Here is a 112,896-nt window from a genome sequence, read left to right as displayed (position 1 = left end):
GGCTGGATGTCACGCCGGTGACGATGCGGCCGAGTCGCACCGAGCAGGAGAAGGCGCTTCACAACGGCGTGACGCCATTGGAGATCGGTCCGGGCGACACGGTGCAGATTGTTCGTGCCATCACCACCTACACCAAGAACAGTACGGGGGCTGACGACCCCGCACTGTTGGACCTGACCACGATCCGCACGCTGGACTACTTCCGCAAGGCCGTCGTGCAGCGAGTCGCGCTGCGCTTTCCGCGCGACAAGCTGTCCACCCGTACTCCGCCGAAAGTGCGAAGCGAGATCCTCGACGTGGCCATCAAGTGCGAGGAACTGGAAATCCTCGAAAACGTGGACGCGCACAAGGGCATGTTGATCGTTGAAAAGGACTCGCAGGACGCCAATACGCTGAACGCGGCGATCCCCGCCGACATCGTCAACGGGCTGCACATTTTCGCTGGTCGCATCGACCTGATCCTGTAAGGCCGATCAATCTCACGCAACTAAGGAGCCAACCATGGCATTGGAAGAATACGTCGGCGCCATCGTGCTGGAAGTTGATGGTGTCGAGGCCGAAGTGGTGTCGATGAGCGTCGACTCCCAGACCGGCAAGAAGCCGGTCAAGACGATGAACCGCACCGGCAAGGTGAATCCGCCCGCACCGAGCAGGCCGTGCAGCGCGACGTTCAGGCAACCGAAGGGGCGTATGTTCGGGCGCACCGCAATATCCTCACCTCTTCGCAGCGACTCGCGAGCGCGCGTCAGCAGCTCGACACGCGTACAGATCAAGCCATCCGCCGCGAGATCGACCAAACGGTCGCCGCGTACAACAGGTTGTATCGAGCGGGATTCGCGTCGGCCAACGAGCAGGCCCGCGCGTTTCGGGCGTTAACTCAGCGACTGGCCGAACTGAACAGGGAGCTGCGCAACGTCGAGCAAACCGAGGGGCGATTGGCCCGTGGCGGCCGTGCCATGGCGAACCTGTGGCGTGCGGGAAGCGCTCTGGCCGGGGGCGCGGCTGGCGCGATGGTTGTGGCTCCGGCCGTGCGCGAAACGATGGCGTATGACCGGCGCTTGGCGATGATGGCCAATACGGCGTTCTCCGACCGGGACGTGGCGGGACGCCGGGCGGGGATGACGGAGCTGACCACTACGGCACCGACTAGCGCCGAGCCGCCATCGGCCCCCTGATTCGCGGAGGTGACCATGTTTGCCCTGTATCCCATCCTCGTGCTGGCGTCGCTGCTCATGACGCTACTCGCCTGGGCCCTCGCCCCCGCCCTCGCGGCCGTGGCAGACGACTCCGGCAACCTGCCGCGCGGGTTGCGGTGGTTCCAGACCTTCGATGCGACGCTCGACGCTGGGTGGCAGGACGGCTATCTCGACGCGTCGTGGGGAACCACACCGCTGCGGCGCTTTCTGGCTAGGGTGTGGTGGCTCTATCGCAATCCGGCCTACGGGTGGGACTACGGGCCATTCGGCGTGCCGTTCAAGGCGGCCGACTGGCGGGTACTGCGCTACGTCGAGCGGCCCGACCTGGTGCTTTTCATCGCCATCGGTCGCGGCGGTGCCTTCAACGTGTATTGCCACGCTCGCTGGGGCATGGCCAAGCTGGGCTGGAAGGCGTGGAATCGGTGGGATGGTCGTGACTGGGGCGCTCCCGCGTGGGCCGGTTATGAGCGCATCCCGCTGTGCTTCACCGTGAACCCGTTCAAGCGCAGGACGCTGGCGGCCGCAGCAGATCAATGAAAGAAGACGCGGCGAAGTGCCCGGTGTTGGCGCACCAGGCACGCCCCGCACCCGCAGATGACGCCTGCGAGCTTGGCAAGGCCGCGCCACCCCTGCAGAGGCGGCGTAAGCCTACCACACTTGACGAAGGCAATGCACAACGCATCTCCCATCATCCCCTGGCTGGGCGGCAAGCGCCGGCTGGCCGACAAACTCATTCCACTATTCCCGCCGCACGAGTGCTACGTCGAGGCATTCGCCGGCGGTGCCGCGCTGTACTTCCTCCGGCCCGTGCCGGCGCCGGTCGAGATCATCAACGACGTCAACGGCGAGCTGGTGAACCTCTACCGGGTCGTGCAGCACCACCTCGAAGAGTTCGTCCGCCAGTTCAAGTGGGCGCTCAGTAGCCGGCAAGTGTTCAAGTGGCAGCAAATGACGCGGCTTGAGACGCTGACCGATATCCAACGGGCCGCCCGGTTCTACTACCTGCAGCACCATGCCTTCGGTGGCAAGGTGGCCGGCCAGACCTTTGGGACGGCCACCACGGCCCCGGCCGTCAATCTGTTGCGGATCGAGGAATCGTTGTCGGCCGCGCATCTGCGCCTGGCCGGAACCCACGTCGAAAGCCTGCCCTGGCACGAGTGCGTTACCCGCTACGACCGGCCGCATGCGTTCCTTTATCTCGACCCGCCATACTGGCAGACCGAGGGCTACGGCGTCCCGTTCGAGTTCAGCGAGTACGAGGCGATGGCTGACTTCATGCGATCCGCGCGCGGCAAGGTCATGGTGTCGATCAACGACCATCCCGACATCCGGCGCGTGTTCGACGGCTTGCACATGCTCGACCTGGACATCCGGTACTCGGTGGCAAACAGCCACGGACGGCCGTCGACGAGCCGCGAGTTGGTCATTACCAACTGGGAGCCGGGTGTGATGGAGGGGCTGTTTTGACGGTGCCCGACGGTCAAGCGGTGCCTGGCCCGCGCGAATTTGCGCGGATTGCCGGCGCCCGAGCGCGCTACGTGCAATCTTGGCGACCAGCTCGCGGCCGTCCGGATGGTAGTAGCGCAGCAGCATGCGCGTGTCCTTATGGCCGCTGATCTTGGCCAACTCGTGCAACTCAAAAATTGGCGCAAGCGTCGACGTGGCTTCGTGCCGCAGGTCGTGCAGGCGCAGGTCGATGAAAAACGCCGGGTTCGGGCGGCGACCGTGTCGCCGGCACATTGCCTCGTAATCTTGCCTCGCCCGTTGCCTTGCCCGGATGAAGGCGCGAGTCACAGCGCCCGGTGTCATCGTGAAAACCCGACCACGCGGTGGCCGACCCGCGAGGTGCTGTCGCAGGGCTTCGCGTGCCCACGGCGTCAGCGGCACGTCCCGGGAGGTACCGTTCTTGGTATCGAGCAGGCGCACGATGCCGTGCCGCAGGTCGACGTGCTCGCGCCGGATGCCGCAGAGTTCTCCGCGCCGCATCGCAATCTCGGCCGCCAGCGTTACGATGACGGGCAGTTCGGCCGAGCGGGTCGACCTGACGATCCAGTCCAGTTCGCTACGGGGGCACTCAGATTCAGGGACGCCGCGTAGCCTGATGCGGGTGATCACGCGCCGGTCGCGAGCGTCGTCGACGGTCGGCCGACGCACGAGTTGTACCGGGTTGGCCAGGTCGGGCCAGCCCCAGTCTTTGCGGGCGACGGTGTACACATGGGAGAGCATGGCGAGTCTCCGAACGACCGTGGCCGGCGCTTTATCCTGCAGCCACTCATCGCGGATGGCGATGAGGTCGGTGTTGCGGATACGGTCAATCGGCCGGCCGGCGATGCGGGTCGACAGCCAGGTGCGGGCGATGGATTGCTCGGCGGTGGCGCCTTTCTTCAAGACGGACACCTCGGTGAGGTAGCGGTAAATGGCGGCGGAAAGGGTGGGAGGCGTGATACGGCGGAGGCGGGAGGGCTTCATGCAAAGCCACAATCATGCCGTAGTGACAAAATCTACGCAAAAGTCGTTGCTTGATCAGTGCCAAATGCGACGCAAACGGGTGCCAAAACGCGCGCCGCGCTACAATGGATGGCCTCGGCTCGCACGACCGCGCCAATGAAAAAGCCAGTCCTGAGGAACTGGCTTTCGCTTCGTGCGACGCGCACAAATGAAAACGGCTTCCATCGCTGGAAGCCGTTTTCGCATTTGGTGGCGAATCAGGGAGATTCCGGGCTTTTTGTAAATCCCCTGATAAATCAACAACTTGCCATTCTGGCGGGTGGGGTTGCGAATGAAAAAGTGACACCCCAAGTGTCACACGTTCGCCCCCAATCGGCAAGTAGCGATCTGGCACTTGCGATTGGAGTCGTGTAACAATGAGTAAGGCAACGAGCCTGCCCGAATACATTTCTCGGAAATCGGGGTTTCTAAGGAGAGTTTATGGGTAAGTGTAAATATTGTGGGTCAACGACAACGGCAGGTGGTGGTTGCTCGAAGAGTCCAACGAAAACTCATGTAGTTTATGAACCGCTGAAATGTATTTATTGCGGTTCCAAGACAACGGCGGGTGGTGGGTGTAGCAAGAGCCCCTCAAAAGGGCATGTTGTCGACGCGGGGCCGAAGAAGTGCATTTACTGCGGGTCAACGACATCAGCAGGTGGCGGTTGTAGTAAGAGCCCCACAAAAGGGCATGTTCTGGGTGGTGGGATAATGTAAGCGGGGTATTTATGGAAATCTCAAAAGAAGATAAAAAGAGAATTAAGGCGCTTGCCTCCGAGGGTAAGACCATTTCTGATATTTGGGGACAATTCAAAAAAACTTACCCTGACGCGGAGTACGTAGATATTTATTGGATTGTTTATGGTTCAGGTGGTCAAAGTGCTTTGGGTGTTAAAAGAACAATCACAAACAGAATCAACGAACTTGTTACCCTGAAGGACAAAAATAGATTCAATGAGGTGGTGGACGAATTGCAGGAGCTCGTCAATCACCTCTACAAAGAGCATAAGAAAAACAGAGACAAGTTGGCAAAAATTCGGGAAGCTCTTGGAGAGTGAGATAATCAAAAAGCCAGTCGTGTGACTGGCTTTTTGTTTTGATTTCCAAGATTTGACTATTTCTAAAAATTTCTTAAATTGGAAATAACACCTTGCCGAGTGTATGAGGTCAATATAATCATCCGATTTAAAAAGTCAAGATTAAATTGCTCCATACTGGAAGGTGTGGGGCAATTTTTTTATCTGTCGACTACCGTTCACTGTTCGGGAAGTTGCCCAGCAACGCAGAAGGCTCGTCAAAATAAAAACTGACTGCGTATCTCCAACCAAAATTCCATAGGAGATAGACGATTGCGAACCATTGGAATTTATTCCAAGAGGGGTGCTAGAAGAGACGTTAGCAGAGCACAAACGAGAGGCGTAATCTCAGACCGTGCTAACGGGGACATTTAAGGTCCTGAACTGAGAAAGCGGAGCGCTTAAATCGACTCCCTCCGGGTATGTAGCAAAGTACTAAGCTCGGCATTGCCACCCACCACAGATTTAATTTTCTGGGGCAAGGGTGAGGCTTTGCCGGGCTTAGTAGTCTGAAAGACTAATAACCCGGTAAAGACTCAAAGACACATCAGTCTTTCGAAGAAAGACTATATAAAATACAGTACAAATTCAGCACAGAATACGATATAGAAAACCATCCATAGAGATCTGTACCCGCAGGGAAATAAAAGAATAGATAGAAATAAAACGGACGGCGAGCGATTAAATCGCGTTTTTTCGAGGTTTTTTGTATAGAATGCTGTCCTGCTCAGGGCCTGCCCTGTTTGGTTCAATTTCAGGAGTGGATTTATCCAAATTGGACCTAAACTCACCGAGGACCTTGGAAATTTCCTGCACTTCGTTTGGTGTTGGGTTGGGTGAACCTGTTAAAGCCTCCAACTGCATAGCCTGATAATCCAACTGGTCCAATAATTTGGCATTCTGCTTTGTGGTTTTATCCACCTCCAAAAATTCCTTGAGCCCAATAACTTTTTTTGCTTTGGCTGAAACCCTCGCAAAAATCGGCTTTAAAGTCGCCTGCAACTTAGCAGGATTGAGCCTGCCCCATAGCTTTACCTTTCCAACTTCCTCATAGAGTTCCCATAGGCTTTTGTGATACTCGGCATAAGCGGTTTTTGCTTTCTCCGCTTTGGCATAAAATTCCTTGATTGTGGTGTGGTGGGCTCGCTTGGTGGGATCTCCACGCTCAAAACCCAATGCCTCCACAGCCTTGTGGTACTTATCCTGATAGGCCGTCATTTTGGCTTTGCCGTCAAACCAGTACCCAGCACCTAACTTCTTGGTTTTTGGGTTCACAGGCTTAAAAATCACGTGAATATGAGGGGTTGTTTCGTCTTTGTGTAGCACCGCCAAGGCTATGTTGTTAGCACCCCATTCTTTGCGGGCAAAATCCATTGTAGATTTAACCCACTCATCTAATTGCCTTTTGTCTTTGAATTCAGAGGCCCCAAAAAAGACATCCACAAAACGGCAGGCATTCTTTTTTGTGCCCTTTGGCACCTCACAGAGGAAGCCCATAATGTCATCTTTTTTCTCTAAAGTGACATTTTTTGACGTCTTGGAGGGGTTCGAATTGGCGACATGAACCAATCGCAAATGGTGATTTATCAGGTAGGAGGCTGATCCAACGTTTGTGTACTTTTTTATTCTTGTTATCGCGTAATTTGCCATTGTTTTTCTTCTGCTACCTATTAAGCATAGCGTGAAAAAATGGCTTGGCAAATTATAGCGATTTGAGGTGTTTATCAACGTCAGTTGTACGGGGCAAGTACACCCCGTAACTCACTACGGGGTGCAAGCACCCCCACGGCACTTCGTGCCTGGCTCGTCCTGCGGAGCTAGAACCAAAAGCATGGGGCAGGCCCCTTGCCCCCTTCCGAATGCCAATAAAAAATGCCACTCTTCGGTGGCATTCTTTCTTGACACTCGGCCTGAATTTTTCTTCGCTGTACCTATCAAATTTGATAGTTGACGCAGGGAGAATAAGTGTTACTTCCGAATTTTTAGTGCCAGATTTCAATCGGGTACTCCAATTTATCGATTGCCTCTTTGAGTACGTGGATTGGTTTTTTCTTCTGGTAGTTCACGAAGTGAGGCGAAGATAGGTCAACCCTTTCTTGTTCGTAGTGCCCAACCAATCCCATAATGATCGCAGGGTGGATATTCAAATTTGTCATCTCGTTGACGAAATTTGACCGCAATGAATGGAATGTTTTTCTGTCGTCTGTAATTTTCAGGAGGTCCAGATAGTCACCAAAACGGCGTGAGATATTCTTTCCGAATCCATTTTTCCCGCCTTCGGTAGGGAGCTTGTCTGGGAAAAATACCATATCATATCCCACCTTGTTGGTGGCTTTGGTTTCATCCAAATAGTCCAAAAATTTCGATTCCAGTATGGCTTTGTGAAATGGAATCTTGCGTACGGAATTTTTGTTCTTGGCTATATCGGCGGTGATATCGAATACCCACACTCCCTCATGCTGGTAGATATGCTGAAAGGTCATGCTCGCAAGTTCATTCTGGCGAGCACCTGTATAGAGGGCAAGGAAGGGGAGCCAGTAATAATCCGGCTTGTCCATGAACTCACGGTAGGTGGACTCATTGAAGATTGCTTGCAGATCCTCGGTGGTCAATTCCTTGTATGAGCGAACCTGCTGTTTGAGCTTGGTTTTGTTTTAGATTTTGACCTTATCAAACGGATTGTCCGCAAAGTAGAGGTTGTTACCTATTGCGTATTCAAACAACGACCGCAGGAAAGATAGGCGAGAATTGATAATACTTGCCGATTTGCCTTCGGCAAGTATGCGATTCTTGTAGCTCACTGCCTCATTGGCGGTGTACTGATTAATATCGTGGTCGCCATAGAACCCTTGGAACTCGCTGTAAATGCGCTCTTTGTCGTAGAGGGTCTTTGGAACGTTGTCGAGTTTTTTTTCAACGAGATAGAGCGACACTACCTCGCTGAATGGTTTGCTCTTGGGTGTAACCCGTTCCCCTTGGGGCATGCCAACGGCAGACCTTTCCAAAGAGGCCCGCGCCGATTGAGCCAATACGGAGTTGATAGCCTCCTGTGCGTATTGTTCTCGCAGGCCCAGCTTGTCCAAAACGGCAGATAGGGTATCCAGATCGTGAGGTTTCACGTCCTTGAAATTCACGCCACCTGTGGGGCTGACTTCAATGTCCAGCTTGCGGAGCTTGTCTGGGTCAAAATCGGGAGTGGACATTGCTAGTTCCATGTTCAACCGTAAGGCGAACAGTCTAGCAATGCGGAAATCCTTTGTCCCCAGAGAGAGGCGGGTCTTGACCTTGTTGCGAATGACTCGCAGGTAGTAGACCCCATGACGGGACTGATAGAGGCGGGGCAACTTGTGCATGTGACACACCAAGTGACCCACCGAATGGCAAAAGGGCTTTGTAACCTATTGATTACAAAGCCCTTTTGGGTATTGGTGGCGAATCAGGGACTCGAACCCCGGACCTGCGGATTATGATTCCGTCGCTCTAACCGACTGAGCTAATTCGCCGTAGAAGAGAGATTATAGGTAGGCCTATATGGACTGTCAACAGTTTTTTGCGAGAATTCGAAAACCGCGGACATGGGCGACGCGCGGCGCCGGGGCCGAGACGGATGACCGAGACAGAGGGCAGGCGATGCCGTGCCAGGTTCATCCAGCGCGCTCGCGCCAAAAAACAACGCCGGAACCCGAAGGCCCCGGCGTTGCCGTCATTGCGTCATCCCGGCCTGGATGACGGGGTGCGCCGTCAGTCGTTGGCGTAGATGTCGACGTCCTTGGTTTCCTTGACGAAGAGCATGCCGATCACGAAGGTCACCAGCGCGATCACGATCGGGTACCAGAGGCCGGAGTAGATGTCGCCCTTGGCGGCCACGATGGCGAAGGCGGTCGCCGGCAGGAAGCCGCCGAACCAGCCGTTACCGATGTGATAGGGCAGCGACATCGACGTATAGCGAATGCGCGTCGGGAACAGCTCCACGAGCATCGCGGCAATCGGGCCGTACACCATCGTCACGAAGATCACCAGAATCGCCAGCAGGATCACGACCATCGGCTTGTTCATCTGCGCCGGGTCGGCCTTCGCCGGATAGCCGTCAGCCTTGAGCGTGGCCGACATGTCGGTCTCGAACGCCTTGGTCTTGTCCTTCGCATCGGCAGCCTTGCCGTCGACCGACTGGATCACCTTGTCGCCGATTTTCACCGACGCGATCGTGCCCGCCGGCGCCGCTTCGTTGTGATAGTTCAGACCGGCGCGCGACAGGTAGCTCTTCGCGATGTCGCACGAACTGGTGAACTTCGAGGTACCGACCGGGTTGAACTGGAACGAGCACTCGTTCGGGTCGGCAATCACCGTGATCGGCGAGCGTGCCGTCGCCGCTTCCAGTGCCGGGTTGGCATAGTGCGTGAGCGCCTTGAAGATCGGGAAGTACAGCAGCGCCGCGAGCAGGCAGCCGGCCATGATGATCGGCTTGCGGCCGATTTTGTCCGACAGCGCGCCGAAGAACACGAAGAACGGCGTGCCGATCAGCAGGCCCAGCGCGATCATGATGTTCGCGGTGTTGCCGTCGACCTTGAGCACCTGCGTCATGAAGAAGAGCGCGTAGAACTGGCCCGTGTACCACACGACCGCCTGACCCGCCGTCAGACCGACCAGCGCCAGGATCACGATCTTCAGGTTCTTCCACTGACCGAAAGATTCGGTGAGCGGCGCCTTCGATGCCTTGCCCTCCGCCTTCATGCGCTGGAACGCCGGCGATTCGTTCAGTTGCAGACGAATCCACAGCGAGATCAGCAGCAGCACGATCGACAGCACGAACGGCACGCGCCAGCCCCAGTCGCCGAACGCCTCTTCACCCATCACCATGCGGGTGCCGAGAATCACGAGCAGCGAGAGGAACAGACCGAGCGTTGCCGTCGTCTGGATCCACGACGTGTAGAAGCCGCGGCGGCCGTGCGGTGCGTGCTCGGCAACGTAGGTGGCGGCGCCGCCGTACTCGCCGCCCAGCGCCAGGCCCTGCAGCAGACGCATGGCAATGAAGATCACCGGTGCCGCGATGCCCCACGAAGCGTAGCTCGGCAGCAGGCCGACCACCAGCGTCGACAGACCCATCAGGGTGATGGTGACGAGGAACGTGTACTTGCGGCCAACCAGATCGCCGATGCGGCCGAACACGATGGCGCCGAACGGGCGCACCGCGAAGCCGGCGGCGAACGACAACAGCGTGAAGATGAAGGCCGCCGTCGGGTTGATGCCGGAGAAGAAATGCTTGCTGATGAAGGCGGCCAACGAACCGGCCAGATAAAAGTCGTACCACTCGAACACCGTGCCCAGCGACGACGCGAAGATGACCTTCCGTTCTTCCGCGGTCATCGGCGCATGGGTGGTGGCTGTCGTTGCAGTAGCCATGCGGTTGTCTCCTGTAATGTAAGCACGCCCCTGGGACACGCCCGGGCCGTTGCAACTGATTATTGGAGGACAACCTTACCGCCGTCTGACGCCAAACTGACTCGAAGCTTACGCGGCTAGGGACTTACCCTCGACTTTGGCCCGATTCCGAACGTATTTGACGTACTTTCGTCACGCATGCGGGTTTTCGATAGGCTCCGCAAGCGGCAGGGTTACGCGAATGAGCGTGCCCGTTGCTTCGGGGTGCTGTGCGTCGACGTGATCGAGCACGCTCACCTCGCCGCGATGAATCTGCACGATCTCGCGCACGATGGCGAGCCCGAGACCGCTGCCGTCGCTGTCGCTGCCGAGAATGCGATAGAAGCGCTCGAACACGCGCGGGCGCTCCGCGGCCGGAATGCCGGGCCCCGTATCTTCCACCTCCAGATGGACGAAGCCGTCGGACGCCTCGTGGCGCAGCCGCACCGTTACCTTGCCGCCGGCCGGGGTGTAGCGGATCGCGTTGTCGATCAGGTTGTTGAGCAACTCGCGCAACATCACCGGCTGGCCCGACAGATGCACGGGGAAGGGCGGCTCCTCGAAGCCGAGGTCGATGCGTTTGGCAAAGGCCGCCTGGAACCAGTCCTGCATGGCGCTGCGCGCGAGCAGACTCAGATTGACGGGCGTAAAGGCGGCGGCGTCGTTGGCGCTGTTCTCGGCGCGAGCCAGTGCGAGCAACTGGTTGACGAGGCGTGCGGCCTGCTCGGAGCTCGCGGCGATCTGCGAGAGCGAACGGCGCAGCTCGTCCGGCGAGGTCTGGCGCAGCGCGAGCTCCGCCTGCATGCGCAGGCCGGCAAGCGGTGTCTTGAGTTGATGCGCCGCGTCCGCGATGAAGCGTTGCTGCAGCTTCATGTTCTGTTCCAGTCGCTCGAGCAGATCGTTCAACGAATTGACGAGCGGGGCGATCTCCGGCGGCGCCTGCCGGGCTTCGAGCGGCGACAGATCGTCGGGCCGCCGCGCGCGAATGTGCTCCTGCAGCGCATGCAGCGGCGCGAGGCCGCGCGAGAGCCCGAACCAGACGAGCACGATTGCCAATGGCAGGATCACGAACTGCGGCAGGATCACGCCCTTGATGATCTCGTTGGCCAGTTGACTGCGCTTGTCGAGTGTCTCCGCGACCTGCACGAGAGCCATGCTGCCGGGGGGATCCATGCGCGGCAGATCGACGTAGGTGAAGGCGACGCGAATGTCGTTGCCGCCGACCGTCTCGTCGCGAAACTGCACGACGCCGGGCTGCGGTCGGTCGTCTTCATGCGGTAGCGGCAGCTCGGCCGTCCCGGCGACGAGTTCGCCCTTCGCGCCGAGCACCTGGAAGTCGACGTTGTCGGTGGCGTCCGCGCGCAGCAGATCGCGTGCGGGCATGGGCAACGTGAGCGTGACTTGCCCGCGATCCGAGTGCACCTGCTGGGCGAGCACGTAGGTATTGGTCTCCAGGGCGCGGTCGAACGGGCCGTTGGCAATCGACTTCGCGACGAGATACGTCACCGCGATGCTCATCGGCCAGAGCAACAGCAGGGGCGCGAGCATCCAGTCGAGAATCTCGCCGAACAGCGAGCGCGGCGGCGGCTCGGCCTCGCGCTCGAGCGGTGCGCCGAAGCCCTGGCGCGCAAAGGGATCGGCGTAGGGGTCGAAGGGGTCCGCGTCGGGCGCGCGAATGCCGTCTGCCGGACGGACCGGATCGGCCGGAGTGACCGGATCGGCCGGAGTGACCGGGGCGCGACGGTGATGGCGAAGGCTCAGACGCATCGGGCGGGCGGACTGGGAGAGCGAAATTGCCGGGACGGCGAGGGTTCAGGGATGACGTTGCCGGCGGAGGGCGGTCCGCGGGCGGCTCGGCCCGCCTCGGCGCCTGCCCTCGTCAGGCACCCGCTCAGCCCTCGCGCGCCGAATCCCGCAATGGACTTCGCAATAACTTCGTAACAAGTTCGTAATGGATCGCATGAATCGGATCGCACGAGTCGCCCGGTGCGGCGACATGCGCGGACTCAGGCGGCGTTGGCAGGCGCGGAAGCTGGCTTCTCCAGACAATACCCCAATCCGCGGATGGTGGCGATGCGCACGCCGCTCGGCTCGATTTTCTTGCGCAGCCGATGCATGTACACCTCGATGGCGTTGTTGCTCACTTCTTCGCCCCAGCCGCACAGATGGTCGACAAGCTGTTCCTTCGAGACCAGACGGCCGGTGCGCAGCAACAGCACTTCGAGCAGTTCGAGCTCGCGCGCGGAGAGGTCGAGCATCTGCTCGTTGATATAGGCGGTGCGTCCGACCTGGTCGAAACTGAGCGGGCCATGGCGGATGACGGTGGAGCCGCCGCCGGCGCCACGCCGGGTCAGCGCCCGCACGCGCGCTTCGAGCTCCGCCAGTGCGAACGGCTTGGCCATGTAGTCGTCGGCGCCCAGGTCGAGGCCCTTCACGCGGGCGTCGACGCTGTCGGAGGCGGTCAGGATCAGAACGGGCAGATGGGAATTGCGGGCGCGCAGCCGGCGCAGAACTTCGTGACCCGGCAGGCGGGGCAGACCGAGGTCGAGAATCAGCAGATCGAACGTCTGGGCCGAAAGAGCGGAGTCGGCTTCGAGCCCGGTTTTGACGTGATCGACGGCGTAGCCCCCCTGGCGCAGCGAGCGGGTCAGGGCATCGGCCAGAATGCTGTCATCCTCTGCGATGAGAATTCGCATGGGCGTGATAGGCTTGTGTAGGCACCGAAGCCTGACGGCTGCGGTGTGTCTCCTGTGATGTTGCGGCGCGTGGTTCGCGGCTTTTTTTCTCGTTTCGGCGCTTTCGGACAACAGGCACTTGCAAAGAGCACTGGTTTTTTATACAGTACCGGCATTCACGCCTCACTCGAGCCGTCTCGCTCATCATATCAAAGGACGATTCATGGAAGAAAGCAAGAAAGGGTCTGCCAATCTGTCGGCCGAGAAAGGCAAGGCGCTCGCCGCCGCCCTCGCGCAGATCGAGAAGCAATTCGGCAAGGGCTCGATCATGCGTCTGGGCGACGGCGAGGTCGAAGCCGACATCCAGGTCGTCTCGACCGGCTCGCTGGGTCTGGACATCGCGCTCGGCGTCGGCGGTCTGCCGCGCGGCCGCGTGATTGAAATCTACGGCCCGGAATCGTCGGGCAAGACCACGCTCACGCTGCAGGTCGTGGCGGAAATGCAGAAGCTTGGCGGCACCTGCGCGTTCATCGATGCGGAACACGCGCTCGACGTCGGCTACGCCAGCAAGTTGGGCGTCTCCGTGCCGGATCTGCTGATTTCGCAGCCGGACACGGGCGAGCAGGCCCTGGAAATCGCTGACGCACTGGTGCGCTCGGGCTCGATTGACCTCATCATCATCGACTCGGTCGCGGCACTGGTGCCGAAGGCCGAAATCGAAGGCGAAATGGGCGACTCGCTGCCGGGTCTGCAGGCGCGTCTGATGTCGCAGGCGTTGCGCAAGCTCACCGGTACGATCAAGCGCACGAACTGCACGGTGATCTTCATCAACCAGATTCGTATGAAGATCGGTGTGATGTTCGGCAACCCGGAAACGACGACGGGCGGCAACGCGCTGAAGTTCTATTCGTCGGTGCGCCTGGACATCCGCCGTATCGGTTCGATCAAGAAGGGCGACGAGGTGGTCGGTAACGAAACCCGCGTCAAGGTCGTCAAGAACAAGGTGTCGCCGCCGTTCCGCGAAGCGATTTTCGACATCCTCTACGGTCAGGGTATTTCGCGCGAAGGCGAGATCATCGACCTGGGGGTGAGCGCGAAGATCGTCGAGAAGGCCGGCGCCTGGTACAGCTACAACGGCGAGAAAATCGGCCAGGGCAAGGACAATGCGCGTGAGTTCCTGCGCGAGAATCCGGAAGTCGCCCGCGAGATCGAGAACAAGGTGCGCGCGTCGCTGGGGGTGACGGCGATCAACGAAACCGGCGAGATCGAAGAAGAAGACGACGAAGTCTGAGGACCTCGGAGTCGGGACGGCAACGCGAAGCTTTGCGGCGGCGCGTTGCCGTTTTTTGTTTCTGCCACTGATTGCATGACGAAGACGCTGCAGATCGCGTGTCGCACTGCACCCCATTGAGGCCATGATCCACCGCCGTCCGCCCCGAGATCCGAACGCGCCGCCCCCGCCGGGCGACGACGCCGTCGCGGCCAGGCCATCGCGCAAACCCGCGCTGAGCCTCAAGGGGCGGGCGTTGTCCTACCTCGCGCGCCGCGAGTACAGCCGCGCCGAGTTGCGCCGCAAGCTGCTTCCCTATGCCGACGCCGAGGATCCCGACGCGCTGGAGCGCCTGCTCGACAACCTGGAGCAGGAGCGCTGGCTCTCCAACGAGCGCTTCGCGCAGAGTGTGCTCAATCGCCGGGCGTCCCGGCTAGGGACGACGCGCATCGTCAACGAACTCAAGCAGCATCAGGTCGATGCGCAGACGGTGGCGGAGCTTGCCGAACAATTGCGCAGCACCGAGTTGGCCCGCGCCCGGGCCGTGTGGGAAAAAAAGTTCGGCGAGGTGGCCACCACGCCCGAAGCGAGGGCCAGACAGATGCGTTTTCTGGCCTCGCGCGGCTTCTCGCGTACCGTTATCAGCAAAATCGTGCGTGGCGTGGACGACTTTTCCGACGATCTCTGACTCTCATCCCCTCCATTTTCTGATGGATGTGCCGCGATTCATCGCCGAAAAACGGGCAACGCCCGTCGCGCACGAGCCGACCTGAACGACAACGCCCGCTGGGGCGGACTCCCGCGTGACGCGTCACTTCTCGGTTATCGCCATTTGGCGTTGCACCATACCGTCGGTGACCCGCCAATTTTGATAACCCGACCAATGGGTCGGGTAATTCGGCCTTATGCGGCGGGCTTCTGCTGCGCTGCGGCAGTCCCGCCGGCCGCCTATGCTAGAATCAAGATCTTTCCGCGTTCATGCATTGCACACTCCCGCATGCCGCTCTCCGCGCCTGCCCCTCGTACTCTGCGTCACCGTCGCACGATCGCTGTCGAAGCGTTTTCGCGCGACGACGGCCTATGGGACATCGAAGCCTGTCTGACCGATCACAAGGATCGGGATTTTGCATTGGCGACGGGACTTCGCAAGGAAGGCACGCCGATCCACGAACTGCGGCTGCGTCTGACGATCGACGAGAACTTCGAAGTGCATGACGCCGAGGCCGTCTCCGACTGGGTGCCATATCCCGGCATTTGTGACCAGATCGGCCCGCAATACCGTAAGTTGATTGGTCTTAATCTGCGCTTCGGCTTTCGCCGCGCGGTTCGCGAGCGCCTTGGCGGCGCCGCCGGCTGCACCCATCTCACGGAACTCTGCAGCGTCCTGCCCACGGCAGCGATTCAGGCCTTTGCCGGTGTGGTGATTCATACGCCGGACACGGCGGCCAACGATGCCGATAACGCGGCGCCCCCTTTCCAACTCGGACATTGTCACGCCCTGCGGTTTGATGGCGAGGCGGTGCGCCGGTTCTACCCGCGCTGGTTCAACGGCCGCGCAAACGATCGAGCGAACGAGCCCTCGACGCCCGCCACGACAGAAGCGGAGCGCGACGGTGTCTCGACTCGCACGCTCGAACCCAAACTTCCAACTCAGCAAGAAGGGAATCACGCATGAAGATTCATGAGTATCAAGGCAAGGAAATCCTCCGGAAATTCGGAGTCGCGGTGCCCCGCGGCATTCCGGCGTTTTCCGTGGACGAGGCCGTGAAGGCAGCCGAGGAACTCGGCGGTCCGGTTTGGGTGGTCAAGGCCCAGATCCACGCGGGCGGTCGCGGCAAGGGCGGCGGCGTGAAGGTTGCCAAGTCGATCGAGCAAGTGCGTGAATACGCTGGCCAGATCCTCGGCATGCAACTGGTCACGCACCAGACCGGTCCGGAAGGTCAGAAGGTCAATCGCCTGCTGATCGAAGAAGGCGCCGACATCAAGAACGAACTGTACGTCAGCCTCGTGGTCGACCGCATCTCGCAGAAGATCGTGCTGATGGGTTCGAGCGAAGGCGGCATGGACATCGAAGAAGTCGCCGAAAAGCACCCGGAACTGATCCACAAGGTGATCGTCGAGCCGTCGGTCGGCCTGACCGACGCGCAAGCCGACGACCTGTCGAAGAAGATCGGCATTCCGGACGCTTCGATCCCGCAAGGTCGCGCGATCCTGCAGGGTCTGTACAAGGCGTTCTGGGAAACGGACGCCTCGCTGGCCGAAATCAACCCGCTCAACGTGAGCAGCAACGGCACGGTCACCGCGCTGGACGCCAAGTTCAACTTCGATTCGAACGCCCTGTTCCGTCATCCGGAAATCGTCGCCTACCGCGACCTGGACGAAGAGGATCCGGCTGAAGTCGAAGCGTCGAAGTTCGATCTGGCCTACATCTCGCTCGACGGCAACATCGGCTGCCTGGTGAACGGCGCCGGTCTGGCCATGGCGACGATGGACACCATCAAGCTGTTCGGCGGCGAGCCGGCCAACTTCCTGGACGTGGGCGGTGGCGCCACGACCGAGAAGGTCACCGAAGCGTTCAAGATCATGCTGAAGAACCCGAACCTGACCGCCATTCTGGTCAACATCTTCGGCGGCATCATGCGTTGCGACGTCATCGCCGAGGGCGTGATCGCTGCATCGAAGGCCGTCTCGCTGAAGGTGCCGCTGGTCGTGCGCATGAAGGGCACGAACGAGGACCTGGGCAAGAAGATGCTCGCCGAGTCCGGCCTGCCGATCATCTCTGCGGACAGCATGGAAGAAGCTGCCCAGAAGGTTGTCGCGGCTGCCGCAGGCAAGTAACCAGAACTGTCGAAGCCGCAGCGGCGTGCCGCCCGCAGGGGCCGCGCGAGCGCTGTCAGGCAACCGGATGAAGGAAATCAAGCAATGTCGATTCTGATCAACAAAGACACCAAGGTCATCACCCAAGGTATCACTGGCAAGACCGGCCAGTTCCATACCCGCATGTGCCGCGAATACGCGAACGGCAAGAATGCGTTCGTCGCCGGCGTGAACCCGAAGAAGGCTGGCGAAGACTTCGAGGGCATTCCCATTTACGGCTCGGTCAAGGAAGCCAAGGAACAAACCGGCGCGACCGTCTCGGTGATCTACGTCCCGCCCGCAGGCGCTGCCGCCGCGATCTGGGAAGCCGTCGAAGCCGACCTGGACCTGGCGATCTGCATCACGGAAGGGATTCCCGTGCGCGACATGATCGAAGTGAAGGACCGTATGCGCCGCGAAGGTCGCAAGACCCTGCTGCTCGGCCCGAACTGCCCGGGCGTGATCACGCCGGACGAGCTCAAGATCGGCATCATGCCGGGTCACATCCACAAGAAGGGCCGCATCGGCGTGGTGTCGCGCTCGGGCACGCTGACCTACGAAGCCGTGGGCCAGCTGACCGCGCTGGGCCTGGGCCAGTCGACCGCCGTCGGTATCGGTGGCGACCCGATCAACGGCCTGAAGCACATCGACGTCATGAAGATGTTCAACGACGATCCGGATACGGACGCCGTGATCATGATCGGTGAAATCGGTGGTCCGGACGAAGCGACGGCCGCCGAGTGGATCAAGGGCAACATGAAGAAGCCGGTCGTCGGCTTCATCGCTGGCGTGACGGCGCCTCCGGGCAAGCGCATGGGCCACGCCGGCGCGCTGATCTCGGGTGGTGCCGATACGGCCGAAGCCAAGCTGGCCATCATGGACGCCTGCGGTATCAAGGTGACCAAGAACCCGTCGGAAATGGGCCGTCTGCTCAAGTCGGTGCTGTAATATCCGCCGCACGACCGCGCGCGGGCTGCCGGAACCGGCGGCCGCGCGAGAGGTCTTCAAGAAGGGAGCCCGGAGCCTCGGGCTCCCTTTTTTGCTCTTGCCGTATCCCTGACGTTACCGTTTTTCGCTTCCGAGGATTTTCCCGCCATGCTTGCGTTCTTTGCCGAGCTGAACTGGGCCGCGGTCCTGCAGATCATCATGATCGACATCCTGCTGGGTGGCGACAATGCCGTGGTGATCGCGCTCGCCTGCCGCAACCTGCCGGCCAAACAGCGGCTGCAGGGCGTCGTGTGGGGGACCGTCGGCGCGATCGTGCTGCGCGTGATTCTGATCGCGTTTGCCGTGACGCTGCTCGAAGTTCCCTATCTGAAGGCGCTGGGCGGGGTGCTGCTGCTCTGGATCGGGGTCAAGCTTCTCGTGCCCGACCATGACGCGCACGACAGCGTGAAGCCCGCCGACAAACTGTGGACGGCGGTGAAAACCATCATCGTCGCCGACCTCGTGATGAGCATCGACAATGTGATCGCGATTGCCGGCGCCGCGCAAGGGGCGGCCGACCATCACCAGTTGCCGCTCGTGATCTTCGGTCTGCTCGTGAGCATTCCGCTGATCGTCTGGGGCTCGCAACTGGTCCTCAAGGCGCTCGATCGTTTCCCCGTCATCGTGATCGCCGGGGCAGGCCTGCTCGGCTGGATCGCTGGCGGCCTCATCGTCTCCGATCCGGGCATCGGCCCGTGGCTGCAACTGCCGGGCGCCGCGGCCGAATACACCCACTACGTGGCCGCAGCGGCCGGGGCCGTGCTCGTCGTGGCGCTGGGGCTCGTGCTCAAGCGCCGCAGCGAGGCCCGTCAAACGCGTGCAACCTCTTCCGAGTAACGCGGTCCATTGCGGTGGCGGACGCCGGGCGTCCGCCATGACATTGTGGGAAGACGCACGCCCGGCTCGGACGAATCGTCCGGCCCGTCACTAGGACGATTCTCCGTACCCGCACGGCGCCGCCCGATTTTGATCTGTGGCAGGGCTCGCGCCCCAGGGCGTGTGGCATACTCCGCCCACTTCCCCCCGACGAGCGCCGTCCCATGTCCGGACAGCGCGTCCGTTTCGTTTTCAATGCTTTCGCTGGGAGTTACACAATGCGTCGTTTCGGCCACCGGACCACCGGTATCGCCAAGTCCCGGGGCTTCACCCTGATCGAGCTGATGATCGTGCTGGCGATCATCGGTGTTCTGGTCACGGCTGGAGTGCCTTATCTGCAGAATTATCTGGTGCGCGCCAGGGTCGTCGAGGGGTTGGGGGCCGCTGCATCGGCCAAGGCGCTCGTAAGCGAGAACGCCATGCATGGCGCGCCGTTCAACAGCGGCTGGCAGGCACCGAGCGCCACGGACAACGTGAGCGGCGTGACCATCGATTCCGCGAGCGGCAATGTGACGGTCGCCTACACGCAACGCGCCGGCGACGGTGCGATCGTGCTGGTGCCCACAAGCACCGGCGCACAAGGCCGGCAGGAAGCGCTCACGGTCGGCAAGGCGCCCGAGGGGCAGATCGTCTGGACCTGCTACGCCCAGGGCCGCGAAGGCGCGCCGGGCGGGGCAACGTTGCCCGCCAAGCTGGCCCCGCCGGAATGCCGGGGCGCCAAGGCCGCCGAGACCGGGGCCTGAGAGTGACCGGCGCACAGGCTGCACGGCGCGGCGCTGCCGTGCTCCCGGCAGCCTGGCGCGTCGTTTGCGCGGGCGGTTGCTTGATGCGCGCGAGGCGCGCGAGGCGTGAAATGGCTGCCCTCGGGCGGCCATTTTTCGTTATGCTTGCGCATCTTTCCACCGGTGCATTGCACGGCGACGACCTTGTTTCCTCCACTGCTGCTTTCGCTGATCGGGCTCACGCTGGCCCTGATCTGGGCCTTGCCCTATAACCTCGTCAAGCACACGTATCCGATCTCGACGTTCTACTCGGAGACGGTGGCCTTCGCGCTGTTCGCACTGCTCGGCGCACTGTCGATGGTGGCCGTGTGGCAGCGCGACTCGCGCGTGCTGCGCATGCCGCGTGTGACGTGGATGCCGCTGGCGTTCGTCGGCGTGATCCTGATGCAGCGCGCGATGCTGTCCACCGAGCTGCCGCAGTTGATGATGACGGCGCTGCTCTACGGCGTGGCGATGATCGTGGCCGTGAGCGCAGGCTTCTGGCTGGCGCAACTGGGCTGGCGCGGCGTGCTCATGCGATGGAGCGCCGTGGCGCTCACGCTGGGCGGACTATACGCCGTGGCGGCACAGCTCGTGCAGGCGTTTCATCTGGAGTCGCATGTGCCGTGGCTCGTCGCGAGATATACGGTGTCGGTCGCGCGACGGCTCTTCGGCAACATGTACCAGCCGAATCACCTGGCGACGTATCTGTCGCTGGCCAGCGCCGGTGCCTTCTATCTCTGGTATCAACGCAAATTGCCGGCGTGGGCCTGGCTGCTCGCCAGTGCAGTGTTCGACCTCGGCATCTGCCTGACAGGCTCGCGCACACCATGGCTGCAACTGGCGCTCATGTCGACGTTCGGCCTGTGGCTCGTATGGATCGAACGCGCGGAGTCAGCGCGCAACGTCCGTCGCCCAATGCGCTGGTTCGTTCCCGTCGCGATCCTGCCCTTGCTCGCCGCGATGACGATGTTCGTCGGCTGGGCAAACGTCGCCTGGGGATGGCAGCTCGACGGCAGCGCCGTGGCCCGCATGCATCAGGCGGGCCAGGTCACGGGGCGCCTGAATCTGTGGGAATACGGATTGGCCATCTTCCGCGAGCATTGGCTCTTTGGCGCCGGCTGGTCGAACTACATCGACGCGCAATTCGCGCTGGTCGACAAGCTCGGCCCGGTCGAGATGGCCGACAACGCCCATAACGTGCTGATCGATCTGCTGGCGAAGACGGGCCTCGTCGGCACGCTGCTCGTGCTGCTGCCGCTGGTGTTCTGGTTCGCGCGCGCGGTGCGCGGCATCAAGACGCCGCCCGTCGCCTTCGCATTCATTTTGCTGGGCATGCTCGCCGTGCATGCGATGCTCGAGTATCCGCAGCACTATGCGTTCTTCCTGCTGCCTGCACTGTTCCTGCTCGGCTTGTGCGAGACGAAACCCATCGACAGCGTGTCGCCGACGGCGACCGGCGCCGTCAACGGCGTGATCGTGGTGTTCGCGTGCGTGGCGATTCCGTGGCTGTACGGCGACTATCAGCGTGTCGAAGTGGCGTACCGGGCGGGCAAGATCGACGCTTACCGCACGGATCCGGCATTGTTCTTTGCGCCGTATGGCGACTATGCGGTGACGGGGGCGCTCTTTCTCAATCGCGACCAGCTCGACGAGAAGCTTGCCGCGCATCGCGAAGCCCTGGCGCTCGGTGCGGGGCCGACGATGATCAAGCGCTACATCGTGCTGCTTGCGCTGGCCGGTCGCAACGACGAGGCGATGGACGACATCACGCGTCTGAAGAACTACAACTCGCTGATCTTCGAAGCGCAATACGCCGCGCTCGTGCGCATGCTGCGCGCCCAGGGCGACGAACTCAAGCCGTTCACGCGGCGCGTGATCGAGACATGGGGGCGGCCGAAGGGCGAGGGGGCCGGCGAGTGCGATGGGTGCGACGACGAAGCGATGGCACCGGTGCATGGCGCGTCGCGACGCGTCTCCTGAGCGGAGGCCTGGCGCGGCGAACGCACGCGCTTCAAAGAAAAACGCCCGCGGATCCGCGGGCGTTTTTCATGGTCCTTCGGGAAACGGACGGTACCGCCGCGGCGTGCGCCGACCCGTTCGGGTATCAGGCATCACCGGCTTCGATGTCCTGATCGGTCTCTTCACTGCGCGCCCAGAAGAAGCGGTCGGGAAAGTGCCGGCCCATGCCGGGACGGAAGGCGTTCTCCAGCACCTGCTGCAGGTACTCCTGCGCTTCGCGCACGGCCTCGGGCACGGCCAGCCCATTGGCGAGCATGGCCGCCACGGCTGCGGCGAGCGTGTCGATCGCGCCGGCGACGTTGTTCGCCGGGCGTTCCCACGCGTCCTCGCGCACGACGCCGCCGTCGCTGTAGAGCGTATGCGTGAACTGCGGGGCGTTGCCATCGCTCACCAGCACGAATTCGCAGCCCCCTTCGAGCAGCAGGCTCACCGCCTCGTCGAGCGACAGGTTTTCGTTCTCCGATGCGGCCTGCGCGAGGGCGATCGCGCTGGCCGGGCTCACGACGAGCACGCTCGCTTGCGGCACGAGCAGGCTGGCGGTGGCTTCGCGCAATTCGTCGGCGGAGAGCAGATGCTCGCCCGCCAGCCCGAAATCGGGCGCGACCACGAGCGGCGTTTCATCGTAATCGGCCACGATTTCCGCGATGGCCGCAACGTTTTCGGCGTTGATCGCGCTGCCGACCTTGAACGCGGCGATCGGCATGTCCTCGAGCAGCATGCGCGCCTGGTCGCCGATCCAGTCGGGATCGATCGGCTGCACGTCGTCGCAGGCGCGCGAATCCTGCGAGGAGTAGCCGGTCAGGACCGAGACGCCATAGCCGCCCATGCTCGCGAACGTGAGCAGGTCGGCCTGCACGCCGGTTGCCGAAGTAGGGTCGGAGAGTCCGAAGGTCAGGAGGATGGGAGGGGATTCAGTGTGCATGGAGGCAGGATAGACGGCGATCTGGTCAGGCTTGGGGTTCGTTGGTACCATCACGCCTTAAATGCCCGTTTCGGAGCGCTTTCCAGCGCCGTGGGCGGTTCCTGCCGGGCCATGGACCGGCAGGGCGCTCACGACACCCTCCGGCATTTGCGCCGGGGTGCCCGAAGCGGTTGACAAGCCATTGTAACGGAACGCTCGTCGCTGAAGAAAGAATGGAATACAAGAGCTGGATGTGCCTGATTTGCGGCTGGATCTACGACGAACAGGCAGGTTTGCCCGACGAGGGCATCGCGCCCGGCACGCGCTGGGAAGACGTGCCGATCAACTGGACCTGTCCCGAGTGCGGCGCGCGCAAGGAAGACTTCGAGATGGTGCAGATCTGAGGCCGGACGGCGCTGCCGTCCGCCCGACCGGATGCCCGCGCCGCGCCAGCATTTTCCGACGTACCCGCCCGCCGTCGCGCCGGGCAACCGGCTGACGGTGCGGCAAACTCCCCGCCCGAATTCACGAAGACTGGCCTCGCGGCCTGGAGATGGCCTATGGTGACGCCGCAAACGCCTCCCGACAGCACGCCTTCGCGCGACATGCCGCTGTGGCGCCTGCCCGACGTGGCCGACGCGCTCACGCAGGCCTCGGACGCGTGGTCGAATGGTCCGGCAGCGGCGCTCGGTCCCCTGCGCCGCGCCAACCGTCTGCTGCAGGCGAGCGGGCATGCCGATTGGGCGCTGCATGGCGAGCGTCTGGTGCAGGCCATCGCCGAAGCCGCATACGGCGAGCCCGGCGGTCAGGACGTTCAGCGCAATGCGTTGCGTCAGTTCGAACGCGACATCTGGCGCGCAGGCGCCGCGCCCACCGTGCCCACCGCCACCGTGCCTACTGCGCTCCCTGCGCCCACCGCGCCCGCCGCGGAAGCCCCTGCCGAGAGCGCCAATGGGGCCGAACCCGGCAAGCCGGGCCGTTGGCCCGGCGAGCCGACAACCGGCGAGTTGCGCATGGCCGGCTGGGCCATTGCCCGCCCGCGTCTGCATGGGCTGCCGCCCGGCACGGCGCCGTTGCGCGCCGACGTCGAACGGGTGCTGCTGAGACTGTTGCGGCCGGATGCCGATGTCACCGACACGACCGCCGCCCTCGGCGAGCTGGCCGATCTCGCCGCCGACCTTCACCGCGCAGGCGCGAGCGCGCCGCTCGATTACTGGCGTCTGGCCGCCGCCTGGTTGCGGTTCGTGCGGGCCCCCCTGAGTCTGGCCGACAAGCGGCAACTCGGGCGAATGAACATGGCGTTGCGCAGGCAACTGGCCCGCCCCGGCGTGCCGGGCAGCGCGGAGGCGGCAGCCTCTGCCGCACCCGCGGCCGCCGCGGCAGGCAAAAACGCGGCGCAAGCCGTGCCGGGTCACGATCTGATCGAGGCTCTCGCCATCTGGAACGCACAGGCGCCCGACAGTTGGCTGGGCACGCTGCTGGCCGACTTCGGCGTGCTGCGCCGGGCGGCTCATTTGCCCGAACCGCTCGTCGATGCCGCACAGGCGGGCCAGAAGCAGGGGGCCGGCAGCAGTGCACGGGACTGGCTGCGCATCGGGCCGCTCGCGGTGCGTCAGGACGTCTGCCAGACGTATCTGAGCCTTGCCGACGAGGCCCTCCCGAATTTGAGCGATCCCGCCGTGGCCGCGCGCGTGGCCGAGTATTCGGCCGCGATCGGGCTGGCGCCGGTTGCGCGGCTGGCCGCCGCGGTGGCCGCCACCGGGGAGCGCCTGGCGGCTTCCCCGCCCGCGGAGCCCGGCGGGCCGGCCGCGCTGGCGATGACGGTCAAGGCGCTGCGCGGCATGCTGCATCAATTTGCCGCCGACACGTACCCCGAGCCTCGCCCGGACCTGATCGCCGAGATGGCGATGTGGCGCGAGCGCGCGCTGGACGCCAGTGTGTTCGGGCAGCGGCTCGTCACCGCACGCGACGTTCCGTGATAAAGTCGGCGAAAGGGCTGCCGCTGGCGGCCGATGGCCGTACCACGATGCGCAAAGCGTTCGTCCGCTGACGGGCCGCCGGCGAGTGCCGCGCGGGCCCACCCGGTGCCGAGGCACCGGTGACGGGGCGAGCGACCGGGCAGCAGACCGTCACCAGGCTCCGATAAACTCTGGCCATATGCCGAACGACCGTATCAACCTCACCAATCAGTTCCTCATCGCCATGCCGGGCATGGCGGACCCGACGTTTTCCGGCACTGTCGTGTACCTGTGCGAGCACAGCGAAAAAGGCGCGATCGGGCTGGTCATCAATCGTCCCACCGACATCGATCTGAAGTCGCTGTTCGAGCGGCTCGATCTGAAGCTCGAAATCGATCCGCTGGCGAGCCAACCGGTGTTCTTCGGCGGTCCCGTGCAAACCGAGCGTGGCTTCGTGCTGCACGAGGCCACCGGTACGGCGTACAGTTCGTCGCTGTCGGTGCCGGGCGGGCTCGAAATGACGACGTCCAAGGATGTGCTCGAAGCCGTGGCCAACGGCGAAGGGCCGGGCCGCTTCCTGCTCACGCTCGGCCATTCGGGCTGGAGCGCCGGGCAGCTCGAGGACGAGATCAGCCGCAACGGCTGGCTGACGGTCGCCGCCGATCCGGGCATCGTGTTCGACGTGCCGCCCGCCGAGCGCTTCGACGCCGCGCTGGCACTGCTCGGCGTGACGTCGTCCATGCTCTCCGCCGACGCGGGTCACGCATGACGGCAGGCAGCGCCACGGTGCTCGCTTTCGATTACGGCGAGCGCCGGATCGGCGTCGCGATCGGCAATCAGATGCTGCGCGAGGCGCACGCGCTGACCGTCATCGCCAATCTCAACCGCGAAGTGCGATTTGCCGAGACCGGCAAGCTGATCGCCGAGTGGCAGCCGGGGCTGATCGTCGTCGGCCTGCCGTGCCATCCGGACGGCACGCCGCACGACATGACCCAGCAAGCCAAGCGCTTCGGCAACCAGCTCAATGGACGTTTCAACGTGCCCGTCGTCTGGGTCGACGAGCGCTACTCGTCGGTGGCGGCAGCCGCCGCGCTGGCCGAGGCCGGCGTCAAGCGCTCGCCAAAGACCTTAAAGACCTTAAAGACCTCAAAGACCTCGCTCGATGCCGAGGCCGCCCGCATCATCCTTCAGCAATATTTCGACGAGCATGTCCCTGCCTGAGGTTATGTCCGCCGCCGCATTGCGCCATGCCCATTGCACCGCTTCCCCGCCCTCGGAGGCCGCGCATGGCTAACGGAATCCTCGGGCGACGCGGCCATCCCCAGCTCACCCGCAACGGCGAACTCAAGCATCTGCTCACGGTGGAAGGGCTGCCGCGCGCCGTGATCCTGCACATCCTCGACACGGCGGCGCAGTTCGTCAGCGTCAACGATGCGGACGTGAAGAAGGTTCCGCTGCTGCGCGGCAAATCGGTCTTCAACCTGTTCTTCGAGAACTCCACGCGCACGCGCACGACGTTCGAAATCGCCGCGGCACGGTTATCGGCCGATGTGCTGAATCTGAATGTCAATGCGTCGTCGACGAGCAAGGGCGAAACGCTGCTCGACACCATCGGCAACCTCTCGGCGATGCACGCCGATCTGTTCGTCGTGCGTCATGCACAGGCGGGCGCTCCGTACCTGATCGCCGGGCACTGTGCGCCGCACGTGCACGTCATCAATGCGGGCGACGGGCGTCATGCGCATCCGACGCAGGGGCTGCTCGACATGTACACCATTCGTCACCACAAGGGCGAATTCCAGAACCTGACGGTGGCGATCGTCGGCGACATCCTGCATTCGCGTGTCGCACGCTCCGACATCCACGCGCTGACGACGCTGGGCGTGCCCGAAGTGCGCGCCATCGGCCCGCGCACGTTGCTGCCCACGGGGCTGGAGCAACTGGGCGTTCGTGTGTTTCACGACATGGACGAAGGGCTGCGCGGCGTCGACGTGATTATCATGCTGCGCCTGCAGAACGAACGCATGAACGGTGCGCTGTTGCCGTCGGCGGCGGAGTACTTCAGGTACTACGGCCTGACCCCGCAGCGCCTGGCGCTGGCCAGGCCGGATGCCATCGTGATGCATCCGGGCCCGCTCAACCGGGGCGTGGAGATCGATTCAGCCGTCGCCGACGGGCCGCAATCGGTCATTCTCGAACAAGTGTCGTTCGGCATTGCCGTGCGCATGGCGGTGATGAGCATCGTTGCCGCGAACCACGGATGAGGGCGCGATGAAACTGCATCTGAAGGGCGGCCGATTCATCGACCCCGCCACCCGAACCGATCGCGCGCAGGACGTTTTCATCGCCGACGGCAAGATCGTCGCACTGGACGCGGCGCCTGCCGATTTCACGGCGGAGCAAACCGTCGACGTCGCGGGCGCGATCGTGATGCCAGGGCTCGTCGATCTCGCCGCACGGCGAGTGACGGCAGCCAGCGAGGCCGCTGCGGCGCTCGCGGGCGGCGTGACCCGCGTCGTGTGCCCGCCTGACACCGATCCCGTGCTCGACGAGCCGGATCTCGTGGAAATGTTGCAACTGCGCGCCCGTGCGACGCATCGCGCGCAGGTCCATCCGCTCGGCGCGCTGACCGTCGGGCTGGCGGGCAGGGAGCTTGCCGAGATGGCGCAACTGGCGCAGGCGGGTTGCATCGGCCTGTCGCAGGCGAGCGCGCCAATGCCCGACACGCGCACGCTGCTGCGGGCGCTGCAGTACGCGGGCACGTTCGGCCTGAGCGTGTGGCTGCGTCCCCAGGATGCGCCGCTTGCCGCGGGCGGCGTGGCGGCGAGCGGCGCGGTGGCGTCTCGCCTCGGGCTCGCGGGCATTCCCGTCGCCGCGGAAACCATCGCGCTGCACACCATTCTGGAGCTTGTGCGCATCACGGGCACGCGCGTGCATCTGTGCCGTCTGTCATCGGCGGCCGGTGTCGCGCTCGTGCGTGCGGCCAAGGCCGAGGGGCTGCCGGTGACGTGCGACGTCGCCGCGCACCATCTGCATCTCACCGACATGGACATCGGTTATTTTGACGCCCAGCACCGGCTCGATCCGCCGCTGCGGGGCGGCCGCGACCGCGATACCATTCGCGATGCGGCCCGCGATGGCACGATCGATGCCATCTGCTCGGACCACACGCCGTTGGCGGCGGACGCTCGCCTCGTGCCTTTCGCCGAGGCGGCGCCCGGCGCAAGCGGGCTGGAACTGCTGTTGTCGCTGGTATTGAAGTGGGCCGACGAGGCCCGCGTGCCGCTCGTCGATGCGCTCGCGCGCGTGACACACGGGCCGGGGCAGCGGCTCGGCGCCGCCGCGCCGGGCGCCGGCCGGCTGGCCGCAGGGCTGGCGGCCGACGTCTGTGTGTTCGCACCATCGTCGCATTGGACCGTTTCGGCGCAACAGTTGCGCAGCGCCGGACACAACACCCCGTTTCTGGGATACGAACTGCCGGGCAGCGTTCGGCTCACGTTGGTCGGTGGCCACGTGGCGTACCACGCCCTCGCCGTCTAGGATGCGATTGCCGTGCTGTTGATCAAAAAACTCCGTCTGGGCCTGCACCTCGCGCGCGGTCTGCTGACCGTGCTGCTGCTGTTTCCGTTTCTGTCCGAGGCGGCCAAGCACCGGCGCATTCGCGCATGGTCGCGGAAACTGCTCAAACTGTGCGGCATGCGCCTCGAGGTCGAGCAACGCGCGCCGCTGCCCGACAGCGGTGTGATGCTGTTGTGCAATCACGTGTCCTGGATCGACATCTTTGCGATCAACGCGTGGCAGCCGGTGCGCTTCGTGGCCAAGGCGGAAATCCGGCACTGGCCGCTCGTCGGCTGGCTGTGCGTGCAAACGCGCACGATTTTCCTGCAACGCGAGCGTCGTGCCGACGCACGCCGCATCATGCACTACCTCTCCGACTGCCTGCGCGACGGCGACATCATCACGGTGTTTCCGGAAGGCACGACAACGGACGGCCGCAGCCTGCTGCCATTTCACGCGAACTTGCTGCAGGCGCCGCTCACCACGGCAAAGCCGGTACAGCCGCTGTGCCTGTTCTATGCGGACGCGGCCAGCGAGCGCCACACGATGGCGCCGGCGTACATCGGCGAGATGAGTCTGATCGAATCCATCGACATGATCCTGCGCGCACCGCCGATGACCGTGCGCCTGTCGATCGGCGAGCCGCAGTATCCGCACGAAGGCCAGCATCGCCGCGAGTTGGCGCTCGGGGCGCAGAAGGCCGTGGGGGAAGCCTTGCAGGCGTTTCTGCCCGAAGCGGTGTTGCCGGAAAGCGGCTCGGTCGGTTCGCGCGAGGCGACCCTGGGCGACGACGAGGGGGACGCGGCGCAGCCGGTGCAGGCCTGAGGTGCGCACGCGCACGGCGTTCCCGCGAGGCCGTCAAGCCCCCTTGCGCCTGGCGGCTTTTTCTGATGTCTCTCTCTTGTCGGCCTTGTCAACCTTCTCGGCCTTGCCAGCCTTCTCGAACTGCTCAACCTTCTCAGCCTCCGCGGCCTTGTCAGCCTTCTTGATCCTGTCGCGCCGCCTGTCGTCCGCCGACGCGAACGGATCGCGAATCTGCGCACACGCGATCTGAATCAATTCGCGCCTCGCCGGCGTGTCGGCGAGCTTCACTGCGGTGAGCTTGCCGCCCCACACGCAGCCGGTGTCCAGGCCGAGCAGTCGCTCGCGCATCAACAATCCGAGTGCGGACCAGTGCCCGAACACGACTGTGACCTCGCCGGTGCGTCGTCCCGGCACGTCGAACCACGGCCTGAGCTCGTCGGTGGCCGCGTCGGCGCCCTCCTTGATCTTGAAGTCGATGCGCCCGTCCACGGTGCAGAAACGCATGCGGGTCAGCGCATTGATGGTGAGCCGCTGCCGATCCTCATCATTGAGATTCTCGTGCCACTGGTCGGGCTGGTTGCCGAACATGCGCGACAGGAACGTCTGCCAGTTGGGACCGCGCAGTTGCGTCTGGACGTCCCGTGCGAGTGAGATGACCTGCGCGGCGTCCCACTGCGGCAGCACGCCGGCGTGCACCATCAGGTGCCCGTGTGCGAAGTGTGCGAGCGGTTGACGGCGCACCCAGTCGATGAGCGCGTCGCGATCAGGCGCGTTGAGAATGTCGTCGATCGTATCGCTGCCATGTGCCTGCCGCACGCCGGCGGCCACGGCGAGCAGGTGCAGATCGTGATTGCCGAGCACGGCCGTCACGCGATCGCCCAGCGCGATGACCTGACGCAGCGTATCGAGCGAGCGCGGGCCGCGATTCACGAGATCGCCGGCGAGCCACAGATCCGAGTCCTGCGGCAGGCGCGCGAGCAGTTCTTCAAACGACGTTTGGCAACCCTGGAGGTCGCCGATGGCATAGATGTCACGCATCGCGTTGGTGGCGCTGTCTTGTCTTGTCGTCCCGATCACGGGGCTGGGGAGTGCCGCGACCGCACATGTTATGCGCGCCGCCCCCGGTGTCGTTCACTTCTTGTAGATCAGCCAGCGCGGCGCCTTGAAGCGGACAATGCGCAGATACAGCCATACGTAAGTCACCATGAAGGCGACGCAGCATAGCGCGAGCACGAGACTATGTCGCCAGAAGACCGTTGCCGGGATCACTGCCAACAAGCATAGCAGCCAAAGGTACGGAGACGTCAAGGAGTTGCGCTGCGTGAGGGCGCTTGCCGTGCGTGCGCCGGCGGCCCAGCGCATCAGCCGCTTGTAGACGAGCATGTGCAGATGCACGCCGTCGGGGATGCCCGGCGAGATGCCGCGAACGAAGCGCTTCCGATAGATCGAGAAGCACACCTCGAAGGCGGGGTAGATGACCATGAGCGCCGGATACCACGGCGAGACCTGCGGGTTGCGCATGACGAGCAGGATGGCGATCTCGGCGAGCATGAAACCGAGGAAATAGGCGCCGCCGTCGCCGAGAAAGATCAGCCCGCCGGGAAAGTTGAAGATGAAGAAGCCGAGGATGGCGCCGACCATGATCATCGACGTGGTAAGGACGATCGGGTCCTGCACCTGGAAGCCGACGTAGCCGAGCGAGGCGAACATGATCATCGCGACCATGGCGGCCAGGCCGTTGAAGCCGTCGATGATGTTGACGGCGTTGGCCATGCCGGCCACGCACAGCACGGTGAGCGGCACCGACACGGCGGCGAGCACCAATGCGCGGTCGGCGACGCCGATGTCGATGCGCGTGATGTGGATGTCGAGCATCAGCCAGGCGAGCAGGGCGGCGAACATGGTGCAAACGAGCCGCACGGTGGGCGTGACCTTCTTCGTCAGGTCTTCGATGAAGCCGGAGAGGAATGCGGGCAGCCCGCAGGCGACGAGCAGCAGGATGTCGCGGGAGACCTTCGGGTAGAAAAACGCAAGGGCGGTCGCGGCGACGATGAGACCGGCGAGAATGCCGACGCCGCCGATGCGTGGCACCGGGCGCACGTGGAACTTCTGTACGCCGGCGACGTCGCTGTCGCCGGAGAAGCGGGCGTGAACGTGCGCATAGCGAACGATCAACAGTGTCGCCGCAAACGACACGACGAGGGCGATGGCGAGACTCAGCATGAGACCTGTCGATGGCCGATGGACCGACCATCAGGGAACGATGGGGACTGGCTTACTTCTTCTTGAAAGTCATCCAGCGGGGTGAGCGGAACCGCACGATGCGTTGATAGAGCCAGGTATATACGATCACGAACACAAGACAACACATGGCCAGCAAGCCGCTGTGTCGCCAGAATATCGTGGCCGGGATGACCGCCAGCAGGCACAACACCCACAGATACGGGGACGTCATCGAATTTCGCCGTGCGAGCTGCTCGGCGACCTTTGAGCCGACGGCCCAGCGCAATACTCGTTTGTAGATGAGCATGTGCAGGTGCACACCGTCGGGCATGCTCGGCGAGACGCCGCGCACGAACCGACGCCGGTAGATCGAAAAGCAAACCTCGAAGATCGGATAAATCAGCATTAACGCCGGATACCAGGGCGACACCGCCGGATTGCGCATGACCAGCAAAATGGCAAGCTCGGCGAGCATGAAGCCGATGAAATACGCACCCCCGTCGCCGAGGAAGATCAGTCCGTTCGGATAGTTGAGAATGAAGAATCCCAGAACGGCGCCGACCATGATCATAGTCGCCGAGAGAATGACATTGTCGCCAACCTGAAAAGCGACGTATCCGAGCGACGCGAACATGAAAATGCTGACCATGGCGGCCAGGCCGTTAAATCCGTCGATGATATTGATCGCATTGGTCATCGCCGCGACGCAAATGACCGTCAGCGCAACTGAAATCCAGGGAAGCGCAAGCCCTTTGTCGATGAATGCGATATCGACGCGGTTGATGTGAATGCCAAGAATCCAGTAAGCCACCACCGCCGAGACCATTGCGCACAGCAAACGGGTTCTGGGCGACACGCGCTTGGTAATGTCTTCGATGAACCCGCCGAGGAATACCGGCGCCGCACTGGCCGCCAGCAGCAGAATTTCCCGGAGATTGCCGGAATAATAGAGTGTCGCAAATGTGCCCGCCGCGAGCAGTCCGAGCATGATGCCCAGTCCGCCAATACGGGTTACGGGATGCGCATGAACCTTCTGAACGCCCTGCGTATCGCTATCGCTCGAAAATCGCGCGTGCACATGGGCATAACGCACGATCAGCAGCGTAGTGACAAATGAAACCACCAATGCCAAGGTCAGGTTCAGCATAGTACGGAGAAGTCGATTGCCTCTTTACCGGGGTTATTCGATTCGACGGGTGTTTTCTCGGTACGCCGCGATTTAAACGCCGGGCGTAGAGGCGGGGGTATCGCGATTGACAATGCCCAATATGCGGAAATATTCGGCAATTACCCTTCGCTCGTCAAAATTCTGCGCTACTTTATCACGGCCGGCCTCGCCTACCGCCTCCAGCGCACTTGCCGGCATGCCGGCGACTTCCTTCATTCGTGCAGCCAGGGCCGCAGCGTCCTGTACCGGCACGATCCATCCCGTTACGCCCTCGGTTACCACTTCCCGGCATCCCTGAACGTCGGTCGTGAGCACCGGGCGCCCCATGGCGCTGGCCTCGAGCAGCGTCCGTGACAGGCCTTCCCGATAGGAGGGCAGCACGATGCAATGCGCTTGCGCGATGAAGGGGCGCACCTCCTGCGTGACCCCGAGATACTCGACGAGGCCTTCATCGACCCAGGCGGCAACCTGTTTTCGCGAGATGGCCGTCGGATTCTCGACGTCTGCGGGCCCCAGCAACTGAAAACGCACTTGGGGCATCGACGGCTTGAGTTTTCGCGCGGCTTGCACGAATTCCAGCACCCCTTTGTCACGCAAAAGACGTGCAATCAACAGGAATCGGAACGTGCCATCTTCCTCCGGCCACGGGGCGCGCGCGAAATGATCGAGATTCACGCCTTCGCCAGGCAGCAGCCGGGCCTTGCGGGCGTCGATCAGACCGCCGTCGACCATCGCCCGGAAATCGGACTCGTTGAGCAGCCAATTCTCCAGCGTGTGGCGGAACGCGAAACGGTACAGTTGGCGAACTACGAAAGTAATCAACGACTTGTTGATGAACACCGTGCCCATGCCCGTCGTGATCGACACCGACGGAATACCGGCCCAATGCGCGGCGGCGGCGCCATAGATGTTCGGCTTGATCGTGTAGTGAAAACACACGACGGGGCGGACTCGCCGATAGAGACGAAACAGCCGCCATGTCAGCGCCATGTCCTCCAGTGGGTTCTGGCCCTTCGACGCCATGGGCATGACGTGTACGGTGCAACCCATGGCCCGAAGCAGCGGCGCGTAATCGTCGTCCGGGGCCACGACATGCACCCGGTAGCCGGCGCTCAGAAGCGCCCGAATCGGCCCGCCACGGAAGTTGTGGATCGACCAGAACGAATTCGAGCAGAACAGGACAGGTGGTTGCATAGGAACATCAATTTTCCGGGCTCGTCCTCGCCAGACGAGCATACATGTCGAGCCATCGCGTCACGACGGCGTCGAGCGAATAATGCGCGACGATGCGCTCGCGGTTGGCGGCACCGGTCGCTTCGCGGACGTCCTGCGCGTCGCGCGGAAGGCGCAGCTGCCGCAATAACGCTTCGCCCAAGGCCCGCGCGTCGCCGACGGGCACGAGTGCGTTGCCGGCATGAACGCCGAGCAGTTCGCGCACACCGCCGCAATCGGTCGACACCACGGGCAGCCCGCACGCCATCGCCTCGCCGATCACCAGCGGCAGTCCCTCCCAGGCGGACGACATCGCATACACGTCCGCGGCGCACATCCATTGCGCGATGTCGTTTCGACGCCCCAGCAGCGTGACGGCGCCCACGAGTTGCCTTGCCTGTACGAGCGCCTCGAGTGACGCGCGCAGCGGCCCGTCTCCGGCGACGAACAGCCTCGCGTCGGGCATCTGGGCGAGCACGCGGGAAAACGCGTCGATCAGCGTCGGGTAGTCCTTCGCGTCGACGAGGCGGCCCGCGGCGAAGACAACCGGCGTCGTCGGCGTTAGCCCCCACGCCCGTGCGGCGCGCACGTTCGCGCGCGCCTGCGCGTCCGGCCGGTAACGTGCGGTGTCGATGCCGTTGGGCATGCTGACGATGCGCCCCTGCGGCGCGGCCCGGCGTGCAAGGAATGCGGCCACGGCATCCTCGCTCACATTGGTCGTCAGATCCGTCCAGCGATCGGTGAGGCGGTACGCCAGCATGCGCAGGTATCCGCCTTCGTTGCGGCTGTGCGCGCTCGTGACCAGCACCGGCATCGGCGCGAACCATCGCGCCACGCGTGCAAGCAGATTCGCGTGCACCATGTGCGCGTGCACGACGTCCGCGCGCCATGCGCGCAGGTACGACACGAGCCGCCACAACGCGCCGGCAAGCGACCACGGCGCTTTCCCGGCCCGCAACTCGACCAGCGCAAGTCGCTCGGACTCGGGCAGCGCAATCGCGCACCGGCCCGTGAGCGAAATCAGCGCCACATCGTGCCCGCGCGCCAGAAACCCTCTTGCGAGGTCGACGACCTGCGTTTCCGCGCCGCCCAATTGCAATCCGGTGACGAACAGGGCGATTTTCATCGGACGTCCTCCGTCGTCAACCCAGACGGTGTCCACAACGCCTCCCAGCGTGCGGCGATGACCGCCGCATCGAACTGCCGGGCATGATCGTAGCCCGCACGGCCGAGGCGCTCGCGCAGGCCGGCGTCGCCGATCAGGCGGGCGAGGGCGTCTGCCAGCGCGGGAATGTCGCCGTCCTCCACGACGAGGCTGTCCACGCCATCGTGCAGCAGCGCGCGCGGCCCGGCGTCGGCAGCGTAGGCCGCCACGGGCAATGCGTAGGCCTTGGCTTCGAGGAGCACCAGTCCGAAGCTCTCGCGCCGGGACGGCAGGCAATAGACGGCGGCGCTCGCGTAGTACCGGGCAACGTCGCGCACCGCGGGCAACACGCTTACGCTGTCCGCCACGCCGGCGTCGCGCGCTTGCGCGATGAGCGCGTCGCGCAGCGGACCATCGCCCACGATCTGCACCCGCCAACCGGGGGCGCCGGCGGCCACTCGCGACCACGCGGCAATCAGGCGATCGAAGCCTTTGTCCGGGACGAGGCGTCCCACGGCGAGCACGCAGCGATCGTGGTCATGCGGCGTCGGAGCGTCCGGCATCGGCAGCCCGAGCGGATTCGGCAGCGTCACGAATCGCGCGCGGGCGCGGGGGTGGTGTGCCAGCCATGCGGCGCGGTCGGCATCGGTCAGAACCACGACGGCGCCGTACCGCGCGGCGGCGAGCGCGCGCGCCCAGCGCCGCGCGCGGCGTCCGAGGTCGCTCGCATAGGTGCTGTGCTCCCACGCGATGCGCTGCACCGGCAATCCCAGTGTGGCCGGCACCGTGTAGAGCGCGAGCATCGGGTCGACGTCGATCATCACGTCTACGGCGCGCTCACGCACATAGCGCCGCACGCGCCGCACGATCGACGCATAGTGACGCCTGAACGGCACCCGCTCGGCAAACAACGCGTGGTGAGTGACGCCGTCGGCAAGCGCGAAGACGGGCGCGTGCCCCCACAGCGACAGTACGTGTACGCGATGTCCGCGTGCGGCCAGCGCGTTGGCGAGCGTGGCGGTGGCGCGCTCCGCGCCGGCGAACGCGGCAAGCGTGCCGGTGAACAGGCAGATGGCGCGCGCACGCGAGGTCGGCATGTCGATCGTGGCCGTCATCGCGTCAGTCCCGCCGCAGCAGCCAGACGCCGAGCAGCAGCGCGGCGGCGTAACCGGCGCCATAGCCCAGCGCGCCAGCAAGTGCGCCGAACGTCGGCGCGAGCGCGCGCACCACGGTGAACGCCACGATCGCCGCGCACAGCCACTTCGCGATCACCCAGCGGCCGGCGCCGCGGCGAATCAGCGTGAGGTTCAGGGCGGCGTCGGCAAAGACCAGGATGCCCATGAGCGCCGACACGCGAAGGATCTCGGCCGACTCGGCGAATCCGGCGCCGTAGATCAGGTGCACGATCCATGGCGCGAGCACGGCGATCGGCACGGCCAGACAGGCGCCGGCGGCGACCATCAGCCATACGGCCCGCACGGTGTTGCGTCGGGCGATCGCGTTGTCGGCCGTCTGGAAGATCAGTTGCGGCGCCAGCGAGTTCGCGATGATTGGCGCGACGAGCACGAAGTTCTCGGTGACCTGCATGGCCGCCGCATAAGCGCCGAGCTCGGCGAGCGGGATGATGGGCTTGAGTACGAGCTGGTCGATGCGCTTGAACAGCATCATGAGCATCAGGCCTGCCCAGAACGCCGTGCCGCTCTCGAGCAGTTCGAGCAACAGCCGGCGCTGCCAGACGATCGGCGTGCGGGGCGAACGCCTGAGGTAATGGCGCACGAGCAACGCCGCCGCGACGACAGCCTCGATCGCATAGACGATCGCGAACGCGGCAATGCCGGCGTGCGCGAGGAAGAGGACCGCGACGAGCGCGAGCTTCACGCCAAGTGCGCACAGATTGGCGGTGACGCTCGGACGATTGAACGTGCGCGCTTGCAGCCAGGCGACGACGACGCCCGACGGCTCGCGCAACCACAGCGCCACGCCAAGCCAGAGCGTGACGGCGAGCAGTGCCGACTCGGCGAACACGATCACATAGACGGCAAGGAGCGTGTAGGCGATGGCGGCCGCGGCCAGGCGCAGCACGAAGGCGTGGGCGATGACGGTGCGCTGCTCCGCTTCGGGCCTGCCGACCAGGCGCGGCACGACGACTTCGCTGCCGCACACAAGCGTGAGCGAGGCGGCGAGGAACACGAGCGATTGCGCATATTGAAACAGGCCGAACTGCGCGGCCCCGAGGCTGCGCGCCAAAAGCCCGGAGACCGCGATGCCGCCGGCGATCTGCGCGCCGCGCTCGGTCAGCATCCAGAGGATGTTGCGAATGATGGTCCGATAGGGCATGTGGCGCTCGCGCGGCTCACTCGTTCTCGAAATAAGCAAAACCGGCCTCGCGAGGCCGGTGCGGGTAGTGCTGGCCGCTCGTCGGGCGGCGCAAACCGTGATCAAACCGTGATTGTAGGCGCTCGCTGACAGGGCTTTCGGGACATGCCGCGCTGCGGCGAAGTCCCGTATAATTTTAGCGTAATGCAGCCGCTCCCGGCCGCACGTCGCGCCGGGAATTCTCGTTCGCCGCGCAGCCGGGGCCGGCGGCGCGCCGCTTTGGGACGCATCGCGCCCGGGCCGCCGGCATGGCGTGATCCACGCGCCGCAATGCTCATTTCCTCCCTCGTTTCCGAGAGATCCTTTCCCATGACGCAATCCACGCAAGTTTCGCCTGCGATTTTCAAGGCTTACGACATTCGCGGCATCGTCGGCAAGACGCTCGACGCCAATGTCGCGCATCTGATCGGCCGCGCCTTCGGCACGGCCCTGCGTCGCGAAGGCGGCAATGCCGTGGTGGTCGGCCGCGACGGCCGGCTCTCCGGCCCCGAACTGGTCGGCGCACTCGCCGACGGCCTGCGCGCCTCGGGCGTCGACGTGGTCGACATCGGCGTCGTGGTCACGCCGATGGTGTATTTCGCCACCAACGTCACGCTGCACGGCCGCGTGGTCGATTCCGGCATCATGGTCACGGGCAGCCACAATCCGCCCGACTACAACGGTTTCAAAATGGTGTTGCGCGGGCGCGCCATCTACGGTGAGGCCATTCAGGCACTGGCCAGGCTCATCGAGCAGCAGGACTTCGACGCCGGCCAGGGCACGTACACGGCCGACGAGATCGGCGAGTCGTACCGCGCTCGCATCGTGAACGACGTGCATCTGGCCCGCCCGATGAAGATCGCCGTCGACTGCGGCAACGGGGTGGCGGGCGCGTATGCGCCGGCGCTGTTCAACGCGCTCGGTTGCGAGGTCATCGAACTGTTCTGCGACGTCGACGGCACGTTCCCGAACCATCATCCGGACCCCGCTCACCCGGAAAACCTGCAGGACCTCATTCGCACGCTGCAGACCACCGACGCCGAGATCGGCCTGGCGTTCGATGGCGACGGCGACCGTCTGGGCGTCGTCACCAAGGACGGCCAGATCATCTATCCCGACCGCCAACTGATGCTCTTCGCCGCCGAAGTGCTGAGTCGCAATCCGGGCGAGAAGATCATTTACGACGTCAAGTGCACGCGCAACCTGTCGAGCTGGGTGAAACAGCATGGAGGCGAGCCGCTGATGTGGAAGACGGGCCACTCGCTCGTCAAGGCGAAGCTCAAGGAAACCGGCGCGCCGCTCGCCGGCGAGATGAGCGGGCACGTGTTCTTCAAGGACCGCTGGTACGGCTTCGACGACGGGCTCTACACCGGCGCCCGTCTGCTCGAGATCCTGTCGCGCGCGGCCGATCCGAGCGCCGTGCTCAATGCGCTGCCGAACTCGATTTCCACGCCCGAGCTGCAAATCCCGCTCGCCGAGGGCGAAAACTTCGCGCTGATCGACAAGCTTCGCGAGACGGCCACGTTCGATGGCGCGCAGGACGTCGTGAAGATCGACGGCGTGCGCGTCGAGTATCCGGACGGCTTCGGTCTGGCACGCTCGTCGAACACCACGCCGGTGGTGGTGCTGCGTTTCGAGGCCGACAGCGACGCCGCGCTCAGGCGCATTCAGGACGACTTCCGCCGCGCCATTCAGGCTGTCAAGCCCGACGCCAGGCTGCCGTTCTGAAGTCCGGGCGGGGTGACGGTAAGACGGTAAGGCATCCTGGCCGACGGTGGCAGCGTTCGCGTAGGAGCGGCGCCCCGGCTCGGGGTAGAATCGCGGTTTTGCTCACGAGGCCCGGCCGAACCGCCGGGGCGTTCGGTTGCAGGTTCTGATCGTCAAAGTCTCGTCGCTCGGCGACGTCGTCCATAACATGCCCGTGGTGCAGGACATCCTGCGCCAGTATCCCGACGCCCAGATCGACTGGGTGGTGGAAGAGGGCTTCGTCGACCTCGTCAAACTCGTGCGCGGCGTGCGCCGGGTCATTCCTTTCGCGCTGCGCCGCTGGCGTAAGCATCCGTTCGCGGCGTCGACCTGGCAGGAAATCGGCGCCTTTCGCCGCGCGTTGCGAGAAACCCCGTATGACTATGTGATCGACACGCAGGGTCTGGTGAAGACCGGCTGGATCGCGCGCACGGCGCGCGGCACCGTCTGGGGGCTGGGCAACCGTACCGAAGGGGCCAGTTACGAGTGGCCGGTGCGGTTTCTTTATCAGCACATGGTGCGGATCGCACCGCACACGCACGTCGTCACGCGCTCGCGGCTGCTGGTTGCCGCAGCGATGGGATTCGCCGTGCCCGCCGAGATCGATTTCGGCATCGCCACCGAGCGGGCCGATCACGGCCTGTGTCCCGAGCGTCCGTATGCCGTCTTCGTTCATGCGACGTCGAGAGACGACAAGACCTGGCCGGAAGACCACTGGATCGCGCTGGGGCGCGAGCTTGCCTCGCAAGGCTTGCTGATCGTGCTGCCGTGGGGCAGTCCGGCCGAGCGCGCCGTCTCGGAGCGGCTGGCAGCCGCACTGGGCCACGTGGCGTGGGTGCCGCCGAAGATGAATCTGTCGCAGGTCGTGGGGTTGATCGATCGCGGCGCGATGACCGTCGGTGTGGACACGGGGCTGGTGCATATTGCCGCAGCGCTGAACCGTCCGACCATCGAGCTATACAATTTCAGCACCGCGTGGCGCACCGGCGGATTCTGGTCGCCGCGCATCGTCAATCTCGGCGACGCCCAACACAAGCCGACCCTCACGCAGGTGCGCGACGCCGTGCGCCGGCTGGCGCTGTCGCCGCGGCCGGCGGGGGACGGGCCCGTCGTTCGCGGCGCCGCCGTGACTGGGGAGGACCCAATCGCATGAGTCAAACGAACGAAAACAGTCAGATCGTCACCGTCGAGTCCGGGGACTGGCAAGGCGGTGCGCTGTCGGTGCCGCGCGAGACGCTCGTGGCCGATGTTGAAGCGGGCAAGGTGCTGTACTTCCCGCACCTGGCGTTTGCGATCGACGCGGCCGAGCAGCGGCTGCTCGATCCCGCGATCGCCGACCCGAAGCGCAAGAACATCAGTCTCGATCCGAAGACCGACGTGCTTGTCGGCGTTGCGGCCGACGACGCCACGCGGCGTGCCGTACACGCGCTGGTCAAGCGTTACTACACGCAGGCGTGCAGCCTGATCGATGGCCTGCTGCCCGAGTATCGCGGCAAGCTGCGCGCGGCGCCGACGAGCCTGCGCCTGCATCAGGTGGAGACGCGCCAGACCTCCTGGCGCAAGGACGACAGCCGTCTGCATGTGGACGCTTTCCCGTCGCGCCCCAACTACGGCGAGCGCATTCTGCGCGTGTTCACCAACATCAATCCGGCCGGCCAGCCGCGCGTGTGGCGCGTGGGCGAGCCGTTCGAAGACGTGGCCAGACGATTTCTGCCGAAGGTGCCGAGACAATGGCCCGGCTCCGCGTGGCTGCAGAACGTCGTGGGCATCACGAAGCGCCCGCGCAGCGGCTACGATCACATCATGCTGCATCTGCACGATGGCATGAAGGCCGACCTGACCTATCAACGCGAAGCCGGCCAGCAGACCATGCCGTTTCCGCCGGGCAGCGTCTGGATCTGTTTCTCGGACCAGACGTCGCACGCGGTGATGTCCGGTCAGTTCATGATGGAGCAGACTTTCTTCCTGCCCGCCGACGCCATGGTGCACCCCGAGTGCTCGCCGCTGGCGGTGTTGCAACGCCTCACGCATCGCGCGCTCGTCTGAATGGTGTTGCGTCTCGTCTATCGCGCGCTGTGGTGGGTCGTCGCGCCACTGGCGGTCGTGCGCCTGTGGTGGCGCGGCCGTTTCGAGCCCGGCTATCGCCGTCACATCGGGGAACGCTTCGGTTTCTACGATGCGCCGCCCTACACCGGCCGCCCGCTCATCTGGGTGCACGCGGTCTCCGTCGGCGAGACGCGCGCCGCGCAGCCGCTCATCGAAGCGCTGCTCGCGCGCTATCCGTCGCATGGCGTCGTGCTCACGCACATGACGCCGACCGGTCGCGCCACGGGCGAGAGCCTGTTCGGCGAGCGCGTGCAACGCTGCTATCTGCCCTACGACATGGTCGGCCCGATTCGCCGGTTCCTGAAGCATTGGCGACCGAGCGTCGGCGTGGTGATGGAAACCGAGGTCTGGCCGAATCTCATTCTCACGTGCCGCGAGGACGGCGTGCCGCTGGTGCTCGCCAACGCACGAATGTCGGCGCGCTCGTTCCGGCGTGCGGCCCGCTTTGGGGACGCCACGCGCCCGATCTTCGGCGGGTTCAGCCGCGTGTTCGCGCAGAGCGATGCCGACGCCGAGCGCTTGCGCATGCTCGGTGCGCACGACGTGGACGTGATGGGCAACCTCAAATTCGACATGACGCCGCCCGAGCCGCTGCTCGCGCTCGGCGCACGCTGGCGCGAGCGCTTCGGCGCGCGCAAGGTGTGGCTCGCGGCGAGCACGCGCGACGGCGAAGAGGCGCTGGTGCTGCAGGCGCGCGCCATGCTGGCGGCGGCGTCCGACGTGGGCCGTCAGTCGCTGCTGCTGCTGGTGCCGCGTCACCCGCAGCGTTTCGACGAAGTCGCGGCGATGCTCGACAAGGTCCGGCTCAACTACGTGCGTCGCAGTGCATGGCCCGACGACGGCACGCCGCTGCCCGCGCATATCGACGTCATTCTCGGCGACTCGATGGGCGAGATGGCGGCGTACTTCTCGGCGGCGGATGTGGCGTTCATCGGCGGCAGCCTGCTGCCCCTGGGCGGACAGAACCTGATCGAGGCGTGCGCGGCGGGCACGCCCGTAGTGTTCGGGCCGCACATGTTCAACTTCACGCAGGCGAGCGAGAACGCCTTGGCAGCCGGCGCGGCGCGGCGGGTGAGCGATGCCGGCGAACTCGCTACGGCGCTGGCCGACCTGTTGGTCAACGACGACCATCGTCTCGCGATGCGTACCGCCGCGACGCTGTTCGCCAGGCAGCATCAGGGCGCGACGGCGCGCACCGTCGCCGCGCTGGGGCGGTGGCTCGACGAACCGCGGAACGCGCCACGCTCGCCACATTCGCCACATTCGCTATGAGGCGACAAGCCATGCGAGGCTTTTCGTTTTGACGCGGACGATGTCGGCTCCGTGTCGGCTCCGTGTCGGCGCCGTGCGCCGATCGCCTAGCGGCGCAGCGGCGCGATGGTCCCCGGCCGCACGCCGCGCTCGGGTGTTCCGACGCCGGGCGTGCCGGCCGGTGCGCGCGCGCCGGCGCTCACGGCCGAAGCGTCCGGGTTCTCCGTGAGCAGCCCGTTGAGTTGTTGCAGGTCCGTGTCGACGAGCGTGGCGGCGCTGGCCTTGAGCTGCAGGCTCGAGAGCAGCGTGCTGTAGCGGGCCTTGGCGAGATCGCGCCGCGTGGCGAAGAGCTTGTCTTCGGCATTGAGCACGTCCGCGTTGATGCGGATGCCCACCTGATAACCGAGCTTGTTCGACGCCACCGACGACTGCGCCGACTGTTCGGCCGCTTCGAGCGCCTTGACTTGCGCCAGCCCGCTCGACACACCGAGATACGACTGACGCGCGTTGAGCACCGCCAGGCGGCGCGCGTCGTCGAGATCGCTCTGTGCCTTGTCCTCGAGCGCGAGCGTCTGTCGCATCTTGCTCTGCACCGAGCCGCCCGAGAAGATCGGAATGCTGATCTGAATGCCGATCTGCCCCGCGGAGCTCGGTCCCGTACCCTGACTCGACGGACTCGACATCGCCGAGGTAAGCAGGCTGTTCGCGTTGCCGACGTTCGAGTGCGCGCCGGCGGCAACGAGGTCCACCGACGGCATGTAGCCCGCCTTGGCCTTGGACGTCTCGCGTCGCGCGATCTCCAGCGCGAGCGTCTGGAGTTGCACGCCGTAGTTGGCTTGCTCGGCCTGCGCCACCCAGTCCGCCACGTTGTTCGGCTCGGGCGAGGGCAGTGTGGCGCCGGCGCGAAGCGTGGCGAGCGGCCCCACCGGATGGCCGACGATGCGCGCGAACGCGGCGCGGCGCACGTCGAGCGTATTGTTCGCGGCGATTTCCTGCGCGGTGGCCTGATCGAAGCTCGCCTGGGCTTCGTTGGCGTCGACGATGGTGGCGTTGCCGACTTCGAAATTCCGTTTGGCCGAGGCAAGCTGCTCGGCAATGGCCTGCTTGTGCGTCGAGGCCAGCGCGAGGTCGTCCTGCGCGGCCAGCACGTCGAAGTAGGCCGTCGCCACGCGAAGAATCAGGTCCTGCTGCGCCTGTGCAAACGACGCTTCGGCGCTGGCCACGGTGAGCTTGCCCTGCTGGTACGACTGCCAACTGTCCCAGTGAAACAGCGGCTGCGTGAGCGCGAGGCTGTAGCCGCTGCTGCCGAACGTGTTCGAGATGTTGCCCGAGCCGTAGTGCGTATTGACGGCGCCCCAACGCGCCGAGACCTGGGGCAGCAGCGCGGCGCGTGCCTGCGGCAGGGCTTCAATGTTGGCGAGATAGGCAGAGCGGGCGCTGGCGATGAGCGCGTCGCGGCTCTGCGCCTCGCCATAGAGCTGGAGAAGGTCGGTCGCGCCGGCGGGGGCGGCGAAGCCGATGAGCGTGGCGAGCGTCGCCATCAGCGCGAAGGCGCTCGCGGCCGCATGCCGTCGCGCGGCGAGCCTCGGGGGGCGCACGGCCCTGGCTCAGTAAGTCGGCATCGACGGATCGACCTGGCGAGCCCAGGCGTCGATACCGCCGTCCAGATTGAACAGCTGGGTAAAACCTTGTTGTTCCAGGAACATCGCGGCGCGGGCGCTGCGCATGCCGTGGTGGCAGATGCACACGATCGGCGCGTCGGCGTCGAGCTCGCCCAGACGATTCGGCACGTCGCCAAGCGGCACATTCTTGCTTTGGGCGATGCGGCAGGTCTGGACCTCCCAGTCCTCGCGCACGTCGAGCAGCGTGGGTTGCCCGCGTTCCCCATCCGCGAGCCACTGGGCCAATTGCGCCGGTGAAATGTTTTGCATGATGTTCGTGTGTCGTATGGATGGCGTCCGGTTCTCGTGGAACCCCTCGCGGGGCGGAGCCGGTCCGCTCGCGACGATCCGGTGCGCGCCGTCAGCCGGCGGCACGCCCCGGCTCGCCGGGCTCAGAACCTGAAGCTCGACGGTTGCGGCGCCACCAGATAGGCCACTTGCGTCTCGAACAGGTTTTCCGTGCGGTATTCGGTCTCGGACAGGCGCGTGATCAGCTGCGCTTCCATGACCGGGTTGCCGCCGATGAACGCTGCCAGACGGCCGCCGACCTTCAACTGGTCGAGGAACGCCTGAGGCAGTTCGGGCAGTGCGCCCGAGATGGCGATCACGTCGTATGGCGCGGCGGCGCTCCAGCCGTGGGCGCCGTCCGCATTGACGACTTCCACGTTCGTCACACCGTTGGCGCGCAGCGTCTGCTGGGCGGCCTGGGCGAGGTTCGCGTCGAATTCGAGCGTGGTCACGTGATGGGCGTTGTAGGCCAGCAGGGCTGCCATGTAGCCCGAGCCCGTGCCGATCTCGAGCACGTTCTCGTTCTTCTTCGGTGCCAGGGCCTGCAGGACGCGCGCTTCGACGCGCGGGAACATCATGTGCTGGCTCTTGTTGGCGATCGAAGCGCCCGGCAGGGGCAGTTCGACGTCGGCGAAAGCGAGATCGCGGTAGGCGGCCGGCACGAATTCCTCGCGCTTGACCATCGTCAGCAGATCGAGCACTTGCTGGTCGAGCACGTCCCAGGGACGGATTTGCTGCTCGATCATGTTAAAGCGGGCCTGTTCGTAATTCATCTCGATTACCGTGGGTAGTAGGCAAACACAACCCGGCATTTTACCAGTTCCGGGCGGCGCTCACGATGACGCGTGAACTTTTGACGCAGTACGCGCCTATGCCGCCGTTTTCGAGGTTTGCGGCACGCTCTGCGGGCATGCCACGCGATCGAGATAGGCGGCGCACATTGTCGCGATCTGCTCGGCGATCCGCGCGGCCAGCGTCTCGTGGCAGGTGCCGGCCGGTGCGCGGTTCTCCAGGATCGCCTTGATGGGCCCGGTCATCGAATTCAGGAAGACGAAGGCGACCGTGGACGGGTCGTCGAAGCGCGCATTGCGCGCGCTGGCGAGCATGCCCACGACAGCCGCGTGCATGCGCGTGGCCGCGTCCGCGAAGACTTCCCGTCCGTCCAGGTCCTCGGAGAGCCGATACAGCGCCTGCGCCTCTTCGATGTCGCTCATCTTGGCGCCCACGTAGGCGCGGGCCAGTTCGCGCGCCATCGTCTCGAGCGGCTGCCCGTGCGCGGCCAGACAGGTGGTCTCGACCGTCTCGACGATGCGCTCCACGTGCCGCTCGAGCACCGCGTAGAGCAGCACCTGCTTGTTCTGGAAATATTGATAGAGCGTGCCGACGGACACGCCGGCGCGCTCGGCCACGCGCGTGGTGGTGAGCTGACGCCCGCCATCGAGCAGCAAAACCTGAAGCGCTGCGTCGAAAATCGCGTCGATCGTCACCCGCGATCGGGCCTGCTGCGGCGTCTTACGGGGCGCTGCGGGGCCTCGGCTGTCAGGTTTCATATGCGAATGGAAAAACTGAAGGATTCTTCATAAACTCGATGCTAACAAATTTGCGTGCGATCGGGCGCAGAACAACAGGCAATTCGACGGGAGCAGTGATGAAACGGGACGCTATCGAAAGTATGGTGCGCGAGGACGCGCAGCGCCATCTGGGACAAGTGGCGCTGGTGACGGGCGCGACTCGCGGGATTGGACAGGAAGTGGCGCGCTCGCTGGCCGAGGCGGGCATGACGGTGCTCGTTGGCGCGCGCGAGCAGGCGAAGGGCGAAGAGGTGGTCGAGCCGTTGCGCAAGGCCGGGTTCCAGGCCGAGACGCTCGTCATCGATCTGTTGCAGCCGGAGACGCTGCACGCTGCCGCTTACCGCATTGGCCGGTATTACGGCCGGCTCGACGTGCTGGTCAACAACGCCGGCGTCACCGATCCGCGCGACGACGCGCCCGAGCGCGCCTCCATCGAAGCGGTCGAGCGTGTGTTCGCGACCAACTTTTTCGGCACCCTGCGCGTTACCCAGGCGATGCTGCCGTGGCTGTCGCGCGCCGAGCGCGGGCGCATCGTCAACGTGTCGAGCGGACTGGGCTCGCTCGCGTACAACAACGATCCGTCGTGGGAACATGCGTCGATGCGGCGTATCGGCTTCAATGCGTCGAAGGCTGCGCTCAACATGCTCACCGTGCAGTTGTCGCAGACGCTGCGCGAGACGTCGATCACCGTGAATTCGGTCGACCCTGGCGCGCCGGCCGATCTGGCGGGCGATGCGAGCGGCAAGCGGACGCGTGAGAACCTTGCGCAGGCCGCGCGCAGCGTGGTGATGCTGGCGCTCGGCGAGCGCGGCCCGGTCACGGGCGGATTTTTCGACGCGTCGGGCAGCCTGCCGTGGTAAACGCTGGGGGCACGCGCGGCGTGCCCTGCCGTGCGCCCGCTCGCGCTAAAATGCGGGGGCCTCGCGATCACGACACGCGCCCCATCGCGCCCCATCGCGCCACCTCGCATCATCTCGCATCGCCTCGCATCACCTGGCGCCGCGCGGGACGGCGCGTCGCCCCCCGCTTGCCCTGATTGTTCTCATCCTTCTCATCCTCTGATCCGCCGTTTCATGAACTGCCGACCCCGCTGCGCGGCGTGTTGCATCGCGCCTTCCATTTCGACACCCATTCCGGGCATGCCGAACGGCAAGCCGGCGAACACGCGCTGCGTGCAACTCGACGACGAGGACCGCTGCCGGCTTTTCGGCAGTGCGCTGCGTCCGGCCGTGTGCGGATCGCTGCAACCGTCGGCGCAAATGTGTGGCAGCGATCGTGCGCAGGCCATCGCCTGGCTGTCCGCACTGGAGGCGATGACGGCGCCCGGCCACGCGTAGTGTCGTGTCGCACTCGGGTGCTATAGTCGCGCGTGTCGGGCGCCAGAGCCCTGTAGCGAAACACGACATGCCGGCAAATTCGTATCGAGATTCGTCCATGCGTCAGTGCCGCGAGGTGCGGGGCGCGCTCCACGCTCCCGACGCCGGGCGGCGGCGCTGGCTCGCCGTGAGCGGCGCCACCTTGCTCGCGGCCGGGCTGGGAGCCTGCGCCGGGTTGCCGTTCGGCAACGACTACACGTTTTCCGAAGGCCAATTGCAGCGCGCGCTCGATCGCAAGTTTCCATTCGACCGGCGCGTGCTCGCCGTGCTCGACGTGAATCTGTCGCACCCGCGGCTGACCTTGCTGCCCGAGCGCAACCGGCTGGCGGTGTCGGTCGACGCCACTGTCACGCACCCGCTGGGCGGCGCGCCGCTCACGGGCACGCTGGCGATCGACAGCGCGCTCGCCTACGATCCCGCGACGATGTCGGTCGTGCTGCGCGATCCCGAAGTCGAGACGTTCGCCATCGACGGCCTGCCCGAGCGGTGGTCGCGGCAACTGAACGCGGCCGGCGCGCTGATCGCGATGCAGTTGCTGCAGAACGCGCCGATCTATACGTTCAAGCCCGAACAGCTCAATATCGGCGGGGCCGTGCGTCAGCCGGGGGCGATTACCGTGCTCGCGCATGGCGTGAACGTCAAATTCGATTCGCGATGACGGCTCGCGCGTGAGGCGGCGCGCTTCCGAGCTCCGGCTTCTCGCTGCGCCTTCCCGCACGGCCTGCTTCGCTCGACGCGCTCATCTTGTACATTTTTTTCCCACCTAACGACTTCTCAGGAACTCATCGCATGGACTTGTTGCTGGCGCTCAAAGCCGTCATTCTCGGCGTGGTCGAAGGCTTGACCGAATTCCTGCCGATCTCGTCGACCGGCCATCTGATTCTGGCCGGCAGTCTGCTCGACTTTAACGACGACAAGGGCAAGGTCTTCGAGATCGTCATCCAGTTCGGCGCGATTCTCGCGGTGTGCTGGGAATTCCGCGCGAAGATCGCGCAGGTGGTGCTGGGGCTCGGCGGGGACGCGAAGGCGCGCCGGTTCGCCGTCAACGTCGTCGTCGCCTGCGTGCCGGCCATCGTGCTCGGCCTGCTTTTCGGCAAGCACATCAAGGCGGTGCTGTTCAATCCGATCGTGGTGGCCACGGCGTTCATCATCGGTGGCGTGATCATCCTGCTCGTGGAGCGGCACAACCGCCGCAACGCCGAAACGGGCAAGCCGCCGCGCGTGGCGTCGATCGACGATCTGTCCTTCGCCGACGCCCTGAAGGTCGGCCTCGCGCAGTGCCTTGCGCTCGTGCCCGGCACGTCGCGCTCGGGAGCGACGATCATCGGCGGCATGATGTTCGGCCTCGAGCGCCGCGTGGCGACGGAGTTCTCGTTCTTTCTCGCGATTCCGATCCTGTTCGGCGCCACCGTCTACGAACTGTACAAGGCGCGCTCGACGCTGTCGCTCGACGACTTCAGCCTCTTCGGCGTGGGTTTCGTCGCGGCCTTCGTCAGCGCTTTCATCTGCGTGCGCTGGCTGCTGCGCTACATCGCGTCGCACGACTTCACGGCATTCGCGTGGTATCGCATCGTGTTCGGTATCGTCGTGCTGGCGACGGCCTACAGCGGCCTGGTAGTCTGGGCCGACTGACGCGCGGTCCACGCCGCAACGAAGAAAGGGCACCCTCGGGTGCCCTTCGTGTTTGCGCGAACGCGGCGAACGGCTGCCGCCCGGGGACGATCAGCGTTTCCTGAATACGAGATCCCATACGCCGTGACCCAGACGCAGGCCGCGGTTCTCGAACTTCGTCACAGGACGATAGTCGGGACGCGGCGCATAGCCGTCGGCCGTGGCGACCGTGTTCTCGAGCGACGCTTCACCGCCGAGCACTTCGAGCATTTGCTCGGCGTACTCCTGCCAGTCGGTGGCGCAGTGCAGATAGCCGCCGGACTTCAGGCGCGAAGCGAGCAGTGCCACGAAGGGCGGCTGCAGCAGGCGGCGCTTGTGGTGGCGCTTCTTGTGCCACGGATCCGGGAAGAAGATGTGAACGCCGTCGAGCGAGCCTGCGGGCAGCATGTGCTCGACCACTTCCACGGCGTCGTGCTGGACGATGCGAACGTTCGAGAGCGGTGTTTCGCCAATGAGCTTGAGCAGCGCGCCCACGCCCGGTTCGTGCACTTCGACGCCGAGAAAATCGTCGTTGGGCCGCAACTTTGCGATATGAGCGGTGCCGTCGCCCATGCCGAAACCGATTTCCAGAATGCGCGGCGCGCCGTCGCGGCCGAATGCGGCCGGCCAGTCGAGCGGCTGCGCGGCGTAGGGCAACACGAACTTCGGGCCGAGCGCGTCGAAGGCGCGCTTCTGCGCTTCGGAGCTGCGCCCGGCACGCCGCACGAAGCTGCGAATGCGGCGCGGGTGCGCCACGCCGTCCGGACCGACGTAGACGTCGCCGTCCTGTTCGTTGGAGGGCGTCGCGCCGGTGGCGGCTGCGTCGTCGTGGGCCGGTTGCGCGTCGTCGGCCGGCGGATGTCCGTGATTCGTCATGGAAGCAAAAAGCCGTCTGAGGCGACGGCTTGTCGAGGCATTGCGGGAGGCGGCGGACTGGCATCACAGCGCAAGTCAACGCCCAACACGATGATTTTTCAAAGGATTTTCCCGCATCGAGGCGGCGGGAGCGGGCTCGATTATCCCCCGGAATCGCCTCCAGTGGCAAGTTGACGGCGGCGCGCGCGCCCTCATCCGCGCTCAGGTCGGGCGAATCACCTGCGTGTCCTCGGGCGCGACGGGCTGCCCGTCCGCGGTCGTCGGCCACAGATCGGCCAGCGGTTCGCCGGTGCGCGTATCGACAAGCGTCGAGTGCGGCTCGCGACGGCCGAAGCGGTGTTTCTCCCCCCACTGCCGCAGCGCCACGATGAGCGTGAAGAGTTCGCGTCCCTGCGGCGTGAGTACGTATTCCTGGTAGGACGTGCCGTCCGAGGCTGGCTGCACCGCAAGAATGCCTGCGTCGACCAGCGCGCGCAGGCGCGTGGCGAGCATGCTGCGCGCCACGCCCAGGCTGCGCAGGAAGTCGCCGAAGCGGCGCACGCCGTCGAAGGCGTCGCGCACGATCAGCAGACTCCAGCGATCGCCGATCACGTCGACCGTTCTCGCGACGGGACAGGTATCGAGCGACGGGTTTGGCGCCGGCGTGGCAACGGACTTCGATGTGGGCATGGGCTGCGGCCTCGTTCAGAGGGATTTCAGACGGATGGCGGCCCGGCATCGCCGCGCGGGTGTTGGCGCAGGGCGCGGGCGTCGGAGGGCCGGGGTGTTGGAAATTAGGTTTCATTTTAGAACTTGTTTGGGTATGATCCAACAAGTATCAATTTGAAACCAGTTGAGGGAGCCCCCCATGTCATCGTGTCAATCGACGCCGGCGGCGGACGTGTCGCCGGCAACAATCGCGGGCGGGATGCCCCGTGCGCTCGTGGCCGTCTTCGCATGCGCGGCCGGGCTGAGCGTCGCCAACGTCTACTACGCGCAGCCGCTGCTCGACATGCTGGCGAACGACTTCTCGATTTCGCACGGCGCGGCGGGCAGCGTCGTGACCGCCACCCAGATCGGCTGTGCGCTGGCGTTGCTGTTTCTCGTGCCGCTCGGCGATCAATGGGAGCGGCGGCGCCTCATGCTTGTGCAGCTCGGCTTGTTGACGGCCGGTCTGCTGTGCGTTGCGGCGGCGTCCTCGGCGTGGGTGCTGCTGCTTGGCATGACGTTCGTCGGCATGCTCGGCACGGCCATGACGCAGGGCCTCATTGCGTTTGCCTCGAGTGCGGCGGGCGAGCACGAGCGAGGCCGCGTCGTGGGCGCCACCCAGGGCGGCGTGGTGGTCGGCCTGTTGCTGGCGCGCGTGATGGCGGGCGGCGTTGCCGACGTTGCGGGATGGCGTGGCGTGTATCTGGCCTCGGCGCTGGCGATGCTCGTGCTCGGCGCCGTGCTGTGGCGCGCGTTGCCCCGTCAGCGGGCGCCGGCGACGCGCCAGCCCTACGTGGCACTGCTGCGCTCGATGTTCGCGCTGCTCCGAGAGGAGCGCACCTTGCAGGTCCGCGGCGGCATTGCCTTGCTGATGTTCATGGCGTTGAGCATTTTCTGGAGTGCGCTGGTATTGCCGTTGTCCGCCGCACCGTTCCATTTCTCGCACACGACCATCGGCGCGTTCGGCCTCGTCGGCGCCGCGGGGGCGTTGGCGGCCGCGCGTGCCGGGTACTGGGCCGACCGCGGCTGGGCACAGCGCACGACGGGCGCGGCGTTGCTCGTGCTCACGCTCTCGTGGCTGCCGCTTGCGGGCCTGCGCGTGTCGCTGGGGTGGCTGGCGCTCGGGGTGTTGCTGCTCGATCTCGCGGCGCAGGCGATTCACGTGACGAACCAGAGCCTCATCTTCGCCGCGCGTGCGCAGGCGCCGAGTCGGCTCGTCGGCGCTTACATGCTGTTCTACGCGACGGGCAGCGGCCTTGGCGGCGTTGCCGCAACGGCGACCTTCGCGACGTTCGGATGGACGGGCGTATGCGCGCTGGGCGCGCTCGTGAGCTTGCTCGCGCTGAGCTTCTGGGGGCTGACGCTGCGGTGGATGTCCGGCGGCGGAAAGCCGCGCGTCGCGGGCTGACGGCGGCTGATCGCAGGACGCCCCATCCCTCCCGTTCGCCTCTGCCTTCCGTCTCTGCCTCCCACGCCCTGACCGGGCCTCCGTGTTCGCCGCGATGCCGGAGAAGATCCCGGCGAACCTCTCTCAGCGGGCCTTGGTGCGACCCGGTTTGACGGCGGCGGTGGCGCGCGCGGTGGCCTTGGCGCCAAGCACGCCGGCCGCCTCCATGTCTTCGAGCCACGAGAGCGCATCGGCGTGGCGCAGGAAGTGCCGCAGATAGTCGGGCGAGACGTCGTGCATGAGCGACAGGGCGCGATGCACGAGATGGCTGGAATTCAGGGGGCCGGCGTTCTCGGGCACTTGCGCGAGCGATTGGCGCAGATTGCCGTCGGTGCTCAGCTTCGACCACGTTTCGCGGAAGTACTCGAGCACGTCGAGATCCTCGAAGGCGTCGTCGGTCGAGATGACGGTGGGCGTGATCGGCACGGCCACGGGCGCAGGCGCCGTGGCGGCAGGCCTTGCGGCAGCCGGGGCGACGGAAGACGCGGGCGCATCGCCCGCCTGCCCGTCACGAGCGCTATGCGGCTCACGATCGCCGCGTGCCGCGAGCCGATGAGCGTGAGCGGCGCGAGACGCCGACGCCCGGGCGGCGCGCTCGCCGGTGCGTTGCGAGATGCCGGCGGCGAGCGCGGCAAGCGGTGACGCAACGGACGGGTCGGCGTGCGTTTCCCGCGGCGCCTGCGTTACCGTTTCAGCGGACGCGAGCCGCCGTGCCAACGCTTCGACGAGCATCTTCAGACGTTCGTCGAGCATGCGCCGCACGTCTCCGCCATAGCCGCGGCTGCGCGCGGCGAGCGCTTCGATTCGATGGAAAAGCACCGGGTCGCGCTTGTCGGCGCCTTGCGAGCGCCATTGCGCGAGTTGTGCCGAGACGGCGTCGGGCGCGGCGGGCACGTCGGGTGCGGCGTTCGCGTGCGGCGCTTCGCACGCCGAGGCGCCATCGCATGCGGGCGAATCGAAGTGGGCGTCACGCATTGGGCTTACCTGCGTTGCTGGCGCTGCTGCGCGGCATGGGGGCGATTTCCACGCGACGGTTCTTCGCGCGGCCGGCTTCGTCGGCATTGGACGTCACCGGTTGCTCGGCGCCGAACGCCGCCGAGAAAATCGACGACGGCGGCACGCCCGCCGCGATCAGCTCGCGCGTGACGGTGAGCGCACGCTGCGCCGAGAGCTCCCAGTTGTCGGCGAAGCGCCGGTTCGTCTCGCGCACCTGCTGGTTGTCGGTAAAGCCGCTGACCATCAGGATTTCGTCGCTCGCGCGCAGGTAGGCGGCAAGCGGCCCCGCGAGGCTGCGCAGCACTTCGCGCCCTTGCGGTTGCAACTGATCGGAGTTGAGCGCGAACAATACGTTGCCGCTGATGCCGATGCGGCCGTTCACGAGCGTGACCCGCCCGCCCGCGAGGGGGCCGGCGAGCGCCTTTTCGAGCGTCTCGCGGCGCTGCGTCTCGGCACGCCGCTCCTTGACCTCGCGCTCCAGTCTGGCCGAGAGCTCGATCTGCACGCCGATCACGCCGAGCATGATCAGCACGAACGCGCCGAGCATCACCGACATCAGATCGCCGAAGACAGCCCACGTCGGCGAGGCGGCGCCAATGTCGCCGCCCTCCACGCTCCCCACGCCCTCCAGACCCTCCATGCCCTCGCCGACGCCAGCGCCCAGTTCGTCCCTCATGCTGCCACGCTACCCGGTTGTGCCCGCGTTTGCGCCAGATCCTGCAGATTCTCGAGGATCTGCTTCTGCGACAGCACGCTGAGCTCCACGACCTCGCGCGCCTGCGCGACGTAGTAGCCCAACTGCTCGTCGCTGCGCGCCATCGACTTGTCGAGCGCGGCTTCGATGCGCTGCAGATGCTCGAGCAACTGCGCGTTCGATTCGCCGAAGCTCTGCACCGCCGCGCCGAAGGCGTCCCCAAGGCTGGCGATCTCGATGGCGCTGCCGGCGACCTGCGCCGACGCCGCGGCGAGCTTGTCGGTCTGCGCGGCGATGGCCTCGCCGAGATTGGCGCCGGCGCGCTCGAGCAAACGAGCGGACGTGGTGACGAGCTCGTCGACGGCGGCGCGCTGTTCGTTGCCGGCGTGCTTGACGGTATCGAGCAGCGTGCCGAGCGTGTCGAGCAGGCGCGAACGTTCTTCGAGCATCGCGTTATCGCGCACCATGCTCTCGGAGAGCTTCTGGCGCAGTTCGCCGATGATCTCGGCGGCAGCCTTCGGGGCTTCCGACGCGGTTTGCACCAGACGCGAGATCTCGGCGATGGTGTCGTTGGCGTTGGCGCGCGTCTGTTCGGACATCTCCAGCGCCGCACGCGCGAGCGCGTCGCAGATTGCCTGCTGCTGGCTGGCCGCGTGTTCGCCGACCTTCTGCCATTCCGCGCGCAGCGTGGCGAGCGTGCCTTCGAGCGTCTGCGTCCAGGCGGACAGGCGCTGCGTCTCGCGCTCGGCCGTCGCGTCGTGGTGGGCCGCGTTGGCGGCGCTCAGCGCTTGCATCAGCGACGCGCTGTGATCATTGAAGGCGCTGGTCGTCGCGGCGATGAGCTGCTGGTTGCCGTCGGCCAGACGCTCGCTCGTGCGCGTATGTTCGGCGATGGCTTCGCGCCAGGTCTGCGCCACGCTCTCGGAGGTCGAGTCGATGCGGGCGCAGACGCTCTGGAGCCATTGCGCCGAGCGTTGCTCGAAGGTTTCGGCAAAGCGCGCCAGCGCGCCAGCGAGCTCGGCGTTGAGCGCTTCGTTGGCTTGCTTTTGTTGGGCGATCGACCGGTCCCACGCTTGCGCAACGCGTTCGTGCGCGCCGCTCACGCTGCCGCTGGCCGCGTCGAGCTGGGTCGCCACGTCGGCGAGCAGCGCGTTGGCGCGGGCCTCGAACGTCTGCGCGAAGCGCTCCAGTGCTGCGCCGAGGTCTTGCGTGAGCGCGGCGTGCGAGCGCTGTTGTTGGGCCAGGGCTTGCTCCCAGGCCTGCGCGACCGTGGTCTGCGCGGTGGCGATGCTGCCCGTGGCGTTATCGAGGCGCGACGTGACGTCGGCGAGCAGACCGGCCGAGCGTGTTTCGAACGTCTGAGCGAATTGCGCGAGCGACTCCGCGAGGTCCCTGGCGAGCGTGTCGCTGGTCGCCTGTTGCGCGGCCAGCGACGCTTCCCAGCGCTTCGCCACGCCCGCGTGTGCCGCGCTGACGTGATCCGTCGCGCTCTCCAGACGCGCGGCGACTTCGTCGAGAAGCTTGGCCGAGCGCGTATCGAACGTCTGCGTGAATTCGCCCAGCGCCGCGCGCAGGTCGGTCGCGAGCGACTCGTTGGCGCGCAACTGGGCGTCGAGCGACGCGTTCCAGACGTTTGCGACACGCGTGGTGGTGGCTTCGAAACGATCGGACAAGCCGTCCATGCGATCTTGCATCGCGGCGCAAACGGTCTGCTGCCAGGACGCCGTCTCGCGTGCGAGGCTCGCCATCGTCGCTTCGACTGCCGGGCGGATCGCGGCGCCGGCCGCGCTGGCCGTGGTGGCCACGCTGTCCTTCAGGTACTGCTGCATCGCGTCGGTCAACTGTGCATAGGACGCGCCGGTCTTCGCGTGAAGCGCGTCCTGGCTTGCGACGAGTCGCTCGCCGAGCGTCTGGCCGTGGCGCTCCATCGCAGCCATCATCTCCTGCAGACGCTCGACGAGCGCGGGCATGGCGGTGGCCTGCTGTGCCAGCAATTGCAGCGTGGTTTCGCGCTGGTGCTGTTGCGAGAACGGCCGCAGCGTGGTCGCGATGCGCGCGTCGAGCGCTTGCACCGCGTGCGCGCGCTCCTTGCGGGCCAGGGCGGCAAGCAGGCCGAGCATGGCGGATGTCGCAACGCCGGCGACGGAGGTGCCGAACGCGAAGCCGAGCCCCTTGACCGGCGAGGCGAGCGAGGCGCGGATCGCTTCGAGGTCGGTGGCGCCCTCGAGGGCGAGACCCGTGCCGCGCAGCGTGGCGGCCATGCCGAGGAACGTGCCTAGCATGCCCAGCAGCACGAGCAGGCCGACGAGGTACGGCGTGAGAGCGGGGCCAGGCAGGCCGACGCGTTCGCCTTCCACGCGCAGGCGCACGGCGTTGCGCAGACCGGCCGGGAGCGTGTCGAGCCAGGCGGGCAGCGATGCCGGCGTGGCATGGAGCCCGGCCACGGCGCGCGCGAGCGCGCAGGTCGATTGGTGAAAGCGTTTGAGCTCGAGCGCGCCGATGAGATAGACCGCTGCGATCAGCAAGGCGATGGCGAGCGCGAGGGTGTTGGTGCCGGCATAGCCGATGGCGATCCAGCCGACGACGGCCAGGCCTGCGACAAAGGCGACGAGATCAACGAGGTAACGGGTCATTGTTGTCCGGGTTCACTAACGTTTTCGCCGTTCGATACCGAGGCGAGGGCGGCGATCAGCCCTTCGACGGGTTCGAGGCGTATATCCAGTTCCGCGAGCAGGATGCTCTGCATGTCCCGGTGGAAGGTGTCGAGCCAGGCGCCGGCCGGCGGCAGCGGCGCCGCGCCGCTCACGCGCGGGGCGGCCATCGCCGCCTGCTCCGTGTCGCGCAGGCGCACGAAGTGGCCTTCGAGCAGATTCGGCACGCTCGCGAGCAGGGCGCGCTCGCGAGCGCCCATCACGCGTTCCATGACGGCGTCCACGCCGGCGAGCCGCGCGCCCTGTGGCGAACGAGCGGCCAACCGGGCTCGCATGCGCGTGCGCACGGCGCTGATGGCCGTATCCATCCTCTGTTGCGAAGTCGCGTAGCGCTGGCGATAGGCCGGAAAATCCGCGAAGGACGCCGCACGCTGGCGCTCGGCGGCGCTCAGGGCGCGAATCCGCCCGCCCGGCGCGGCTGCTAGTCCGCAATCGCGCGCGATAGCGGCCGCCAGGTCTGCGCGCACGCGGGCGAGTTCGCCGGCCGGATCCTGCGCAGGCGCGCGCGCGCCGGGTGTTGCAGCCGGCGGGTTGGCCTTGAGGGCCGACGACAGGGCGATGGCGTCGGTCCAGCCCAGCCACTGACTCAGGCGGTCCGAGAGCGACGGCGCTGCCTCCGGGGGCGCGAACGTGCTCAGACGGGCCAGCGAGCGTATGAGTGTCGGGGCGCTGATAACGGGACGCCGGGGCACTTGCACCATTCCACTGGGGGGTCGAAAACCCTGCAGTTTACACTGCGCGCGCCCTTCGACCGCGGCGGCTGCCTCCGGCGCCTTCCGTCGCCCGGGCGCCGCCTGTGATTTATCTCAGTTTCCGGCGTGCGTCCCGAGGTTTATCGTTCACTCAACTCGCGGCAAACGCGAAACGACGAAACAACGAAACGACGAAACGACAACCGGAGGTGTGACATGGCTGCAATTGGACCGATCTGCGACGGACTGGTGACGGTGGGGACGTGGGCGCTGCGCGCCAAGCCGGTGGCCGACTTCCTGGCCGGCCTCGCCAACTTCTTCTGAGCCGCACGCCTGAGAACGGGCAACGGGCGACAGGGAATCGAACGACCGGAGAGACGACATGCCTGCCATCGGCGTGATCTGCGACGCAATGGTGATGGTGGGGACGTGGGCAAGCCGGGCCGCACCGGTGGCGACAGTCTTCTCGGATGTGGCCGGCCTGTTCACGTGATACGGCGCCGTCATTGAAGCTGGCGGTGAGTAAGTGGTGACTCACGAGGCCGGGCACGCGGTATCAGGCGCTTGCGCCAGTCCGTGGCGCACGTAGGGCAGCAGGCTGACGAGGCCCAGCGCTGCCATGGCCGCGCCGATCCACAGCGGTGCGCGCAGGCCGTAACCGGCGTCGATGGCGGCGCCGCCGGCCCAGGTGCCGAAGGCAAGCCCGGCCGTGATCACCGACGTGTGCATGGTGTTGACCAGCGGCCCCGGCGCGGCGGCGCGCATCACGCGGGCGACCATGGCCGGGTTGAGCGACACGCCGGTCAGCCCGATGGCGGCGAAGGCCGCCACGCCCACGGGCGCGAGTCGGGCCCACAGCGCGAAGCTCACCAGCGCGAGGGCCAGTACGCCCAGGCCCGTGACAAGCACGGTGAGCGTGTGGCGGTCGGCGAAGCGTCCCGTCACGGCGTTGCCGATGATGTTGGCGACGCCGTACATCGCGAGCAGGTTCGGGATTGCGGCGGCGGGCAGGCCGGCGACGTTCAGGAAGATGGGCGAGAAGTAGCTGAACGCGGCGAAGGTGGCGCCGATGATGAGGCCGCTCGTCGCGAATGCGGCCCATAGCGGACGGTTGCGCAGCGAGCGGATTTCGGCGGCGAGACTGATGCTCTCGCGCCCGCGCTTTTCGGTGGCCGGGGCCCACAGCGCGACGGCGACGGTACACAGCGCGGCGAGGACGGCGACGAGCCAGAAGCTGGCGCGCCAGCCGTAATGCTGCTCGATGTAGGCCGTGAGCGGCACGCCGACCACCGGCGAGAACATCAGGCCGCCGAGCACGAACGCCGCGGCGCGCCCGCGCACCGACGGGGCGACGAGATCGGCACACAGCGTCAGCGCCACACCAAACGTGGCCGAGCTGGCAATTCCCATCACGACGCGCGCGAGCGCCATCACTTCATAGCGGGTCGCGACGGCGGCGAGCACGCCGCCGGCGACGTTGATCGTGAGCAGGCAGACGAGGGCGCGCTTGTGCGGCGTGCGCAGCGCGAGCAACACGGCGGTGAGCACGGGGCCGCCGACAGCCATGCCAAGCGCGTAGAGCGAAATGAGGTTGCCGATGGCGCCGATGCCGACGTCCATCGCCCGCGCGAGGGCGGGCATCATCCCGGCGACCATGAATTCGGCCGTGGTCATGGCGAAGACGGTAAGTCCGAGTAAATAGACGACGGGTGGCATGGTGGATCTTGATGGCATATTTTTAACGATCATTACAAATTTGGGGTTGGGGAATGGACCCGTGAAAGGACGGGGTCCGGGGAGTCTGTGTGGTGCGCGGAGGCTTCGGCGCCGGGCGGTCTCAGAGCTGAGCGAGGGTGCCTTCGACGATATCTTCGAGGAAGGCGCGATCGCTGACGGTGCGGCCCAGTGCGCGCAGACCGTAATAGGTGGACAGGAACGTGCGCGCGACGAGCAGCGGCGAGCGTTCGGCGGACAGCTCTCCGTTACGCTGTCCGACGGCGATCAGATGCACGATGACCTGCTCGATGCGCGTGAGATAGGCCTGGCTGATCTGGCGGACCTTGGGATCTTTCGCGCCACGTTCGAGAGCGGCGAAAAGCGACATGCAGCCGCGCTGTTTGTCGGGATTAAGATCTTCGTCAATACCCCATTGCATGAGCGCGCGCAGCCGTTCCTTGACGGGGCCGGGGGCGTTCAGGATATCGGCCTGGGTCTGAAGCCCGAGCGTCTGATAGCGCGTGAGGGCTTCGTGATAGAGGTTGAGCTTGCTACCGAAGGCGTTGTAGAGGCTGCCTCGCCCGAGGCCGGTGCACTCGACGAGCGCCTGCGCGGAGGTGCCTTCATAGCCGTGCGTCCAGAAGACGTCCATGGCAGCGTCGATGACGGCTGCGTCGTCGAATTCTCTGGGTCTACCGCTCATGAGGAGACTCGCTGGCGTAAGTGAAATGGAAAGGGCAACGCACATGCGCGCGCGCCGCGACCGCATTGTAAGTTATTTTTTAACGTTTGTTCAAATTAAGGCTGTTGCCTCCGCGGTGAGCGTGAAATGGCGTGAAGCGCAGCCTGGGCGCGGCCCACTATGCGAGCGGTGTTGGATGAGTCATTTCCCAAAATTGCTTCGCGCCGAACGCGCAAGCGCAGCACTCGTGGGGAAGCGAGATGCCAGCTCGGCATTTGGGATATATCTCATGCGCAACCAACGTATTCTTGGCAGGAATTTTCGCCGGCGTGCGAGGGCATGAAACATGAGCGGGTGTCGCGCTCGGCCCGAGGGTATCGCGCCGTTCCTCAAAGACGAGACGTACAGTTCAAAGGTATTCAGATGAAGGTTCTGGTGATCGGCGCCACGGGCTATGTGGGCGCCAGGGTGGCAAGGAAGTTGAAGGACAAGGGGTTTGTCGTCCATGGATTGGCGAGATCGGAAAGCTCGCGCGCAAAAATCGAGGCGGCGGGGTATGTGCCGGTCGAGGGCGATCTTCTCAAGCGCGATACGCTGCGTGCGGCCGTCACGCAGATGGACGCTGTTTCAGGACGTGCTGTCGCAGTTCGATGCGCAGCCGGAGGGCTTCTCGCCCCAGCGTGCGCAGGATGAGCTGATCGGCCAGATGGCCGATATGCTGGGCGTGGACTACGACACGCTGGCGCTGGAAATCGACGACAGCGAAAGCCGCCAGCGCGCGCTGACCAGCGAACCGGCGGCGCCGATGCCTTCGGCGGCTCCTGTCGTGCCTGCTGCTCCTGCCGCACCGGTTTCCGCACCTCGGCAGCCACCCGTGTCGTCCGTACCGCGCGACACCACGCCGGTCTCGCCTGCGGCGTCAGTAGCGCCACCGCCTGCATCGCCCGAAGCGCCGCAGGACCAGCACGGACAACGCGACGAGCGCCTGCAAGGACACATCGTGACACCGGCACCGACCACCGAGCGCCTGCAGTCCATCCAGCGGATGGTCGCCGACCAGCTTGGCGACAAGCTGCCCGAATTCGAGGCCGATGCGCTGCGTGCAATCCCCGTACAAGTCGGCGGGCTCTATCCCATCTCGGACGTCTGGTACGTCGAGCCGGGGCTGGACGCGCCGGATCGCCTGCGTGTGCACATCGCGCAGTTCGCGCGCGAGATCGGCGAGGAAGCGGCGGTCGCCGACCACATCGAGGCCAGTGTCGGCGGCATCGGCTTCGTCTGCGTGGCGCCGGCCGTGGACCAAGCGAAGGCACTGCCGGCGTTCGCGCGGGCGGTGCTGACCCTGCTGCATGTGCTGAGTGCGGCGCCGCCCTCCGCGAACGGAGTGGACCGTGCGCGGCTGGCCGACGAGCTGGCGGCGCTGCTGCATGGCCACGGCGGCTCGACCACACGCCTGAGCGATGCTGCGCTGGTGAAGCTGTTCCGTCTGCTGCGCCTGGCGCGCCGGTTGCTGGATCTGGAAGCCGGCGTAGCGGGCCACGAAGCCTGAGCACAGGAGCCCCCCGTATGTCGGCACCGCACCCGCTCAACCAAGCCGTGATCGCCCAGGCCCTGCATGACCTGCGCAACGGCCAGTTGCGCCGCTGCAAGGCCATGGGCTTCGGCGAGGAAGAGCTGGATGCGCTGAAACGCCCCGAACTCGTGAGCATGCTGGTGAATGCCACGGTGTCGTGGTGTTCGGTGTCGGTGAACCGGGGGGTGTTGAAGCGGCTGCTGAGCCAGGTGCACGACGTGGAGCGGGAGATCGCCACGGTGGACCGCATGCTGCGCCTGGGGGCGAGCACGGAGATGGTCAGCAAGTTCTACGGTCTCACCCATCAGGAAGTGGCGCTGCGCCGCAACATCCTCGGGCTGCCCAAGCGCAAGGGCCGGCATCCGGTGCTCGACGAGGCGCAGGACGTGGCCTTGTGGGAACGCTGGAAGAACGGCGTCGCCGAGCGCCATGTCGCCCTGACCGACGACATGGCGATGCTGGCGCTGACCATGGACCTGGCCGAGGCGATGAGCCTGCCGATGTCGGTGATCTGGTCGGCGATACGGAACTGGATCGACCAGGGGCTGGTGTAGCCATGACCACGGCCGGCGCACCACGGCGCGAAGGCCCGGTTGCGCTGTCGGCGGTGTTCGACGAGGCGCTGCGGCACCTTGATCCGCAGGAACCTGCGCAGGGCACGGCGCCAAGCCAGGACGGGTTTCTCTACAGCGGCAACCGCCATGATAGCGTGCCGCGCAGGCTGTTCCTCGACCGACGCCTGACGCCGCTGGAGCGCAACGCCTGGCAGGTGTTCCGCCTGCAGCTCAACGACGACGGCGTGACCGCCTTTCCCACCTACGACCAATTGCGCCCCTACCTGGCCTCGATGCCCTGCGCGGCACAGGCCTCGCACGAGACCGTGGCGCGCGCCCTGACGCTGTTGCGGCTGACGCGCTGGCTGAGCCTCGTGCGACGACGGCGCGACCCGAAGACCGGCCGCATTCAAGGCAACCTGTACGTGCTGCACGACGAACCGCTGTCGCCCTTTGAGGCGATGCAGCTCGATGCCGACTACCTCGGCCTGGTCAGCCAGGCGCTGACCCATGCCGCCAAGGCGGTGCAGATCGTGGGCATGAACACGCTCAAGGAGATTGCCGAAGACCCACTGCTCAGCGGCCGCACGCTGCCGACCCGCTTGCAGGTGCTGGCGCAGCGCATGGCGCGGCATGGCTGGACGACGCCAGGTTATCCACAGGAGGGTGCCGACCACGAATCCGAAGAAGGCCAGGAAGCCCTTCTTCGGAATGCTGCGCGCCCGTCTTCGGAATCCGAAGCGGGGCCGAAACCCGCGCCGGACGGCTCTCTTCGGATTCCGAAGGAGGACCGTACAGTACGTAATGATCGTATAAATGAAGTACGTACAGTACCGCGCGCGAGGGCCCTGCAGAACCTGCGGCTGCCAGACCGCTTCCAGCGCTTGAAGCACGAGCAGCAGTCCGGCGCGCTGGTGGCCTTGCGGCAGGTGGACGAAGCCCAGCGACAGGCGGTGCTGGACGAATGGGAGGCGCGCTGCTGCAACAGCTCGGTGCGCAACCCGGCTGGCTACCTGTTCGGCATCATCCAGAAGGCAATCCGAGGGGAGTTCAAGGCCTGGGCGGGCGACAGCGCCACGGTGCCGCCTGCTTCCCGTCCACCCGCGCCGGCACCGGCGCCATCGGCACCGCCGGTATCCCCCGAAGTGGCGCGCGCCCACCTGGCGCGGCTGCGTGCGGCCCTGCGCGACCCGTGACCGGCCGAGCTATCCCCAGGGGATAGCTGGGACAGGGAGCCTTCCGGCGGGCAATCCGGCCACTCCCTTGTCAAGGTCTCAATTGAGATACAAAATAGGGCTAATGCATAACAGGAGAAGCAACGATGGCCGCACAGACTTCGATGCTGCACATCCGTGTGGACGACAAGCTCAAGGCCGATGCTGCCGAGAAGCTCGCCGGGGTCGGCCTCACCGTTTCGGACGCCGTACGCATCCTGCTGACCCGTGTGGTCAAGGAAGGCGCGCTGCCGGCTGGCCTCACGGCCGATCCGGAGGCCTACGATGCCTGGTTCCGGGCGAAGGTCCAGGAGGCGCTGGCCGACACACGGCCGCCGGTGCCGCACCAGCAGGTCATGGACGAGGCGCAGGCCCTGATCGACAGGAAGCGGCGTGCGCGTACTTGAGTGGCGCGAAGCTGCCCGCGCCGACCTGCTGGCGATTGTTGACTACATCTCGGACGACAACCCCGATGCCGCGCAGCGGTTGAAGGACGACATCGAGGCCAAGGCCACGAAGCTGCCGGAGCGCCCGAAGCTCTACCGGCCTGGCCGCGTGGCCGGCACGCGGGAAATGGTCGTGCGCTCGAACTACGTGGTGGTCTACATGGAAGACGCTCGCGCGGTGTCCATCCTGCGCGTGTTGCACGCCGCGCAGCAGTGGCCGCCGGCACGGGAGTGAAGGCGGTTTTCCTCACAGGAGATTTGCCATGAATGCCAAGGAGCCTGAAGCAGCCAAACTCAAGGCGCTACAGGAAGCAGCCTGCATGGGCTGGGCCGACATCGCCGCCGGCTGCCATGCCGATGTCGCCGACGGCCAGTTCGAAGGTTTCATTGCACAGTTGGAACAGCAGGCGGCGCCTGGCGTCGCCACCCGCCGCGAGGCTATCCCCAGGGGATAGCTGGGACAGGGAGCTTTCCGGCGAACAAACCGGGCGGGCCTTGGATACGGTTTCTTGACTGACGGCCTTCCGACCGGTGCCGATGCTGGCGACTCCGTTCCCCTACGCGAGTCGCCCACATGGCAAACGAACCCCTGCAACTGAATCTCGGATCGCTGCGCAGCGCGATGTCGCTGACGCTGCACACGCACCACGCCTCGCGCATCTGGCATGGCCGAGTGCCAGCGGAAGGACGCCCCGGCATCATCGGTCTCAACGGCTTCATCAGCGCGATGAACAAGATGAAGCGGGGTTCGGAGCAGGACGACCCCTACAGCGACTGGTGGATGCTCAGGGTCGAGGACAAGCTGGCCGATACCAAGACCCGCCTGCAGGCGCTGCGCGAGCAGGTGGACCAGGCGCTGGCCGACGTGCCGCCGGCACTGTCGCTGGGCGAGAACATGAACGTGCAGCCGGTGAAGCTGCCGCTGTTCGTCAACGCGCAGCTCGGCTTCATGGCGGTGTACTTGCTGGCTGACTACGATGACTTGGCACGCAAACTCATCCTGGCGCACCACACGGCGCTGATCGACCGCAGCACCCTGGAGCGCTGGCTCAATGATGGTGCGCACGCGCTGCGCAGCCTGTTCTCGCTGGCCCAGCAGTACCGCTACTCGGGGACGACACGCGACGACTTCGCGGCGAAGAACGCCGCGGCGAGAGCAGCATTGGAGAAGTTCGGCGAGCTGCCGCAGGACGTGTTGGAAGGCACGCGCCGCTCGCGCTTCGCGCCACCGATCGCGCGGCGGACAACCAAGCCCGGCACGCCGTCTGCTGCGCCTGCCATCGAGCCCGATGCGCCGCTTCCCACGGACGGCGCAGCCGATGGTGCAGCGGGCGACAAGGGGACTGGCGCATGACCGCATCGCCCCCCATCCGCCACTCCACGCGCTTCGTGGCGCTGGAACAGACGGACTTCCAGCGGCTGGAACACGCAGGCTACCTAAAAGGCCTTTTACAGCCTTTTAAGGGTAAGGGGAGTCTGGAGACCTGGGCCAGCCAGTGCGCAGCGCTGCGCGACGACGTGATTGGCCTGGCGCAGCGGCGCGTGCTGCCCCAGGCGCGCGCCTACCCCTTCAGCCTGCTCGACGTGCAGCTGGCCCAGCAAGCCACTGGCGCAGGGACGACCTTCCTGCGCTGGCGCAACCTGGACCGTTCCTCCATGGGCGTGGCGTTGTGGGAGGCCCTGCTGGCCAACCCCGCGACGCCGGCCTCGCTGATCGACGAGCTGTACGCGATGGAACTGCAGCGCATCGTGCTGAACATGCAGATCAGCCTGACCCACAGCATCGCTCGCCAAGCCCTGGAATGCGCCAACAAGGCCGCGCAGGCCGAAGCGGCTTACCTGCGGCGTGTCCACGGGCATACCGCCTCCGTTCCACCCACCACCAAGGAGTCACCATGAGCACGCACTTCGTCGGCGAGGGCAACATCGGTTCTGCGCCGGACTACCGCGAATTTCCGAACGGCAACGACGAGCCGCGCCGGCTGCTTCGCCTGAACGTCTACTTCGACAACCCGATCCCGAAGAAGGACGGCGAGTACGAAGATCGCGGCGGCTTCTGGGCGCCCGTGGAGCTGTGGCACCGCGACGCCGAGCACTGGAAGACGCTGTACCAGAAAGGCATGCGGGTGCTGGTCGAGGGCCGCACCGTGCGCGACGAATGGGAGGACGCCGACGAGAACGAGCGCGTAACGTTCAAGGTCGAGGCGCGGCGCGTGGGCATCCTGCCGTACCGCATCGAGTCGGTGGCGCTCAGCGCCAAGCCCGCCGGCGGACAGTAATTCGCCCATCGCCGTTCCCCCGAGGGCGGCTGTAGCAACCGTCATACGCCCGCGATGCACCAGCGAGCTATCCCCAGGGGATAGCTCCAAGGTCGTCCACGGAGTTCCAGCCGCCCTCCCGAAACAATGCTCTTGCTGCGCCAGCTCCTGCGGTCTATGCGTACGGCTGCTGCAACGGACCGCCTGCCGATCAAAAAAGCGGTGTCTGCATCAATCGGCTTCCTTGCTGCCGGCATCTCCTGGCCCCGCCAAGCTGACGCCCATCAGATGAACCGCACATTTCCAAGGAGGCTTCATGCGCGTGTTCCTGTGCGAGAAGCCGTCCCAGGGCAAGGACATCGCCCGTGTGCTGGGCGCCAGCCAACGCGGCAACGGCTGCTACAGCGGCGCCGGCGTCGTCGTGACCTGGTGCATCGGTCATCTGGTGGAGACGGTTCCACCCGAAGGCTACGGCGAGCAATACAAGCGCTGGGCCATCGAGCAACTGCCCATTCTTCCTGAGCGTTGGCGTGTCGAGCCCAAGGCGGCGACCGCAGCGCAATTCAAGGTCGTTCAGCAACTCGTCGCCAAGGCGGGCGAGCTGGTGATTGCGACCGACGCCGACCGCGAGGGCGAGATGATCGCCCGCGAGATCATCGACCTGTGCGGCTACCGCGGGCCGATTCAGCGCCTGTGGCTGTCGGCGCTCAACGATGCGTCGATCCGCAAGGCGCTGGGTGCGCTCAAGCCGTCCGCCGAGACGCTGCCGCTGTATTTCTCCGCACTCGCCCGATCGCGCGCCGACTGGCTGATCGGGATGAACCTGAGCCGCCTGTTCACCCTGCTGGGGCGCCAGGCCGGCTATACCGGCGTGCTGTCGGTGGGCCGCGTGCAGACGCCGACGCTGAAGTTGGTCGTCGATCGTGATCGCGAGATCGCGCGCTTCGTCTGCGTACCGTTCTGGGCCATCGAGGTTGCGCTTTCGCATGCAGGCCAGTCCTTCGTCGCTAGCTGGACGCCGCCGCAAGGCAGCGGCGACGATGCGGGCCGCTGCCTGCAACAGCCGGTGGCTCAGCAGGCCGCCGAGCGACTGCGCAAGGCCGGCTCCGCCCAAGTGCTGTCGGTCGAAACCGAGCGCGTGCGCGAAGGCCCGCCGCTGCCGTTCGACCTCGGTACCTTGCAGGAAGTCTGTTCCAAGCAGTTGGGCCTCGACGTGCAGGAGACGCTGGACATTGCCCAGGCGCTGTACGAGACGCACAAGGCGACGACGTATCCGCGCTCGGATTCGGGCTACCTGCCCGAGAGCATGCTGGCCGAGGTGCCGGCCGTGCTCGACAGCCTGGTCAAGACCGATCCCAGCCTGCGGCCGCTGATCGACCGCCTGGACCGCCAGCAGCGTTCGCGGGCCTGGAACGACGGCAAGGTCACGGCACATCACGGCATCATCCCCACGCTGGAGCCGGCCAATCTCTCGGCGATGACCGACAAGGAGTTGGCCGTCTACCGGCTGATCCGTGCCCACTACCTCGCGCAGTTCCTGCCGCATCACGAGTTCGACCGGACGGTGGCGCAGCTCACGTGCGGCGGGCAGTCGCTGGTGGCGGTGGGCAAGCAGATCGCGGTGGCCGGATGGCGCCAGGTGCTGGCGGCGCCGGCCCTTGACGACACGGACCGGGACGATGCGCAGCAAAGCCAAGTGTTGCCGCCGTTGAAGACTGGCGATGCCTGTCAAGTCGGTCAGGTCGAGCTGAAGGCATTGAAGACGCTGCCGCCCAAGCCCTACACGCAGGGCGAGCTGGTCAAGGCCATGAAGGGCGTCGCCAAGCTCGTGACCGACCCGCGCCTGAAGCAGAAGCTGAAGGACACCACGGGCATCGGCACCGAGGCGACGCGCGCCAACATCATCAGCGGGCTGCTGGCCCGCGGCTATCTCTTGAAGAAAGGCCGCGCCATCCGTGCATCGGATGCGGCCTTCACGTTGATCGACGCCGTGCCGGCGGCCATCGCCGACCCGGGGACCACGGCGGTGTGGGAGCAGGCACTGGACATGATCGAGGCCGGCCAGATGACGCTGGACACCTTCATCGCCAAGCAATCGAGCTGGGTCGCCCGGCTCGTGCAGCAGTACCGCGGCGCCACGCTGGACCTCAAGCTGCCGCCCGCGCCGGACTGCCCGCAGTGCGGCGCCCCGATGCGCCAGCGTAGCGGCAAGAGCGGCGCGTTCTGGTCGTGCAGCCGCTACCCGGACTGCAAAGGTACGCAGCCGGTCGAAGATGCCCCGGCAGGCAAGCGCGGCGCATCCGGTCGCACCTCCAGGACACCGCGCCGGCGCCCCAAGGCGAACTGACGCCCACGTCTCCCGCTGCCACGCCGGATCTTGCCGACGGCGGGGCAAACCTCCCGCGCCCCGCGGGACTCCCCAGCGCGCGTTCCCTTCTGCAACGGTGTGCGCGTCCTGCACAGGCCTCACGGCTGGCAGGGCGAGAAGGTCATTGCTCCGTCGAATCGCGCGCAACGCGGTTCCTTTGATCCAGGTTGTTCCGTACATCCGCGAGCGGTCTCCTGACGCCTTGGCCCGCAAGGCTGCGAGGTGCCAGGAGACCGCTTGCGGTCGACGGTATTCGGTGCCGGTGCCCGCCGGCGGAACAACGGGTTCCCTTTGTGTGCGGATGCACGCCAGAGGATGCCGGCTCCAGCCACGAAACGGGCCGGGTGAGATTGCTGACGCAGCGAATGGCTTTGACGACGGCCTGGCCTGCTTGCAGCCCACAGGTGGATTGATTCTTCTCCAGCCGAAGCCCTACGGGGCTTCGGCGCCTTTGTCGTGGGCGGAAGGATCGTGCACTGCTGCTGCCGGCAGTGCTCGGGCCAAACCGGACGGCGCGCGGTTCCGTTTGATCGGCGACGGTGCGCCGCCGCGCTTCCATCCTTTCCGCATGTGTCGCTGACGGTCGTCAGCACCATGCCCTGGCAGCTCCGGTCTTCAAGGCTGCAACGCGCCTCGCCGCGTTGATCGATCCAGTCCGCCTCGCACCGACCACCGCGGACGCGCGTCGCCACGACGCGTGGTGCTTTCGATGTTCAACCTTTCGGGAGGTCTCCGCTCCCGACGGGGCGTGGTGCTCCCGGTCTTCAACCACCAGGAGGAACCACATGTCTCTCGCGTTCGCAACAGCCCCTTTGAGTGCTGAACAGGCCCGCGCCGAATCCATCGGCTACCAGGCCCTGGCCTACGTCGGCAAGCGCCTGCCCCTGCAGGTGCTGTGCAGCGCAGCCGGCCACTACATCGGCACCGCCGATGCGGATGGTCCCGTCTCGCGCGAGTCGGCCAGCTTCTTCCGCTCGCACCACGCTGCCGAGCACGCCCTGCAAACGGGCCGCTGGCAGCAGCGCCTCCACCCGTGAATCCAATCACCAGGAGCCCCCGTCATGAACCGTGCTCTGCCTCAAGAGGTACTTGATCAGATCAAGCTGGAAAAACAGCACTTCGCCGCCGCGCCCCAAGCCTTCTTCGAGGCGTGGAAGCGCGGCGTGAACATCGCCGGTGCCGAATGGTTCGGCGACGGCACACGCGAAGGTCTGCAGCGTGCCACCACCAAGTGGGACCTGCGGCCCAACATGCTGATGCTCAACGACGCACTGGGTGTGCTGAGCAGCGGTCAACGCATGTTCCTGTCCGCGATGGTGAGCTTCTACAACGCCCGCGAGGGCGGCGCGATGCTCAAGCGTTGCGGCTTCGAGGGGCTGTCCGACCTCGGCGGCCTCGACCTGGAGCGGCGCAAGGTCCTCGCCGACCTCACGCTGCACTACAACGGCTGGTGAGCCGCGCCTGGCAACCCACCGTCCTTTCATCCCACCCGACGAGGGACATGCGTCCCCGTTCGGGGCCATGTCCCTCCTTCTTTTCGCAGGAGCGGCCATGTCCCAAATCACCATCTTCCACTGACCTGCACCGCCCGCCACCAGGGCGGCCCGACGCCGCGGCCGGCTGACCGGTTGCCACTTCATCCACCCGCTGGGGTTTAATCCCCGGCAGGGGATTGCCTCGGCCATCCCTTGCTGGAGATATTCATGTCCCATTCCAACAATCCCTTCGTCCGCGGCTACGATGGCCTGTCCGTGCAGCGGCTGCTGGCGATTTCCTACGACGACGACTGCCCGCTGAGCTATCTGCCGCTGCACGTCTCGCAGTCGCACCTGCCGGACAGCCAGGTCGAGCGCCATGCCTGCGTCTTCTGCGACGACTTCGCGCTGATCACGGAAGGCCAGAACGTGCCGCCCGAACTGGACGCGCAGTGCCCCAGCCACGGCATCGCCCGAAACCTCGTCTACGCCGTCATGGCCGAAGAAGCCAGCCAGCCGCTGCACGTCGGCGATACCTACTCCGAGGAAGCGGCGCGCGAGGTGGTGCGGCGCCTGCGCTTCGAGACCGGCTTCTACAGCCGTGCCTGGGAAATCAGTTCGGCGCACATCACCGAGGAGGCCGGCCGCTATCTGGCCAACCTGGCCGACATCGCCACGCCGAGCGGTTTTCTGTTCGTGGCCTTCCGCATTCCCTACAGCCCGGCGGTCGGCGTGAAGCTGATCGCCACCCCCTGGACGGATGCGAACCTGCAGCATGTCGAGGGCATCACCGCCGAAGAACTGCGGCAGGAGCACCGGGCCAAGGGCATGCCGGAGTCCCTCGTCGAGGTGCTCCACCTGGCCGCGCTCGCCGACGTGCGTCTGCTGATCTTCGATGCCGACGCGCCCGTGCTGGACGGGCTGACGCTCTACGACGACGACTAACCCGCAACCCATTCGAGCCCCCATGTCGGGGCTCTTCTTTTTCGCGGAACGCGGTGCCGGCGCATTGCCGATTCCCGGCGGACGGCGGCCGCCATGTGCCGCACGCTGACCGCATGTTCGCTGGCGTTGCCGGCAGCATGCCCAGGCAGCCACGATCTTCAAGGCTGCGACGCGGTTCCGACCGCGTTGATCACACCAGTTCGCACCGGCATCCATGCGCGAACGGCCATCGGTTCTCGATGGCGATGCCACCAAGCTGTTCCATCAACCCACGCGGGGGTTCCACACCTTCCCCGCCTTGGGTCGGGTGTGTCTCCGCCTCATTGTTCCCAGGAGATTCACCATGACCACTTCCACCGAAAAGTCCTACTTCGATCTGCACATCACCGGCCTCGGGTACCTCAATCGCATCCGCGAAGTGAAGCCCAAGAAAGGCGATGCGTTCCTGGCCTGCGACATCGCAGCCCTGAACGGTCCCAGCGATGACGTCTCGTATGTGCGTTTCGACACGCGCGTATCGGGATCGGAAGCGCAGCACCTGGTGCGCCGCTGCATTCAGGCGGTCGACGCCGAGAAGAAGGTGATGATCGGCTTCCGCCTGGGCGACCTGTGGACCGACACCTTCACCTACTCCAAGGGCAAGCGTGCCGGCGAGCAGGGGGTGAGCCTCAAGGCCCGCCTGCTGTTCGTCAGCTGGATCAAGGTCGACGGCAAGCTCGTCTACAAGGCCGAACCCAAGCCGACCGAGACCGACGAGCGCGAGCCGGAAGTCCCCGTGACGTCCGACGCGCCCGCTGCGCAGCAAGCCTCGGCACCGGAGCCTTCCGAGTCCGTCGCCGATGCTGCCGACGACGCAGCCGATGCCCCCGCATTGGCCGCTGCCGAGTCGTTCTGATCCGCAAGGCCCCATCCCCGGGGCCTTGTCTTCTCTTCGTCAGCAGGAGACCTTCATGATCACCATCCCCGGCCAACTGGCCATCAAGACCATCCACGGCAGGAACGGCGACTTCAACGTCGGCCGCCTGGCGACCTCGATCGGCGAGTTCGTCGTGAAGAACGCCGAACTCGATCAGTACCGCGAGGGCAAGTACGACGGTGATTTCGTCATCGTCGAGATTCGCCCCTCCACGTACAACGCCAACGGCCGCATGGTCATCGAGATCCGCGCCCATCTGGGCGGGATGACGCTGTCCAACATCGACGCCCTGAGCCGCGACGAAGCCCGCCGACTGAGTCCGCAGGAAGTCGATCCGATCGACGAGGAGACGCAGGCGCCCGTACCGGCAACGCCCCCGGCCAAGCCGAAGGCGAAGCCGCGCAGTCCGCGCGATCCCCTGATCGATACCACGCCGTTCGGCAGCGAACCGCCCCCCGTGTCCGCTGCGGCCTCGGCCGAGGCAGACGACGCGGCGCTGTTCGGTGCCTTGTGGCCTCTGGGCGAGACCGTGAAGCTCGATGCGACCGTGGATCGTCGTGTGCTGCGTCAGCAGCGCGACCGTCTCGACAAGCTGGGCTACGAGTTCGCTCCGTTGTCCCAGGACTGGCACCTCAAGGCTGCCTGATCCATCCGCCGCCTTGCGCGGCATTCCGCCACCCGCCGGGGCTCTCCCCCGACGGGGATGGCTCCGGCCTTTTCTTCAAGGAGACCCTCATGGGCTGGACCTTCGTTCGTCAGACGCGCGATCAGTTGATCCGCGAGTTGCTCGCTCCGCAGGCGTCCGAACGCGCTTGCTGCGAAGTCATCGACCACACACTGGACGGCGACGTCCTGTGGACCGTGGTTCGCGTCACCGCCAGGCAGGCGGGCGTCATGGGCCTCGCGGCCGGTGAGTCCGTCTGCTACATCGGCTGCCATCTGCTGGAAAGCTCGGGCGGCGATTGGGGCTACAAGTCCCTCGACGAGTCCGTGCATCCGTACTACTACTCGTGCCCGCTGCGCTATCTCGACATGGCGCCGGTGCAAAGCCCCGAGTGGCGCGAGCGGGTTCACCGCTTCCACGCGGGGCGCGCTGTCTAGCGGCACGCATCTACCTTCACCCAACCGGGGCGAGCACGGCCCCGCGGGCTGTGGTTGCTCCTTCATTTCCAATGAGGACATCACCATGCCTGCACCTTCTTCCGCGAAACCGCTGTACCGCATCGACGAATGCCCCGACCTCATGGCCGACGCTTGCGTCGGTGACGAGCAGGGCAATCTCGTCTTTCTCTCGATCTGGGCGCGCGACACCGCCGTTCAGGAGTTCCTCGCCCGCCTGACCCTCGGCCGGGATGAACAGGGACTCGATCAGTTCCACGTCATCACCGAGCAGGGCGCATCCATCCCGGTCTTCGTCGGCAACGTCGAGAACCTGGAAAAGCGCATCACCCGTGCCTATCGGCGAACGCTGTTCGGTTCGCTGACGAATGTGTGGCTGTTCGATCGTCGCTGCGTGAAGCCAGACAAGGCCAACGCCAGCGCGCTGGCGCTTCTGCCCAGGGATTCCGCTCACCGGCTCGACCGGCTGTGGACGCTGGTGCAGGAGACCTGCCCGCTGCCACTGCTCGACCACTGGCGCGACACCGTGCTGGCGCTGTTGCAGACACGGCGAATGCTGACCGGTCTTCCCTTGGCCCTCGGGCCGCTGGAAGGCCATCGGCTGGCCCTCGATGTCCCGGCGCTGACGAAGGCGTTGGGCGAGCTGATCCGCAACGGCACCCTCGGCGCCACGCAGTACGAACTGGCCGCGAACGCACCGCTTCGGCGTGTGGCGTGAGCCATCCCCACGGGCATGCGCGCCGCGCGTGCCCGCCTTCCTTCATCCATCACCAGGAGAAATCCATGGCACTCATGTTTCCGCGCCTGGCGCGCAACTTCATTCGTAACGGCTACTTCCCCACCGACGAGCCGACGCTGGAGCGGGCCTTGTCCGCGCTGGCGCCGTCTCCCGGAGCCATGTCCATCCTCGATCCCTGCGCCGGCGAAGGCGTGGCGATCGCTGAAGCCGCCCACGCCCTCGGGCGCGAGCAGGTCCAGGCCTTCGCCGTCGAGTACGACGCCGAGCGTGCCCGCCACGCACGGAAACTGGTCGATCGCTGCATTCACGGCGACCTGATGGACACGCTGATCTCGCGCCAGTCCTTCGGCCTGCTGTGGCTCAACCCGCCCTATGGCGACCTGAGCAAGGACGTGAACGGCAACATCGGCTATCAGGGTCAGGGCCGTGCGCGGCTGGAAAAGCTGTTCTATCAGCGCGCGCTGCCGCTGCTGCAGTACGGTGGCGTGCTGGTCTTCATCGTGCCGTCCTACGTGCTCGACGCCGAGCTGGTCGGATGGCTGACGCGCCACTTCGCCGACCTGCGCATCTACCGTGCGGTGGAAACGCAGTTCAAGCAGGTGGTGATCTTCGGTCGCAGGATTCGTCAGCGCGACCAGGCATCGGAATCGGCCAAGGCCGTGCGCGGTCTGCTGCTGCAGATCGGACAGGGTGACGCCGAAGCCGAGGAGCTGCCGCTCGAATGGCCGTTCCTGCCGTACACCGTCCCTGCCAGCCCGGCCGAGCCGGAGCACTTCTATCGCGTGACGATGGAGCCCGAGCAGTTCGCCGATGAAGTCGGCCGGCTGCAAGGACTCTGGCCGGCGCTCGATACGCACCTGGGCGCCGCGCAGCAATCGCTGCGTCCGCCCGCGCGGGCCTTGTCGCACTGGCATCTCGCCCTGGCCTTGGCCGCAGGCGCGATCTCCGGCGTGGTGACGTCCAAGAGCGGGCGCGTGCTCGTCGTCAAAGGTGATACCCACAAGGAGAAGACCCTCCAGACGGAGTACACCGAGCGCGACGACGGCTCCGTGGCCGAGACGCGAATCCTCACCGACAAGTTCGTGCCGGTCATTCGTGCATGGGACTTGACGCTGGGCTCGCCCACGTGGGGCGAAGTGCTGACCATCCGCTGATCGCTGTTCCCTGACGGTTCGCCGTCGCTTTCATCCACCCACCGGGGTCACGCTGCCCCGATGAGGTGCCGTGGCCCCTTCTTGCAGAAGGAGATACCACCATGGCACTCGCAGTCCTCAACCTCGCGTCGCACGCACGCTTTTCGCCCGGGCAGGTGGTCATGACCGCCGGCGTCGACGAGCTGGTCCGACAGGGCCGGCTCAACCCCACGCCGTACCTGCGCCGCCATCTTCATGGCGACTGGGGCGACCTGGACGACAGCGATCGGCGGCAGAACGACGCCGCGCTGAAGTCCGGCGAGGATCGTCTGTTCTCGTCCTACCAGGTCACGCGCGACCTGAAGCTCTGGATCATCACCGAATGGGATCGCAGCGTTACCACACTGCTGTTGCCCAGCGAATACTGATCCGCATCCAGCGGCACCTACACGTTTCTTTGCCGCGTCTTTCTTCCCACCCAGGGGCATGTCACCGCCCCGTGTGGGAGGTGCATGCCCCATTGCCTTGGAGCATCACCATGTCCCTTGATCTCGAAACCGTTCCCGAAACCGCTGTGCAGGGCGACCTGCTCGAAGCGGCCGCTTCACCCCTCACGCTCAGCTTGCAGGACTTCGTGTCCGAGTTCGGCGACGAGTTGCTCGACTCGCTCAACCGCGCCAATCCTCCGGTCTACACCGGCCAGGTGCGGGTGCATCGGCAACAGATCCTCGCCGCGCTCAAGCGCAAGCTGTTCCCGGCGCAAGCCGATGTGGTCCATGCCGTCACCGAGCTACTGGTCGACCGCGGCGAACGCGCCGCGATCGTCAATGGCGAGATGGGCTGCGGCAAGACGACCGTTGGCATCGCCACGGCCGCCGTGCTCAACGCCGAAGGCTACCGCCGCACCCTGGTGCTCTCGCCACCCCATCTGGTCTACAAGTGGCGGCGCGAGATCCAGGAGACGGTGGCCGGTGCCAAGGTCTGGGTGCTCAACGGCCCGGACACGCTGGTCAAGCTGCTGAAACTGCGCGAGCAATTGGACGTGCCGGCGCAGGGCCAGGAGTTCTTCGTCCTGGGCCGAGTGCGGATGCGGATGGGGTTCCACTGGAAACCTGTCTTCGTTCGACGGCGCACGCCTCACGGCGACGTGGGGGCCTGCCCGGATTGCGGGCATGTCATCACCGATCTCGACGGCGAGCCGATCAACCCGGTCGAACTGGAAGCCGAGGAGTCCCGCCGCAAGTGCAGCCACTGCCGTGCACCGCTGTGGTCCTTGATCCGTCCCAGAGGCCTGTCCGCCAGCGACCAGTCCTCGACCGTGCTCAAGGCACTGAAGCGTATTCCAACCATCGGGGAAGTCACCGCGCAGAAGCTGATGCAGAAGTTCGGTGACGCCTTCCTCGCGTCGATGCTCGGGGACAACGTCCACGAGTTCATCAACCTGATGGACGACCGCGGCGAGTTGGTCTTCTCGGATCGGCAAGCCCACCGGATGGAACGCGCGATGGCCAACATGGAGTTCGGCTTCGGCGAGGGCGGCTACCAGCCGTCCGAGTTCGTCAAGAGGCAGCTTCCCCAAGGCACGTTCGACTTGCTCATCGCCGACGAGGCCCACGAGTACAAGAACGGCGGCTCCGCACAGGGCCAGGCCATGGGGGTGTTGGCGGCCAAGGCGCGCAAGACGCTGCTGCTCACCGGCACGCTGATGGGCGGCTACGGCGACGACCTGTTCCACCTGCTGTTCCGAGCCCTGCCGGGGCGGATGATCGAAGACGGCTACCGGCCGACGAAGAGCGGCAGCATGACGTCGGCCGCGATGGCGTTCATGCGCGATCACGGTGTCTTGAAGGACATCTACTCCGAGAGCACCGGCACGGCGCACAAGACGGCCAAGGGCACCAAGGTATCGGTACGCACGGTCAAGGCGCCGGGTTTCGGTCCCAAGGGCGTGCTGCGTTGCGTCCTGCCGTTCACCGTCTTCCTCAAGCTGAAGGACATCGGTGGCAACGTGTTGCCGCCCTACGACGAGGAGTTCCGCGAAGTCGCCATGGACACGGCGCAAGCCGCGGCCTACCGCGATCTGGCGGGTCGGCTGACCCAGGAGCTGAAGCAGGCCCTGGCGAAGCGCGACACGACACTGCTCGGCGTGGTCCTCAACGTGCTGCTGGCCTGGCCGGACTGCTGCTTTCGGTCGGAAACGGTGGTGCATCCGCGCACGCGCAACACCTTGGCGTTCGTTCCGGCTCAGTTCAACGAGCTGGAGGTGATGCCCAAGGAACGCGAGCTGATCGAGATCTGCCGGCAGGAGAAGGCAGAAGGTCGCAAGACCCTGGTCTACTCGGTCTACACCGGCACCCGCGACACCACGTCGCGTTTGAAGGTGCTGCTGGAGCAGGAAGGCTTCAAGGTGGCGGTACTGCGCGCGAGCGTGGATGCCTCCCGCCGCGAGGACTGGATCGCCGAGCAGTTGGACCGTGGCATCGACGTGCTCATCACCAATCCCGAGTTGGTGAAAACCGGCCTGGACCTGCTGGAGTTCCCGACGATCGTGTTCCTCCAGTCGGGCTACAACGTGTATTCGCTGCAGCAGGCCGCCCGGCGCTCATGGCGCATCGGCCAGAAGCAGCCGGTGCGCGTGATCTACCTGGGCTACGCCAACTCCTCGCAGATGACCTGCCTGGGGTTGATGGCGCGGAAGATCATGGTGTCGCAGAGTACGTCGGGCGACGTGCCGGAATCGGGGCTCGACGTCCTGAACCAGGACGGTGATTCCGTAGAAGTGGCATTGGCACGCCAACTCGTGGTGGCATGATCCATGCCTTGCATGCCGGCGACCCTGTGGTCGCCGGCATTTTTTCCTGGCAAATCGGAAGCCGATGGATTCGCTTTGTTTGCTGCGGCAGAGGGCCGGCGCGGCGATGGTGACGGCTCGTTGTTTCAGGACACCGATCCATGCGCCCATCCTGCCAGTCCTTCCGTATCGCCGGACGCAGCAACCTGACCCGTTTGCCCGGCTTGCTCCTGGCCGCCATGGTCAGCGGCTGCGCGATGACGAACGCCGTGCCTCCGGCACCCCCAGCCGAAGCCATCGACATCGCGCCCGAAGCCGTGACGGAGTTCGTGCCGGTGACGCGGTATGGCCGCTACACCCTGGTTGAACTCGCGCCGACGGCGGCCCAGTACGACCTGTTGCTGCAAGTGGTGGATGCGGAGATCCCCGGCACGCTGGGCGCCACCGTCGGGGATGCCCTCCGGCACCTCGTCCTGCGTTCCGGCTACCGGCTGTGCGATGAGCAGTCCGCCGATCTGCTGGCCTTGCCGCTGCCGGCGGCTCACTACCGGCTCGGCCCGGTCCTGCTGCGCGACGCGCTCTTGACCCTGGCCGGCCCCGCCTGGGATCTGCAGGTCGACGACGGCGAGCGGAAGGTGTGCTTCATCCGCAGGCTCAGGGAGGCTCATACGCCGCACGAGCCCAAGCCACCGGAAATCAACCGTTCGGCGGAGCCCCCTCCGCTGATCCGGGAGGTTTCGCCATGACCCTCCGGGACTCGGCGACGGGCCAGCGCACGACGCTGCTGCGGGTCGCGGCCGCAACCTGGTTGTTGCTCGTCAGCGCGGTGCTGCTGGTGGATCACATGGCCTTGTCCGGGCTGGCGGAACAGGCCCAGGCCTTCGCGCCCACCGCGCAGGTGTCCCTGCTCGAATCCCGAGTGGATGGCCTCTCGCATCGGATCGAACAACGCGATACTCAGCCCGCCGCCTTGCCGCAGGCGCGCTACGAGCAGGACACTGCGGCGTTGGACCAACGGCTGGCGGCGATCGAGCTGGCGCAGGCCTATTACGCCGCCACCGATGCGCTGCACGCATTGGAAACCCGCGTCACGCGACTGGAAGCCCGCCCGGTCTCGCACCAGCCCAAGCCGCCCGCACCACGGCCATCCAAACCCGTGCCGGCCCAACCCCAGCCTGCTGAGCCTTCATTCCGCCTGATCGGAGTGGAACTGCGTGCGGAAGAACATTTCGTGTCGGTGATGCCTGTCGGTGGCACCGGGCTGGCCGATGTCCGCCTGCTGCGCGCCGGAGAGTCGGAGGGCGGCTGGCGACTGGACGGCATCGCGCGCGATGGCGCCGTCTTCCGGCGGGGAGACGAGATCCGCAGGCTGCCCATCCAGCCCCGATAAGGAGGCCCACACCGATGGTCCCGCGCCACTTGATCCCGCAATTGCTGGCTGCGTTACTGGCCGCCTCCGCCGCGCAGGCGGCGCTTGCCCAGCACACCAGCGCAACCACCGCGGCCAGGACGGCGCCGAGCCGCGAGGCGCCTGCGGCCATCGCTCGCAGCGACGAACAGCGGGCGCAGGACTGGGGGCTGCGCACGGATGAATGGACGCGCTATCGCGAGTTGATGCAGGGGCCGCTGGGCGTCTACTCGCCCAGCCTCGACCCGCTCACGGCCCTCGGCATCGAAGCACGCTCCGACGAGGAGCGCCGCCGCTACGCGGAATTGCAGGTCCGGGCCGAAGCCCGGCGGGTCGAGAAGACGCTGGCCTACCAGCGTGCCTACGACGCCGCCTGGCAGCGGATCGCGCCGGGCATGACGCGGGTCAACCTGCCCGGTGCCAAGCCGGCCGGCGTGGGCACCTCGATCGCATCGGGCACCGACCGAACCGCCGTCTTCGTGAAGGACGGATGCACCGCCTGCGACCAGGCCGTGCAGCGGCTGCAGGCGTCGGGCGTCGAGTTCGATGTCTATGTCGTCGGCAGTCGCGCCGACGACGCGCGCATCCGTGAATGGGCACGCCGGGCCCGTATCGACCCGGCGAAAGTGCACGCCCGGCACATCACCCTCAACCACGATGGTGGGCGCTGGCTGTCCCTTGGCCTGCAGGGCGAACTGCCCGCCGTCGTGCGCCAGGTCGGCGGCCAATGGCAGCGACAGTAGGCCTGGGGCGTCTCGCGCTCGCGCTGCTGGCCTGCTGGTCACTCGGCCAGGCGAAGGCCGGGGAGGTTCCGCCGCCGGCCTACCAGTTCGCGGCACAGCGTGCGGGCATTCCGCCTGCGGTGCTGTACGCGGTGGCCTTGCAGGAGAGTGGCACCCGGTACCACGACCGCCTCGTGCCCTGGCCCTGGACGCTCAACGTGGCCGGGGAATCGCATCGGTTCGCCACCCGTGCCGAGGCCTGCGCCGGCCTGCAACGGGCATTGCGCGACGTGCCGCGCACCCGCATCGACGCCGGCCTGGGCCAGATCAACCTGGGCTACCAGCGCCACCGCTACGACCACCCCTGCGAACTGCTCGATCCCTATCGGAACCTGGCGCTGGCCGCGCAGATCCTGCGCGAGCAGCACGCGCCGGGCCAGGACTGGCTGATCACGATCGGCCGCTACCACCGTCCCGCTGGTGGCGCACCCGCTGCGCGCTACCGCCAAAGCGTTGGACGCCACCTGGCCCGCGTTCTGGGCGAGCCAGCGCGGGGCGCGGATACCCGGAGAACCCTGCCATGAAGCCTCGAATCTTCCGTTCGGCTGTGCCGTGGCTGATCGGCTTGCTGCCGCTCGTGTCCGTGCCAGCCGCCTTCGCGCAAACGCCGCCCTTGATCGTCGTCGAGGATCGCGGCGGTACCTCCGCGCTGCCTTACTACCAGGCCCTGGACCTGCAACCGCGTACCGGAAGCAGGCCATCTCCCAGGATCGACATGCCACGCCTGCCCGAAGGGCCTTCCGGCGAGGCGGCCATGCTGCCGGTGCGCTCGGCCCATTTGACCCCTGGCGATGTGGCTCCCCAGGCAATCCAGGCGCCGGGGCTCACGCCGATGTTCCTGGTTGGTGATGACCCGCGCTCCCATGCCTGGCTGCGCCAGCGTGCCCCGGCGCTGCGCGAGCTCGGGGCCGTGGGGCTGGTGGTCCAGGTCGACACACCGCAGGCACTCGCGGCGCTGCGTGCCCTGGCACCGGGGCTGACGATGGCGCCGGTTTCAGGTGACGAGTTGGCCCAGCGCCTGGGCCTGCGCCACTACCCGGTGCTGGTGACCGCCACCGGCATCGAACAGTGAGGCCTGCCCGATGGCCCAGCCGCACGCCGTCGAAGTCCTGCTGCGGCCAGCGGTGGAGCTATACACCGTTGCCGTATGCGCAGGCGCCGCGGTGGTGTGCGTGGTGGCACCGTGGTCGCTCGCGCTGAATCCGGTACTCGGCCTCGGCAGCGCGCTGGCCTTCCTGGCCTTCGGCGCGATTCGCCTGCGCGACGCCTGGGCCATCCTGCGTTACCGCCGCCACATCCGTCGCCTGCCACGCTACGTGATGACGAGCCGCGACGTGCCGGTAAGCCAGTACCGCCTGTTCGTTGGGCGTGGCTTCCGCTGGGAACAACGACACACCCATCGGCTGACGCAGACCTACAAGCCCGAGTTCCGGCGCTATGCCGAACCGACGACGTTCTACCGCCTGGCGCGTCGCCTGGAGGAGCGGCTGGAATTCGCGCCGTCGCCGCTGCCCAGGCTGGCGCGGGCATTGGCCTGGGACAGCCCGATCAACCCGGTCCGGCCGTTGCCGGCAGTGGGTGGCATGCCGCGCCTGCATGGCATAGAGCCGCACGAAACCGACGTCACCCTGCCGCTGGGCGAGCGTGTGGGCCACACCCTGGTGCTCGGTACCACGCGCGTGGGCAAGACGCGCCTGGCCGAGCTGTTCATCACCCAGGACATCCGTCGCAAGATCCATGGCGAGCACGAGGTGGTGATCGTCTTCGATCCCAAGGGCGATGCCGACCTGCTCAAGCGCATGTATGTCGAAGCCAGGCGCGCCGGACGCGAGGGTGAGATGTACGTCTTCCACCTGGGCTGGCCCAACATCTCGGCACGCTACAACGCCGTCGGCCGGTTCGGGCGCATCTCGGAAGTCGCCACCCGCATTGCGGGGCAGCTTTCCGGCGAGGGCAACAGCGCCGCGTTCCGCGAGTTCGCCTGGCGCTTCGTCAACATCATCGCGCGCGCCCTGGTGGAACTGGGGCAGCGCCCGGACTACCTGCTGATCCAGCGCCACGTCGTCAACATCGACGCGCTGTTCATCGAGTACGCCCAGCACTTCTTTGCCCGAACCGAGCCCAAGGCCTGGGAGGTGATCGTCCAGCTCGAAGGACGCCTCAACGACAAGACCATCCCGCGCCACATGGTCGGGCGAGAGAAGCGGGTGGTGGCACTGGAGCAGTACCTGTCGCAGACGCGAACCTACGACGCGGTGCTCGACGGCCTGCGCTCCGCGGTGCGCTACGACCGTACCTACTTCGACAAGATCGTCGCCTCGCTGCTGCCGCTGCTGGAGAAGCTCACCACCGGCAAGATCGCGCAACTGCTCGCGCCGAACTACTCCGACCTGTCCGACCCGCGCCCGATCTTCGACTGGATGCAGATCATCAGGAAGCGGGCCGTGGTCTATGTGGGACTGGATGCGCTGTCCGACGCCGAAGTGGCGGCGGCCGTCGGCAACAGCATGTTCAGCGACCTGGTGTCGGTAGCAGGGCACATCTACAAGCACGGCATTGACGATGGCCTGCCGGGGGCATCGGCCGATGCCAAGGTCGCCATCAACGTTCATGCGGACGAATTCAACGAACTGATGGGAGATGAGTTCATCCCGCTCATCAACAAGGGTGGCGGTGCGGGCATGCAGGTCACGGCCTATACGCAGACGCTCTCGGACATCGAGGCGCGCATCGGCAATCGCGCCAAGGCCGGCCAGGTCATCGGCAACTTCAACAACCTGTTCATGCTGCGGGTGCGGGAGACCGCCACCGCCGAACTGCTGACACGACAACTGCCGAAGGTGGAGGTCTACACCACCACCCTTGTCAGCGGCGCCACCGACAGTTCCGACATCCACGGCCCGACCGACTTCACCAGCAACGCGCAGGACCGCATCAGCACGTCGAGCGTGCCGCTCATCGAGCCTGCGCACGTGGTCGGCCTGCCCAAGGGGCAATGCTTCGCCCTCATCGAAGGCGGTAACCTGTGGAAGGTCCGCATGCCGTTGCCAGCGCCCGATCCGGACGAAGTCATGCCCCGGGACCTGCAGCAACTGGCCGGCTACATGCGCCAGCACTACGCCGAGGCGGGCGAATGGTGGGAGGGCAACGAGTTGCTCCGGCTGCACGACGACGACGCGTTGCCAGCGGATCTTGCCGAGGACGTGCAAGAAGGCACGCCGGATGAAGAGGCTCCATCATGAAAGAGCCCGCCGCGACCGCCGAGCGACAGCAGGCACGCCAGCGCAGCCTGGTCGCCAGCGTGGTCACACTGCCATGGCGCCTGTTCGGCGTGTTGGTCGCCTCGCTGCTGCTGTCCATCGTCATCGAATGCGTCGGCATGCACCTGTTCTGGCCCGACCAGGGCTGGCGCCACGCGCAGGGCATGCTCGACTACGAGCTGAACCAGCTCTCCACCCATTTCACCCGGAGCGCCGTCGTGCAGGAGCCGGGACGCACCGCGCGCTGGCTGGTGGAGGGCACCTACGAGTGGGTTTTCGTGAAGACGGGCTTGCTGGACTGGATGCGCGACGCCTCGACGCAGGCCAGCGCACCCAGTCGAGGCGCGCACCGAGACTTTCGCTATTACCTCGCCCAGGTCTATGTCTGGACCGAGCGCTATCTGATTGCCGCCGGCTTCACCGTACTGACGTTCATCGTCCGCCTGCTGGTCTTGGTGCTCACGCTGCCGCTGTTCCTGCTCGCGGCCTTCGTCGGCCTGGTCGATGGACTGGTTCGCCGCGACATCCGCAAGTTCGGCGCCGGGCGGGAATCGGGCTTCGTCTACCACCGGGCTAAGGCGGCCTTGATGCCGCTGGCGGTGCTGCCGTGGGTGACCTACCTGGCGTTGCCGGTGTCCTTGCACCCATTGGTGATCCTGCTGCCGAGCGCGGCGATGCTCGGGGTTGCAACGAATATCGCGGCCAGTAGTTTCAAGAAGTACCTGTGATCTGTGCGCCGCTACGATGGAATATGCTTCGTCGAGTTCATCGAGACATGAGGATCAGTTTGAACATGTCTCCGCTGTACGTAGCAGCCACTCAATCTGCCGCCGCGCGGTGGAGATGACCTGACTAAAAATTCGAGCCTCGACATTTGGCTCACGATTGTCCGTCGGAAAATCCGAAGAGCGACTGCCGCCGACGAGCAGAACCTGAATCGGGGAACCCAGATACTTCGCCAGTTCGTGCCGGTAACCAATCGCCTGCACGTAATCTTCGTGCTTCAACGCGTGGCTCGGCCGCTTAAACTCGATCAACAGGTACTGTCCGCCGAGGTTCTCGTTGAGAAGCAGGTCGGGGCGTTTGTCGGCCTTGTCACCTGTGTAGGCCTTGCCGAGGACATCTTCCACTTGTCGCCGCAACGTACTGTTTGAGCTGAATAGCGAGTATTCGGCGCCAAATACCCACAAGTTTCGCTCCAGTGCCTTGTGCAAGACGGCTTCCGTCGTGGCGGCATCACGGGCAAGGCCGTCCAGTTGATCAAGGAAGACCTGACGAGCTGTCGCTTGCTGTACGAGGAATGCCATCTCCGCCAAGCCAAATTCATCCAGGCGCTCAGCTACCCCTGCGACATCGCCCGGCGTTGCCTCCGCGATATGCTCCAGAAGAATACGGTAGTCGGAACGCTCCATCGCTTCCAACAGCACGTTTACCACCGGTTCGACTTTGCTCTCCGGCTCACCGTAATACTTGTCGAGAATCTTCTTGATCGCACGATCGGAAAATGCACGTTTGTGCTCTGGCAGAGCCGACAAGCGCGCGAGGATCGCCCTCTGCAGGCGAGCCTGCGCCAACTGAATTTCGCGCCGATACTGCTGCTCATAAGCTTCTCGCAAGATGGGCTGGGCGTAGTTCTCAACCTCTCTCAGAAGTTCGCTGTTCTCGACCGCCGAATCCCAACCCGCCGTAATGTGATCGCACAGTCCATCTGCTTCGATTTCGCCGTAGAGCTTTCGCAACAGCTTGGATGGAAAGTCATCTCGTTGATCCAGGCCGAAGAACCCAGGCCGTCCAACGGCCTTGCCATCCACACGCAAAGTGATACCTGACTGACGCAACCCGGACTTGCCGTCGCTGATGGAGAAACGCAGCCTTACCTTGCCCGCATTTGGAAGCTCCTCTTCATACTCCGAGTAGCTACCGGATACATCATCGACGTCGAGCCGCTTGCCATCGACCGTGATGGCAAAGTCATCCTGTCGCCCGTAGTCCTGCAAAAGAATCTGGCGCAGCCGATTGGCATCAGGATAAGCCAGACCCTGATGCAGCTCGCTCAGCGTGATGGTCGTGCCATGCAGTTCCGGCCCACAAGGCTCGCTCTGCAGGCCAATATTCAACTGTTCAATGTCTTCGACTTGGGACAGATCGTCCAGCCGCAAGGTGATACAGCACAACCGACCACGCGCCCGGGTTTCAAGCGTCATCACCGCTGCGGCCATGAGCCCGGCGAACTTGCCGATGCCCTTACGCCCCTTGACCAAGCGATTCTTTCCTGCCGTACGCTCCCCGCGTCGCGAGCGCCGATCAGATGCGATCGACAGATAGTGGCGGCGCAGTTCTTCCTCGGTCATGCCAGTGCCGTCATCCTGGATGACAAGAGGGTCGCCACTCAGAGGCTTCGGGAGGAGGATCGTGACCTGCTCCGCGTCGGCATCCCATGCGTTGTCCACGAGTTCCTTCAACGCTCGCTCGGACGAGGGATATTCCTGACTCAACAATGTGGCGAGGCGGGAATCTACCTGGAAGCGCAGATGAGCACGACTCATATCGGAATCTCCGTGGGTGAGCGACGGTAGCTGGACTACGCCTTGACCTCGTAGCGTAGGTAATCCGCGAGCCGTTTCGACTCGTTGATATCGTCGTGGGGCACCAGCAGGTACTTCCAGGGTTTGGTGCCTACGCTCGCGGCGTGATCGGACGCGTGCTTGCACCAGCGCATGGCGGCAGCGGCCTTGGCCTGCACCTCTTGTGTGTTGATATCGGCGCGTGCTTTGGTTTCCACCATCAAGATCGTCGAGTCGGTTTCGGCCACGAAATCCGGCACGTACTCCGGCTGCTCGGTGCCTAGCTTGTAGTAAATCTGGAACTGCCCCTTCGCGGGCTTGAACCATTTCAAGGCGTCGCGCTCCAGGATGACGGCGAAGCGGCGCTCGGTGTCTGAATCGAACTTCTGCAGCGGATACAGGCACTTCGTGAAGCCGCCGAATAGCATCGACTTGATGCGGCCCACGTCCTCCACCGTTTCACGGAAATGGTGCGGAGCCTGCCCTGCCGTGGCGGTGTAGTTGCACGGCTTGAGCTCCGTAAAGCCGCGACTGACCTGCACCTCGTACTCCGTTGCTTCCTCCCAGAAGTGGGCCATCATCTGCGCATGGATTTCGCGCGCGATCAGGCGCCGGTCACGATCGAGGACGTTGACGGCCTCTTCTTCAGACAGATAACTGCGTAGGTGCTGCACCATCTGGCCCGCGAGGTCGTAGAGCAGATCGGCGTGGGTGAAATAGTCGATGTCGTCGAAGTCGACTAGCGCGTGGACGATGTAGTCTTCCAGACGCTGCTCTCTGAGCCCGACCTCGGTAGCCAGCGTGAACTGCTCGTTGGTGCGCAGCATCTGCCCGACGATCTCGCGCTCACCCGGCTGAAGATGAAGCTGGCTCACATCAAGCTGGAATGGATGGAACCCTGTCGTGACCTCGCCAGTGGGCACCACGGCAATACGCGGGATATCGATCGTCTGCTGGACCACGATTTCCGTGGTCTTGGCCACCACGGCGGACAAGTCAAGTGCGGGGGCTGAATCATCCACACCCGCCAACAACTCGCCTTGCAGAGGTTTCAACCGCTCCGTCACCTCCGCAAGAATTTCTTTCTGCACCTCGGGTTTCAGCAATGCGCCGCTGGTAGGCACCAGATCGCGCTTAGCCTCGTACTGACTTATGACGTTCATGACCACGCGCGCGGCCTGCTTCTCCGCCTCCGTGGTGAACACCGGTTCAGGGCCTGGCACTTTCGGTCCGCTGTCGGTGCCAGAGGGCCCTGTGACCAAGATCGGCGTTTCCGTCAAGCCGAGGCGCGACGCTGCCCCGGATTCGACCTGCACGCTGACCTTTCTGTCGTCAGCATTCGGTGCTTCAAGGATGACCTGCTTCAGACGAATTGGCGAATCGCCACGATTGGCCTCGTCGATGATCTCCTGAAACTTGTCATGCGCGACGATGTTCAAGCGGTCCACCGCCGCCACGCCCGTACGCTTGCCATAGGGCAGGCGCAAGCCCCGACCGATCGACTGCTCGATCAAGGTGCGGGCATTGGCGGCGCGTAGCGGCACGATGGTGTAGAGATTGGTCACGTCCCAGCCTTCCTTGAGCATGTTGACGTGGATGACGATCTCGGTCGGCTCATCCGGGCTTTCCACCGCCAGCAGTCGTCGGATCATCTCTTCCTCTTCTGCGCCACTCTTGCTGGAGTCAACCTGGATCACCTTGTCGGCGTAGCGTCCTTCGTAAAACCGTTCCGTCTGAATTAATTCCTTGAGCTGCGCCGCGTGCGTGGTATCTCGGGCGATAACCAGCATGAAAGGCTTGACCGGCTTGACGCCGTTCTCGCGGGCGTAGGTCAGCAGTTCGACCTTGGTCGTCTCGTGCAGGCGCACGCCGTCTTCCAGCTTGGTCTTCTCGATTTCTTCGGGCGTGTGGGCTTTGGCGTCGAAGTTTCGTTGGGTGACCACGGCAGGTTCTTTGACGAAGCCGTCCTCCATTGCCCGCGCCAGCGGGTAGTCCATGACCACATTCTTGAAAGGCACCGGCCCCTTGCTGGATTCCACGAAGGGCGTCGCCGTCACTTCCAGACCGAATAGCGGTTTCAGTTCATTGATGGCACGCACACCTGCGCTGGCGCGATAGCGGTGTGATTCATCCATCAACAACACCAGGTCGGGCAGATTTGCCAGATGATTGAAGTAGCTGTCGCCCAGCACCTCACGCATGCGCTTGATACGTGGCTCCTTGCCGCCGCGCACCTCGGAATTAATCTTGGAAATATTGAAGATGTTGATACGGACATCTTGGGCGAAGCCCTGTGGTTGATCATCCACCGCCGCACCGGTCTGGTCGTAGTTGTCACCGGTGATGATCAGCGGCGGTTGCTGCGCGAATTCGGCAATTCCCTTGAACACGTACTTGGGCGTATTGCGCGTGAAGTCCGTGATCAGCTTGTTGTAGATGGTCAGATTGGGCGCAAGCACGAAGAAGTTGTTGATGCCGTGCGCCAGATGCAAATAGGCGATGAAGGCGCCCATCAGCCGAGTCTTGCCCACACCTGTTGCCAGCGCAAAGCACAGCGAGGGGAAATCGCGCTCGAAGTCCTCCAGCGTAGGGAACTCTGCCCTTAATGTGGAAAGGATGGATGTGACATCTCGCTCATGGCTTAACAGATCGGGGGCAGCCTCGATCATGCGTGCCAGCCTGGAAAGCGATTCTGCCTGCGGCGGACGAAGAGACAAACGACCAGTGACGGCGTGCAGGACGCGGTTGCTCATTATTCGTCCTCCCCAAACAAGCCGCCCTGATTCGAATGCGTGGCAGCCACTTTTCTGTTCCTGGACTTCTTATTGACGGCCTCGGCGGACGCAGCAGAATCCACCGGATCAGGTTTGGCCAACGGCAGGTTGGCCACGTTCAGGCTGTAGTCGTCATGGCCCCATTCGCAGCGGGCCAACACCATCTTTGGAATCTTCTTCAACGTTAGATTCGGCCAGCGTTCCGCCGCCTTGGCGGCCGTCACACCCCGAAACGCGGAGCAGCACACCAGCAGGCTCTGGTCGGAACCCACTTCGTCGGAGAGTGCCTGCAACTGGTCGGCGGACAGGTTCTGCGTGGTGACGTAGATGAAATCCCGCTCACTGGAGTGGCCATGCTGCCACCAATGCGTTTCCGAAGGTGCATAGGAGAAGCCTTCCAGCTTGCACAGGGCTTCAGCCAGTTGCGCTGCGTTGTATTCGGGGTTGATGATGGGATTGCCCCAGCGATCATTGACAATCAGGCTGGGCGCCAGACGGTAATAGCGGAAGCCGCCGCCGCCTTTCCAGCCCGTGCTTTCAGTTACGCCACCTTTGTCTTCACCGTCAATGACCTTTTTCAGGCGCGGAATGATGTGGGTGTGGCAGTGCTCGCCCAGTTCCACCATGATCCAGCGGCGGCCCATCTTGTGCGCGACCGCGCCGGTGGTGCCGGAACCAGCGAAGGAATCGAGTACCAGATCGCCGGGGTTAGTGGCGATTTCGATAACACGTTTGAGAAGGCGCTCAGGCTTTGGGGTTCCGAACGATTCGTCGCCAGGAAACAATGCGCGCATTTCATTTTTCGACGTGCGATTGCTTCCCACCTCGTCCTTGGACCAAAGGGTTCGCGGCACCAAATCGCCAACCTCAGCAAGGTAGCGCTTTATGCTCGGCCGCGCGTTGCCAGTCGGCCCCCACCAAATCCGCCCGTCGTTGTCCAGTTCCCGCAGCTTTTCTTCCGAAATTCGCCAATAGCGGCCCGCTGGCGGGGAGAATTCTCGGCCAGTCGGCCCGGTGATCGTGTACTTGCCCTTAGAGTAGGGCTTGTTTGCATACGGGTCCCCAGGTAGCCAAGGCCCCCGTTTATCGTTGTCCGGGTTTGAGTAGATTGAGTTTGCCTCATCTGTCCGCGCAAGCCTCCGGGGGACCCACTCAGGAGCCTTTGCATAGACCAGCAAATGGTCATGGTCCGTTGAGAACTGCCGTGCAGAGTTCCGGGGAGAATCGGCCTTCTCCCAAATGGCATTGCACACAAAATTCCCCCGCCCAAAAATCTCATCGCACAACACCTTGAGGTAATGGCACTCGTTGTCGTCGATGGTGATCCAAAGCGAGCCATCCTCCGACAACAGCCGCCGGATGATCTCCAGCCGGTCGCGCATCAGCCCCAGCCAGATGGAATGTTCAAGCCCATCGTCGTAGTGTGTAAATGCACTGCCTGTGTTGTAGGGTGGGTCAATGAATACGCACTTAACTTTCCCAGTAAATTCCTGCTCCAATGCCTTCAACGCCAGCAGGTTGTCCCCGAAGATCAATCGGTTGTCGAAGATGTCGTTATCAGTTACTCGCTGTTTAGCGTGGTACGACTTCTCTGGTTCTTCGAGCAGGATGCGCGGCTCCAGCTTGGGCCGCTTTTCCTTCCCAATCCATGTCAGTTCTAGTTTTTGCTTCTTACTCATATTTCTTCCGACTAAACCGAGGCGTCCAGATCTTCAAGAATGCGTTTGTAGCGCTGGCGAAACGCATCGCGCCCACCTTCCATGATGTTGCAGATGCGCTCTCGCACAGCCCTTTCTTGTAAGCCGCCAGCGTCATTTTGTTGAATCTGGCCTGCTGCAAATACCATTGGCAACACTAATTCGGCATCACCGTTCACCACAATATTCGGATTGTGGGTCACAATAATCATTTGGCGGCGTGATTTGTTGTTGCGAATTTGATTAACCACCAACTCAGAAACCAATGCATTGTCGAGATCGTCTTCTGGCTGATCCAGCAGTAAGGGCTCGTTGCCGTGTGACAACAGAAATGACAAAACCGAGGATGTTTTTTGGCCTGCGGAAGCTCGCTCCAACGACTGGAAGTTTTCGTTCTGATTGCGCCTGAACTCAACTTTCACAAAGTCCTGCGGGAACCACTCCAGCAAAGTATCGCAGTCATCAGGGCTCAATCTGCTAATGGCCGTTACAAGTCGGCCATGCAGGGCATGACCGAGAATGTCTCGGTTGCGTTCCAAAATCCCAGCCTTTAGGCTGGTGACACGTTTATGTGTAGGATCATGCAAGCCGTCCGCCACCAACTTTCCTAACAATCCTGTCTTCTGTCCGGTCGCCTCATCCATCGAGAGGACATCGTCGACAAAGGTTCCATCCTGCAATCGCAAGATGGAACGAAACTCGTCTTTAGACTGATCGACATCCGCCTGTTCATCAATTGTGATGCGCAAGTTCGGATTGGATACCAGAACATCGTTAACGAACTTTCGTCTTAATCGGGTAAGCTTGCGGCGATGCAGCTTTAACCGTGCGTAAGCCGCAAAAATCTGCTTCTGCAATGTCAGCAGCTGAGTCTGCTGAACGGCGATCTCAGCTAAGGCTGTTTCCAGCTCTTGCTTACGTTTAAAAGCTGCTTCAGCCTCTTGCGCCGTGCCGATGCCCTGATCTCTCAGTCGGGCGACTTCATCACGGTACGCCGCGATTGCCCTTTCGGTTTCCTGCAAATAGTCCACGACCGGCTGGCTTTCCTGGAGCCCTGCAACCAGTTGCTGCATTTCAGCAATGATCTGGCGGACCGCCTGATACTTTGCATGCAGTTCAATAGTTACTTTGGCAGCTTCTTGCTGGATATCCGACGGGTCGGGGACTTGCAAAGCAATGTTGCCCAATCGACTCTTGGCGTAGGGATTATCCTGTTCCAGGGCTTCGTTCAATTTACGGATGGGGGTGAAGATGACCTCGATAAAATCGTTGATCTCCTTCTGCGCCTGCTGATTATCCCGATATACCTTGACCTGTCCAGCAACGTTGGATTGTTGATAGGCCAGCGTCTTGCGCGAAACCTCACGAAATTCCGTTTCCAGTTCCGCCTTTTTCTCAATGCTCTGCAACAGTACTCGCTCTTTGCCGCGCAACTCACGCAAGAAACGACATAAATCTTCGTATCTTTCCTTCCATGCCTGAAATCCAACCTCCGGAGCGCGGTCAATATAAGTCAACAAGGCGCTGGGACGTTCCGCCAACTCGAAAATCTGTTTCTGGCTGAATACCTTGACCGGAAAAAACTTTGCAGCCTGCTCAACACTTAACCCAGTGTCTTTCCAAACACCTGCATCCAATCTCTGCGCCTGGAATCCGGCCGGCTTCCATGTAAACGAATAGGTTTCATTGATATTCGTTGACGGATCGTATTTCTCGACGGTAGCGACAAGTGTTGTGTCTTGCCTAACCATGCCTGAGTTTCCCCTCGCGCCGCCTGGGGTGCGGAAACGCTGGAATGCACGAACAACATCACTTTCTTGCGCAGTGCCAAGCTCTAGAATATCTACTTCGCGGGCAATAGCTAGCCGGAGTGCCTCCAGTAAAGTGGACTTGCCACTGCCGCGCCCACCAATAACGGCGTTGAACCACGGACTGAACACAATCTCCAGGGGCTGCCGCCGCAAATGAAGCTGCTCAATCCGCAGCGAGACAATCCTATGCAAAGGTGCTGCTGGTTTTTCTTGCGCGCGTAATAACGAGCTAGTCGGGTCAAGCAATGCCAGCTTCAGTCCTTCGATACTGGGCTGTGCCATTTTCAGCCACACACGACGCGCACCTGCCTTATTCGTTCGATGCGCATCGGAACCGTCCACAATGGCTCGACCTTTCACCTTATCCGCGAAATACTGGGCAGCGCGGGAGTGCTCATCGTGAATCTCAATGGCATCAGCCTTTTCCAGAATCTGCTCAATAGAGCGGTCTGGCCTGGTTGGAGTGAAGTTCCCCGTGCTTGTATCCACAGAACCGTGAAAGATGCCATTAATCTCTTCGGCGTGCGCCAGAATGGCTACGCCGCCGGTTTGGTGAATGTAGTCGCAGATAACAGAAGCACCCACATTGCAAATCCCGTGTGCGTTGTTGATATCGTTGTTGTACTGAGCCAAGGTCAATAGGCCATGAATTTTTGCAGCCCCTTCTTCCGGTCCATACACAGCCAAGATATGCAGCCCTTCAGAGGAAGTAAGTTCAGCGCCAGGAAACAGGTGAATTTTTCGGAAGTTCGCATGAGGAGGCTGCTCGCTAGCCATTGCTTCTAGTTCTTGTTTTAGGGAATCAATCCAGCCACCTGAGTTGTGATCAGTGACGGCAACGCAATCCACGCCTGACCGCATGTATGCCAACAACCAATCCCGCGCAGTCAGAGCCGTACGTTCTCCCGCATCGTAATCGCTGGACGCTGGCGTGTGATTATGGAAATCGAATGACCACCAGTTCGATCCGGGATATTTCATTTCTCCCCCTCGCTCTTTCCTTGCAAGTTATTTTACGCTAGACAAAATATGCATTTTGAATCATGCGATTGCATGAGAAGCATGTTCACCAATTCGGCAAAACCTTAGTCGGAAGAAAAAACTGCTTAGGTAGATGCCATCCATGCCGCGCCTAAACACGACAATGGCTGAAAATCCTAGTTTGCCGTAAGGTAAGGCTTCGAAAGCCTTATTGATACTGCGATGCAGCTTCATATCAACCCCCACTCAATGGTGAACAGCATGTGCTCTTCCACCTGCTGCTGAAGCTGCGATTCCAACTGGCTAATGAGGTCATTGCGCTGTGCTTCAACCTCATCCTGTCGAGAAAACAACTCGCGGCGCAGCTTGCTGCGCTTGCCTTCCAGTTCGCGCTGCTTCTTCTGCCATGACAGCTTTTCGTCCAGCGTCGGCGAGGTCGCGGCGGTTCGGCGCACCTCCTTGATCTCGCGGTCGATCTCCTTGATCTCCTGCTCCAGACCCAATTTCAGATCGTCCGCCCAGGCATCCAGCTTCTGGACTTCCTGCTCGAAGTAACCAAGGTTGCGCTCGTTGACTTCGCGCAAGAGCGCGCTTTTGCGCGCTTCCACATCGACCAGAAGGGTGGCGTCGGGGACGTTGAACAGACTGACTGCCTGCGTGGTTGCGGGCAGACGCAGCAGTTTTTCCGGGTCATCTTCCGCGAGCAAAACGCCGTCGGTTGTTGCCGCGGCGACTAGCAGATGTTCTTCCCGGTTGCCGAGGGTCTCGACAGTGATCAGTCTCACGGTGAGCCATCCAGCCTTGCCGCGATAGGCTTCAAGCGTGCTGATTTTTGAACCGTAGGCGTCGTAGTCGAAGATGAGACGAACTGCATCAAGTTTCCGAGCCTTGGCCTGCTCGATAGCCCATCGTGCCAGTGGATGACTGATGCGGTATAGGTGCGCATCACCGGAGCGGCGGGGCAATTCGTAGCGCCCCAGCTCGATGCCCGCGAGGCCGCTGTGCTCGATTCCAGTCGGTATTTGGCAGAGATCGAAACCGCTGTCATCGAACGAGGCATACTGGATCAATTCTGCGCGGGTCAGGTCCATCAACATGCGTTCGAAGCGATTGCGCGCGTTGCGGCTGTCGTCGGCGCGCATGCGCAGCTTTTCCTGCACTGACTCGTCGAAGTTTTCGAGTAATGCCTGACGCGTCTTGACCATTGCGTCACTGATCTCTCCCGACAGGTCAAGGCGGAGCTGTTCAAAACTGGATTTGATTTCCTCTGGTTCTCGGCAGTTCTGGTAGATATCCGCGATGCGTCGCTCGAAATCGACGCCCGAACCGATGGCACCCAGCACTTCGTCGCTAGCCCCAAACACGCCCTCGAAGAGTTGGAACTTCTGCGACAGCAGTTCGTAAACGCGCTTGTCCGCCTCATTGCTGAGATCGACGAAGTTCACAACCACCACGTCGAACTTCTGCCCATAGCGGTGGCACCGGCCAATGCGTTGTTCGATGCGCTGAGGGTTCCAGGGCAGGTCGTAGTTGATGACGAGCGAGCAGAACTGGAGGTTGATGCCCTCGGCTCCGGCCTCGGTGGCAATCATGACCTTGCCACGTTCCTTGAAGTGCTCGACCAGTGCCGCACGGGTGTCGGCGGTCTTGGAGCCGGTGATGCGGTCGGTGCCTTCGTGGCGCTTCAACCAGTCCTTGTAGATCGCCTGCGCACGTTGGTCGCTGTTGGTGCCGTTGAAGAGCACAATGCCGTCGCCGTATGGCGTGTCAGCCAGCAAGCTCAGGAGATACTCCTGTGTGCGCTTGGACTCGGTGAAGATAATGGCTTTTTGGGCTGCACCCAACCGATCCAGTTCGGCAAAGGCACGATCCAGTGCGGTCAGCAGCGCCTTACCCTTGGCATTGTCACGGATGTTGGTTGCCAGCTCCTTGAAGTGGCGAAGCTCTTCGATTTCCTGTGCAATGGCATCTCGCTCTGCGCGGCTTGGTGCCGCCGTAGCAGAGCCTTGCTCGTTCCACTCATCCGCAGTTTCGTCCAGGGATTCGTAGTCTTCGTCGAGTTCTTCGGCCAGATCAGGAATTTCGGCCGTCTCGTCGAGCACTCCCTGAAGCCGTTTGGCCATCGTTTCCAGCGCACCTGCGATGGCGTGTGAGCTGGACGCAAGCAGCTTCCAGAGCACCAGTGAAATCAGCTGGCGCTGTCCCTCAGGCATGGCCTTTAGGTTGGGGCGGCGCAAGTAATCAGCGACGAGGCGGGACAGTTCCTGCTCTTCGCTTGAGGGCGTGAATTCCTGGATGATGGCCTCGCGCGCCGTATACGACACATAGGGCTGAACCTGTTTGCGCAGCGTGCGCTTGCAGATGGGAGCCAGCCTGTCACGCAGACCGTTGAACGCCTGCTCCCGGCCAGTAAATTGCGAGCGAAAGCTGTCGAGATCTCCAAACACGCGGTCATCAATGAAGCTGACCAGCCCATAGAGTTCGAACAATGAGTTTTGTAACGGCGTTGCGGTCAGCAGCACCTTGGAGTGAACGTGCGACAACGCATCCTTGAGGGTTTTGGCAATGACGTTGCTGGTCTTGTAGACGTTGCGCAGGCGATGCGCTTCGTCGAGAACGACCAAGTCCCAGTCAATGCTCTTGAGATCGTCAGCCTTGGACTTGGCGAACTGGTAGGAACAGATGACCGGACCGGAGGCGAAGAGGAATGGATTCTGTCGATCCTGCTTGCGGATCGCGTTATAGCTTTTGGCTTCGAGAATCAATCCTTGCAGGCCGAATTTGTCTTGCAACTCCTGGTGCCACTGCTTGCGCAGGTTGGCCGGAACGATGATGAGAATCTTGCGGCGTCGCTCGGCCCAACGCTGTGAGATCACCAACCCCGCTTCAATGGTCTTGCCGAGGCCCACTTCGTCGGCGAGGAGTACGCCGCGCGAAAGAGGATTGCGGCAGGCGAAGAGAGCAGCATCAACCTGATGAGGATTGAGATCAACCTGCGAGTCGACCAGTGTTGAGGCCAGCGATTCCACGGAATCGCCCGCCGCACGGCGCGTGAGCAGCCACGCAACGTACTGACGTTGATGCGGTGTCAAGAGCTGTGTTGTCGTCAACTGCGGTCTCCCCCTTATGTCTCAGGCGTAGCCGGCTGCTAGCCTTTCCAGACTCAGTCCGTCTCCGGTTTCATCTTGCTAATGCTGCTAGCAATCCAGCGATCCAGCTCGGATCGCCGGAAGCGCCACGTCCCTCCCAACTTGAACGCCGGGATCTCTCCCCTTTGAGCCAGGCGATAGACCGTCCGCTTACCGGCTTTTAGGTATGCCGCGACCTCTTCAAGCGTCAGGATTTCGCTTTCGGCGTCAGTCATCTGAAAACCGTCTCGGTTGATCTTTCATAGCCTTCGCTTGCCAAGTTTGCTCAATTCTACCAACGAACCCCGGCCGATGACCAATCATCGGCGGCCGCATCCAGCCCCGAATGAGCAGCTATCGGATGGAATCCGGTCGAACCGCATTTCGCATTCACGGCGGCACCGAAGCCGGCGACGGAACAGCATCTGGCCATCCGCATTCACGGGAATGGCTCGATGGCGCAACCCAACCGTTATACGCTCGCATGGTCGCTGCTGGCCATGTTGCTTGCGGCCGGGCAACCCGCCACCGCAGCAGACGATGGCATCGAACGCGAGCAGCTTGCGGCCCTGGTTCGCCAGCTCGACCTGATCGATCGCCTGGCCGAGCACGCCGCCCATACCGCTCCGCAGGAGCGCGCCCGCTACCACTTCGACCATGCCCGCCTGCGCAAGGACCTCCAGCGCATCCGGGCGGGCATCCAGGACTACCTGACGCCGCCGCGCGCCCAGCCGCGCGATCCGGTCGAGCTGTCCGGTGACTACCGCCAGTCCTGCCCGCCCTCCGACGAGGAGGCACCCCAATGAACGCCGCCCAGGTCAGCGCCTTCCAGGCCAATGGCGGCTTCGCCCCCGCCTCCGTGGCCACGGTGGTGCTCGGTCTGGTGTTCGCCGTCCTGCTCCTATGGGGCGTGTGGGCGATGCGTACCGCCTACACCGGGTGGGCCGAACAGCGCCTGTCCCAGCGCCAGTTCCTGGGTGTCGTCGTGCGATTCGTCGCGATGTACCTGGTGCTGACCTATTTCCTCTTGTCCTGACCACCACGAAAGGCCCTACCGCCATGAAGACCCATCCGATTCCCCATCGCGTTGCCACCACCATCCTCGCGCCGCTGGCACTGATGGGTTTGCCGTTGGCGGCCCGGGCGCAGGGCCTGCCGACCATCGAGGACCCGTCGCGCGGCCAGGGCAGCGGCATCATGCAGACGCTGCAGAACTACGGCTACGACATCGTGCTGCTGGTCGCGCTGCTGGTGGTCGCCTCGATGTTCGTCGGCGTGTGCTACCACGCCTATACGCGCTACTCGGAAATCCATACCGGCCGCGCCACCTGGGGCCAGTTCGGCCTGACGGTCGCCGTGGGTGCGATCCTGCTGGTGGTCGGCATCTGGCTGCTGACCAAGGCCACCGGCGTGCTCTGATCGGCGATGGCTGCCTTGAACGATATCGCGCGTGACGGGTTGGTGACCTTCCTGCCGCACAGGCTGAACCGCCAGCCCGTGGTGGTGAGGGGCCTGACCGCCGACGAACTCTGGATCTGCGCCGGTCTGTCCGCAGTGGTGGGGTTCATCGCCGGCGTGCCGCTGGCCTGGGCCACGCACAGCGTCGCCATGGTGCCGACCTTGATCGTGGCCGGCGTGGCGGCTGGCGTGTTCGGTGGTGGCGGCTTCCTGCGCCGGCAGAAGCGCGGCCGCCCGGATACCTGGCTGTACCGGCAACTGCAGTGGCGCCTGGCGCTGCGCCATCCGCTGGCAGCGCCCTGGCTCGGTGGGCACCGTCTCATCACGCGTTCGGGGTACTGGACTACCCGGCGCTCACGCGGAGCAGCCGCCTCATGAGCCGTTTCAGGAACGAAGTCCATCACCTGCAGGCCCATGTGCGCACGCTGCGCCTGGGCGCCGGCGCGTTGTTCGTGGTGGCGCTGCTGCTCGGTTTCGGCTGGTGGAGTGCGCCGAGGCAACTGACGATCCACGTGCCCCCCGATCTGCGCTCGGGCAGCACCCGCGCATGGTGGGACGTGCCGCCCGAGAGTGTCTATGCCTTCGCCTTCTACGTCTGGCAGCAGGTCCAGCGCTGGCCGACGGATGGCGAACAGGACTACCCGCGCAACCTCCACGCGCTGTCGGCCTATTTCACACCGGCCTGCCAGGCCTTCCTGCGCCAGGACTACGAGCACCGGCGCAGCAGCGGCGAACTGCGCCAGCGGGTGCGCGGCATCTACGAGATTCCGGGGCGCGGCTTTGGCGACAACCCCACGATGCGGGTGAAGACGGTTTCCAGCCGCGACTGGATCGTCACGCTCGATGTCAGCGCGGACGAGTACTACGGCGCCGAGCAGGTCAAGCGGGCCCTGGTGCGCTATCCGCTGAAAGTGGTGCGGCTGGACGTCGATCCCCAGCACAACCCCTTCGGCCTTGCGCTGGACTGCTATGACGGCGCGCCGCAGCGGATTGAGGCACCGTCGCCGGCAGTGCCTCCGTCCGGCACGCCCGGCGGCGGCCTTTCGCAGGGAGGCAACCCGTGAAACACCACGTCTTCGCCATCGTGGCGAGCCTGGCCCTTGGCTTCGGCCTGGTGCCGGACAGCCATGCCATCGAGATCCTGCGCTGGCAGCGGTTGCCGCTGTCCGTCCCGCTGGTCGTCGGCCAGGAGCGCGTGGTCTTCATCGACCGCAACGTGCGTGTCGGCCTGCCCCCGAGCCTGGGCGAGCGGCTGCGCGTGCAGAGCGCGGGCGGCGCCATCTACCTGCGCGCCAGCGAGGCCATCGCGCCGACGCGGCTGCAGTTGCAGGACGTGGAATCCGGCGCCATCGTACTGGTCGACATCACAGCCACGGACGCACGGGAAGGCGAGCAGCCGCTGGAGCCTGTACGCATCGTCCTGCAGGATGCCGCCGAGGAAGCCAGCGAAGACACAGCCGCCGGTTCAGCCCAGGCAGCGCATACCGCGAAGCGTCGGCAAACGCCGATAACCGTTGTCCTGACGCGCTACGCGGCGCAGAACCTTTACGCACCGCTGCGCACCGTCGAGCCCGTGGCCGGCATCGGGCGCGTGCCGCTGCGGCGCCCGCTCGCGCTGGACACACTGCTGCCAACGCTGCCGCTCAAGGCGCGGGCGCTGGCGGCCTGGCGACTCGAAGACCAGTGGGTCACCGCGGTGCGCCTGACCAACACCTCGCCTCACCGTATCGATCTCGATCCAAGGGCGCTGCAGGGCGACTTCGTTGCCGCGACCTTCCAGCATCCCGACCTGGGGCCGGCGGGCGCTTCGACCGACACCACGGTGGTCTACCTGGTCACGCGCGGCCGTGGCCTGGCCGAGTCGCTGATGCCGGTGCTCGGCCCCATCGATGCCGGCACGAACCTGCCGCCGGCCGCCGCTGCGGGGAGGACGTCCGATGAGGAGTAATCCCCTGTTGAAGTGGCTGCTGATTCCGATGGCATTGTTGCTGGTGGTCGTCGGTGCCAGGCTGTTCTCGGGCAGTGACGCTGCACCTGGCCAGCCGGATGTCCCCGGGCAGCTCACTCCCGAGGAAATGAAGGCGCTCGGCATCGCGGGCGACACCCCGCGCGATACCGTCGCTACCCTGGTCGCGCAGGTCAAGCAGCTCCGCAGCGAGTTGCAGGCTGCGCTGAGCGACAACCGCCAGCACAAGGCGGAGAACGAGCGCCTGCGTACCCGCGAGGGTGCGATCGACCAGCGCATCCAGAATGCCCTCGACAGCGAACGCCGCCGCCTGGAACAGGAGCGAACCCAGGCCGCCAGCGACCGGCAGCAGACGCAAGGGCTGATGCAGGAATTGCAGCGCCGCCTGGACGGGCTGTCCGGCAAGGGCGATGCCGCCGACCTTCCGATCGGCCTTGGACTGGACGGGCATGACGGCGGGCCGCTCAAGGATGGCGGCATGCGCTGGATCGAACCGGATGACGCCCGGCCCGATCCCAAGGGCGGTTCGGCCGGCGGCCAGCGCTTGCCGGGATTTCCCTCCAGCTTCGGCCCGGCCTCGCCGGAACTGTCGGCCGCGGCGGAGACCGTCAGCGACAGGACGGCTCAGGCCGTTGGCGGCACCACCCAGGCGGTCTATACGGTGCCCGCCAATGCCACGCTGATGGGCTCGGTCGCCATGACCGCGCTGATCGGTCGCATTCCCATCGACGGCACCGTCAACGACCCGTTTCCCTTCAAGGTGCTGATCGGGGCCGACAACCTGGCGGCCAACGGCATCGAGATTCCCGACGTGGCCGGTGCGGTGGTCAGCGGCACGGCCTCGGGCGACTGGACGCTCTCGTGCGTGCGTGGGCAGGTCCGTTCCATCACCTTCGTGTTCAGCGACGGCACCATCCGCACGGTGCCGGAGGACGACGGCAAGCGCAGTCGAAGCCAGAACAGCACCAGTCTGCTGGACGGCCTGGGCTGGATCAGCGATCCCTACGGCATCCCGTGCGTCTCGGGCGAGCGGCGCAGCAATGCCCAGCAGTACCTGGGATCGCAGGCGTTGATCACCGCGGCCGGCGCGGGCGCCGCCTCGCTCATCAAGTCCGACAACGGCAGCGTGGCCGTGGTCGCCAACAACAGCGGTTCGCTGGGCACGGTCGGCATTTCGGGCAACGAGGCCATGGGCCGCATCCTGGCCGGTGGCGTGCGCGACATGGCCGACTGGGTCAACAAGCTCTACGGCCAGGCCTTCGCCGCGGTCTACGTGCAGCCCGGCGCCAGGGTGGCCGTGCACCTGGAGCAGCCGATCGCCATCGACCACGACGCCAAGGGGCGCCGGGTGAATCACCTCATGGGAGAAGCACATGCGTCGGACCTGGATTGACCGCCCCCTTGTCCTGCTCGCCGCCGCCGTTCTCGCGGGTTGTGCCACCAGCTCGGAAAAGCTGCTGCCCCGGGGCGAGCACACCATGCTGGACATCTGGCAGCACGAGACTGGCGGCTACAGCGGCGGCCAGGCCGGCCGCCTGCTGCTCGACGCACGCCAGGACCTGCGCCGTCCGCTGACCGACGCTGACACCCTCGCGGCGCCCGCCCGGAACGCGGCCTACACCCGCACGGCAGCGAACGAGATCCAGCGACAGTTCCATCGACTGCCGAACCCCGATCTGGTGATGTACGTCTTTCCGCACCTGGCCGGCTCCGACCCGGTACCGGTGCCCGGCTACAGCACCGTCTTCCCGCTCCACCAGCGCGTGCAGTACGCGATGCCCGGCGAGCGGCTGGAGGACTACTGATGGGCTGGCGACTGCCGTGGCCGCGTCGTCCGGCCCCCAGGCCAGTCCAGGCTGACATCGAGCCGGACGCCTGGACGCAGCATGTCGCCCGCCTTGCCGCGCACGGCATCGAGGCACCTGGCGCCGCCCTTGGGTCGAATCATCGGCGACCCGCGACGAGGGCCGACCACGCGGCGCTCTACGACGTGGCGCCGTCCTTCGCCGACCTGCTGCCCTGGGTCGAGTACCTGCCGGCCACGAAGAGCATGCTGCTCGAAGATGGCCAATCGGTGGCGGCGTTCTTCGAGTTGCAGCCGATCAGTACCGAAGGGCGCGAGACCGCCTGGCTGTGGCAGGCCCGCGATGCCTTGGAGAATGCGCTGCAGGACTCCTTCGACGAACTGGACGAGAACCCGTGGGTGGTGCAGCTCTACGCGCAGGACGAAGCCGATTGGGACCACTACCGCCTTGCGCTCGATTACCCGGGGCATGTGACGCACTTCGCCTCGCTGGCCGTGATTCCGACCCTGGATGCATGGGATCTGGTGGACGAACGATTTGGACGCACCAATTTCCATTGGTTCTTCCTGGCCCAGCCATTCGGGCTCCCGGAAAAGCTGCTGTCCGCCGACCCGCAGGCATTCATCGATGCTGCGCTGGCCCGTATGGCGGGCGGGCTGGGCAATGTCGAGCCGTTCGCTCTCGAGGCCTATCGGCGTGCGTTCCAAGATCCCGATGTTCGGCACGCCATCTGCGAGGACTATCGGGCAGCAGCGCAGGAGGACCGCGCCTACGATGCGGCCGACCGTGCCGTAGGCAGGAAGCTGTCCTGCCCCGTGCTTGTGCTTTGGCCACAAGGGTGGGAAGGCCCGTCCCCCATCGACATCTGGTGCCGATGGGCCAACAACGTCCAAGGCGTACCCATCCGGGGCGGCCACCTTCAACCGGAGGAGTCGCCAGAAGAGGTATTGGCAGCGATGCTTCCATTTCTTATGGGCACAGGGGCTTCCGGCATGCCGATCGCAGACTCGTCAGCCTAAGAATTCGACTAACTTGCACGCGACTGCCTCCGGCTATTATTCCGGCAAGAATTGACTGCGGTGGACGTAGTTGCGCCCATGAGAAGCATCCGCCCCAGCCAATGGGACGATGCCCTGCATGGAACTCAACAGCCCTCCGTTGGAACGGCTCGATCACACTCGCCAGCAGCTTCCACGGCACAATTTCCTGCATACGCCCCAGGAATGCTTTCCATCGGGTCACGGTTTCCTGCCTGCAAACTCGGCCGATGCGAAACTCAACTATTCGATCGTCCGGGAATACTGTGGGCACGGTATCGGTCGTGAAATGCACGAGGACCCCCAGGTTTTGCACTGGGGCAAGCCGCGAACGGGGCTAGTACTGCGCGAAGGCATGGTTTTCACCATAGAGCCGATGGTGAACCAAGGACGACGTGCCATTCGAACTGAGGACGACGGCTGGACGGTGGTTACGCGCGATGGGCAATTGTCGGCTCAGTTCGAGCATACCGTTGCTGTCACCGGGAACGGTGTGCGTGTCTTGACGCTGCGCCCGGGCGAAAAGGCGTTGCACTGATCCAGTGTGGTAGCGATACGGACTTTCGCTCAGGATCTGACTTTGACTTCGGGTAAGAACACGCCGTTGCCGGCGTGCTCTCGGTGCGTGTCAAGGTAGTTGTCGCCTGATCTCATGCAGCTAATCGGTTACTTTCATGCTGTCGGCTTTGCCTCGGCGCGCCCGCATCGCGGTCGGGATTGAGGGTGACGGCGCCAACGCGGCTCCAGTTGCGGGTCGGTCCGGTCCTGCGCTGCGGATGGCGCTGGCGGGCAAGCTCGTATACCCATCTGCGTGCCTGCAACTGGACCTCATCCTGACCGGCATGGCGAACGGCCGGGGCCACGAAGCGCAGCCCGCTGTGCAGGTGCTCGTGGTTGTACCAGTGCACGAACTGCGCCGCCCACGTCCGTGCAACGCCCTTCGGGGGGCGAGCTTTTCGCCGCGTATTAGCTGCGAGGCGCTTCAATTGCGCACCGCCGCGATGTCCGCTTCACCCCTTCCCTGGCAGTGAACGGCAGAAATTCTCAATCAATGGAGTCAATGCATCCGGTGTTTCTAACATAGGCAAATGCCCTGCACTTGGTACTACGGTCATGACGGCTTGCGATACGCGGGGAAGTAATTCTTTCCTCAGTACCTCGGGCGAATCCACGCGATCCCGCTCGCCTGCAATAACAAGCGTAGGTACGTCGATGGCACCTACCTGTCCGGTGATGTCTTCCAAGCTGGTCGCTCTGGGCCAAGCTAGCTTGGCCGCTGGCGCGCCACGCAAGCTGTCCGCGATCACTTGTTCGCGATCCTCCGCTGACAGTGGGAGGGCCGTCAGCACGTTGTCGATAGTCGCCTCCACTGTTTCGCGATTTGCGTAGGCTCCTGCCATCATTTCGCGTGCCTCTTTCGGCAAGATCATTGGCGATGGCGGTGAAGGAGCGACGAGAACCAACCCGACCAGTCCGACAGGCCGCCGCGAAGCCATAAGCTGAGCGACCTTGCCCCCCATAGAGTGACCGATCAGAACGTAGCGCTTCGGGTGCAGCGCTGCAATCACGCCCTCTGCATCGGCTGCAAGGTCTGCCAGCCCGTAGCCCATCGAAGGCGCGTCGGATTGACCCCAGCCGCGATGATCGAGAGCAAGCGTATGGAAGTTCGGCGCCAGCCTGGAGCAGACGTGCTTCCAAGTGCGGGAGGAGCCGCCCCAGTAATGCAGAAAAACGAGTGACGGATCGCCTTGCCCTTGCTCCTCGACATGGATCTCTATGCTGTTCGATTCGACCTTCATTGGAACATCCTTTTGCTAAAGCCCACCGGGGATCGGCTGGCTACAGTGCTAGGCTAGACCCATTCCATTCGGACGATAATAGGCCTAGATTTATCACCACCTGATAATCAGGATATCGAATGAGGTGGTATGGATGGATAGATTGCTCAGCATGGCGGTGTTCGTCTCCGCAGTCGAAGAAGGCAGCTTGGTAAGCGCCGCTCGACGGTTTGGCCTGTCACCGTCGATGGCGGGCAAGCACGTTTCCGCGATCGAGGAACAGCTGAAAGTTCGGTTGCTTCAACGCAGCACGCGCAAGTTGACGCTAACGGATGTAGGAAGGTCCTACTACACGCGATGCAAGCGCTTGCTGGAAGAATACGAGGACGCGAACCGCGAAGCCCAGGACGCGCAACAGAGTGTGCATGGAATTTTGCGCGTGGCTGCGCCGACAACCTTTGGGGCACTGCATCTTGGTCGTGTTGTATCGAATTATCTGGCTGAATACCCCGATGTCTCGATCGAGACCACGCTGAGCGATCGCTATGTCGATCTACTGGCAGATGGCATCGACGTTGCTATCCGCATCGGCCGTCTGCAGGACTCCGACCTCGTTGCTCGGCGGCTCGCCTCGTGTCGCATGATGTTCTGTGCAGCCCCATCCTTTTTGGCACGACATGGCGAGCCGAAAACCATCGAACAGCTCCGCCAGGCACCTCGGCTTGCTTTCTCCCAGGCGGTTTCAGCCGGAGACTGGAGCGTTACGGATGCTAACGGCCAGACATATCACATTGATGGTGAGATCCGGCTCGCTGCAAACAACATGCAGATGCTGCTCGCGGCAGCGCTGACAGGGGCGGGGGTGGTCTACGGCCCCAGCTTTGTGTTCGAGCAGTCCATCGCCAGCGGTGCGCTTCGTGTCCTGCTGCCTGACCACAAAACAAAGGATTTGGCGATTCATGCCATCTATCCGAGCAAGCGCCATGTGTCGTTGAAAGTTCGCCGTTTCATCGAGCATCTGAGCATGAGCTTCGACGACACGCAGCCGTGGGATCTCATGCATAGGAGCACTACGGCTTGAGGTTGCCCCTGAGTCCCCCAGCCCTGAGAATGCCGGGCGCGTCGGACGCGCCCCAAACGTGACGTGGCGGTTGCCTTGCCCAAACAGCAGTCGTGCGTTTGTCTGGATCAATCGCGCTTCGTGTGGAAGGTGCCTTGCTTGATCGGAGCCTGTGCGGCAGTGTGGCTGGATGGAACCTCTCTTCACGCAGGCTCTGGGCCTGAGTCCGCCTTGGGCGGTGACTTCGGTGGATTTCCGGCGGCCTGAGGGCGCCATCCACTTTGCCGTCGAGTGCCAAGCGCAGCGGCTGGGGTGTCCGGCCTGCGGAGCGGCGGACCAGCCGATCCATGACCGGATCGAGCGCCGTTGGCAGCACCTGCACTTCTTCCAGTTCAAGGCCTTCATCCACGCCGGTCTTCCGCGGGTGGCCTGCACGGCGTGCGGCAAGACCGGCCAGGTCCAGCCGCCATGGGCGCGTCCGGGCTCGGGCTTCTCGCTGGTGATGGAGGCCTTCGTGATCGCGCTGTGCCAGGCGATGCCGGTGGCGCACGTGGCGCGGCTGGTAGGCGTGTCGGATGACCGCATCTGGCGCGTGCTGCGTCATCACGTCGACCGGGCACGCGCACGGGAGGACTACAGCGCGGTCAGGCGCGTCGGCGTGGATGAGACCAGTAGCCGGCGCGGCCAGCGCTACATCACGCTGTTCCATGACGCAGACGCGGGGCGGTTGCTGTTCGCCACGCCCGGGCGCGATGCGGCGACCTTCGAGTCGTTCGTGGCCGATCTGAAGATGCACGGCGGTGATGCGAATGCGATCGGCGACCTGAGCATGGACTTGTCCAAGGCCTTCCAGGCGGGCGCGGCCGCGCATTGCCCGAACGCACGGCTGACCTTCGATCCCTTCCATGTGGTGGCCCTGGCCAGCCGGGCGCTGGACGAAGTGCGCCGGGCCGAGGTCAAGGTTGAGCCAGCGTTGAAGGGCAGCCGCTGGGCGCTGCTCAAGGACGCCCAGCGCTGGAGCCACAAGCAGGTCTGCACCCTGCACTGGCTGCAGCGCAGCAGCCTGAAGACGGCCCGCGCGTGGCGCTTGAAGGAGGCGCTGCGCAGCCTCTACGCGGTGGCTCGCGCGCACGAGGAGGCCAGGCGCGAACTGGATCGCTGGATCGGTTGGGCGCGTCGCTACCGGCTGCCGTCGTTCAAGCGCCTGGGTGCCACCTTGCGCGAGCACAGGCACGGCATCCTCGAACACTTCCGCAGTGGATTGAGCAACGGCTTCGTCGAGGCGATGAATGCGCAGATCCAGGCTGCCAAGGCCCGGGCCAAAGGCTACGCCACCAACGACAACCTGATCGCGATCGCCTACCTGCTGTGCGCCAAGCTCAAACACCTACCGCGCAATCCATGGCTGAAACCTGCGGCATCATGATCAGGCTCTTTCCACACGAAACGCGAGAGAGCCGTTTGTCTTCGTGGTGCGTCCGTCGGCCTCGCCTCTATGTCGGCAGAAGTCCGGCTACCCTGTAGCTCGTGATCAACGTATCGAAAAGACTTAAGTCGGAACGCCCACGTGCCATCAGCTGCGCTCCTGTGATTGCAGCATAGATGGCCTGCGCGCGTTCTTTCGCGATGTTCGGATTGACAATCCCGGCGCTCGCCAAAACCTTAGCCAGCCATGTGATATGCACATCAGAGAATGTTCGAACTTCTTGCCTCACATTCTCGGGAAGGTCATCGTATTCAGCCGTCATGAAACTGCACAGGCAGATGCGGTTGTCGTTCTCCAGCGCCTTTCTGAACATATTGGGATATCTGCGCAAGCAATCTGTGGGGTCCGGAAACCGATTCAACAGTTCTTCCAATTGCGTCGACGAATTTTCCCAGTATCGTCTGGCAACTGCAGCAGCAAGAGCCGCCTTGCTCGGGAAATGATGGTAAAGACTTGCAGGTTTGACACCAACTTCTTCGGCCAAGCGGCGCACGTTCAAGCCACCGTAACCGTGTGCTTGGGCGATTCGTGTTGCAATGGACAAGATCTTGTCACTGGAGTTCGTGTTTCTCTGACTCTCCACGGCTGTCGCCCTCGACTTGTGTAATAACGCTCCACGGCGGTATTTTGTCTTGCGAGCGTTTGGTTACGAATACGTCGAACGGCCTACCTGCGAACAAATGCAGGTTGGCTCTTTACGCTGGGGCGCATTTTCATCCTTTCGTACCATGCCAAGAGCGCCGTGCATTCGGCGGGTACCGCCAAGTCGACGATATCAGCGAATATCAGTCCGGCGATGACCGTAATGTCGGCCATGGAGAACGCGTCGCCGGCAACATAAGCTCGCTTGCGAAGCACATCGTCGAAATAATGCATGCCACGCAAGGCCTTGTCGCGCTGCCTGAGTCCCCATTCCCTGTTCTGGTATTGCTCCACCAGTGGCCCCAAACCCGGCGTTCCATGGTGGAAGTAAACACTGATGGCGTCAAGCAGCTCCAGTTCGGCGCGCTTGCTCATCATGTGAATCATTCCCCTCTCGAACGCTGTGGAGCCCGTCAAGACAGGCTCCCCGACGAGCGCATCGAGATACTCTGTGATGGCAGTGCACTCGGCAATGCAAGTTCCATCCGCAAGCTCAAGTATCCCACCTGGTCACGCTGGATGTGGCACCCACGCTGGCGATGTACCAGCAGACCTCATTCGAATTCGCGCGCGCCTACTGGCACTGGTTCTTCCTCGTGCGACCGGCACCCTTCCCGGAGACGCTAATCCGGGCCGATCCGGATCTCTACCTGAAGCAGACCATCGGTGCCCGCAGTGCCGGCCTGAAGCCTTTCGCGCCTGAGGCCTATGCCGCCTATCTGCGCTGCCTGTCCGATCCGGCAACCGCACATGGCATCTGCGAGGACTACCGTGCCTCGGTAGGCATCGACCTCGAACACGATCAGGCCGATCTTGCCGCGGGCAAGCAGATTCAATGTCCCTTCCTGGCGTTGTGGGGACGCGATGGCGTGATCGAACGCTGCTTCGATCCTCTGGCCGAGTGGCGCCGCTGGAATCCTGGCGTAAAGGGCATGGCGCTGCCCTGCGGCCACTACATCCCGGAGGAAGCGCCCGAGGTGTTGCTTGATCACGTCCTCGCCTTCCTGCCTTCCTGACTGTCCGCGAGCCTGCCCATGCCAGCGACGACGCTTTACCGGAAACTGGTCGATTCGCACACCGTCGAACGCCTGGACGCCGACAACGTGCTGCTTTATGCCGATCTGCATATCATGAACGAATACACCAGCCCACAGGCTTTCGCGGGACTGGCGCAACGCGGGCTGAGGGTGCGGCGCCCACGCCAGCAACTGGGCGTGGTCGATCACGTCATCCCCACGCGCCCGGTGCCGATTGCTGCGCGCACGATCGACATTGCCCCCGCCGCACGGCAAGCGGCGAACTTTGCCGCCAACTGCGCTGAGCAGGGGATCAAGCTGTTCGACGTGCGTGATCCGATGCAAGGCATCGAGCATGTGGTCGCGCCGGAACTTGGCCTGATCCGTCCCGGCATGGTCGTGTTGTGCGGCGACAGCCATACCACGACCTACGGTGCCCTCGGGGCACTCGGGTTCGGGATCGGCACGTCGGAAGTGGAGCACGTGCTTGCCACGCAGACTCTGGTGTATCGCGTGGCCAAGGACATGCGAATCCAGGTCGATGGTCGGCTGCCTCTGGGGACGACGTCCAAGGACCTGATCTTGCACATCATCGCCAAGATCGGAGCACAAGGCGCGCGTGGCTATGCTGTCGAGTATGTCGGCGAAGCTATCACCGCACTGTCCGCCGAGGCGCGCATGACCTTGTGCAACATGACCGTGGAAGCCGGTGCCCGCGCCGCGCTGATCGCGCCGGACGCGATCACGTCCGACTACGTGTGCGAGCGGATCTGCGATATGGACGACGCTGCGCTGGCGGCCGCTCGTGCCGCATGGAGGCAACTCCGCACGGACGCATCGGCGCGTTTCGATGCCGAGCATCGCTTCGATGCTTCCGAGGTCGCTCCCTATGTCACCTGGGGTACCAGTCCCGACCAGGCGCTGCCGGTGGACGGCACCGTGCCGCCGTTGAGCGATGCCGTGGGTGACATCGAGAGGGCGACTTGGCATAAGGCACTGGATTACATCGGCTTGGCGCCCGGCACGCCGATCGAAGGTATTCCGATCGACCGCGTGTTCATCGGTTCGTGTACCAACGCCCGCATCGAGGACCTGCGCGAGGCGGCTCGGGTGGTGTGGGGGCGCAAGGTTGCCCCAGGCGTGCGGGCGATGGTGGTGCCTGGCTCCGGGCTGGTTCGTGACCAGGCCGAACGCGAAGGGATCGCGCAGGTGCTGGTCGAGGCGGGATTCGAATGGCGGCAACCGGGCTGTTCGATGTGCCTGGCGATGAACGACGACGTACTCGCGCCGGGCGAGCGGTGCGCCTCCACGACCAATCGCAACTTCGAGGGCCGTCAGGGCCGCGGCAGCCGCACGCATCTGATGAGTCCGGCCATGGCTGCCGCTGCCGCGATTGCCGGACGCATCGTCGACATTCGCAAGGAGTTCCGTGCATGAGCGAAACGCACCGTATCACAGGCGTGGCGGCGCCATTGCCAATCGGCAACCTGGACACCGACCAGATCATGCCCAAGCAGTTCCTGCTGGGGATCGACAAGAGCGGATTGGCAGACGGACTGCTGCATGACCTGCGTTTCGACACCGAAGGGCGGCTTCGCCCGGACTTCGTGCTCAACCGTCCGGAATATCGCGGCGCGCGCATTCTGTTGGGCGGGGCGAACTTCGGCTGCGGATCGAGCCGGGAGCACGCGGTATGGGGATTGCAGCAGGCCGGGTTCGATGCTGTCGTCGCGCCGAGTTACGGAGAGATCTTCTATTTCAATGCGATGAACAATCGCCTGCTGCTTGTCACCTTGCCGCCGGAGCAGGTCCAGGCGTTGATGGACAGCGTGGCGCATGGCCAGGAAAAGCGCCTGACCATCGACGTGGAGAAGCAAATCGTTTCCACGCCGCAGGGCGATGAATATCCCTTCGATTTGCAACCCAGGCAGAAGCGGATGCTGGTCGATGGATTGGACATGATCGCCATGACCTTGCGCGATGCAGCAGCCATCGACCGGTTCGAAGCTGAGCATTGGCAGGTACGTCCCTGGTGCCGTGTCGATATCGCCAGGACGCGGACAAGAAAACGCGGTGCGGGCTTGAATTCCGTACGCAGCCAAGGACAGGCCTTGTCCTCCGAAAAGGAAAGGTAGCGATGAACATGGCGATCATGGGGAACGGATGGTTAACGTTCAGCCACTGCCTGCTTGCGGCGGCTGGGCGATGTGTATTTCACGACAGGGACACGGAACCCCCTACCGAGATGCGGCCGTGTCGGATTCGCTGATGAAGTTCATCGGCGTCTTGCCGAGCCGCCGTTTGAACATGGTGGAAAACGCGCTGGGGCTGTCGTAGCCCAGATCCAGCGCCACCTGCGTGACGGACTGCCCAGCCGATAGCCGGGGCAGCGCCGCCAGCAGGCAGGCTTGCTGCCGCCATGCCCCGAAACTCATGCCCGTCTGCTGGTGAAAGAACCGGTTGAAAGTGCGCAGGCTCTTGTGCAGCCGTTGCGCCCACATCTGCGGCGTGGCCTGGATGCTGGGCGACTTCAGGAACGCCTTGCACAGCCGTGCAAGCTGGCGGTCTTGGGGGATCGGCGCGAACAGGGGCATCGTCTGCGTCTGGCGCACTTCGTGCAGCAGCAACTGCGCCAGCGCACCGTCGCGCCCGTCCTCGTCGTACAGCGCGGGCATGTCCGCCGAGGCCAGCAGCAACTGGTGCAGCAGAGGGGAGATGACCAGCGCCTCGCAGTGATCTGCCGGGCGCGGCGCGGCAGCCGGCTCGATGTAGAGGCTGCGCGTACTCACACCCTGCATCCGCACGCGGTGGGGTTTGCCGGCGGGAATCCACACGCCGCTGTACGGTGGAATGGCCCATGCGCCATCGTCCGTTTCCACTTCCATCACCCCGCTCATGCCGTACAGCACCTGGGCGCGCCGGTGCGTATGGGTGTCGAGCAAGGTGCCCGGCGGGTAATCGGTGCCGATGGCCAGCACGGGGCGCGCCACGGCATCCACGGAGTCCAGCGGTATGTTGCGCATGGCAATGGATGGCCTAAACAAAAGGATTATTGACCAATCAGCGAGAGACAGCCAATTCGGCGCACCCTATCGTGAAGTTTCGTCCTCTCACGATGCGGTTTCCGCCATGTACTTCCTGCTTTTGTTCTTTGGTTTCCTCGCCGGGATAACGACCGTGCTGTTCGGCTTCGGCGGTGGCTTCGTCGTCGTGCCCGTGCTGTATTCCGTGCTCCTGGCTACGCATGGCGGCAGCGCCGTGGGCGACGCCGCCATGCACGTGGCCGTTGCCACGTCCACCTGCGTGATGATCTTCGGTGCGGGGCTGGCGACGATGCGCCATCACAAAGCTGGCACGGTGCCGTGGGATCAGGTGCGCCCGCTACTGGGCTACATCGCCGTGGGCGCAATACCGGGCGCGGCTGCCGCATTGGCATTGAGCGGGGACTGGGTACGCTGGGCCTTCATCTTCTACCTGGGGTTGACGATCCTCGACAGCATCCTGCGGCCGGGCTTCACCCAGGAAACGGCTGCGCGGATTCGTCCATGGGGACGGTGGATGACCGCTGCCGCAGGCACGGCGATTGGTGCGATCGCCGCCTTCCTGGGCGTGGGCGGCAGCGTGATGACCGTGCCGCTGATGCGCCGCCGCGGCGCCAGCATGACCGCTGCGACAGCAGCGGCCAACCCACTGTCGCTGCCAATGGCCGTGGTCGGCTCGTCGACTTATGCGCTGCTGGCGTGGAACGATGCACCGCTGGGTGCATGGCACGCGGGTTACATCGACTTGCGCGCTTGCGCGGTCTTGGCGGTTGGTTCATGGCTGGGTATCCGGGCCACATCGAGGTGGATTGGCCGGATTCCCGATACCATTCACGCCAAGGCATACATCACGCTGCTGTGCGTCGTTCTGCTGGTGATGCTGGTGGCTTAGTCTTCTCTGCCTCTAGCTGTGATCCCTCAGTAGGTTGTTCATCCGGGGCATCTCTGGAAGATGGGGGTTACGAAGCGAAACCAGCCCCCAGGAGCCCCGGATGAACAACCTACTGAGAGATCACAACTAGTCCACAATGCAGGTCAACGATCTGATCGTTGGCCTCATCGCCCACGAGCTCAAAGCGTTCCCGGCCAGCAAAGGGCAGTACGGGTACGTCTATGCGCTCAACGCCTCCCGCGACCGTGTGGTCTGCCGCGGCATTCCTTCCGCCGAGGACATCCAGTAGGACTGGGGACATCGTCTAGGCTCAAGTCGCAACAACCAGATACGTGGCCGTTGTCATCGCCGATATCAATCTCGGCCAGCAATCAAGCCACATCGGCGTCCGATGTGAACAGCTTGGGCCACGGGGCTGGATCGGCCCATACCCATCCACTGCACACAGTCAGCTCATGGCACGCGCGTAGGTCCGGATCAGCGAGTCGGGGCAGACAAGGATGGTGAAAACGGGGCGAGGTGGTCTCCGCTTTGTTTGTCGCGTCGAGGACTGGTTTCGGTTCGACTGCCACCGGATTGGCTTCCCTCCGGTGTTGTCCCATGGACTCTCGCGCTGTTCCTCATGCCGCTCGCGCTCGCCCAGCATGGATTGCTACGGCCATCGCCATTCTGGCGTTGGCCACTCGCGCCGCCGCTTCGGAAGTCTGGGTCGTTACCGACTCGCATCATCCGGTCCTTGGCCAGGCTGACCGACACCTCATCCTGGACGCGGCCGCGGTGCTCGAAGCGGAGCTGGCCGACAACCTGCCCACCGATCCTGAGCGCGCCAGCGCCATCGTCCAGCAACGCCTGAAATTGGGCGGTACAGACCTGCAGCGAAGGATCGGCACCGCCTACCAGGGTATTGCCGATGCCTGGAGCCTTGGCGTCACCAAGATTCCCGCCATCGTGGTGGATCGCCGATACGTGGTCTATGGCGAGACGGACGTGGCCCGTGCGGTAGCCCGCATCGACCAATACCGGAGGACGCAGCCATGACGAGGCGTCCGTTCGCGCCATCCCGGCGCCAGCGGTTGGCCATCGCAGCGCTGCTGCTGGGGTGTTCCGCATCGTCCTTTGCACTGAACACCGCCACCATCGTGGCCTCCACCCTGTCGCCGGATTGCCTGGAATACCGCGTCACCGGCATCTGCTATTGGCTCTATTGCACCTGGACGGGATGCACCGTACGCACCTCGGTCAAGGTGCGCCACTACATCCCGGATGCCGTGGTGTCGAGCTACTCGAACACCGGCGAGAACCCTTGGGTCGAGGTGCGGGCGATGAGCCTGCCGAACCCGACCGCGAAGGCCGGCGGCGACGGCACCACCAACGAGGATCACGAGAACAACCTGGCGAAGTTCAAGAACGCCGACGTCATCGGCCATCCGGGTGGCTATGTGTTCAGCCAGTTCGCCAGCGCCTCCGGCTACACCTGCGAGGGCGCCGGCACCGCCTTCATGCCCTATCTGCTGAGCACGCTCGACACGCTGGCATGGCGCTACAACATCCCCGAGGCGCTGTATCCGGAAGCACTGATTCCCGGCCGGCGCGAGATCGGCACGCGCACGGCCATGAATCTCTGGGGCAACGTCTATCCGCGTGGCGGCTTCCTGCACCAGGTGGATGACCACAAGGCCGCA

At 64.4% G+C, this 112,896-nt stretch carries 105 protein-coding genes, 1 tRNA gene and 8 pseudogenes (2 of these 114 running past the window's edge); 77 read left to right on the top strand and 37 right to left on the bottom strand.

Translation table 11 applies throughout. The features are described from left to right. From PNO31109_RS06270 to PNO31109_RS06250, 4 genes are all read left to right on the top strand, one after another. On the top strand, positions 1 to 467 hold the 3' end of the coding sequence (locus tag PNO31109_RS06270) for a phage tail sheath subtilisin-like domain-containing protein (protein ID WP_150554738.1). 955 nt of this gene lie to the left of the window's left edge; 467 of the gene's 1,422 nt are visible here — the last part of the coding sequence; the start codon falls outside the window, past its left edge; the stop codon is at positions 465 to 467. Positions 468 to 656: 189 nt separating this feature from the next. Further along, positions 657 to 1,175: a hypothetical protein gene (locus PNO31109_RS06260; protein ID WP_174966286.1), complete on the top strand. Its 519-nt coding sequence runs from the start codon at positions 657 to 659 to the stop codon at positions 1,173 to 1,175. 15 nt (positions 1,176 to 1,190) lie between these two features. Continuing rightward, positions 1,191 to 1,733 carry a DUF7338 family protein gene (locus tag PNO31109_RS06255; protein WP_150554737.1) on the top strand — a complete coding sequence of 181 codons (543 nt, stop codon included), beginning with the start codon at positions 1,191 to 1,193 and terminating at the stop codon, positions 1,731 to 1,733. A 132-nt stretch (positions 1,734 to 1,865) separates the two neighbouring features. After that, the gene (locus tag PNO31109_RS06250; protein ID WP_150554848.1) at positions 1,866 to 2,663 is read left to right on the top strand and encodes a DNA adenine methylase; all 798 of its coding nucleotides are present in this window, start codon (positions 1,866 to 1,868) and stop codon (positions 2,661 to 2,663) included. A 111-nt stretch (positions 2,664 to 2,774) separates the two neighbouring features. Here the strand turns inward: PNO31109_RS06250 and PNO31109_RS22290 are convergent. Beyond that, positions 2,775 to 3,422 (bottom strand): annotated as a pseudogene (locus tag PNO31109_RS22290) (site-specific integrase); the annotation flags it as partial. Between the two features lie 378 nt (positions 3,423 to 3,800). Between PNO31109_RS22290 and PNO31109_RS06240 the strand changes: the two are divergent. Beyond that, on the top strand, positions 3,801 to 4,058 hold the full coding sequence (locus tag PNO31109_RS06240; protein ID WP_150554736.1) for a hypothetical protein: 258 nt from the start codon (positions 3,801 to 3,803) through the stop codon (positions 4,056 to 4,058). A 353-nt stretch (positions 4,059 to 4,411) separates the two neighbouring features. Further along, positions 4,412 to 4,741, top strand: coding sequence for a hypothetical protein (locus PNO31109_RS06235; protein WP_048628008.1), 330 nt, complete (start codon positions 4,412 to 4,414; stop codon positions 4,739 to 4,741). Positions 4,742 to 5,440: 699 nt separating this feature from the next. Here PNO31109_RS06235 and mobV read toward each other — a convergent pair. From mobV to PNO31109_RS06205, 6 genes and pseudogenes are all read right to left on the bottom strand, one after another. Next, entirely contained in the window at positions 5,441 to 6,409 is a 969-nt protein-coding gene (mobV, locus tag PNO31109_RS06230) for a MobV family relaxase (protein ID WP_072632768.1), read from the bottom strand. 332 nt (positions 6,410 to 6,741) lie between these two features. Then, a pseudogene (locus PNO31109_RS22345) lies at positions 6,742 to 8,112 on the bottom strand (tyrosine-type recombinase/integrase). Positions 8,113 to 8,185: 73 nt separating this feature from the next. Next, positions 8,186 to 8,262: transfer RNA gene (locus PNO31109_RS06220), tRNA-Met, on the bottom strand. A 238-nt stretch (positions 8,263 to 8,500) separates the two neighbouring features. Beyond that, complete coding sequence (locus PNO31109_RS06215) at positions 8,501 to 10,159, bottom strand: MFS transporter (RefSeq protein ID WP_150554735.1); 1,659 nt, start codon at positions 10,157 to 10,159, stop codon at positions 8,501 to 8,503. A 171-nt stretch (positions 10,160 to 10,330) separates the two neighbouring features. Then, entirely contained in the window at positions 10,331 to 11,944 is a 1,614-nt protein-coding gene (locus PNO31109_RS06210) for a sensor histidine kinase (protein WP_150554734.1), read from the bottom strand. A 239-nt stretch (positions 11,945 to 12,183) separates the two neighbouring features. Next, the gene (locus tag PNO31109_RS06205) at positions 12,184 to 12,873 is read right to left on the bottom strand and encodes a response regulator transcription factor (RefSeq protein ID WP_150554733.1); all 690 of its coding nucleotides are present in this window, start codon (positions 12,871 to 12,873) and stop codon (positions 12,184 to 12,186) included. Positions 12,874 to 13,075: 202 nt separating this feature from the next. Between PNO31109_RS06205 and recA the strand changes: the two genes are divergently transcribed. The 8 genes from recA (at position 13,076) to PNO31109_RS06165 (ending at position 21,585) form a co-directional block, all read left to right on the top strand. Further along, positions 13,076 to 14,143, top strand: coding sequence for a recombinase RecA (recA, locus tag PNO31109_RS06200; protein ID WP_150554732.1), 1,068 nt, complete (start codon positions 13,076 to 13,078; stop codon positions 14,141 to 14,143). A 124-nt stretch (positions 14,144 to 14,267) separates the two neighbouring features. Beyond that, on the top strand, positions 14,268 to 14,810 hold the full coding sequence (gene recX / locus PNO31109_RS06195) for a recombination regulator RecX (protein ID WP_150554731.1): 543 nt from the start codon (positions 14,268 to 14,270) through the stop codon (positions 14,808 to 14,810). A gap of 309 nt (positions 14,811 to 15,119) precedes the next feature. Beyond that, positions 15,120 to 15,797: a DUF2889 domain-containing protein gene (locus tag PNO31109_RS06190; RefSeq protein WP_150554730.1), complete on the top strand. Its 678-nt coding sequence runs from the start codon at positions 15,120 to 15,122 to the stop codon at positions 15,795 to 15,797. Next, positions 15,794 to 16,960 carry an ADP-forming succinate--CoA ligase subunit beta gene (gene sucC / locus PNO31109_RS06185; protein ID WP_150554729.1) on the top strand — a complete coding sequence of 389 codons (1,167 nt, stop codon included), beginning with the start codon at positions 15,794 to 15,796 and terminating at the stop codon, positions 16,958 to 16,960. The genes PNO31109_RS06190 and sucC overlap by 4 nt, the downstream gene beginning before the upstream one ends. 84 nt (positions 16,961 to 17,044) lie before the next feature. After that, on the top strand, positions 17,045 to 17,926 hold the full coding sequence (sucD, locus tag PNO31109_RS06180) for a succinate--CoA ligase subunit alpha (protein ID WP_150554728.1): 882 nt from the start codon (positions 17,045 to 17,047) through the stop codon (positions 17,924 to 17,926). 147 nt (positions 17,927 to 18,073) lie between these two features. Then, positions 18,074 to 18,802, top strand: coding sequence for a TerC family protein (locus PNO31109_RS06175; protein WP_150554727.1), 729 nt, complete (start codon positions 18,074 to 18,076; stop codon positions 18,800 to 18,802). Positions 18,803 to 19,059: 257 nt separating this feature from the next. Further along, on the top strand, positions 19,060 to 19,584 hold the full coding sequence (locus tag PNO31109_RS06170; protein ID WP_150554726.1) for a pilin: 525 nt from the start codon (positions 19,060 to 19,062) through the stop codon (positions 19,582 to 19,584). 183 nt (positions 19,585 to 19,767) lie between these two features. Then, on the top strand, positions 19,768 to 21,585 hold the full coding sequence (locus tag PNO31109_RS06165) for an O-antigen ligase family protein (RefSeq protein WP_150554725.1): 1,818 nt from the start codon (positions 19,768 to 19,770) through the stop codon (positions 21,583 to 21,585). 124 nt (positions 21,586 to 21,709) lie between these two features. Here the strand turns inward: PNO31109_RS06165 and thiD are convergent, their stop codons facing one another. After that, positions 21,710 to 22,546, bottom strand: coding sequence for a bifunctional hydroxymethylpyrimidine kinase/phosphomethylpyrimidine kinase (gene thiD, locus PNO31109_RS06160; protein WP_150554847.1), 837 nt, complete (start codon positions 22,544 to 22,546; stop codon positions 21,710 to 21,712). A gap of 212 nt (positions 22,547 to 22,758) precedes the next feature. Here thiD and PNO31109_RS06155 point away from each other — a divergent pair, with 212 nt between their 5' ends. The 7 genes from PNO31109_RS06155 (at position 22,759) to PNO31109_RS06125 (ending at position 28,866) form a co-directional block, all read left to right on the top strand. After that, the gene (locus PNO31109_RS06155) at positions 22,759 to 22,929 is read left to right on the top strand and encodes a rubredoxin (RefSeq protein WP_039405704.1); all 171 of its coding nucleotides are present in this window, start codon (positions 22,759 to 22,761) and stop codon (positions 22,927 to 22,929) included. Positions 22,930 to 23,085: 156 nt separating this feature from the next. Continuing rightward, positions 23,086 to 24,504, top strand: coding sequence for a hypothetical protein (locus PNO31109_RS06150; RefSeq protein ID WP_150554724.1), 1,419 nt, complete (start codon positions 23,086 to 23,088; stop codon positions 24,502 to 24,504). A gap of 178 nt (positions 24,505 to 24,682) precedes the next feature. Beyond that, positions 24,683 to 25,252: a YqgE/AlgH family protein gene (locus PNO31109_RS06145; protein WP_039405698.1), complete on the top strand. Its 570-nt coding sequence runs from the start codon at positions 24,683 to 24,685 to the stop codon at positions 25,250 to 25,252. Further along, positions 25,249 to 25,704 carry a Holliday junction resolvase RuvX gene (ruvX, locus tag PNO31109_RS06140; RefSeq protein WP_150554723.1) on the top strand — a complete coding sequence of 152 codons (456 nt, stop codon included), beginning with the start codon at positions 25,249 to 25,251 and terminating at the stop codon, positions 25,702 to 25,704. The genes PNO31109_RS06145 and ruvX overlap by 4 nt, the downstream gene beginning before the upstream one ends. A gap of 65 nt (positions 25,705 to 25,769) precedes the next feature. Next, on the top strand, positions 25,770 to 26,747 hold the full coding sequence (locus PNO31109_RS06135; RefSeq protein WP_150554722.1) for an aspartate carbamoyltransferase catalytic subunit: 978 nt from the start codon (positions 25,770 to 25,772) through the stop codon (positions 26,745 to 26,747). Positions 26,748 to 26,754: 7 nt separating this feature from the next. Further along, entirely contained in the window at positions 26,755 to 28,023 is a 1,269-nt protein-coding gene (locus PNO31109_RS06130) for a dihydroorotase (protein ID WP_150554721.1), read from the top strand. Positions 28,024 to 28,035: 12 nt separating this feature from the next. Then, positions 28,036 to 28,866: a lysophospholipid acyltransferase family protein gene (locus PNO31109_RS06125; RefSeq protein WP_150554720.1), complete on the top strand. Its 831-nt coding sequence runs from the start codon at positions 28,036 to 28,038 to the stop codon at positions 28,864 to 28,866. Positions 28,867 to 28,899: 33 nt separating this feature from the next. Here the strand turns inward: PNO31109_RS06125 and PNO31109_RS06120 are convergent, their stop codons facing one another. The 7 genes from PNO31109_RS06120 to PNO31109_RS06090 all read right to left on the bottom strand — a co-directional run bounded on the left by PNO31109_RS06120 (position 28,900) and on the right by PNO31109_RS06090 (position 36,929). Next, the gene (locus PNO31109_RS06120) at positions 28,900 to 29,883 is read right to left on the bottom strand and encodes a symmetrical bis(5'-nucleosyl)-tetraphosphatase (protein ID WP_150554719.1); all 984 of its coding nucleotides are present in this window, start codon (positions 29,881 to 29,883) and stop codon (positions 28,900 to 28,902) included. 93 nt (positions 29,884 to 29,976) lie between these two features. Continuing rightward, positions 29,977 to 31,068, bottom strand: a complete 1,092-nt coding sequence (locus tag PNO31109_RS06115; RefSeq protein ID WP_150554718.1) for an MraY family glycosyltransferase — start codon at positions 31,066 to 31,068, stop codon at positions 29,977 to 29,979. 52 nt (positions 31,069 to 31,120) lie between these two features. Then, complete coding sequence (locus tag PNO31109_RS06110) at positions 31,121 to 32,215, bottom strand: MraY family glycosyltransferase (protein ID WP_150554717.1); 1,095 nt, start codon at positions 32,213 to 32,215, stop codon at positions 31,121 to 31,123. A 72-nt stretch (positions 32,216 to 32,287) separates the two neighbouring features. Beyond that, positions 32,288 to 33,430, bottom strand: coding sequence for a glycosyltransferase family 4 protein (locus PNO31109_RS06105; protein WP_150554716.1), 1,143 nt, complete (start codon positions 33,428 to 33,430; stop codon positions 32,288 to 32,290). A gap of 7 nt (positions 33,431 to 33,437) precedes the next feature. Next, positions 33,438 to 34,574 carry a glycosyltransferase gene (locus PNO31109_RS06100; RefSeq protein WP_150554715.1) on the bottom strand — a complete coding sequence of 379 codons (1,137 nt, stop codon included), beginning with the start codon at positions 34,572 to 34,574 and terminating at the stop codon, positions 33,438 to 33,440. After that, complete coding sequence (locus PNO31109_RS06095) at positions 34,571 to 35,707, bottom strand: glycosyltransferase (RefSeq protein ID WP_174966285.1); 1,137 nt, start codon at positions 35,705 to 35,707, stop codon at positions 34,571 to 34,573. The genes PNO31109_RS06100 and PNO31109_RS06095 overlap by 4 nt, the downstream gene beginning before the upstream one ends. 4 nt (positions 35,708 to 35,711) lie before the next feature. Further along, positions 35,712 to 36,929 carry an oligosaccharide flippase family protein gene (locus tag PNO31109_RS06090; protein WP_174966284.1) on the bottom strand — a complete coding sequence of 406 codons (1,218 nt, stop codon included), beginning with the start codon at positions 36,927 to 36,929 and terminating at the stop codon, positions 35,712 to 35,714. Positions 36,930 to 37,277: 348 nt separating this feature from the next. Here PNO31109_RS06090 and PNO31109_RS06085 point away from each other — a divergent pair, with 348 nt between their 5' ends. From PNO31109_RS06085 to waaA, 4 genes are all read left to right on the top strand, one after another. Next, the gene (locus PNO31109_RS06085; protein ID WP_150554712.1) at positions 37,278 to 38,675 is read left to right on the top strand and encodes a phosphomannomutase/phosphoglucomutase; all 1,398 of its coding nucleotides are present in this window, start codon (positions 37,278 to 37,280) and stop codon (positions 38,673 to 38,675) included. A 187-nt stretch (positions 38,676 to 38,862) separates the two neighbouring features. Then, on the top strand, positions 38,863 to 39,846 hold the full coding sequence (gene waaC, locus PNO31109_RS06080; protein ID WP_241013701.1) for a lipopolysaccharide heptosyltransferase I: 984 nt from the start codon (positions 38,863 to 38,865) through the stop codon (positions 39,844 to 39,846). After that, complete coding sequence (gene kdoO, locus PNO31109_RS06075; protein WP_150554710.1) at positions 39,843 to 40,739, top strand: Kdo hydroxylase KdoO; 897 nt, start codon at positions 39,843 to 39,845, stop codon at positions 40,737 to 40,739. The genes waaC and kdoO overlap by 4 nt, the downstream gene beginning before the upstream one ends. A 3-nt stretch (positions 40,740 to 40,742) precedes the next feature. Continuing rightward, positions 40,743 to 42,071 (top strand): lipid IV(A) 3-deoxy-D-manno-octulosonic acid transferase, encoded by a 1,329-nt coding sequence (waaA, locus tag PNO31109_RS06070; RefSeq protein WP_174966304.1) that lies wholly within the window; start codon positions 40,743 to 40,745, stop codon positions 42,069 to 42,071. Positions 42,072 to 42,157: 86 nt separating this feature from the next. Here waaA and PNO31109_RS06065 read toward each other — a convergent pair whose 3' ends face one another. From PNO31109_RS06065 to PNO31109_RS06050, 4 genes are all read right to left on the bottom strand, one after another. Next, a complete protein-coding gene (locus tag PNO31109_RS06065; protein WP_244958131.1) occupies positions 42,158 to 43,648 on the bottom strand; it encodes a TolC family outer membrane protein in 1,491 nt (496 codons plus the stop codon). 9 nt (positions 43,649 to 43,657) lie between these two features. Then, positions 43,658 to 43,981, bottom strand: coding sequence for a rhodanese-like domain-containing protein (locus PNO31109_RS06060; RefSeq protein WP_150554708.1), 324 nt, complete (start codon positions 43,979 to 43,981; stop codon positions 43,658 to 43,660). A gap of 122 nt (positions 43,982 to 44,103) precedes the next feature. Beyond that, positions 44,104 to 44,772 carry a protein-L-isoaspartate O-methyltransferase family protein gene (locus tag PNO31109_RS06055; RefSeq protein WP_150554707.1) on the bottom strand — a complete coding sequence of 223 codons (669 nt, stop codon included), beginning with the start codon at positions 44,770 to 44,772 and terminating at the stop codon, positions 44,104 to 44,106. 96 nt (positions 44,773 to 44,868) lie between these two features. Further along, positions 44,869 to 45,486, bottom strand: coding sequence for a TetR/AcrR family transcriptional regulator (locus PNO31109_RS06050; protein WP_174966283.1), 618 nt, complete (start codon positions 45,484 to 45,486; stop codon positions 44,869 to 44,871). Positions 45,487 to 45,647: 161 nt separating this feature from the next. Between PNO31109_RS06050 and PNO31109_RS06045 the strand changes: the two genes are divergently transcribed. The 4 genes from PNO31109_RS06045 (at position 45,648) to PNO31109_RS06030 (ending at position 48,578) form a co-directional block, all read left to right on the top strand. Beyond that, a complete protein-coding gene (locus PNO31109_RS06045; protein ID WP_206111255.1) occupies positions 45,648 to 46,430 on the top strand; it encodes an SDR family NAD(P)-dependent oxidoreductase in 783 nt (260 codons plus the stop codon). A gap of 213 nt (positions 46,431 to 46,643) precedes the next feature. After that, complete coding sequence (locus PNO31109_RS06040; protein WP_150554705.1) at positions 46,644 to 46,907, top strand: YkgJ family cysteine cluster protein; 264 nt, start codon at positions 46,644 to 46,646, stop codon at positions 46,905 to 46,907. A 97-nt stretch (positions 46,908 to 47,004) separates the two neighbouring features. Next, complete coding sequence (locus PNO31109_RS06035; RefSeq protein WP_150554704.1) at positions 47,005 to 47,604, top strand: DUF1439 domain-containing protein; 600 nt, start codon at positions 47,005 to 47,007, stop codon at positions 47,602 to 47,604. A gap of 131 nt (positions 47,605 to 47,735) precedes the next feature. Next, positions 47,736 to 48,578: an undecaprenyl-diphosphate phosphatase gene (locus tag PNO31109_RS06030; protein ID WP_150554703.1), complete on the top strand. Its 843-nt coding sequence runs from the start codon at positions 47,736 to 47,738 to the stop codon at positions 48,576 to 48,578. A gap of 90 nt (positions 48,579 to 48,668) precedes the next feature. On the opposite strand, the gene trmB is transcribed toward PNO31109_RS06030, so the two are convergent. Beyond that, complete coding sequence (gene trmB, locus PNO31109_RS06025; protein ID WP_150554702.1) at positions 48,669 to 49,472, bottom strand: tRNA (guanosine(46)-N7)-methyltransferase TrmB; 804 nt, start codon at positions 49,470 to 49,472, stop codon at positions 48,669 to 48,671. 201 nt (positions 49,473 to 49,673) lie between these two features. Further along, positions 49,674 to 50,141: a winged helix-turn-helix transcriptional regulator gene (locus tag PNO31109_RS06020; RefSeq protein ID WP_150554701.1), complete on the bottom strand. Its 468-nt coding sequence runs from the start codon at positions 50,139 to 50,141 to the stop codon at positions 49,674 to 49,676. 178 nt (positions 50,142 to 50,319) lie between these two features. On the opposite strand from PNO31109_RS06020, the gene PNO31109_RS06015 reads away from it, so the two are divergent. Further along, on the top strand, positions 50,320 to 51,567 hold the full coding sequence (locus PNO31109_RS06015) for an MFS transporter (protein WP_150554700.1): 1,248 nt from the start codon (positions 50,320 to 50,322) through the stop codon (positions 51,565 to 51,567). Positions 51,568 to 51,690: 123 nt separating this feature from the next. Here the strand turns inward: PNO31109_RS06015 and PNO31109_RS06010 are convergent, their stop codons facing one another. The 6 genes from PNO31109_RS06010 to PNO31109_RS05985 form a co-directional block, all read right to left on the bottom strand. Then, on the bottom strand, positions 51,691 to 52,581 hold the full coding sequence (locus PNO31109_RS06010) for a DUF2894 domain-containing protein (RefSeq protein ID WP_174966282.1): 891 nt from the start codon (positions 52,579 to 52,581) through the stop codon (positions 51,691 to 51,693). After that, the gene (locus tag PNO31109_RS06005) at positions 52,574 to 53,242 is read right to left on the bottom strand and encodes an OmpA family protein (protein WP_150554844.1); all 669 of its coding nucleotides are present in this window, start codon (positions 53,240 to 53,242) and stop codon (positions 52,574 to 52,576) included. Before PNO31109_RS06005 ends, PNO31109_RS06010 begins: the two co-directional genes overlap by 8 nt. 32 nt (positions 53,243 to 53,274) lie before the next feature. After that, entirely contained in the window at positions 53,275 to 55,929 is a 2,655-nt protein-coding gene (locus tag PNO31109_RS06000; protein WP_150554698.1) for a DUF802 domain-containing protein, read from the bottom strand. Then, the gene (locus PNO31109_RS05995; protein WP_150554697.1) at positions 55,926 to 56,708 is read right to left on the bottom strand and encodes a DUF3348 domain-containing protein; all 783 of its coding nucleotides are present in this window, start codon (positions 56,706 to 56,708) and stop codon (positions 55,926 to 55,928) included. Before PNO31109_RS05995 ends, PNO31109_RS06000 begins: the two co-directional genes overlap by 4 nt. A gap of 525 nt (positions 56,709 to 57,233) precedes the next feature. Then, complete coding sequence (locus PNO31109_RS05990; protein ID WP_150554696.1) at positions 57,234 to 58,415, bottom strand: MFS transporter; 1,182 nt, start codon at positions 58,413 to 58,415, stop codon at positions 57,234 to 57,236. Positions 58,416 to 58,536: 121 nt separating this feature from the next. After that, complete coding sequence (locus tag PNO31109_RS05985) at positions 58,537 to 59,118, bottom strand: TetR/AcrR family transcriptional regulator (protein WP_150554695.1); 582 nt, start codon at positions 59,116 to 59,118, stop codon at positions 58,537 to 58,539. A gap of 159 nt (positions 59,119 to 59,277) precedes the next feature. On the opposite strand from PNO31109_RS05985, the gene PNO31109_RS22385 reads away from it, so the two are divergent. From PNO31109_RS22385 to PNO31109_RS05840, 28 genes and pseudogenes are all read left to right on the top strand, one after another. Continuing rightward, positions 59,278 to 59,790, top strand: a complete 513-nt coding sequence (locus PNO31109_RS22385; protein WP_150554694.1) for an NAD(P)H-binding protein — start codon at positions 59,278 to 59,280, stop codon at positions 59,788 to 59,790. Continuing rightward, a pseudogene (locus PNO31109_RS05975) lies at positions 59,717 to 60,646 on the top strand (ParB family protein); the annotation flags it as partial. The gene PNO31109_RS22385 and the pseudogene PNO31109_RS05975, both read left to right, overlap by 74 nt. Positions 60,647 to 60,663: 17 nt before the next feature. Continuing rightward, positions 60,664 to 61,224, top strand: a complete 561-nt coding sequence (locus PNO31109_RS05970) for a DUF2857 domain-containing protein (RefSeq protein WP_150554693.1) — start codon at positions 60,664 to 60,666, stop codon at positions 61,222 to 61,224. 2 nt (positions 61,225 to 61,226) lie between these two features. Continuing rightward, positions 61,227 to 62,420, top strand: a complete 1,194-nt coding sequence (locus tag PNO31109_RS05965) for an STY4528 family pathogenicity island replication protein (RefSeq protein ID WP_150554692.1) — start codon at positions 61,227 to 61,229, stop codon at positions 62,418 to 62,420. Between the two features lie 125 nt (positions 62,421 to 62,545). Continuing rightward, on the top strand, positions 62,546 to 62,845 hold the full coding sequence (relB, locus tag PNO31109_RS05960) for a type II toxin-antitoxin system RelB family antitoxin (RefSeq protein WP_009618210.1): 300 nt from the start codon (positions 62,546 to 62,548) through the stop codon (positions 62,843 to 62,845). After that, positions 62,832 to 63,119, top strand: coding sequence for a type II toxin-antitoxin system RelE/ParE family toxin (locus PNO31109_RS05955; protein WP_150554691.1), 288 nt, complete (start codon positions 62,832 to 62,834; stop codon positions 63,117 to 63,119). The genes relB and PNO31109_RS05955 overlap by 14 nt, the downstream gene beginning before the upstream one ends. Before the next feature lie 28 nt (positions 63,120 to 63,147). Beyond that, positions 63,148 to 63,339: a hypothetical protein gene (locus tag PNO31109_RS05950; protein WP_142096559.1), complete on the top strand. Its 192-nt coding sequence runs from the start codon at positions 63,148 to 63,150 to the stop codon at positions 63,337 to 63,339. Positions 63,340 to 63,458: 119 nt separating this feature from the next. Next, a complete protein-coding gene (locus PNO31109_RS05945) occupies positions 63,459 to 64,238 on the top strand; it encodes a PFL_4669 family integrating conjugative element protein (protein WP_150554690.1) in 780 nt (259 codons plus the stop codon). Then, entirely contained in the window at positions 64,235 to 64,783 is a 549-nt protein-coding gene (locus PNO31109_RS05940) for a DUF3158 family protein (protein ID WP_142096565.1), read from the top strand. The genes PNO31109_RS05945 and PNO31109_RS05940 overlap by 4 nt, the downstream gene beginning before the upstream one ends. Beyond that, complete coding sequence (locus PNO31109_RS05935; protein WP_004362284.1) at positions 64,780 to 65,163, top strand: single-stranded DNA-binding protein; 384 nt, start codon at positions 64,780 to 64,782, stop codon at positions 65,161 to 65,163. The genes PNO31109_RS05940 and PNO31109_RS05935 overlap by 4 nt, the downstream gene beginning before the upstream one ends. Before the next feature lie 295 nt (positions 65,164 to 65,458). After that, positions 65,459 to 67,489, top strand: coding sequence for a DNA topoisomerase III (locus tag PNO31109_RS05930; RefSeq protein ID WP_142096568.1), 2,031 nt, complete (start codon positions 65,459 to 65,461; stop codon positions 67,487 to 67,489). 806 nt (positions 67,490 to 68,295) lie between these two features. Continuing rightward, on the top strand, positions 68,296 to 68,547 hold the full coding sequence (locus PNO31109_RS05920) for a hypothetical protein (protein ID WP_142096571.1): 252 nt from the start codon (positions 68,296 to 68,298) through the stop codon (positions 68,545 to 68,547). A 24-nt stretch (positions 68,548 to 68,571) separates the two neighbouring features. Continuing rightward, complete coding sequence (locus PNO31109_RS05915; protein ID WP_150554689.1) at positions 68,572 to 68,964, top strand: hypothetical protein; 393 nt, start codon at positions 68,572 to 68,574, stop codon at positions 68,962 to 68,964. Between the two features lie 249 nt (positions 68,965 to 69,213). Then, positions 69,214 to 69,930: a DUF5983 family protein gene (locus PNO31109_RS05910; protein ID WP_150554688.1), complete on the top strand. Its 717-nt coding sequence runs from the start codon at positions 69,214 to 69,216 to the stop codon at positions 69,928 to 69,930. Between the two features lie 343 nt (positions 69,931 to 70,273). Continuing rightward, positions 70,274 to 70,825 carry an STY4534 family ICE replication protein gene (locus PNO31109_RS05905; RefSeq protein ID WP_150554687.1) on the top strand — a complete coding sequence of 184 codons (552 nt, stop codon included), beginning with the start codon at positions 70,274 to 70,276 and terminating at the stop codon, positions 70,823 to 70,825. A gap of 55 nt (positions 70,826 to 70,880) precedes the next feature. Further along, positions 70,881 to 71,492, top strand: a complete 612-nt coding sequence (locus PNO31109_RS05900) for a DUF3275 family protein (RefSeq protein ID WP_150554686.1) — start codon at positions 70,881 to 70,883, stop codon at positions 71,490 to 71,492. 89 nt (positions 71,493 to 71,581) lie between these two features. Beyond that, entirely contained in the window at positions 71,582 to 71,947 is a 366-nt protein-coding gene (locus tag PNO31109_RS05895; RefSeq protein WP_009461172.1) for a hypothetical protein, read from the top strand. Positions 71,948 to 72,032: 85 nt separating this feature from the next. Continuing rightward, complete coding sequence (locus tag PNO31109_RS05890; RefSeq protein WP_027350511.1) at positions 72,033 to 72,683, top strand: hypothetical protein; 651 nt, start codon at positions 72,033 to 72,035, stop codon at positions 72,681 to 72,683. A 65-nt stretch (positions 72,684 to 72,748) separates the two neighbouring features. Continuing rightward, entirely contained in the window at positions 72,749 to 73,858 is a 1,110-nt protein-coding gene (locus tag PNO31109_RS05885) for a DUF6094 domain-containing protein (RefSeq protein WP_124136586.1), read from the top strand. A 101-nt stretch (positions 73,859 to 73,959) separates the two neighbouring features. Continuing rightward, entirely contained in the window at positions 73,960 to 74,265 is a 306-nt protein-coding gene (locus PNO31109_RS05880) for a hypothetical protein (protein WP_150554685.1), read from the top strand. A 110-nt stretch (positions 74,266 to 74,375) separates the two neighbouring features. Then, positions 74,376 to 76,649: a helicase-related protein gene (locus PNO31109_RS05875; RefSeq protein ID WP_174966280.1), complete on the top strand. Its 2,274-nt coding sequence runs from the start codon at positions 74,376 to 74,378 to the stop codon at positions 76,647 to 76,649. A 140-nt stretch (positions 76,650 to 76,789) separates the two neighbouring features. Beyond that, complete coding sequence (pilL2, locus tag PNO31109_RS05870) at positions 76,790 to 77,374, top strand: PFGI-1 class ICE element type IV pilus protein PilL2 (RefSeq protein WP_150554683.1); 585 nt, start codon at positions 76,790 to 76,792, stop codon at positions 77,372 to 77,374. Continuing rightward, positions 77,371 to 78,018: a hypothetical protein gene (locus PNO31109_RS05865; protein WP_150554682.1), complete on the top strand. Its 648-nt coding sequence runs from the start codon at positions 77,371 to 77,373 to the stop codon at positions 78,016 to 78,018. Before pilL2 ends, PNO31109_RS05865 begins: the two co-directional genes overlap by 4 nt. Before the next feature lie 14 nt (positions 78,019 to 78,032). Next, positions 78,033 to 78,779 carry a TIGR03759 family integrating conjugative element protein gene (locus tag PNO31109_RS05860; RefSeq protein ID WP_150554681.1) on the top strand — a complete coding sequence of 249 codons (747 nt, stop codon included), beginning with the start codon at positions 78,033 to 78,035 and terminating at the stop codon, positions 78,777 to 78,779. Further along, positions 78,764 to 79,342 carry a lysozyme family protein gene (locus PNO31109_RS05855; RefSeq protein ID WP_150554680.1) on the top strand — a complete coding sequence of 193 codons (579 nt, stop codon included), beginning with the start codon at positions 78,764 to 78,766 and terminating at the stop codon, positions 79,340 to 79,342. Before PNO31109_RS05860 ends, PNO31109_RS05855 begins: the two co-directional genes overlap by 16 nt. Beyond that, complete coding sequence (locus PNO31109_RS05850) at positions 79,339 to 79,890, top strand: integrating conjugative element protein (protein WP_150554679.1); 552 nt, start codon at positions 79,339 to 79,341, stop codon at positions 79,888 to 79,890. Before PNO31109_RS05855 ends, PNO31109_RS05850 begins: the two co-directional genes overlap by 4 nt. Before the next feature lie 10 nt (positions 79,891 to 79,900). After that, positions 79,901 to 82,060, top strand: a complete 2,160-nt coding sequence (traD, locus tag PNO31109_RS05845) for a type IV conjugative transfer system coupling protein TraD (RefSeq protein WP_150554678.1) — start codon at positions 79,901 to 79,903, stop codon at positions 82,058 to 82,060. Then, a complete protein-coding gene (locus PNO31109_RS05840) occupies positions 82,057 to 82,806 on the top strand; it encodes a TIGR03747 family integrating conjugative element membrane protein (RefSeq protein WP_150554677.1) in 750 nt (249 codons plus the stop codon). Before traD ends, PNO31109_RS05840 begins: the two co-directional genes overlap by 4 nt. A 54-nt stretch (positions 82,807 to 82,860) precedes the next feature. Here PNO31109_RS05840 and PNO31109_RS05835 read toward each other — a convergent pair whose 3' ends face one another. The 6 genes from PNO31109_RS05835 to mads1 form a co-directional block, all read right to left on the bottom strand. Next, positions 82,861 to 84,624, bottom strand: coding sequence for an ATP-binding protein (locus tag PNO31109_RS05835; RefSeq protein ID WP_150554676.1), 1,764 nt, complete (start codon positions 84,622 to 84,624; stop codon positions 82,861 to 82,863). A gap of 35 nt (positions 84,625 to 84,659) precedes the next feature. Further along, positions 84,660 to 87,395, bottom strand: coding sequence for a DEAD/DEAH box helicase (locus PNO31109_RS05830; RefSeq protein ID WP_150554675.1), 2,736 nt, complete (start codon positions 87,393 to 87,395; stop codon positions 84,660 to 84,662). Next, positions 87,395 to 89,095, bottom strand: a complete 1,701-nt coding sequence (locus PNO31109_RS05825) for a site-specific DNA-methyltransferase (protein ID WP_150554674.1) — start codon at positions 89,093 to 89,095, stop codon at positions 87,395 to 87,397. Before PNO31109_RS05825 ends, PNO31109_RS05830 begins: the two co-directional genes overlap by 1 nt. 11 nt (positions 89,096 to 89,106) lie before the next feature. After that, the gene (locus tag PNO31109_RS05820; RefSeq protein ID WP_150554673.1) at positions 89,107 to 91,905 is read right to left on the bottom strand and encodes a TrlF family AAA-like ATPase; all 2,799 of its coding nucleotides are present in this window, start codon (positions 91,903 to 91,905) and stop codon (positions 89,107 to 89,109) included. 230 nt (positions 91,906 to 92,135) lie between these two features. Beyond that, positions 92,136 to 95,015 carry an SNF2-related protein gene (locus PNO31109_RS05815; protein ID WP_150554672.1) on the bottom strand — a complete coding sequence of 960 codons (2,880 nt, stop codon included), beginning with the start codon at positions 95,013 to 95,015 and terminating at the stop codon, positions 92,136 to 92,138. Between the two features lie 53 nt (positions 95,016 to 95,068). Continuing rightward, entirely contained in the window at positions 95,069 to 95,269 is a 201-nt protein-coding gene (gene mads1, locus PNO31109_RS05810) for a methylation-associated defense system helix-turn-helix domain-containing protein MAD1 (protein WP_009463360.1), read from the bottom strand. Positions 95,270 to 95,488: 219 nt separating this feature from the next. Here mads1 and PNO31109_RS05805 point away from each other — a divergent pair, with 219 nt between their 5' ends. The 10 genes and pseudogenes from PNO31109_RS05805 to PNO31109_RS05760 all read left to right on the top strand — a co-directional run. Continuing rightward, entirely contained in the window at positions 95,489 to 95,839 is a 351-nt protein-coding gene (locus tag PNO31109_RS05805) for an integrative conjugative element protein, RAQPRD family (RefSeq protein ID WP_150554671.1), read from the top strand. Beyond that, positions 95,836 to 96,069, top strand: a complete 234-nt coding sequence (locus PNO31109_RS05800) for a TIGR03758 family integrating conjugative element protein (protein WP_150554670.1) — start codon at positions 95,836 to 95,838, stop codon at positions 96,067 to 96,069. The genes PNO31109_RS05805 and PNO31109_RS05800 overlap by 4 nt, the downstream gene beginning before the upstream one ends. A gap of 83 nt (positions 96,070 to 96,152) precedes the next feature. Further along, positions 96,153 to 96,452, top strand: coding sequence for a TIGR03745 family integrating conjugative element membrane protein (locus tag PNO31109_RS05795; RefSeq protein WP_425570197.1), 300 nt, complete (start codon positions 96,153 to 96,155; stop codon positions 96,450 to 96,452). Positions 96,453 to 96,458: 6 nt separating this feature from the next. Continuing rightward, complete coding sequence (locus tag PNO31109_RS05790; protein ID WP_150554668.1) at positions 96,459 to 96,869, top strand: TIGR03750 family conjugal transfer protein; 411 nt, start codon at positions 96,459 to 96,461, stop codon at positions 96,867 to 96,869. Continuing rightward, positions 96,866 to 97,555 carry a PFL_4703 family integrating conjugative element protein gene (locus tag PNO31109_RS05785; RefSeq protein ID WP_150554667.1) on the top strand — a complete coding sequence of 230 codons (690 nt, stop codon included), beginning with the start codon at positions 96,866 to 96,868 and terminating at the stop codon, positions 97,553 to 97,555. The genes PNO31109_RS05790 and PNO31109_RS05785 overlap by 4 nt, the downstream gene beginning before the upstream one ends. Further along, positions 97,552 to 98,439: a TIGR03749 family integrating conjugative element protein gene (locus PNO31109_RS05780; protein WP_150554666.1), complete on the top strand. Its 888-nt coding sequence runs from the start codon at positions 97,552 to 97,554 to the stop codon at positions 98,437 to 98,439. Before PNO31109_RS05785 ends, PNO31109_RS05780 begins: the two co-directional genes overlap by 4 nt. Continuing rightward, complete coding sequence (locus PNO31109_RS05775) at positions 98,429 to 99,850, top strand: TIGR03752 family integrating conjugative element protein (protein ID WP_150554665.1); 1,422 nt, start codon at positions 98,429 to 98,431, stop codon at positions 99,848 to 99,850. The genes PNO31109_RS05780 and PNO31109_RS05775 overlap by 11 nt, the downstream gene beginning before the upstream one ends. After that, the gene (locus PNO31109_RS05770; protein ID WP_150554664.1) at positions 99,831 to 100,262 is read left to right on the top strand and encodes a TIGR03751 family conjugal transfer lipoprotein; all 432 of its coding nucleotides are present in this window, start codon (positions 99,831 to 99,833) and stop codon (positions 100,260 to 100,262) included. Before PNO31109_RS05775 ends, PNO31109_RS05770 begins: the two co-directional genes overlap by 20 nt. Beyond that, positions 100,262 to 100,720, top strand: a pseudogene (locus tag PNO31109_RS21855) (TraC family protein); the annotation flags it as partial. The gene PNO31109_RS05770 and the pseudogene PNO31109_RS21855, both read left to right, overlap by 1 nt. 823 nt (positions 100,721 to 101,543) lie before the next feature. Next, a pseudogene (locus PNO31109_RS05760) lies at positions 101,544 to 101,837 on the top strand (M24 family metallopeptidase); the annotation flags it as partial. Between the two features lie 472 nt (positions 101,838 to 102,309). On the opposite strand, the gene PNO31109_RS05755 reads toward PNO31109_RS05760, so the two are convergent. Then, positions 102,310 to 103,098 (bottom strand): alpha/beta fold hydrolase, encoded by a 789-nt coding sequence (locus tag PNO31109_RS05755; RefSeq protein ID WP_150554662.1) that lies wholly within the window; start codon positions 103,096 to 103,098, stop codon positions 102,310 to 102,312. A 133-nt stretch (positions 103,099 to 103,231) separates the two neighbouring features. Here PNO31109_RS05755 and PNO31109_RS05750 point away from each other — a divergent pair, with 133 nt between their 5' ends. Together PNO31109_RS05750 and PNO31109_RS05745 are read left to right on the top strand one after the other, a co-directional pair. After that, positions 103,232 to 104,158 (top strand): LysR family transcriptional regulator, encoded by a 927-nt coding sequence (locus PNO31109_RS05750; RefSeq protein ID WP_001554380.1) that lies wholly within the window; start codon positions 103,232 to 103,234, stop codon positions 104,156 to 104,158. Between the two features lie 169 nt (positions 104,159 to 104,327). After that, positions 104,328 to 105,563: an ISL3 family transposase gene (locus PNO31109_RS05745; protein ID WP_150554661.1), complete on the top strand. Its 1,236-nt coding sequence runs from the start codon at positions 104,328 to 104,330 to the stop codon at positions 105,561 to 105,563. Between the two features lie 67 nt (positions 105,564 to 105,630). On the opposite strand, the gene PNO31109_RS05740 is transcribed toward PNO31109_RS05745, so the two are convergent. Both PNO31109_RS05740 and PNO31109_RS05735 read right to left on the bottom strand, forming a co-directional pair. Then, positions 105,631 to 106,206 (bottom strand): TetR/AcrR family transcriptional regulator, encoded by a 576-nt coding sequence (locus PNO31109_RS05740; protein WP_027350546.1) that lies wholly within the window; start codon positions 106,204 to 106,206, stop codon positions 105,631 to 105,633. Between the two features lie 83 nt (positions 106,207 to 106,289). Further along, positions 106,290 to 106,766 (bottom strand): annotated as a pseudogene (locus PNO31109_RS05735) (glutathione binding-like protein); the annotation flags it as partial. Between PNO31109_RS05735 and PNO31109_RS05730 the strand changes: the two are divergent. From PNO31109_RS05730 to leuD, 3 genes and pseudogenes are all read left to right on the top strand, one after another. Then, positions 106,748 to 107,281, top strand: a pseudogene (locus tag PNO31109_RS05730) (alpha/beta fold hydrolase); the annotation flags it as partial. The pseudogenes PNO31109_RS05735 and PNO31109_RS05730 sit on opposite strands and share 19 nt — an antisense overlap. 18 nt (positions 107,282 to 107,299) lie before the next feature. Further along, a complete protein-coding gene (gene leuC / locus PNO31109_RS05725) occupies positions 107,300 to 108,718 on the top strand; it encodes a 3-isopropylmalate dehydratase large subunit (protein ID WP_150554660.1) in 1,419 nt (472 codons plus the stop codon). Next, positions 108,715 to 109,416: a 3-isopropylmalate dehydratase small subunit gene (gene leuD, locus PNO31109_RS05720; RefSeq protein WP_241286779.1), complete on the top strand. Its 702-nt coding sequence runs from the start codon at positions 108,715 to 108,717 to the stop codon at positions 109,414 to 109,416. The genes leuC and leuD overlap by 4 nt, the downstream gene beginning before the upstream one ends. A 102-nt stretch (positions 109,417 to 109,518) precedes the next feature. Here the strand turns inward: leuD and PNO31109_RS05715 are convergent, their stop codons facing one another. Next, positions 109,519 to 110,304 (bottom strand): AraC family transcriptional regulator, encoded by a 786-nt coding sequence (locus tag PNO31109_RS05715; RefSeq protein WP_124136562.1) that lies wholly within the window; start codon positions 110,302 to 110,304, stop codon positions 109,519 to 109,521. Positions 110,305 to 110,410: 106 nt separating this feature from the next. Here PNO31109_RS05715 and PNO31109_RS05710 point away from each other — a divergent pair, with 106 nt between their 5' ends. The 4 genes and pseudogenes from PNO31109_RS05710 to PNO31109_RS05695 form a co-directional block, all read left to right on the top strand. Beyond that, entirely contained in the window at positions 110,411 to 111,214 is an 804-nt protein-coding gene (locus PNO31109_RS05710) for a sulfite exporter TauE/SafE family protein (protein ID WP_124136608.1), read from the top strand. 130 nt (positions 111,215 to 111,344) lie between these two features. Next, positions 111,345 to 111,497 (top strand): annotated as a pseudogene (locus tag PNO31109_RS05705) (type I methionyl aminopeptidase); the annotation flags it as partial. 317 nt (positions 111,498 to 111,814) lie between these two features. After that, entirely contained in the window at positions 111,815 to 112,252 is a 438-nt protein-coding gene (locus PNO31109_RS05700; protein WP_150554659.1) for a TIGR03757 family integrating conjugative element protein, read from the top strand. Continuing rightward, a protein-coding gene (locus PNO31109_RS05695; RefSeq protein ID WP_086071293.1) for a TIGR03756 family integrating conjugative element protein crosses the window boundary here: on the top strand, positions 112,249 to 112,896 show its 5' portion. 303 nt of this gene lie beyond the right edge of the window; the window shows 648 of its 951 coding nt (coding positions 1–648); its start codon is at positions 112,249 to 112,251; its stop codon lies off the right edge, out of view. The genes PNO31109_RS05700 and PNO31109_RS05695 overlap by 4 nt, the downstream gene beginning before the upstream one ends.

Source organism: Pandoraea nosoerga (assembly GCF_902459585.1).
In the GTDB taxonomy this organism is placed as follows: Bacteria; Pseudomonadota; Gammaproteobacteria; order Burkholderiales; family Burkholderiaceae; genus Pandoraea; species Pandoraea nosoerga.
This window is presented reverse-complemented; position numbering and strand designations above follow the sequence as displayed.

Bases quoted from the DNA above. Each gene is read 5' to 3' on its own strand.
- PNO31109_RS06255 (WP_150554737.1), top strand. From the start codon at position 1,191: ATGTTTGCCCTGTATCCCATCCTCGTGCTGGCGTCGCTGCTCATGACG.
- PNO31109_RS06250 (WP_150554848.1), top strand. From the start codon at position 1,866: ATGCACAACGCATCTCCCATCATCCCCTGGCTGGGCGGCAAGCGCCGG.
- PNO31109_RS06240 (WP_150554736.1), top strand. From the start codon at position 3,801: ATGAAAAAGCCAGTCCTGAGGAACTGGCTTTCGCTTCGTGCGACGCGC.
- PNO31109_RS06235 (WP_048628008.1), top strand. From the start codon at position 4,412: ATGGAAATCTCAAAAGAAGATAAAAAGAGAATTAAGGCGCTTGCCTCC.
- mobV (WP_072632768.1), bottom strand. From the start codon at position 6,409: ATGGCAAATTACGCGATAACAAGAATAAAAAAGTACACAAACGTTGGA.
- PNO31109_RS06215 (WP_150554735.1), bottom strand. From the start codon at position 10,159: ATGGCTACTGCAACGACAGCCACCACCCATGCGCCGATGACCGCGGAA.
- PNO31109_RS06210 (WP_150554734.1), bottom strand. From the start codon at position 11,944: ATGCGTCTGAGCCTTCGCCATCACCGTCGCGCCCCGGTCACTCCGGCC.
- PNO31109_RS06205 (WP_150554733.1), bottom strand. From the start codon at position 12,873: ATGCGAATTCTCATCGCAGAGGATGACAGCATTCTGGCCGATGCCCTG.
- recA (WP_150554732.1), top strand. From the start codon at position 13,076: ATGGAAGAAAGCAAGAAAGGGTCTGCCAATCTGTCGGCCGAGAAAGGC.
- recX (WP_150554731.1), top strand. From the start codon at position 14,268: ATGATCCACCGCCGTCCGCCCCGAGATCCGAACGCGCCGCCCCCGCCG.
- PNO31109_RS06190 (WP_150554730.1), top strand. From the start codon at position 15,120: ATGCCGCTCTCCGCGCCTGCCCCTCGTACTCTGCGTCACCGTCGCACG.
- sucC (WP_150554729.1), top strand. From the start codon at position 15,794: ATGAAGATTCATGAGTATCAAGGCAAGGAAATCCTCCGGAAATTCGGA.
- sucD (WP_150554728.1), top strand. From the start codon at position 17,045: ATGTCGATTCTGATCAACAAAGACACCAAGGTCATCACCCAAGGTATC.
- PNO31109_RS06175 (WP_150554727.1), top strand. From the start codon at position 18,074: ATGCTTGCGTTCTTTGCCGAGCTGAACTGGGCCGCGGTCCTGCAGATC.
- PNO31109_RS06170 (WP_150554726.1), top strand. From the start codon at position 19,060: ATGCGTCGTTTCGGCCACCGGACCACCGGTATCGCCAAGTCCCGGGGC.
- thiD (WP_150554847.1), bottom strand. From the start codon at position 22,546: ATGCACACTGAATCCCCTCCCATCCTCCTGACCTTCGGACTCTCCGAC.
- PNO31109_RS06155 (WP_039405704.1), top strand. From the start codon at position 22,759: ATGGAATACAAGAGCTGGATGTGCCTGATTTGCGGCTGGATCTACGAC.
- PNO31109_RS06150 (WP_150554724.1), top strand. From the start codon at position 23,086: ATGGTGACGCCGCAAACGCCTCCCGACAGCACGCCTTCGCGCGACATG.
- PNO31109_RS06145 (WP_039405698.1), top strand. From the start codon at position 24,683: ATGCCGAACGACCGTATCAACCTCACCAATCAGTTCCTCATCGCCATG.
- ruvX (WP_150554723.1), top strand. From the start codon at position 25,249: ATGACGGCAGGCAGCGCCACGGTGCTCGCTTTCGATTACGGCGAGCGC.
- PNO31109_RS06135 (WP_150554722.1), top strand. From the start codon at position 25,770: ATGGCTAACGGAATCCTCGGGCGACGCGGCCATCCCCAGCTCACCCGC.
- PNO31109_RS06130 (WP_150554721.1), top strand. From the start codon at position 26,755: ATGAAACTGCATCTGAAGGGCGGCCGATTCATCGACCCCGCCACCCGA.
- PNO31109_RS06120 (WP_150554719.1), bottom strand. From the start codon at position 29,883: ATGCGTGACATCTATGCCATCGGCGACCTCCAGGGTTGCCAAACGTCG.
- PNO31109_RS06115 (WP_150554718.1), bottom strand. From the start codon at position 31,068: ATGCTGAGTCTCGCCATCGCCCTCGTCGTGTCGTTTGCGGCGACACTG.
- PNO31109_RS06110 (WP_150554717.1), bottom strand. From the start codon at position 32,215: ATGCTGAACCTGACCTTGGCATTGGTGGTTTCATTTGTCACTACGCTG.
- PNO31109_RS06105 (WP_150554716.1), bottom strand. From the start codon at position 33,430: ATGCAACCACCTGTCCTGTTCTGCTCGAATTCGTTCTGGTCGATCCAC.
- PNO31109_RS06100 (WP_150554715.1), bottom strand. From the start codon at position 34,574: ATGAAAATCGCCCTGTTCGTCACCGGATTGCAATTGGGCGGCGCGGAA.
- PNO31109_RS06095 (WP_174966285.1), bottom strand. From the start codon at position 35,707: ATGACGGCCACGATCGACATGCCGACCTCGCGTGCGCGCGCCATCTGC.
- PNO31109_RS06090 (WP_174966284.1), bottom strand. From the start codon at position 36,929: ATGCCCTATCGGACCATCATTCGCAACATCCTCTGGATGCTGACCGAG.
- PNO31109_RS06085 (WP_150554712.1), top strand. From the start codon at position 37,278: ATGACGCAATCCACGCAAGTTTCGCCTGCGATTTTCAAGGCTTACGAC.
- waaC (WP_241013701.1), top strand. From the start codon at position 38,863: ATGCCCGTGGTGCAGGACATCCTGCGCCAGTATCCCGACGCCCAGATC.
- kdoO (WP_150554710.1), top strand. From the start codon at position 39,843: ATGAGTCAAACGAACGAAAACAGTCAGATCGTCACCGTCGAGTCCGGG.
- PNO31109_RS06060 (WP_150554708.1), bottom strand. From the start codon at position 43,981: ATGCAAAACATTTCACCGGCGCAATTGGCCCAGTGGCTCGCGGATGGG.
- PNO31109_RS06055 (WP_150554707.1), bottom strand. From the start codon at position 44,772: ATGAATTACGAACAGGCCCGCTTTAACATGATCGAGCAGCAAATCCGT.
- PNO31109_RS06045 (WP_206111255.1), top strand. From the start codon at position 45,648: ATGAAACGGGACGCTATCGAAAGTATGGTGCGCGAGGACGCGCAGCGC.
- PNO31109_RS06040 (WP_150554705.1), top strand. From the start codon at position 46,644: ATGAACTGCCGACCCCGCTGCGCGGCGTGTTGCATCGCGCCTTCCATT.
- PNO31109_RS06035 (WP_150554704.1), top strand. From the start codon at position 47,005: ATGCGTCAGTGCCGCGAGGTGCGGGGCGCGCTCCACGCTCCCGACGCC.
- PNO31109_RS06030 (WP_150554703.1), top strand. From the start codon at position 47,736: ATGGACTTGTTGCTGGCGCTCAAAGCCGTCATTCTCGGCGTGGTCGAA.
- trmB (WP_150554702.1), bottom strand. From the start codon at position 49,472: ATGACGAATCACGGACATCCGCCGGCCGACGACGCGCAACCGGCCCAC.
- PNO31109_RS06020 (WP_150554701.1), bottom strand. From the start codon at position 50,141: ATGCCCACATCGAAGTCCGTTGCCACGCCGGCGCCAAACCCGTCGCTC.
- PNO31109_RS06015 (WP_150554700.1), top strand. From the start codon at position 50,320: ATGTCATCGTGTCAATCGACGCCGGCGGCGGACGTGTCGCCGGCAACA.
- PNO31109_RS06010 (WP_174966282.1), bottom strand. From the start codon at position 52,581: ATGCGTGACGCCCACTTCGATTCGCCCGCATGCGATGGCGCCTCGGCG.
- PNO31109_RS06005 (WP_150554844.1), bottom strand. From the start codon at position 53,242: ATGGAGGGTCTGGAGGGCGTGGGGAGCGTGGAGGGCGGCGACATTGGC.
- PNO31109_RS06000 (WP_150554698.1), bottom strand. From the start codon at position 55,929: ATGACCCGTTACCTCGTTGATCTCGTCGCCTTTGTCGCAGGCCTGGCC.
- PNO31109_RS05995 (WP_150554697.1), bottom strand. From the start codon at position 56,708: ATGGTGCAAGTGCCCCGGCGTCCCGTTATCAGCGCCCCGACACTCATA.
- PNO31109_RS05990 (WP_150554696.1), bottom strand. From the start codon at position 58,415: ATGCCACCCGTCGTCTATTTACTCGGACTTACCGTCTTCGCCATGACC.
- PNO31109_RS05985 (WP_150554695.1), bottom strand. From the start codon at position 59,118: ATGAGCGGTAGACCCAGAGAATTCGACGACGCAGCCGTCATCGACGCT.
- PNO31109_RS22385 (WP_150554694.1), top strand. From the start codon at position 59,278: ATGCGAGCGGTGTTGGATGAGTCATTTCCCAAAATTGCTTCGCGCCGA.
- PNO31109_RS05970 (WP_150554693.1), top strand. From the start codon at position 60,664: ATGTCGGCACCGCACCCGCTCAACCAAGCCGTGATCGCCCAGGCCCTG.
- PNO31109_RS05965 (WP_150554692.1), top strand. From the start codon at position 61,227: ATGACCACGGCCGGCGCACCACGGCGCGAAGGCCCGGTTGCGCTGTCG.
- relB (WP_009618210.1), top strand. From the start codon at position 62,546: ATGGCCGCACAGACTTCGATGCTGCACATCCGTGTGGACGACAAGCTC.
- PNO31109_RS05950 (WP_142096559.1), top strand. From the start codon at position 63,148: ATGAATGCCAAGGAGCCTGAAGCAGCCAAACTCAAGGCGCTACAGGAA.
- PNO31109_RS05945 (WP_150554690.1), top strand. From the start codon at position 63,459: ATGGCAAACGAACCCCTGCAACTGAATCTCGGATCGCTGCGCAGCGCG.
- PNO31109_RS05940 (WP_142096565.1), top strand. From the start codon at position 64,235: ATGACCGCATCGCCCCCCATCCGCCACTCCACGCGCTTCGTGGCGCTG.
- PNO31109_RS05935 (WP_004362284.1), top strand. From the start codon at position 64,780: ATGAGCACGCACTTCGTCGGCGAGGGCAACATCGGTTCTGCGCCGGAC.
- PNO31109_RS05930 (WP_142096568.1), top strand. From the start codon at position 65,459: ATGCGCGTGTTCCTGTGCGAGAAGCCGTCCCAGGGCAAGGACATCGCC.
- PNO31109_RS05920 (WP_142096571.1), top strand. From the start codon at position 68,296: ATGTCTCTCGCGTTCGCAACAGCCCCTTTGAGTGCTGAACAGGCCCGC.
- PNO31109_RS05915 (WP_150554689.1), top strand. From the start codon at position 68,572: ATGAACCGTGCTCTGCCTCAAGAGGTACTTGATCAGATCAAGCTGGAA.
- PNO31109_RS05910 (WP_150554688.1), top strand. From the start codon at position 69,214: ATGTCCCATTCCAACAATCCCTTCGTCCGCGGCTACGATGGCCTGTCC.
- PNO31109_RS05905 (WP_150554687.1), top strand. From the start codon at position 70,274: ATGACCACTTCCACCGAAAAGTCCTACTTCGATCTGCACATCACCGGC.
- PNO31109_RS05900 (WP_150554686.1), top strand. From the start codon at position 70,881: ATGATCACCATCCCCGGCCAACTGGCCATCAAGACCATCCACGGCAGG.
- PNO31109_RS05895 (WP_009461172.1), top strand. From the start codon at position 71,582: ATGGGCTGGACCTTCGTTCGTCAGACGCGCGATCAGTTGATCCGCGAG.
- PNO31109_RS05890 (WP_027350511.1), top strand. From the start codon at position 72,033: ATGCCTGCACCTTCTTCCGCGAAACCGCTGTACCGCATCGACGAATGC.
- PNO31109_RS05885 (WP_124136586.1), top strand. From the start codon at position 72,749: ATGGCACTCATGTTTCCGCGCCTGGCGCGCAACTTCATTCGTAACGGC.
- PNO31109_RS05880 (WP_150554685.1), top strand. From the start codon at position 73,960: ATGGCACTCGCAGTCCTCAACCTCGCGTCGCACGCACGCTTTTCGCCC.
- PNO31109_RS05875 (WP_174966280.1), top strand. From the start codon at position 74,376: ATGTCCCTTGATCTCGAAACCGTTCCCGAAACCGCTGTGCAGGGCGAC.
- pilL2 (WP_150554683.1), top strand. From the start codon at position 76,790: ATGCGCCCATCCTGCCAGTCCTTCCGTATCGCCGGACGCAGCAACCTG.
- PNO31109_RS05865 (WP_150554682.1), top strand. From the start codon at position 77,371: ATGACCCTCCGGGACTCGGCGACGGGCCAGCGCACGACGCTGCTGCGG.
- PNO31109_RS05860 (WP_150554681.1), top strand. From the start codon at position 78,033: ATGGTCCCGCGCCACTTGATCCCGCAATTGCTGGCTGCGTTACTGGCC.
- PNO31109_RS05855 (WP_150554680.1), top strand. From the start codon at position 78,764: ATGGCAGCGACAGTAGGCCTGGGGCGTCTCGCGCTCGCGCTGCTGGCC.
- PNO31109_RS05850 (WP_150554679.1), top strand. From the start codon at position 79,339: ATGAAGCCTCGAATCTTCCGTTCGGCTGTGCCGTGGCTGATCGGCTTG.
- traD (WP_150554678.1), top strand. From the start codon at position 79,901: ATGGCCCAGCCGCACGCCGTCGAAGTCCTGCTGCGGCCAGCGGTGGAG.
- PNO31109_RS05840 (WP_150554677.1), top strand. From the start codon at position 82,057: ATGAAAGAGCCCGCCGCGACCGCCGAGCGACAGCAGGCACGCCAGCGC.
- PNO31109_RS05835 (WP_150554676.1), bottom strand. From the start codon at position 84,624: ATGAGTCGTGCTCATCTGCGCTTCCAGGTAGATTCCCGCCTCGCCACA.
- PNO31109_RS05830 (WP_150554675.1), bottom strand. From the start codon at position 87,395: ATGAGCAACCGCGTCCTGCACGCCGTCACTGGTCGTTTGTCTCTTCGT.
- PNO31109_RS05825 (WP_150554674.1), bottom strand. From the start codon at position 89,095: ATGAGTAAGAAGCAAAAACTAGAACTGACATGGATTGGGAAGGAAAAG.
- PNO31109_RS05820 (WP_150554673.1), bottom strand. From the start codon at position 91,905: ATGAAATATCCCGGATCGAACTGGTGGTCATTCGATTTCCATAATCAC.
- mads1 (WP_009463360.1), bottom strand. From the start codon at position 95,269: ATGACTGACGCCGAAAGCGAAATCCTGACGCTTGAAGAGGTCGCGGCA.
- PNO31109_RS05805 (WP_150554671.1), top strand. From the start codon at position 95,489: ATGGCGCAACCCAACCGTTATACGCTCGCATGGTCGCTGCTGGCCATG.
- PNO31109_RS05800 (WP_150554670.1), top strand. From the start codon at position 95,836: ATGAACGCCGCCCAGGTCAGCGCCTTCCAGGCCAATGGCGGCTTCGCC.
- PNO31109_RS05795 (WP_425570197.1), top strand. From the start codon at position 96,153: ATGGGTTTGCCGTTGGCGGCCCGGGCGCAGGGCCTGCCGACCATCGAG.
- PNO31109_RS05790 (WP_150554668.1), top strand. From the start codon at position 96,459: ATGGCTGCCTTGAACGATATCGCGCGTGACGGGTTGGTGACCTTCCTG.
- PNO31109_RS05785 (WP_150554667.1), top strand. From the start codon at position 96,866: ATGAGCCGTTTCAGGAACGAAGTCCATCACCTGCAGGCCCATGTGCGC.
- PNO31109_RS05775 (WP_150554665.1), top strand. From the start codon at position 98,429: ATGAGGAGTAATCCCCTGTTGAAGTGGCTGCTGATTCCGATGGCATTG.
- PNO31109_RS05770 (WP_150554664.1), top strand. From the start codon at position 99,831: ATGCGTCGGACCTGGATTGACCGCCCCCTTGTCCTGCTCGCCGCCGCC.
- PNO31109_RS05755 (WP_150554662.1), bottom strand. From the start codon at position 103,098: ATGAAGGTCGAATCGAACAGCATAGAGATCCATGTCGAGGAGCAAGGG.
- PNO31109_RS05750 (WP_001554380.1), top strand. From the start codon at position 103,232: ATGGATAGATTGCTCAGCATGGCGGTGTTCGTCTCCGCAGTCGAAGAA.
- PNO31109_RS05745 (WP_150554661.1), top strand. From the start codon at position 104,328: ATGGAACCTCTCTTCACGCAGGCTCTGGGCCTGAGTCCGCCTTGGGCG.
- leuC (WP_150554660.1), top strand. From the start codon at position 107,300: ATGCCAGCGACGACGCTTTACCGGAAACTGGTCGATTCGCACACCGTC.
- leuD (WP_241286779.1), top strand. From the start codon at position 108,715: ATGAGCGAAACGCACCGTATCACAGGCGTGGCGGCGCCATTGCCAATC.
- PNO31109_RS05715 (WP_124136562.1), bottom strand. From the start codon at position 110,304: ATGCGCAACATACCGCTGGACTCCGTGGATGCCGTGGCGCGCCCCGTG.
- PNO31109_RS05710 (WP_124136608.1), top strand. From the start codon at position 110,411: ATGTACTTCCTGCTTTTGTTCTTTGGTTTCCTCGCCGGGATAACGACC.
- PNO31109_RS05700 (WP_150554659.1), top strand. From the start codon at position 111,815: ATGGACTCTCGCGCTGTTCCTCATGCCGCTCGCGCTCGCCCAGCATGG.